Source organism: Croceibacter sp., from assembly GCF_002716225.1.
Lineage (GTDB): Bacteria > Bacteroidota > Bacteroidia > Flavobacteriales > Flavobacteriaceae > Croceibacter > Croceibacter atlanticus.
Window position 1 is genome coordinate 115,344 of sequence record NZ_PAZX01000007.1, and the last position, 115,343, is coordinate 230,686.

Genomic DNA, 115,343 nt, shown 5'->3' on the forward strand with positions numbered 1-115,343 from the left:
CTAACAACTCTTCGTTCTTTTTAAGTTGCTCTTCATTACGCTGAAAGCGTTCTTCTAATTTTTGTTTAACAGGATCGTTTTCAGGATTATCTTGTTGAAACTGCTGAAGGTTTTCTTTCATCTTCTTACTAAACTGCTGCATAATTTGTTCTTGCTGCTTTTGGCGTTTCAGAAATTCTTCTAACTTTTTCTTATCATTAAAATTAAGTGCTTCCTTCTCTTTTTGTAGTTGATTTAATTCTTCCAACTCCTTCTCTCTATCTTTCATCTTTTCAAGAGATTTATTCATTCCAGAAATTGTTTCTTTTTGCTCTTCAAACTGTTGCTCTTCTACTTCATTATCTGTTAATTTTCTAAAACTAAACACTTCAGATTTTACACGCTTAGAACCGTTAACCCTATCATTATCAAATACTTGAAAATAAAAGTTATAAGGTACACCCTTAGGCAAACTTAAGGTGTCTGGGAAAGCGTAGACAAAATCGTCATATATTGTAGAGTTAATTGCAATTGGCAACTTTTTAGAAGAAGCTTCATCATCTGAGGGATAATACACTAACTCTAATTTAGATAATCCGTAATCATCTGAAGCACTTCCGAAGAAATACAATGCTTGCTTATTTAAAGAATCTGTTTCACTTTTTAATACTAATTCTGGATATTGATCCTTAATTATACGTAAACCATAAGCGAGATTTTCATAATTTTTTAGTTGCTCGTTACTTGTAGAAATCTCATAATTAAAGTTATTAAAGATTCTTTTTTGTAAACTAAACGTTTTGTCATTTACGGTAAACTCTTGCGTAGTATCACGCAATATCATAGATACTTGGCTTGTACTCTGTGTTGCAAGATCCCAAGTAATTGTTGTGCCTTCCGGAATTGTGGCACTGCCGGTTCCTTGTAAAACCTCATCTCTCCTACCGGTATATGCTGGATAATTTAAGGCCATATTAAAACTTAAAAGTGTAGGAACTTTGGTTAATGAAATAGTATAAGGTATACTTTTAACTTCATTTGCAGATAAGTAAAAGCTTAATGGTTCTTTAAGTTGATTAAATGTGTATTGAAAAANACCAGNAGAAACNGATTTCATAAAATAAGTTTCGCCATTGTAATTTATGGTAGCTTCTTGNGGNATAATGTTTCCTGTNGTTCTTACTTCAATAGTAAAATCTTGATTTTCCTTNGCGTCTAAATTATCATTTACTACAAAAAATTGAAAAGGTGCTGGTGGCTCATAAGCTTGTTGGTAATTAACAACACGATCGTAACTTTCTGTAAATAAATTACTCTTTCCAGAAATCCAAATTGTCAATAAGATTAAAACTGGGATAGCTAGGTATTTTAAATACTTAGTGTTGTCTTTAAAATTTACTGCAAAATTAAATTGTATAGGTTGCAGTTCTTCNGCTTTTTGNTCTATACTCGCTAATAATAATTCTGAGCTCTCTGTATTTTGTTTTAACTGGAGAACGTTTAATAACTTATCATTTACCTCTGTAAAATGTTGTCCTATTATTGCAGATGCTTGCTCATAGCTTATGCCTTTAGANAGCTTAAATAGTTTAGATAACGGGTAAATAATAAATCGTCCAAAAAGTGCAATTTCTACGGCTATAAATGTCCAAAATAAAATAGTCCTAGATAAAGGACTTAACCAAAGCGCCCATTCTAAAAATACGGTAAGGAGAAAGTACAGCAATCCTATTGCAAAAAATAATATAATACCCTTTAGCAGTTCATTGGTGTAATATTTTCTGATAAACCGCTCTAGCTTATCTATAATTTGATTATAATGATTCATTAATTGTAGCTGTCTTACTGTAACTGTTAAACTTACAATTTATTCTGTTGATTGCCATATCTCAAAATAATCAAAAATCCTGCCGATAAAGTTGAGGCTAATTGGGTTATGTAATCGTTTCTCAAACTCTTACCTTTGNAACACTAAAAATAAATCTTTTATGTCTCAAAAAGTAAGAGTACGTTTTGCTCCAAGTCCTACAGGACCATTACATATTGGTGGTGTACGCACTGCCCTATTTAATTATTTATTTGCTAAAAAACACGGTGGAAATTTTATNCTAAGAATTGAGGATACAGACCANAATCGTTATGTNNAAGGTGCAGAAGACTATATAAAAGAAAGTTTGGAATGGTGTAACATACCTTATGACGAAGGTCCAGGAAAAGATAAAGGCTATGGTCCTTATCGCCAAAGTGAACGTAAACACCTGTACAAAGAATATGCAGACCAACTTATTAGTAGCGGTCATGCGTATTATGCTTTTGATAGTGCTGAAAGCCTAGATGCGCACCGTAAGAGTCATGAAGAAAACGGTAAAACTTTTATNTATAACTGGCACAANCGTGAGAAATTAGACAACTCTTTAACAATGCCTAAAGAAGAGGTTGAAAAGAGAATTGCTGCAGAAGATTATGTAATAAGATTTAAGTCTCCTCAAGATGAAACACTATATCTAGATGATGAGATTAGAGGTGAAATNACTATTGACACCAATGTATTAGATGATAAGGTATTGTTTAAAAGTGATGGAATGCCAACCTATCATTTAGCCAATATAGTAGATGATCATTTAATGAAAATTACACATGTAATTCGTGGTGAAGAATGGTTGCCTAGTTTAGCACTTCACGTGTTATTGTATAGATCTTTTGGTTGGGATGCTCCTAAATTTGCACACCTACCTTTAATTATGAAACCACAAGGAAAAGGTAAATTAAGTAANCGTGATGGAGATAAAATGGGCTTTCCTGTATTTCCACTACAATGGAAAGACAAAGATAATAACATATCTGCTGGATATCGTGAAGATGGATATTTGCCAGAAGCTGTTATTAATATGTTAGCCTTTTTAGGATGGAATGAAGGTGAAGGTTCTGAGAAGCAATTTTATACGCTTGAGGAACTTGTAGAAGCTTTTAGCTTAGAGCACGTGTCTAAAAGTGGTGCTAAATTTGATCCAGAAAAAACTAAATGGTTTCAACACCATTACCTACAACAAGTTGGTAATGAAGATATAGCATTACAGTTTATCAATTATGTAAATAATAGTGATAAAGGTNTCTCTTTATCAAAAGACAAAGATTTAGCATATATCACCAANATAGTTTCTATCTTAAAAGAACGTTGCACGTTTGTTTCNGATTTATGGGAAGAAGGTAGTTTCTTGTTTAAAACACCTAATTCTTACGACGAAAAGGCTGTNAAAAAAGCNTGGAAAGATCAAACTGGCGATATAATGACAGAATTAGCAGGTGTGGTTTCAACTATTGAAGATTTTACTGCAGAAAATGTTCAACAAGAAGTAAAATCTTGGATTAACTCAACAGATTATGGTTTTGGAAAAGTCATGCAGCCTTTTAGGTTAAGTCTTGTTGGNGAAATGTCNGGACCAGATGTTTTTGTAATNGCATCTTTACTTGGCCAAGATAAAACATTAGAGCGTTTAAGAAATGCAATAAGTACGTTAGGCTAGTATATTATAACTCATTAAAAGGGGAACGTAATTATACGTTCCCNTTTTTTAGTTTTATAAATAAAATACTANGCCAACGGCTATTAAACTTAAGTTACCCTTAAAATCTTCTGTAGNTTCAGTGAGGTTTTCATCATTTAACCCATTTAAAATATTAGTGAAACCATATTGGTATTGAGCCCAAAGCCTCACATTTTCAAAACCACCTGTAAGACCCACTATTGCTACGCCATTAATTTTAGTAATGTCTTCAATTTCTTTTGCGGTTAGTGTTGTGTAACCATCTATTATATAGTTTTCATATTGCTNATTAGTAGTTAGCTTACTATTTATTAAAAGTGCTGGTCCAGCTTCAATACTAAGATGTTGCCCTATAATATTATAACTAGCTAATAGGTTTAACTGTACTCCAAAAATACCAAACTCAACATCGCGTTCTTGAGAAGCAACCGTTTCTCTAGCCTTGATATTTACATTTAAGTCGTAAAANTTTAGGCCATAAATTAAATCAAAATTGTTGTAAAAAGCACCACGAGTGGTAAATCCTGCTTTAAAACCTTCAGCAGAATTAGTATTAAAATTATCTGTCTTAATATCAAAAATTGTAAGACCACCTTGTAANCCAATACGGTTATAACTGTCATTATAATTGCGCTGGGCAGATGTTGTTGTAACAAATAGTAGGCATGTTACTACTAATAAGTATAGAGATTTCATTAGAGAGCTTTTTAAGTATAGTTTTCTGCAAATGTAATCCTATTAAATTATGTAACTTTCTATCAACTAAAAATCTATATCTATGATCTTATTTCTCATTCCCATTTTAATCTTCGGGATTATNATCTTATTCTCCGGAATTTTCACTGTAAAACAACAAACAGCTGCAATTGTAGAGCGTTTTGGAAAATTTCANANTATTAGAAACTCTGGACTTCATTTTAAAATTCCAATATTTGACCGTATTGCTGGCCGTATAAACTTAAAAATACAGCAACTAGATGTTTTGGTAGAAACTAAAACTAAGGATGATGTNTTTGTTAAATTGAAAATCTCTGTACAATTTCAGGTAATAAAATCTCGTGTGTATGATGCGTTTTATAAGCTTGAAAACCCACAAGACCAAATTACATCTTATGTTTTTGATGTTGTAAGAGCAGAAGTTCCTAAGATGAAATTAGATGATGTTTTTGAACGTAAGGATGATATTGCTATTGCTGTAAAGTCTGAGCTTAATGAAGCAATGTCTGATTATGGTTATGACATCATTAAAACGCTTGTAACAGATATAGATCCAGATGTGCAGGTAAAGGCTGCTATGAACCGTATTAATGCCTCAGAACGCGAGAAAGTGGCTGCAGAATATGAAGCAGAGGCAGAACGTATTAAAATTGTAGCAAAAGCTCGTGCAGAAGCAGAAAGNAAGCGTTTACAAGGNCAAGGTATTGCAGACCAACGTCGTGAAATTGCACGTGGTTTAGAGGAAAGTGTAGANGTNCTAAATAATGTTGGGATNAATTCTCAAGAGGCCTCTGCATTAATTGTAGTAACGCAACATTATGACACATTACAATCTATAGGAGAAGAAACCAACTCAAACTTAATCTTACTTCCTAATTCTCCTCAAGCAGGAAGTGATATGTTAAATAATATGATTGCTTCATTTACAGCTTCTAACCAAATTGGTGAGCAAATGAAATTAGCAAATGCTAAAAAAGGAATTGTAAACAAGAGTAAGAGTGGCGACAGAGATTCTGAAAATGACAAATAATGAATATTAGGGCTCATTGGCAGTTTTATAAAGATTGCTTTCCATTTATATACAGCTTTGCATTAGTATGCTTAGCATTTGTAGATGCCCTAACAGGATTATTTATCTTATTTACAGTAGCAAATGGTATAGGATTCCTGGCCTTTTCNTCATTGAAAAGCCAGGANTTTTATTTTTATTATAATTTAGGAATCAGCAAGCTNAAGCTATTGCTTAGCTTAGTTATTATAAACGCTATTGTTGGTTTACCNTTTGCCGTTATATTTATAATTTTTAAACAGCTCTTTTTTGCAAACGCTTAGTATTAAGAATGTCCATAAATCTTTTGGAAAGAAAACTGTTTTAAATAATGTTACTCTTTCTGTTTCAAAGGGTGAAATTTTAGCGTTATATGGAAGAAATGGCTGTGGAAAATCTACACTATTAAAAATTCTATTTGGTACTCTTAAAGCTAACAACATAGAATTATTAGTGAATGGTACCTCAACAACTCCAAAAGCTTCGAGATTAAATAAGAGTATAGCTTATATACCACAACATCCGTTCTTACCGTCTTCTCAAAAAGTTAGGGATATTATACCAATGTATCACCAGGATCAAGAACTACAAGATGCGGTGTTTTATGACCCTTACATTGCAAGTTTTACAGCTAGAAAGGTATCTGAACTTTCTTTGGGGCAAAGTCGCTATTTTGAAGTTGTATTACTTGCCAATAGCTCACATCCTTTTTTATTAATAGATGAGCCGTTTTCTATGATAGAACCTTTACATAAAGAGCGCTTAAAAGGCTTTATGAATTCTATAAAAAGAACAAAAGGAATTATTATAACAGACCATTATTACAATGATGTCTTAGAGGTATCTACCCAAAATATTATTCTTAAGGATGGCTTAATAAATACTATTACTACTAAAGAAGATTTATTAAAATACGACTATTTAAAATCTGTATAAACATAAAAACCCCGAAGCTAAACTTCAGGGTTTTTACATTTGGGTATTCTCTTTTTCTAAATCTTTGCGTCGTCTACTTTTTTTACTCTCTTTATTCCCAATAGTTTATTTACTGCTTTTAATACAAATGCTTTTTGTGCAATTGCACCAGCAACATTGCTTATTAAGCCTATTGGAGATAAGCTATTTTTTACTTCGTGGTAACTAATTTTTACTTCTTCAAGATCTATATCTTTCTGAAGCTTTAAAATCTTCAGATCCTTATCAATCTCATCAAAAGAACTATAAATCTTTTTCATCTTCAAAAAATATGTCTGAGAATTTTTTAAGTAATAATTTTTCTAATGGCCTTTTAAAGAAGACGTATACTAGTACCATTAATAATACATATATGCCTCCCATTATATAGAAACCAGTAATGATATCACCTACAGCCTGTCCTATATTTCTTGCAATTGCAATAGAAAATATTAGAATTGCCATGAAAGCAATTGCGCCTAATAGCAAAGACATGCTAAGAATTACGGTAGCTTTCATAAACTTCTTAAAGAAGCTAAGCTTGTAAAACTCTATGCTACTGTCTATATACTTTTTAGCATTATCATTAACGTCTCTTACGTTTTCTGTAACGTTTCCTAATCCCATAAATGGTTTTTAGCTTACTGCTTTCTTAGCGTTTGCTTTCGTTTTTTCAACAACATTTTCTTGCTGTAATTTTGCATTTTGTTTGCGTAAAGCTTCTAGCTTTTCTTCCATTGCAACAATAATATCGTCTGCTTTATGGCTAGCTGAGTTAAGAGTATCATTAAGACGTTCTTCAAAAGTAGCTTTTGCTTTCTTAGCTTGTACACTAAGATCATCTGTAGTTTCTTTTACTTTTTTGCTAAACTCTTTTTTAGCTTTATCTGCGTTCTTTTTTAACTTCTTTCTAGTCTTTTCTCCTTTGTCTGGAGCGTAAAGTAATCCTACTCCTGCACCAATTGCAGCACCTGTTAATAATGCTAACAATGTATTTCCTGTATTTGCCATTTTAATGTGTTTTGTGTTAATTAATCTGTTTTAGCAATTTACGTGAAAGTTAAACAACACTGTGTTAATTGCTGGTTAACTATTTGAACGTTAGTACTAAAGTTTTCTTAATTATGATTAGACTCATATATTACTTAAATGAGCTTCAAAATAGGTTCCAAAAGTACATATATGCCAAAATGGCTCTCAAATACCAATTTGAGAGCCATTTTAAAGGGAATATATTATATTTAAGTATTATTTACCTTTCCAAGAGTCTCTAAGCGTTACAGTTCTATTAAATACTAAATTGGTATCTGTCGTATCTTTATCTACACAGAAGTATCCTATACGTTGAAATTGTACTGTATCTAATGGTTTAAGTGTTTTTAAATGAGGCTCAACATAACCAGTAATGGTCTTTAACGAATCTGGATTTAAAAATTCCATAAAATCTTTGTCCTTATGTCCATCTGGAGATTCATCATTAAACAACCTGTCGTATAACCTAACTTCTGCTTTAACAGCATGCTTAATTGAAACCCAATGTAGGGTACCTTTTACTTTTCTTAAAGATTCTTCTGTACCGCTACCGCTTTTACTTTTAGGATCATAAGTACAATGAACTTCAGTAATATTACCATCGGCATCTTTAATAGCTTCTTCTGCTTTAATAATGTAACCGTTCTTTAATCTAACTTCTCCACCTAATTTTAATCTAAAGAATTTACGGTTTGCTTCTTCTTTAAAGTCATCTTTTTCAATATATAACTCTCTTGAAAATGGAACTTCGTGCTCACCTGCAGAAACGTCTTCTGGATTATTTTCTGCCATTAACCATTCTTCTTCTCCTTCTGGATAATTTGTAATTACTAGTTTTAAGGGGTCTAAAACACCCATTACACGATCTGCTTTCTTGTTAAGATCTTCTCTAATCTTAAATTCTAATAAAGAAACATCAATCACATTTTCGCGTTTAGCTACTCCAACAGTGTCTATAAAATTCTTAATAGATTCTGGTGTATAACCACGTCTTCTATATCCTGATATTGTTGGCATTCTTGGATCATCCCAACCAGAGACAACGTTATCTTCAACTAATGTGAGTAATTTACGCTTACTCATTATGGTATAACTTAAATTAAGACGCGCAAACTCTCTTTGTTTAGGTTTTGTATTACTAGTATAAATATTATCTACAAACCATTCATAAAGCGGTCTGTGTGGTTTAAACTCTAATGAACAAAGACTATGGGAAACACTTTCTATATAATCACTTTCGCCATGAGCCCAATCGTACATTGGGTATATGTGCCAATCATTTCCTGTCCTATGGTGTGCTCTATTTAAAACACGATACATTATAGGATCACGCAGAAGCATGTTAGGGCTTTCCATATCTATTTTTGCTCGTAAGACGTGTTGGCCGTTTTCAAACTCACCATTTTTCATCTTTTCAAATAGATCTAAGTTTTCTTCAACAGATCTGTCTCTATAAGGTCCAGGTTTTCCCACTTGCGTAGGAGTTCCTTTTTGTTCTGCCATTGCTTCACTAGATTGAGAATCTACGTAAGCTTTTCCTTCCTTAATAAGTTGTACAGCCCAATCATATAGTTGTTGAAAGTAATCTGAAGAATAACATTCTTTATCCCAAGTAAACCCAAGCCACTCTATGTCTTGCTTGATAGCATCTACATATTCTTGTTCTTCTTTCATTGGGTTAGTATCATCAAACCTTAAATTTACTGGAGCATTGTAACGCTCACCTAAACCAAAGTTTAAGCATATAGCCTTACAGTGGCCAATGTGTAAATAGCCGTTTGGTTCTGGTGGAAATCTAAATCTTAGATCTTCCTTAGAATATCCATTTTGTAAATCTTCCTCTATGATATGCTCTATGAAATTGAGCGATTTTTCTTCAGACATAATGTTATGAAATTACCTAGTATTATTAAGGTGATTTTAAGTTTATAATGCATCTGTTTATTTATAAACAGAACTGCAAAGTTATGAAAGTAAAACGCTTCAACTCTTATAATACTTAGGAAAACTCATGTATTGAATTACCTTTGTAAAAACTTAACCCATGGGAAAAATACATTTAACCAATATAAAGGTCTTTGCCTATCACGGCTGTCTTGTTGAAGAGAGTAAAATTGGTAGCGACTATCTTGTAAATTTAACTGTAGAAGGTGATTTATCTTTGTCTGCAAAAACAGATAATCTTAATGATACTATTGATTATGTACATTTAAACAGAGTTGTAAAAGAAGAAATGAAAGAACCATCTCATCTTTTAGAGACTGTTGCAGAACGTATTTTAACTAGAATTTTTGAAGAATTAATTATTGTACAAAGCGCTACTGTTTCTGTAAGTAAAGTAAATCCTCCTATTGGTGGAGACGTTGCTATGGTTACTGTAGAGCGTACAAAGCGAAGATCATAAAAAAAGATTGTAGCTTTGCAATATAGGAACGGTTAAACTAACATTTTTTGTTATATTTGCCGTCCAATATTGGTATCGTGGCCGAGTGGCTAGGCAGAGCTCTGCAAAAGCTCGTACAGCGGTTCGAATCCGCTCGATACCTCTAAAAACCCTTAACTAACGTTAGGGGTTTTTTATTTTTTAATGGTTTTAAGATATAAACGTTCTACCTTTTCTCTAGCCCAAGGCGTTCGCCTTAAGAATTTTAAACTGGATTTTATTGTAGGATTGCTATTAAAGCAATTAATCTTAATAAGATCTCCTAACTCATCCCAACCGTAATGATTTACAAGAGTATCTAAGATATCGGCTAATTTTACACCGTGTAAAGGATTATTAGGTTGTTCTTGCATTATTTTAATGGTGTTTCTGGAATACGTTCTTCTAACTCGTGTTTTAATGCATCTAATTCTGAAGGAAATAAACCTTGACTTATAAGTATTACTCCAAATATGATAATGATAATACTTATAATACGTTTAAAATTGAATATTCTTACTGGTGTTAGTTTGTGATTTAACTTTTTAGCGAGCAACATCTTAAAGACATCTACAACTAAATAAGTGGCTAATACAGAGCCAAAGAATACGAGAAGTCTGTTAGGTTGCATATCCATCTTAGGGCCAAATACTATGATTAAACCTAGCCAAAATCCTAAAACACCAATATTTATAAAGTTTAAAAGAAAGCCTTTTACTGCAAGACCTATATAATCACTCTTACTTAGTTTTCGTATTTCAGGTTGTTCTTCTTGAGGTAATGCTTTTTTAAGTTTCATGAAAGCCATGACACCATAGGTTGTCATGATAACACCACCAAAAATAAACAATGCAGGATCATCTTTTATACGTTCTAAAAGCTTGCTTGTAGAAAAATAGGCAATTAATAAAAAAATAGCATCTGCTAGGATAACACCAATATCAAAAGACAAAGCAGCTCTAAAACCTTTTATTGCAGCAGTTTCTAGTAATACAAAGAATACTGGACCTAAAAGGAAGGCCAGAAAAAATCCTAGAGGTATTGCTGTAAAAATGTCCTGAAACATTGTTAGTTTTTTACAAAGATATGCATACTTACTATCCTTGTGTTTCTACTTCGGCTTTACTTCCTATTAGTGTAAAATCTAAATGACGTTTTACAAGATCTGCATCTTTTACTTTTACATAAACTTCATCTCCTAATTGATACACTTTTTTAGTTTTTCGACCTACAATAGCATAGTTTTCTTCATCAAAATCATAGTGATCATCTGAGATGTCTCTTAACCTTACCATACCTTCACATTTGTTATCTATAATTTCTACATAGATTCCCCATTCTGTAACTCCAGATATTACACCTAAGAATTTTTCATCTTTATGATCCTGCATGAATTTAATCTGCATGAATTTAATAGAATCACGTTCTGCTTTGGTAGCTAGATACTCCATCTCACTACTATGGTTACATTGATCTTCATAAGTTTCTGCGTCTGCAGATTTACCTTTATCTAGATAATGCTGTAATAAACGATGTGCCATGACATCTGGATAACGACGTATTGGCGATGTGAAATGTGAATAATAATCGAATGCTAAACCGTAATGCCCTATATTTTCTGTAGAATAATAGGCTTTACTCATAGTACGAATGGTAAGCGTATCTATTAAATTTTGTTCTTTAGTACCATTTACATCTTGTAAAAGTTTATTTAAAGATTGTGTAGTAGTCTTTCTTGATTTAAAATTAAGAGTATACCCAAAACGCCCCACAAGGTTTTGTAAGGCACTTAATTTATCTGAATTTGGCTCGTCATGACAACGGTATACAAATGTTTTTTTAGGGTCTTGTTTACCAATAAATTCTGCTACTTTCTTATTGGCAAGTAACATGTATTCTTCAATAAGTTTATTAGCATCTTTAGATGTCTTAAAGAAAACTCCAACTGGTTCATTAGCTTCGTTAAGCTCAAATTTAACTTCAACTTTATCAAAAGAAATAGCACCTTGACCCATACGTTTTCTACGCATGATTTTAGCTACTTTGTCCATTTTTAAAATAGCATCTGCAATAGCATCGTCTGTTTTATAGGCTTTTCCTGTTAAAGAAACATCTGCAGGAATGCTTGTTGATTTACTTTCAATAATTGCCTGAGCTTCTTCGTATGCAAATCTGGCATCACTATAGGTTACAGTTCTACCAAACCATTGGTTGTGTATTTTTGAGTTTTCATCTATCTCGAAAACAGCTGAAAAGGTATATTTTTCTTCATTAGGACGTAATGAACAAGCATTGTTAGATAATACTTCTGGAAGCATTGGCACTACTCTATCTACTAAATAAACAGATGTTGCACGTTCATAAGCTTCATCATCTAAAATTGTACCTGGTTTAAGATAGTGAGATACATCTGCAATATGAATTCCTACTTCATAATGCCCATTTTCTAAAATCTTAAAACTTAAGGCATCATCAAAATCTTTTGCATCTTTAGGATCTATTGTAAAGGTTAGCGTATCACGCATATCTCTACGTTTCTTAATTTCAGATTCTTGTATAGATGTATCTATCTTGTTAGCAAACTCTTCTACTTCTTTTGGAAATTCATGTGGTAATCCATATTGTGCAAGAATTGCATGTATTTCTGTTTCATGTTCTCCTGGAACACCGAGAACTTCTATAACGCGACCAAAAGGAGAATCGGCTTTTTCTGGCCAATCTTCTAACTCTACAACGACCATCATATTATTTTCTGCGCCGTTTATCTTACTTTTTGGAATAAAGAAATCTGTATACATTTTAGTATCCTGAATGTTTACAAATGCAAACTTTTCTGAGATAGTAATAACGCCTACAAATTCTTTTTTCTTTCGTTCAATTATTTTGGTAATTTCACCTTCATTCTTGCTTTTTCTTCTGGTATTATAAATATATACCTCTACCTGATCACCGTGAAATGCTTTGTTAATATGCTTACTAGGAATGAAAATATCGTCTTCTAAATCTTCAACGACCACATAACCATCACCTTTACTAGTCATATCTAAGGTACCAGTAACATAGTCTTGAGGGCCATTAAATTGAAATTTACCACGATCTACCTCAACAATTTGTTGTTTAGCAGCTAATTGGGAAAGTTTTTTTATGATTTGATTTCTTCCGCTAGCATCTGTAATGTTAAGTTGGGAAGCAATTTGTTTGTAATTGAAGTTTTGATTTGGACGCTTACGAATAATGTCCAATATAGTTTTAGTAAGGTTTGGAATCTGTGTAGATTTTTTCTTACCGAATTTTTTCTTGCTCATTTATTTAAATTAGGCTTAAAATTACGGCTTATAAATTAAACAATATGAATTCTATGATAGGAATAACACATACAAACATATGGTTGAACCATAATTTTATATTTAATAATAATATTTTAACGATATTTTAATAAATAATTTTCACAACTCTTAAAATTATCATAAATTTGTTTAAGACAAGGATTTAACTTGTGTTGCACATATGAAAAAAATAAGAATCATATTCGTTTTATTCATTCTAATTTTTCTCTTAGGAATATTTGGTTTTGCTAGATATATATCTAATTCTTTAGCAGATGATCATAAAGAATCCTTCGATGAAAATTCAGAACAAACTTCAATATACAACGGCTTTTAATTAGCCGTTTTTTTTTGCTCTATACTATTCTACATTAAACTTAGTAATATTTTTTTAGCTTCTGTTTTCTCTAAAATTAAAATCTCATTTTTAATAGTTGTTATTAACAGTATATATAACTATCATTTTTTTTCTTTTAAATTTTAAATAAAACTGTTGGGTATTATAGTGTGTTAATAGCGGTAAAGAATTTTAAATTTTTCTTTTGATTTTAGGTTATTAATATTCTATCAATACTTATTCACAATGTTAAAATTATCTAAACATTTATAAATCAACCTGTATTGAAAATTAATAACAAAAGTTGTGTTTTAAAAATTACAATTGTTGACAACCTGTGGCTAAAATCTATTTCTAATTCTGGTTGTTAATAACTGTTTTTTTAGTGCTGAAAACTTTTAATTAAGATCTAACAACTTTACTTGTTTCTTATATAAATCTGGTTATAATGAATTTTTAATCGAGATTTCAAAATTTTGTTTTGCATTATTAATCACGAGTTATAAACAACAACTAGTTAATTGTTAATATATTGATTGTTAGATAGTAAGGTGTTAATTTTAGTTTTGTAATTAACAATGTAAATCTTCTACTTTAACTACCTTTGTATCATAAAATTAGACTTATTATGAAAATTGCTATTGGTAATGACCACGCTGGTACATTTTACAAAAATACAATTGTAGAGTACCTTAAATCTGAAAATATTGAAGTTATTAATTACGGGACAAACTCTGAGGATAGTGTAGATTATCCAGACTTTGTACATCCTGTTGCAGCAGATGTAGAGTCTAATAGTGTAAATCTTGGTATTATAATTTGTGGTAGTGGTAATGGTGCATCTATGACAGCTAATAAACACCAAGGCGTACGTTCTGCTTTATGCTGGACAAAAGAGATTACAAAACTTGCCAGAGAGCATAATGATGCTAATATTTTAAGCATTCCTGCACGATTTACATCTGTACAACAAGCTTTAGAGATGGTTAAAGTGTTTTTAAATACTGAGTTTGAAGGTGGTCGTCACCAAACACGTGTAGATAAAATAGCGTGTTCTTAATATGATTACAATTGCTATTAAAACATTTAAAGAACTTAGTACAGAAGAGTTATATAGTATTCTTCAACTAAGATCGGAAGTATTTGTGGTAGAACAAAACTGTGTATATCAAGATATAGACTTTAAAGATCAAAATGCTTTACATGTAATTGGTGTGAAAGATGATGCTATAGTTGCTTATACAAGATGTTTTAAGCCTGGTTTTTATTTTGAGGAAGCAAGTATTGGTCGTGTTGTTGTAAAAGATAAAGAACGAAAATATGGTTATGGTTATGATATAATGAATGCATCTATTAAAGCTATTAAAGATGTATACGATACAGACACTATAAAAATTTCTGCTCAAACCTATTTAAATACTTTTTATACAAACCTTGGTTTTTCTAATATAGGAGAAGGCTACCTAGAAGATGGTATACCACATATTGAAATGATTAAATCATAAAAAAAACCTCTTTTTAAGAGGTTTTTTTATTTGGTAGTTAGCGTTTTACAGATTAATTAATCTTAATAAGGTTTTTCTGCATATCTAAATCACTCAACATAGTGTTTGTAAATTTATAATGACCACGAGTTGTAATGATTTTAAATTTTTTATTCTTCATATTACTAAGCAACTGAAGAAATTTCCATTTACTTTTAAGTAATCTTGGTTTTTCGGACTTTAAGCTTACCTCGTAAATGTATTCTTCACCATTACGTTCTGCTACTATATCCGGTGTGATAGTAGTTTCTTGTCCACGACCTTTGCGTATGTACGATTTTGGGGATTCGTAACCCTCAACGTCTGCCTTAATATTCTCAAAGCCTCTTTCTTCTAAGTACTCTACAGATTCCTTTAAGAACACTGTACTTTCATTTTTATCTATCGGTATCATAACTCAGAATATAATAAAAATATTGCGAACTCACAACTATTGAGGCTATTAGCCTTTGTTCTTGTACTTTATATGCTTATTAAATGGTGCATAAAGTTGGTAAGAAATAGTATTTGAGGTCGTATGATCTAGTATATCTAAGCCATATTTTATTTTAGAAGGATCTGCATATACAAAGGTTCCAAATAACCGATCCCAAATAGAAAACATATTACCAAAATTACTATCTGTCCAAGGTAATTCCCAGTGATGGTGAAATTTGTGAACCGTTGGTGTTATAAAAACATAACTTAATGCCTTATCAAATTTAGAGGGTAGCTTTATATTGGCGTGTGTAAAGTATGTAAAGAATACACTTAAAATTCTATAAAATAGGTAGTAAGAAATTGGCATTCCCATAATGATAACCGCAACTAAAGCAAACGTTTCTCGCAATAAAAAATCTAATGGATGATGTCTTGTACCTGTAGTGGCATCTACATTTAAATCACTATGATGCACAATATGTAGCCTAAAGAATAATGGTACTTTATGTAATAGATAATGTACTAAATACTGTGCTATAAAATCTAACACTAATATGGCTAGAAAAAGCTCAACAACAGTAGGTAATTCAATAAGATGTAAAATACCGAAATTATTAGTATCTAACCATTTAAATATTCCTAGCGTAAATAAACCGAATAAGAAATTAATTAAAAAAACAAAGCCTAAAAGTACAAAGTTGGTCTTTGCATGTTGCCATTTCTTGTACTTAAACTTTACAAAGGAATAATAACCTTCAGCAATCCAAAATACACTTAATATAAGCACAACCCAACCAACTTTTAAGGCAGTTGGTAATGTCTCAAAAAAGTGCAGAAAAGCGTTCATTGTTTAAAAGTCTAATTCTTCTGGAACATCTTCATCACCGTTGTTAGTGTTGTTTTCTTCAAATTCTTCACAATCTAAAATGGTCGAAATATTTTCAGGTTTAGGGAAGTTTCCATCAGAAACCTCAATATTTTCATCTGCATAAAGGTCTTTCATATAAATACCCCAAATAGGAAGTGCCATAGTAGCACCTTGACCATATCTTGTAGATGAAAAGTGTGTGGCACGATCTTCACCACCAACCCATACGCCAGTTACTAAGTCTGGTACCATACCCATAAACCAACCATCACTATTATTTTGTGTTGTTCCTGTCTTACCTGCTATAGGGTTTTTAAAATCATAAGGATAGCCTGTAACAGCGTTCTTATAGTCTTGCCTAGATGTTGCCCAAGTACCTCTTAAACGGCGTCCTGAACCAGCTTGTGTAACACCTTCCATAAGGTTTACTGTTACATAAGCAGCTTCTTTACTTAACACATCTTTTGTTTCTGGAATATGTTGATAAAGCACTGTGCCATTCTTATCTTCAATACGAGTAACAATAACTGGCTTAACATACACGCCTTCATTTACAAAAGCACTATAAGCTGAAACCATTTCGAAAATACTTAAATCTGGTGTTCCTAAAGCAATAGAAGGTACTTCAGGTATTTTGCGGGTATCTACACCTAATTTATCTATTAAATCTATAACAGGTTTAGGCCCAACTCTATCTAAAAGCCTAGCGGTAACAGTATTTATAGATCCTGCTAGAGCATCTTTTAAAGTAACTAAACCACCATAACTACCGTCACTATTTTTAGGAGTCCAATCTTTTGTGTTGCCGTGTTTTCCTGCTTCAATTGTATATTGTGTATTAGGAACTTTATCACAAGGAGAAAGGTGTAATTGATCAATTGCAGTTGCATAAACAAAAGGCTTAAATGTAGAACCTATTTGTCGCTTTTGTTTTTTAACGGCATCATACTTAAAGTGTTTATAGTTAATACCACCAACCCAAGCTTTTACTTCACCTGTTTGTGGTTTCATACTCATCATACCACTTCTAAGAAACGATTTGTAATAAATGATAGAGTCTCTAGGCGTCATTGTTGTATCTATATCACCATCCCAACCAAAGACACGCATATCAGTTTTCTTTTTAAAGGATGCTCTAATGTCTTTTTCAGATTTTCCTTCGGCAGTCAACTTTTTCCAACGATCACTAACCTTCATAGCGCGTTGAATAATGTCTTCTGTTTCGTCTTCGTCTATATCTCTAAAAGGCGCTGTTTTATTCTTCTTATTTTGTCTTGTAAATTCTTTTTGAATGTGAGACATGTGTTCTTTTACAGCATCTTCTGCATGTCTTTGCATATCTGAATCTATGCTGGTATAAATTTTTAGACCATCTCTGTAAATATTATATGTTGAACCGTCTGTCTTTTTATTTTCCTTAATCCATTCTTTTAAAAACTCTTGAAGATAGGCTCTAAAATATGTTGCAACACCTTCGTCATGACCTTCTGGAGAATATTCAATATTTAGATCTTCGGCTTGTAATTCATTTTTAACCTCTTCTGTAATAAATCCATTTTTAGCCATTTGAGCTAATACAACATTACGACGTTGTTTTACAAGTTCTGGACGCTTTAAGGGATTATATAAGGAAGAGTTTTTAAACATACCAGCTAGCATTGCAGACTCTACAGTATTAAGTTCCATTGGCTCTTTACTAAAGTATATACGGCTTGCAGAGCGTATACCTATTGCTTGATTTAAGAAATCATACTTGTTAAAATACATAGTAATAATTTCTTCTTTAGTATATTGGCGTTCCAACCTAACAGCAATTACCCATTCTTTTACTTTTTGTAGCGCACGCTGAAATTTACTTGAGCTTACCTGATCTGTAAAAAATTGCTTAGCCAATTGTTGTGTTATAGTACTAGCTCCACCTTTTGTTCCTAAATAAGTAATAGCTCTTGCAGTACCTCTACCATCTATACCAGAATGGTCATAATAACGCTCATCTTCAACAGCTATTAGAGCATTTACTAAGTGGTCTGGTAAAGAGTCATACTTAACTGGAGTTCTATTTTCCTTATAAAACTTTCCAAGGGTTTCTCCTTTAGAGTCTATAATCTCTGTAGCAAGATTAGTCTCAGGATTTTCCATTTGGGTTTCATCTGGTAAGTCACTAAACCAAGCAGTAAATAGGAAAAGAAGTGCTACAGATAAGATACCTCCAAAAAAAAGTATCCAAAACCACTTTATATATTTACTAAAACCTTCCTTACTTTCTTTTTTCTTTGAAGAAGATTTAGGTGCTGTCTTTGCCATATTCTTATGTTATTTTGAAGTTGGTTTTTCTATTCTTACACCTACTTCTGTAATACCTTTTAATGTTTCTAAACCTGCAACAGAGCCGTTTTGTCTCATGGCATGTTTAATACTAATGCTATACTCTCCAGCTTCATTAAAAACTAGATGTTCTTTATACCAAAGTTTATTTTCTTTTATATCTCCAAAACCATCTCCCATATAAGTACCATCTGGATATGCCATAGGATACTCTAAAGTATCTGTAACTTTTTTACCGTTAGGATATTGTAACTCTGTAATTAAAAATAAGTTACTAAAATTATAGTCGCTTGTGTTTCTTAAGTTTATAAACGCATTATAGGGTTGTATCGTATCTAATCCAGAAATCTTAAAGGTTAATGGCTCTTTAGAAGACCATTGTCCAGAAACTGTCTTATAATTATCATATACGCTATTATCTGAACAAGAGCAACATAATAGGCTAAGACATAAAACGATTAAAAAACGCATGAATTATTTCTTTTGAGAATTGTTTTTAGGTCGCTTACTTTTTTGTCGTTTATTACGACGACGCTTGTTATTGTTACGCTTATTCTTAGGTTTATCAAAACGTGTGAGACTGTCTTCTCCTACAGAATCTTTAAACGTATTTATTTCTGAAGCTGTTTCAACAACGTAATCTTCTAAACTTGCCACAGGTTCTCTTTTCTTATTGGCTTCAATAATTTGATGAACTCTATCTGTACTTAATTCAAACCAGTTCATCCATTCACCTTCATAAGCAAACCACATAGACCCTTTAAAAATGTCTATTTTTTGACAAACAGCCTTTCCTTTTTCTGTAAAAAGCTTGGTATCTTGTTTAGGGAAGTTGTTTAAAGCGTCTAAATATGAATCTAACTCATAGTTTAAACAACATTTAAGCTTACCACATTGTCCTGCAAGCTTTAATGGGTTTAATGATAGCTGTTGGTATCTTGCTGCAGATGTGGTTACACTCCTAAAATCTGTTAACCAAGTAGAGCAACATAATTCTCTACCACAAGACCCAATACCTCCTAACCTACTAGCTTCTTGTCTAAAACCAATTTGTCGCATTTCTATACGAGTTCTAAATTCTTGAGCAAACTCTTTAATAAGTTGTCTAAAATCTACACGTTCTTCTGCGGTATAATAAAAGGTAGCTTTAGAGCCATCTCCTTGAAACTCTATATCACTAATTTTCATTTTAAGCTTAAGCCTTATAGCAATTTGCCTAGCTTTTACTTTAAAAGGATCTTCTTTGGCTCGATAATCTTGCCAAATATCAATATCTTTTTGTGAAGCCTTTCTATATATTTTTTTAACCTCATCGCTATTGGTTCTAACTTTTTTCTTACGCATTTGCACTTTAACAAGCTCGCCTGTAAGTGTTACAATACCAATATCGTGTCCAGAATCGGCTTCTGTAGCTACAACATCACCAATAGAAAGTGTAAGGTGTTCTGAGTTTTCAAAGAATAGTTTTCTGCCGTTCTTAAACCTAACCTCTACATAGTTAAAAGGAGCTACTCCTTGTGGGAGCTCCATATTTGAAAGCCAATCAAATACCGTAAGTTTATTACATCCATCTGATCCGCAAGTTCCGTTATTTTTACAACCTTTAGGTTGGCCGTCTTTACCTGTCGAACAACTTCCACACGCCATATATCATATATATTGAAACAAGTACTATTACTATAGTCTTGTTGTATTAATTATCTACTAGCGTAAAGATACCAAAATATAGTGCATTGATATTTTTAAGCTTTATATTTTAATTTTTCTGAACGTCCCTTCTTAAAAATCTTATTACTGTTATGAGATCCTTTTCGCAATTCACGTTGTGTCTCAATAGGTAAGGCATTAATGTCTTGACATTCTGTCGAGCAACACGTATCCATAGCTTTTGAACACTCTTCACATTGTATAAATAACAAATGGCAAGCCTCATTAGCACAATTTACGTGAGTATCACAAGCTTTTCCACATTGGTGACAGTTTGAGATGACATCATCTGAGATACGCTCACTTCGCCTATGGTCAAACACAAAATTCTTACCAAGAAACTTATTTTCTAATGCTTTTTCATTTACCTGTCGGGTATACTCTATAATACCACCTTCTAGCTGAAATACGTTTTTAAATCCTTTATGCTTATAGTAAGCACTAGCTTTTTCACAACGTATGCCACCAGTGCAATACATAACGAGTTTCTTGTCTTCTTTATGATCTTTAAGATCTTCTTCAATAATATCTAAAGAGTCTCTAAAAGTATCTACATCTGGTGTGATAGCATTTTTAAAATGACCAATTTCACTCTCATAGTGGTTACGCATATCTACCAACACCGTATTAGGGTCTTCAATAAGTTGGTTAAATGTTTCAGCATCTACGTGAACACCTTTGTTAGTTACATCAAAAGAGGTGTCATTTAAACCATCTGCAACAATTTTAGGACGCACCTTAACTTTAAGTTTTAAAAATGATTTAGCATCTTGCTCTACAGCAATGTTAAGCCTCACATTTTCAAGAAAATTTATATCATCTATAAAAGCTTTAAATTCATTGAATTTTTTTGCTGGTACAGATAATTGCGCATTTATACCTTCATGAGCAACATAAATTCTTCCTAGAACCTCAAGTTGATCCCAAGCAAGAAACAGGTGATTTCTAAAAATTTCTGGATTGCCAATTTTGGCGTATTTGTAAAAAGAGAGCGTAAGGCGGTCTTCTCCAGCCTTGTCTATAAGTTCTGCTCTTTCTTTTGCGCTTAATTTGTTGTACAGTTGCATGCTATACGTGATTTAAGGTTAAGAAAATTTAAGCTACAAAGGTAGTTAAAGTATATTTTATTGCTACAATTAAAAATGCCCGATAAGTTGAGATTACCTTATCGGGCATTTTTCGAATGGCTAATTCGTTACTAAAATTTTTTGTGTTCTAAAAAAATCGTTGTAACGCATTAGCCTCCATCAGCTTTAAAGCTACAACCTAAAAGGATTGCAGCTTTGCAGCTTCCTGAAGAGTTCAAAATAATTGTTTTTTGAAAAAACTTCATAGCACTTTGTTCATTTGCTTTTATAAAAGATGCTTTATTTTTAAAAAGGTTGCGTGTGTTGATATGTTAATTTTAAAAACATTGTCCTTAGCCAAAAGAGTTACTACCTTAGCGACATAAGACAGAATTTAATAAAAGATTGAAAATGAGCGATAAAAAAGAAAAAGAAGCAAAACTAAAAGCACTAAAGCTTACTTTAGATAAGATGGACAAGACTTATGGTAAAGGTACAGTCATGAAAATGAGTGATCAATCTGTGAGTGATGTTGAAGCAATTTCTACAGGTTCTTTAGGTTTAGATTTAGCTTTGGGAGTAGGTGGTTACCCTAGAGGACGTATAGTTGAAATTTACGGTCCAGAATCTTCAGGTAAGACAACCTTAACCTTGCACGCCATAGCAGAAGCTCAAAAAGCGGGTGGCATAGCTGCTTTTATAGATGCAGAACACGCTTTTGACCGTTTTTATGCTGAAAAATTAGGAGTAGACTTAGAGAACTTAATTATATCTCAACCAGATAATGGTGAGCAGGCTCTAGAAATTACAGACAACTTAATTAGATCTGGCGCTATAGATATTATTGTAATTGACTCGGTTGCGGCACTTACACCTAAAAGTGAGATTGAAGGTGAAATGGGAGATTCTAAAATGGGTCTTCACGCAAGATTAATGTCTCAAGCATTAAGAAAGCTAACAGGATCTATAAGTAAAACCAAGTGTACTGTTATCTTCATTAACCAATTGCGTGAAAAAATTGGAGTTATGTTTGGTAACCCAGAAACTACAACAGGTGGTAATGCACTTAAATTTTACTGTTCAGTTAGATTAGACATTCGTCGATCTACACAAATAAAAGACAGCAATAGCGAGGTGCAAGGTAATAAGACACGTGTAAAAGTTGTTAAAAACAAAGTAGCACCACCATTTAGAACTGCAGAGTTCGATATTATGTACGGTCAAGGAATTTCTAAGGTTGGTGAAATTATTGATATTGGTGTAGACTATGAAATTGTTAAAAAAGCAGGTTCCTGGTTTAGCTATGAAGATACAAAGCTAGGACAAGGTAGAGATGCTGTAAAAGCATTATTACTAGATAATCCAGAGTTAATGGAAGAGTTAGAAACCAAAATTAAAGCCGCCATAAAAGTGGCAAAAGAATAAAACAAAAAAAATCTCAAATTAATTTTTGAGATTTTTTTTGCCTCAAACGCAACCATTTATAAAAAATTGCATCTTAATAAAAAACCCCATTTTAATAAGATGAAAAAATTAATGCTTTTGCTACTTTTAGGTGTATGTATTACCGCTTGTAGCATTGATGATGAAGAAGACTTTGAGTTTGAGTTTGTAAACGTAGAGAGTGTAAACCTTCCAGATACACTTGTGTTTGGTAACACGTATCAATTTGAAGTTGTTTACAATCGCCCTACAGAATGCCATTTCTTTGCAGGATTTGACTATGCTAAAAATCAAAACACCAGAGAAGTTGCGGTGATTAATGCTTTTGAGCAAAACCAATCTTGTCCAGAGATGGAAAACTTGACTGGAACAACCGATTTAAATTTTATTGTAGAGCGAGACGATTTTTATATTTTCAAGTTCTATCAAGGAGAAGACAGTAATGGTGACGCACAGTTTTTAACCGTTGAAGTTCCTGTTGCAGAAAATTAATTAACAACAGAAAATTTGAGTTTAGATCAACTCATTCTTAAATGCAAAAAGCAAGACATAAAGGCACAAGGACAGCTGTATCAATTATTTGCAGATAAGCTGTTTAGTGTAAGCCTAAAGTATTCTCGTAATTATAGCGAAGCAGAAGACAATTTGCAAGATGCTTTTTTACAGATATTTAAGAAAATAGATCAATATAAAAATAAAGGTTCTTTTGAAGGTTGGTTAAAACGTATTGTAATAAACATAGCACTTCAAAAATATAGGAAGCAAACCTATTTTGAAATTGTAGACGAACAACAGCTAGAAGAACCTAGTGTAGAAGTAGAAGAAAATGATATTAAGTTAGACTTTCTTTTAAAGTGCATACAACAATTACCAGACAGGTACAGGTTAGTATTTAACCTATATGTTTTAGATGGTTATGCACATAAAGATATTGCGGATTTGTTAAGCATCTCTGTAGGAACATCTAAATCTAACCTTGCAAGAGCAAGACATATATTAAAGGCAACTATAGAAGACGCCCAACCAAAAGGACAACAGTCTCTTTAAAAAGACTAATGAAAGAGGAAAAAAACATAGATAGATTATTTCAAGAAAAGTTTAAAGACTTTAACGCAAAACCTAGCGCTAAAGTTTGGGCTAATATTGAAAAGGAACTCAAAGAAGATAAGGAAAGAACGCCATTTATTATCCCATTATGGTATAAGATTGGAGGAATTGCAGCCGCATTAGTTTTGGTATTTTGGTTTTCCCAATCATTATTAACTACAGGTACTACTAATACTATAGTTGATCAAGATGGTTTAGAAAACACTAAAGTTAAAACCCAAGTAGAAGATAAAGATACAGTTAACAACAATTCTAAATTAGACGTTGTTGAAAATATTAACAAGACACCTGAGCCTGAAACATCTTCAACCAATGAAATTGTTTCTTCAACTGAGCAAAAAGCATCTAAAGAAATTAAATCAAATAAGAACACTTATAAATCTTCAGTTACTTTAAAAGAATCTATTTCTAATGTTAAAGGTGATATTAGAGTAGCTAACAAGAGTAACGTAAATCAAAAACAGAATAATAATTTAGAGCCTTTAGACAAGCGTTTAAATTCTAATGAAAACAATAAGTTTCAGCAACCTAACTCTACTCAGAATACTACTGCAGTAACTTCTGAAGACAGTAGCACTAACTCCAACATTTCAAGTGAAAAAGAAAATAATGAGACTACTGAGGTTGCTGAAACTAACTTACCATCGCTTTTAGAAGAAGCTGAAAAACAAAAGCAAGCAGAGACAGAAGATGAAGATGTAGTGGAAGCTACTACTTTTAAAAAATGGAATGCAAGCCCTTATGTTGCTCCTATTTATGCTAGTGGTTTTGGAAACGGCAGCACTATAGATCCTCAATTTTCAGATAATGAAACTAGTAGTGACGTTACTTTGGCATATGGTGTAAATGTATCTTATGCAGTTAACGAACGCTTAAAGATTCGTTCTGGTGTAACTAGAATGACACACAGTACCAACACAAATAATATTGCATTTAGTCCTTCGGGAAGAGAAACATCTCTACAAAACTTAAAACCAAACACTAATAGCGGTGTGTATGTGCAAGTAGGAGACAGCGAAACCCTTACACCAACCGCTACATCTACCTTTACAGAAGACCAACTTGTAGCAGATAGGACATCAGTATTTTTAGGAGACTTAAATCAACAATTAGGATTTATTGAAGTTCCTGTTGAGCTTGAATATGCTTTAATAAATAAGAGATTTGGTGTTAATCTTATTGGTGGTGCAAGCACATTGTTTTTAGAAGATAATAGTATTGCCGTTGTAAATAATGGTAATAGAAATGAGATTGGTGAAGCTACAAATGTAAACAACGTGAGTTTTTCAACAAATCTTGGATTAGGAGTAAATTATAAAATTACAAGTAGCCTACAGTTTAATGTAGAGCCTACATTTAAATATCAAATAAATACGTTTAGCAACTCTAGTAATTTTAACCCTTATTATTTGGGTGTATATTCTGGATTTAGCTTTAAGTTTTAAAGCATAATGTTAGCGAGGTGGTTCTCCTAACATTTGTTTTAGGTTAATTTTTAGTTGGTTAGGTAGTTATTGCAAAACTCTATCTGATGAGATAGCTTACAGCAATGATGACGAAAATCCGTTCTTTTAAGAGCGGATTTTTTGTGCTTTTAATTCATTTAATATTTTAGTTCTGCACGCAGATTTTAAATCTGCTCTATTAACTTGAGATTTCCCTTTTGTATTAACAAACTTTAAAACTTTAGCTCTTGTTTTGCCTAAACTACCGCTAAAGAATGTATAAGAAAACCGAGCTTTATTATCATAAAATACAATAGGCACAATAGGTATTTGATGCTCTATTGCCAGCCTAAATGCACCATCTTTAAATACATCTAATACAACAGACTCATCATCTGGAACTCCACCTTCAGGAAAAATACAAATACTTATTCCTGTATCTAAGCGTTTTTTAGCACTTTCAAATACAGCTTTTCTGCTTGATGCATTATTGCGATCTACCAAAATACAAGTACGTTTATAAAAGAAACCGAAAATTGGAATTTTAGCCAACTCTGCTTTACCTACAAAAACAAATGGATTTTTTATGGTGTGTAGCATTAGCATAATATCTATCATACTAGTGTGGTTTGCTATAAACATATAAGAATGTCCTGGTTTAGGTTTTTGCTCATACGTTCTTGAAGGAATAAAACCCATACCATATAAAATAAGTTTAGCCCAAAAACGCGCTAACTTAAAGAAGAAAGGATACCAGGATTTTTTTGAAATGCTTATTAATAAAATAGGGAACATAATGACCAATGGTAAACCCATTAATAGGTAAAACCAAATGCGCCACAGAAGGATAAAAAAATTACGCACTAAAGACATCTTTCAAAAGTAGGGATTTGTATGTCATATTTCTTAAAAAAAGTACCTTTGCTGTCAAATTTAAAGATAACAGAATGTCTAGGATATTAACAGGCGTACAAAGTACTGGAACGCCACATTTGGGTAATTTATTAGGAGCTATTATACCGGCAATAGAAATGTCGAACGATCCTAAAAACGAATCATATCTATTTATAGCAGATTTACATTCGCTTACTCAAATTAAAGATGCAGAAACATTACGCCAGAATACCTATGCCACCGCAGCTACTTGGTTAGCTTTTGGTCTTGATGTAAACAAGACTGTTTTTTATCGCCAAAGTGATATACCTCAAGTTACAGAGTTATCTTGGTATTTAAGCTGCTTTTATCCCTACCAACGCTTAACATTAGCACATTCATTTAAAGACAAAGCAGACCGTTTAGAAGATGTAAATGCAGGCTTGTTTACATATCCAATGTTAATGGCGGCAGATATATTAATTTATGATGCTGAAATTATTCCAGTAGGAAAAGACCAACTGCAACATATAGAAATGACAAGAGATGTAGCTTCCAGATTTCACGCTAAATTAGGAGATACTTTTGTGATGCCAGATGGCAAGATACAAGAGGAAACTATGTATATTCCTGGTACAGATGGAGCTAAGATGAGTAAATCTAAAGGAAACATCATTAACTTATTTTTACCAGACAAGAAATTGCGTAAGCAAATAATGACAATTGAAACAGATAGCACACCGCTTGAAGAACCTAAGGATACAGATACTTGTAATGTTTTTGCACTGTATAAATTATTAGGTACTAAAGAACAAGTAGAGCAGATGATGCAAAACTATGCAGGCGGAAACTATGGCTACGGTCATGCCAAACAAGCATTGTACGAACTTATTATTGAAAAATTTGCTGCCGAACGTGAGCGTTTTAATCATTATATGAATAATACAGATGAAATAGATGCTGCTTTAAAAATTGGACAAGAAAAGGCAACCAAAACCGCTAACGAGGTGTTGAAAAGAGTAAGAGAAAAATTGGGATATTAATTTATCTTAAATACTAGAAGGTATAGCCAAGTCTTAAATGCAGATCTACTGCCACATCAGAATCATCTCCGATAAATATTCTGTTGCGGTCATTTGGATAAAATAGTTTTCGATAACCAATANCTATACCTGTTTCATAGGTAAAGTGTTTACCTACTGTACGCTTAATTGCCCATTTAGGTATTATTTGAAGATCTGGAATAACTTCAATATTTTCAACATTACTNATGACAAATAAATTGGGNTGATAACTAATTTTAAGTGNTAGAAAGTTNGCTGTATTATTGNCTATNTTTTTTCCTTTTNTAAAACGTCTATTAAGGCTGTAATACCATCTTGGTTCTAAGGTTATAACAGGTGTTAAAAGGAATTTATCATTAGAGCCAATAAACTCTGCATTAAAAATATCTGCATCAAGACCAATTTCTGNACGTAAGGCAATGGTGTTTGTGAGTCTTGCTTCATTATGACCCCAAATACCAAGAAAGCCAGTTTGTATCCCGTATAAAGATTTTTCAACACTTGCCTTTTGAGTNGACGTTTGTGCGTTTATATTATTAGNTATCGCTAAAAATATAAATNCGTATAANGCCTTTTTAATAGGTGATTGATGCATAGAAATAGTTATTAATTCTNTAAATCTAAACAATAAAAGTTTAAAACACTTCGAACAACTTACCAGGTANCGGTCTTATAACACCTTTCATTTCCATAGTAAGCAATACAGAAGCAATTTTGTAACTAGGCATATTACAGCCNAAAGCAATAAGGTCTATGTGCTCTTTACCTTGTTCTTGTAAATACTTATAAATAGTTTTTTCTGTATCATCTAATTCTACAAACAAGCTTTTTTGAACTGTTTTTGGTTTTTCGTTTATGTCCCAATTTAGCATATAAATTAAATCTGCTGCACTTGTTAGTACGTGTGCCTGCTGTTTTTTAATTAAGGTGTTACACCCAACACTTTGTGTGTCTTTAGGTCTTCCAGGAACTGCAAAAACCTCTCTGTCATAAGAGTTGGCAATATCTGCAGTAACTAAGGAACCACCTTTCTCGGCACTTTCTATAACAATTGTGGCTTCACTTAAGCCAGCAATAATACGGTTACGCTTTAAAAAATTATTCCTATCAAAAGTATCACTACTCCAAAAGTCTGTAATAAAACCACCATTATCTTCTATCTGTGACACATACTTAGAATGTACTTTAGGNTAAATTTGGTTTAAACCATGAGCTAAACAACCTATGGTTTGCAATTGGTGTTTAACAGCAGNCTTTTGCGCAGTTATATCTACACCATAAGCAAANCCAGAAACTATTATTGGGTTTAATGGAGACAATGCTTCAATAAACTCGTTACAAAAAGAGATGCCTTGTGTGGTAACTTTTCTAGTGCCAACAATACTTATAATATGCCTGTTATTTAAATTAATAGCGCCACGTTGAAATAGTAAAATAGGGCCATCTGCACATTGCTTTAAGCGCTCAGGATATTCAGAATCCATATAGCTCTGTGTANTGATATTGTTAGCTTTTANAAATTCGAGTTCAGTTTCTGCAGCGTCAAATAAACTTACATCAAACAATCCTTTTATNCGATGCTCTCCAATACCATCTATTTTTAATAAATTTTGACGTTTCTCCTTAAAAACACCTTCAACAGATCCNACAACAGCAATTAATTTTTTTGCTGTGGTATCTCCAAGATTTGGCGCTTTCTGTAAGGCAAGAAGATGTAAAAGGCTATTGGTATTCATGACAGTTGACTAAGTTACTGTATTTTATCAATTTTTAAGCTGTTGATAAATTTTAAGATTTGTCTTTTACCACGCTATTTTTTCTGTTACTTTTGAAACAATGACTATTTCTCAACACATATCAGATTTACTATACCGATACGAGTGCGTAATTGTTCCAAACTTTGGAGCCTTTATTACTCAAACAGAATCGGCACGCGTTCACGAAACTACNAATGNATTTTATCCGCCAAGAAAGGTAGTATCGTTTAATGAACAACTTCNAAAATCTGATGGGTTGTTAGTTAACCATATTGCAACTACAGAGCATTCTAACTATTATGCGGCATCTTCAAAAGTTGAANCTTTTGTTAGAGAATCAAAATTGGCATTAGATACNGAGAATACCTTTTCATTAGAAAATATAGGTACTTTTTCTAGAACCGAAGAAGGAAAGTTATTATTTGANCCTTCTTACCATATAAACTACCTAGCATCATCTTTTGGTTTATCTTCTTTTACATCTTCTTCTGTAGTAAGGGAAACTGTACAAGAGCATTTAGAGCAAGACNAAATAGAGGTTGAGGAACAANCTCCTGTAGTANTTTTAGAAAACACAAGAGAAANCAAACGTCCATACNTAAAGTATGCTGCCGTTGGCTTGTTGGCANTAGGTCTTTCTGGGTTTTTAGGTTTAAACTATTATAGCTCTCAAGTAAAAGCACATAANATTGCAGAACAACAAAAAGCAGATGCTCAACTAGAACAACACATACAACAAGCAACGTTTGTTATAGATAACCCTTTACAGCCTGTTACTTTTAAGGTAGAAAAACCAAAAGGTANTTACCATATTATTGCNGGAGCNTTTAGAGTTGAAGAAAATGCAGATAAAAAGGTAAGCCANTTNGAAGCTAAAGGCTTTAAAGCTAGACGTATTGGTAAAAACAAATATGGTTTACANCAAGTTGTATATAGTAGTCATTCAGATAGGCTAGAGGCTTTGCAGGCATTACGCAATGTAAAGCGTGACGAAAATGCAAGCGCTTGGTTGCTTGTACAAGACAAAGATTAAATAAGCGTTAATTACTTTTATACTCCTCATTTCCATAGTACCTTTGCAAAAAAGAAAATGCTATGGAGGCAAAGACCCCAAAAGAATCTAAAACTACGTATACAGACTTGGTATTACCAAGCGAAACCAATCCTTTAAACAATCTTTTTGGAGGTGAGCTNTTAGCAAGAATGGATCGTGCAGCAAGTATATCTGCAAGGCGCCACAGCCGTCGTATAGTAGTAACTGCATCTGTAAATCACGTTGCATTTAATAGAAGCATTCCCGTAGGAAGTGTTGTTACCGTAGAGGCTATTGTTTCTCGTGCATTTAGAACTTCTATGGAAGTTTTTATTGAAGTGTATGTAGAAGATAGAGAAAGCGGTCTTAGAAGCCTTTCTAACGAAGCGATTTATACATTTGTAGCTGTAGATGATTTAGGTAGTCCAGTTGCNATACCACCATTAAAACCAGAAACAGACCTTGAAATTTCTCGTTATGACGCTGCATTAAGACGTAAGCAATTAAGTTTAGTGTTAGCAGGTAAAATGAAAGCTAATGATGCTACAGAACTAAAGGCACTGTTTGAAGATTAACTAAACAGTAATCACATTACATTTTAAACACCCAACTTGCTGGATTCAGTTTTTGGGTGTTTTTATATATAAGGAAGTAAAGCGTTGTTTTTCCTGTGGCGGTACTTTTTCCTATTTCACCAAGATCTTGATTAATATCTACATCNTCTCCTTTTCTTACAGATACGCTAGATAGGTTAGAGTAAATTGTAATATAGTCACCATGTCTTACCATNACTACTTTATTAGCACCCTTTACAGCTTGTATCTCACTTACCTTTCCTCCAAATACTGCACGAGCACGACCCTTATCTTCAGTATCTATCCTAACACCATTACTTGAAATTGTGGTAGANTTTACAATAGGATGTGGTTGTGTACCAAAACGCATAGAAACCACACCATTTTTAACTGGCCATGGTAACTTACCCTTATTTTGTTCAAATTTAGATGCTAAGGCTTTAGATTCTGGTGTAGCTTTAAAACGACCACGATCCACATCTTCTTTAGCAGCGCCTTTATTACTTTTTGCAATGGCTTCCCTAATAATGCGGTCTATCTCATTATCTATACGGTTAATTTCTTGCTGTTTCTTACGAATCTCTGCAGTAAATTGACCTTCTTTCTTTCGTATTTGTGCAACTAATACTTCTTGCGCCTCTTTATCTTTTCTTAATTGCGCTTGTACAACTTTATTTTCTTTAATGAGNTTGTCTTTATCCTTACGCTGCTCAATTAAATCTGCATTTAAGGTTTGCAGCATTTTTGTTCGTTCTTGTATTTGCTCACCTTGCTCTTTACGGTACTCTGTATATTGNTTCATATACTGTACACGTTTATAAGCTTGCAAAAAGTTTTTAGAAGATAACAAGAACATAATTCTGTTTTGGTTACTTCGGCTTTTATATGATTTGACAATCATCTTGTCATAATCTTCTTTTAAGCTCACTAACTCATCTCTAAATTTTTCAATTTTCTTTAAGTTATTGTTTATGTTTCGAGTAAGCAGATTAGCTTGTTGGTTAGTAACCTTAATTAGCCGTTCTGTTGTAGAAATTTGAGTATCTAAATCTTCAACCTGAGTTAATACAGATTTTTGCTTTTTCAAGTTACTTGTACGTAAGGCATTAATACGCTTAATTTCCTGTTGTAACTCAAAACGCCTGTTTTCTAACTCTTTACGTTTGNTGTCTTGTGCATGAGACAAAAATCCTCCTAAAAGAAGGCTTACTATTACTAGGGTTTTTAGTACTCTACTCATTTAAGTTCAATTTCATCATAACCACTTGGGATACTAAAAGGAAAGCTTACATCTACATTAAACTCTACAGACCTGTATTCTATATCTATTAATGTGTTTTTATTGTTTTGNTTTGCAACAATATTAATTTCATTTGGAAACACTTGACCAGAAATAGTTTGATAAGTGGGATAGGTCACAATTGCACTTTGGTTTTCATTGTTATTNACCAANTGCTGNGCTTCTGTTTTATATGTTGNTGCGTTTAGCAAAAATAACCTCGTAAATAAATCAAATTGTNTTTTTGGTTGAAGAACATAACCACGATCTGAAGTTTCTAATATGTAAGGTTCTTGTCTTAGGTCATAAATTGTTTGGCCTAATAAGATGTTTTGAACTTTATTAAAATCTAATTNAGTTCCTAGTACATCAGATAATAANCTAAAATCACCATCAAAATAACTTCCTGAAATTTTCTCNTAATATTTAACGCTATTAGGTGTAATTAAAACTTTAGCAAGTGGTATACCTAATATATTAGCACTCATCCATATGGCTTTATCTTTTTCCATACGTATGCTTACAGAAACGTTTTGAGTTTGCTTCTCATCTTGGTACCGCACTTTTAAACGACCTGCTAGCGTTTCAAAACTAACTGCANTTTCATAATGTTTTTTAATAACATTTGCTGTTGCTAAATCTGTAGTGCCACTGGTTTCTGACACCAATTTTTTGCTTCCGCAAGACATTAGTATCAANACGATGCAAAGTGATAATAGTGGTTTGTAGGTCATTAATTGGCTTGTTTTTTAGCTTGGGTAGCTCTATTTAAAAACTCTGTAGCTTTTGCATTATTGCCCATACCTTTATATGCCTCGCTCATTTGGGTGAACATATCTGCTTGCATTTGAGCATCTTCAATAATATAATCTATGCCAAATTCTAAACTTTCTAAGGCTTTNTTAAAATTGGATGTGTTNTTATAGGCCACACCTTGTAACAAATAGAGTAGTGGTTGTGAAGGGTATACCTCTAATGCTTTTGATGTGGTANNAATAGCTTCTTTAAATTGAAGNGCATCAATTTGTAATAAAGCTAGGTTTTTTAATACTACANAGTCTGTAGGATAGTCGTTNAGCGCCTCANAAAAATATGCTAACGCTTTAGGCTTATCTTTCTGCTCTAAATAAAACAAACCTAATTCTTTAGGGTCTTTATCATTGTCTTCATCACTTAATACAGATTCTAATTCATTTGAAACCTCAGGGTTTTCAGTAGAATAGCGCATAAAGTCTTTAAGAACCTTTCCTTTTGTTTCCTTATCTACTTGATTGCTTTTTAAGACTATTTTCATAGANGCAATTGCATTTTCAACTTGGCCTTTTTCTAGATAACCTTTGTAAAGTGCTAAATGTGCAGGTTCTGCATCTGGNTGCGCTTTNAAAAGGCGCTGTGCAGTTGAAAAGGCTTTATCATTAGCTGNCATCTCACTATAAACATATATAAGGTTGAGGTAATTTTGAATATTGCCTGGAGCTGCCTTTATCTGTTGCTCTAATCTGTTAGCTTGTGCTTCTTTATTATTTGTTTGGTTGTAAATAACACGGCGTAAATTATCTCTGTAAATACTGGAACCTTGAGCATTGTCTATCTCATCTAACTGCTCTATAGCCTTATCAAATTCTTTAGTACGTTGGTAAAGCTTAGCCAAGTCTTCCTTATAAATAATGTTATAAGAAATAAGTTGTTTTACTGTTGTTACTGCAGCCTGGAAATCCTGTTTACTAAATTGTACATCATACAATTCTTTTAAGATGTCTTCATCATCTTTTCGATAAACCAACGCTTCTTTTAGGCTTTCTTCTGCAGCGTCATATTGTTTTAAGGCGTTGTAGTTTTTCCCTAATTCAAAATGAATGACTGCATTTTTAGGCTCTTGTGCTAAACAACGCTGTAATGCTTGAATGGCACGATCATAATTTTCNATACCCTTTTGTTTTAAAGCTTCAAAAAACTGCTCTTTAAATGTATTAGATACATTACCTAAATCATCTACATTTATATCTTGTTGGGCATCATCTTCCTGTGCCATCAACAGTGTTGAAGACAAAAAGAAAGTTAAAAAGATACAAATGAGTTTCAAGCGTATAAAATTTATAATTTTTAAATCAACTTTTATTCCAACTTAGAGTAATCTCCAATACTAATTTCGGTAAAATCGCCATTATATACAGCGTGACTACCAATCATAGCATTGTTAAGTTTTGCGTTCTTTATTACAGTATTGTGCTGTACTAAACTGTTTTTTATGGTAACATCTGTAAGTTTACAGTTATCTCCCAAAGAAACATTAGGACCAACGGTAGTGTTTTCTAACACAACATTTTCACCTATATAGCAAGGCTCGATAATTTCAGAATTTGTTAATGTAACAGTATCGCTAACTAAAGAATTACCATCTTCTTTTAGGAACTGTAGCATTCTAGAATTAGTATCGACAGTAACAGTTTTGTTACCACAATCCATCCATTCATCTATTTGACCGGTTTTAAATACATTTCCGCTAGTCATCATTCCTAAAATACCGTCATTTATTTGATACTCGCCACCACGAAGAATGTTGTTTTCGAGCACACTTTGTAAGTGTTCTTTTAAAACTTCAACCTTTTTNAAATAGTAAATACCTATTACAGCAAGATCTGAAACTTCTTCTTCTGGCTTTTCTACCAAGGCTGTAATTTCATTATTATCATTAAGCTGTACAACACCATATTGTGAAGGGTCTTCGACCTGCTTTACCCATATTACAGCATCTGCGCTAGGATCTAGTTTAAAGTCTGCTCTAAATAACGTATCTGCATATGCTACTACTGCAGGACCATTTAAAGAATCTGCAGCACACATAATAGCNTGACCAGTTCCCATAGGTTTATCTTGATAATAAATAGTGCCTTTAGCACCTAATTGTCCGGCAATCTCACGTAAATCTACTTCTACCTTTTCACCAAAATCTTCTCCAATAATAAATGCAATTTCATCAATTGGTTCATTTAAAACTTTTGCAATATCTTCTACCANTCTGTGTACAATTGGTTTACCTGCAATAGGAATTAATGGTTTAGGTACTGTAAGTGTATGTGGGCGTAGTCTAGAACCTCGACCTGCCATTGGAACAATAATTTTCATATCTCTTGTCCTGTTTAGGACTAATTTTAGTTAGTTAATTTTTAAAATGNANGTGTTATTTTGTACCAGTACTACCAAAGCCACCTTCACCTCTAGAGGTTTCAGATAGTGTAGTTACTTCCTGCCAATCAGCTCTTTCATGCTTGGCTATAACCAGTTGAGCTATGCGCTCACCATCTTCTATTTTAAAGTTTTCGTTGCNCAAATTTACAAGAATCACTCCAATTTCACCTCTATAATCTGCATCTATTGTACCAGGCGCATTTAATACNGTNATTCCTTTTTTAGCNGCCAAGCCGCTACGNGGTCTAACCTGAGCTTCTATACCAATAGGAAGTTCAATAAACAATCCTGTTTTTATAATAGCACGCTCTAATGGTTTTAAGATTACCGATTCACTTAGGTGTGCTCTTAGGTCCATTCCTGCAGAAGCGATGGTTTCGTAATGAGGTAGTTTATGAGATGATTTATTAATAATATTAATGGTCATATACTAGTTTGTTTGTTAGTCTTAATTGTAACTCAAAATATTGTCTTTTATTGAAAGAGATTCTGTATCTATTTTAAAAATTGTTTAAGTTCCTTGCGNTCTGAAACATATAAAGCCCCNAAAAACACAGCTATTAATAACACTCCTATAATAAGGTTGCCTCTAAACAACAAGAACGAAAGTGCAGAAAACCCAAGAGCCAAAACAGTAAAAATCCCCAGTTTTTTTAAATTATAAGGTATAGGGTAGTGTTTTTTGCCAAAATACCAGGATAAAATCATCATTGTGCCATANGCAGANANTGTNGCNATNGCNGANCCNTTATANCCNATANTNGGNATNAGCCANAANTTTAANGCNAATGTNACNAANGCTCCAACNANNGANAAGTANGCACCAAATTTAGTGCGGTCTGTAATCTTNTACCAAACAGAAAGATTAAAGTAAATACCCAANCATAANTTTGCTAATAANATATANGGNACNACNGNCATNGCTTCCCAATAAGATTCNTCNCTTATNAAAAGNTCTTTNANNACATCAANAAANACNATAACAGANAGTAAAATNCCTAANCCNATTAACACAAAGTATTTAGTNATTANAGCATANGTTTCTTNTGAGTTTTTTTCTTTNGANTGNCTNAAGAAAAANGGNTCNATNCCTAATCTAAATGCAGTNGCAAAAAGNGTNATAAACAANGCNAANTTATAACANGCTGNATANNCNCCAATTTGAGACTCTGCAGTTTCTGNTGGTAATAAGTAATCTAATAAAATTCTATCAAAAGTTTCATTAACTGCGTACGCNAAGCCTGCTANCATAACTGGAAACCCAAATCGAAGCATTTTCTTTAATAGTGAAAAGTTTATTCTAAGTTTAATTTTAAAGTAAAGAGGAACCAACATTAAAAGTGTTAGTAAGCTGGCAATTAGATTAGAAATAAAGATATATGAAACCTCTGCACCAGAAAACCAAATACTATTCCAAAACACTTCTTTAGAAGGGTTTATAAGATCTTTTAAAATAACTAGGAAAAAAACATTTAACCCCAAGTTTATAGCAACATTAACTATCTTTAATATGCTATAAAGCATAGATTTTCCTTTCGCTCTTAATATTGAGAAAGGGATGATTACCAAGGCGTCTAAAACTAAAATCCAGATCACGAAAGTGATATACTTAACATCAATATTTATTAAAGATGCTAAGTGAGATTTTAGGTACAGTGCTAAGCCTAAAAAAATTATGGAGCTAATTGCAATAGAGAGTGCAGATGTGCCTTTTACACTGCTTTTAGTCTTATCATCGTGATAAAACCTAAAGAAAGCAGTTTCCATACCGTAGGCTAGGATAACATTAAAAACAACTATCCAAGCAAATATTATTGAAACTTTACCGTATTCCTGAGTAGGCAGCAAGTCTGTATAAAGTGGCAATAAAACAAAACTCATCATTCTAGGTATGACCGTAGCTAGGCCATAAATAACGGTTTGCTTAAATAAGTTTTTTAGAACACTCAATCGTATTGATTTAAAGTGTAAAAGTAGGAAACTTTATAGGATTAGATGCCTTTAGGAATAGCTGCTATTAAACGTTTGGTGTAATGCGTTTTTGGGTTTTCATAAATATGGTCTGGATCACCTTGCTCTTCAATCTGTCCTTTATTCATGACAATAAGCTCATCTGCCATATACTTAACAACAGACAAATCATGAGAAATAAAGATATAGGTAAATCCAAAATCTTCTTTTAACTCATTTAACAAATTAAGCACTTGCGCTTGCACAGAGATGTCTAGGGCAGAAACAGATTCATCACACACAATTAGTTTTGGTTGCAATGCTATAGTTCTAGCTATACCAATACGTTGGCGTTGGCCGCCACTAAACTCGTGAGGATACCTATAATAGTGTGAAGCGTCTAAGCCTACGCGTTTTAAAATTGAAATTACTTTTTCTTTACGCTCGTCATCGTTTTTGTATAATTTATGAACTTTCATAGGCTCTTCAATTGCTTTACCAACAGTAATCCTTGGGTTTAATGAAGAAAATGGGTCCTGAAAAATTAACTGAATATCTTTACGTAAAACCCTTAAAGCTTTGCCCTTTAATTTAGTAATATCTTCTCCCTTATAAAATACTTTACCCTTTGTAGCCTTGTGAAGTTGTAGAATAACATTTCCAAGTGTAGATTTTCCGCATCCACTTTCACCAACCAATCCTAAGGTCTCACCTTCATAAACTTTAAAGCTTACATTATTAACTGCCTTTACAATGGTTGTTTTATTAAATAATCCGGCATTGCTGTAAAACTCTTTATCTACATTAACTACTTCCAATAATGGTTTTTGCTCAAAGAGTTGTTTCCTAAATAAACGTCTTTCATTGTCACTTATCGTTTCTGTTGGTACAGTATTGTTCACAAAGTCACTAACAGTAGGTAATCTTTTTAAATGAATTTTAGTATTAGGTTTAGATGCAATTAATGCTTTGGTATAAAGTTGCTTAGGTTGCAGAAATATATCTTCTGTTTTGCCTTCTTCAACAATATTACCTTTGTGCATAACAATAACACGTTGAGCAATTTCTGAAACCAAAGCCAAGTCATGAGATATAAATATAATACTCATTTTAGTTTCTTTCTGAAGCGTCTTTAAAAGCTGAATTATTTCTTTCTGTACAGTTACATCTAATGCTGTTGTTGGTTCGTCTGCAATAAGAATCTTGGGTTTACAGGCAATAGCCATGGCAATCATTACACGTTGCATTTGGCCTCCACTTATTTGATGAGGATAGCTTTTAAAAATATCTTTTGGCCTAGGTAATTTAACCTTTTCAAATAACTGAAGCGTTTCAACCTTAGCTTTAGCAGGTGTTATGTCTTTATGTTGCAATATAATTTCAAGTACCTGTGCTCCGCAAGTCATAGAAGGGTTTAAAGCACTCATAGGTTCTTGAAAAATCATAGCAATCTCTTTGCCTCTTAACATTGTCATTAGGGCGTTAGAATATTCGAGCAGAGAAGTTCCTTCAAATGTGATATTGCCAGAAGTTATTTTAGAGATTTTCTTAGGCAAAAGACCAGATATAGCGAGAGTAGACACAGATTTCCCAGAACCAGATTCACCAACAACGCCAAGTATTTCGTTAGGTTTAAGATTAAATGAAATATTGTTAACAACCGGAATAAAGTCGTCTTGCGATTTAAAAGCAATGGTTAGGTTCTGTACAGTTAACATATCTTCAAAAGTAATCATCTTTTAACAATTAATAGAGGTAAAGTCGTGGCTTTCAAACTATGGTTAAACCATAATTTTAACAAAAAGAACACTATGATTGTTAACTAAAAGTTAATTTATTGTGCGCTTCATCGATTATAACATAGTGTTTAAATAAAATTCATTTACTTCGGTTACTTTTTGTGAATTCAGGAAGTATTTACACAATTCATTAACTAAACCCTTTATTTTATGAGAAATTTTTATGGAAGTGTATTTTTCGCTCTTTTATTCTGTGCTCCAATGCTACAAGCACAAACAGACCGAAGAGACGAAAAACGCAATGTAAAGCAACCGCCTAAACTAATTGTTTTAGACGATACTCAAAGAAAATCATCTAGCCCTCAAGATGTACTAGGACAAGTTTATAACCTAGGCCAAAACAATCAACTTACTCCTCGAAAGCAATCTACAGACAATCTCGGATTTTCACAGCAAGAATTTCAACAACGCCATCAAGGCATTCCTGTTGAGTTTGCAATTTCAAAACTACATTCTAAACAAGGTATCCCACAAGCAGTAAGTGGTGAGTATTATCCTATAAAAGATTTAGATGTTACAACAACATTAACTAACCAACAAGCATTAATGCGCGCTGTTAACCACATAGGTGCGCAACATTATTTATGGGAATATCCAGATGCAGCTGCAGAAATGGATGGTTACCAAAAACCTACAGGAGACCTTGTAATTTTACCAATGTATAATGGTGATGAAATTTCTACTTACAAGTTAGCCTACAAATTTGATATTTATGCAACGTATCCAATTAGTCGTGGAGATCTTTATATAGATGCTAAAAATGGAGATGCATTATTTTACAATGCAACTATTAAACACGCAAACTCTTTTGGTCACGTAGGTGAGCCAATGGTAACTGTATCTCAATTTGAAGACGATACAACGTATGATAATTATACAAGCATAGCTATGATGGCTAGTGGTACTGCTGCTACACGTTATAGTGGTTCTCGTACTATTGAAACTCAACTTACTGGTGGTAGCTATAGGTTAGCAGATACTGGTAGAGATGTTTATACTCGTGATGCTAAAAATCAGGCGCCAGGAGGCACGTATCCTTACATTAATAATTATGATGAGTTTACAGACAATGATAATAATTGGACAACTGCAGAGCATAGCGCAAATAAAGATAATGCGGCTTTAGATGCTCATTGGGGTGCAATGGAAACGTATGATTACTGGCAACAAGTTCACGGTCGTGATAGTTACAACGGTAGTGGTGCACAAATTAGAAGTTACGTTCACGTAGATAACAATTATGATAACGCATTCTGGAATGGTTCTGTAATGTCTTACGGTGATGGTTCTTCGAATGGTAATGAAGGAAATGGATTTTTTGATGCATTAACAAGTATAGATGTTGCATCTCATGAAATAGGACATGCTGTAACAACGTTTACTGCAAATCTTGCATATCAAAGAGAATCTGGTGGTCTTAATGAAGGCTTCTCAGATATTTGGGGTGCAGCAGTAGAGCATTTTGCAAAAGGAAATGGAAGTGATACTAACCCAACTGATGAAGTTTGGTTAATTGGAGATGAAATTGATAGACGAAGCGGCTCAGCGGCTCTACGCTCTATGAGTAATCCAACATCATTAGGACAACCAGATACTTATGGAGGTCAATTCTGGCAAAACCCTAATTGTGGAACACCAACGCAATCTAATGACTATTGTGGAGTACATACAAACTCTGGTGTATTAAACTACTGGTTTTACTTATTAGTTGAAGGTGGCAATGGTACAAATGACGTTGGCGATGTGTTTTCAGTAAGTGGAATTGGTATGGATAAATCTGCTAAAATTGCTTACAGAACATTAAATAACTATTTATCTGCAAACTCTACGTTTGCAAATGCAAGAGCTGGCGCAATACAAGCGGCTAAAGATCTTTATGGAGCTGGTGGCGTAGAAGAACAGGCAGTAACAAATGCTTGGCATGCCGTTAATGTAGGAGATGCTTTTGGTGGAGGAAATGGTGGCTCTAACTATTGTGCCTCTAATGGTAACAGTGTTGCAGATGAGTATATCTCTAGAGTACAATTGGCAGATATTAATAATACTTCTGGTGCCGGAAGCGGTGGATACCAAAATCATACAGCTGTGGAAACAGACTTGGCAAAAGGTGATGCATATACAATTACAATTACACCTACCTGGACAGGAACTGTATATTCTGAGGGCTATGCCGTTTGGATAGATTATAACCAAGATGGTGATTTTTCTGATTCTGGAGAATTAGTTACAAGTGTTGCAGCTACACAAAATACACCTGTAAGTGGTAGCTTTACAGTGCCAACCAATGCTTCAGATGGAGCTACTCGTATGAGAGTTTCTATGAAATATAACGGTGTGCCTAGCGCTTGTGAATCATTTAGCTATGGTGAAGTAGAAGATTATACAGTTAATATTGGAAGCTCTGCTGCAGATACTCAAGCACCAAGTGTACCAACAAATTTATCTGCTTCTAACATCACAGAAACTACAGTAGATTTATCTTGGAATGCTTCAAACGATAATGTTGGAGTAACAGGATATGATGTTTATCAAGGAACTGCTTTATTAGGAACTACAGCTAATACATCTGCTCAAATTACAGGATTATCATCTGGAACTAATTATACATTTAACGTTCGCGCAAAAGACGACGCAGGAAATGTATCTGGAGCTAGTAATACAGTATCTGTAACTACAGACTCACCAGCATCTGGTGGTGGTTGTGTAAATGGTATCTCTTCATTCCCTTATTCAGAAGGTTATGAAAGTAATTTAGGAGCTTGGACGCAATCTACTTCAGACGATATAAACTGGACTAGAGACGCTAGTGGTACACCATCTAGCAATACAGGACCATCAAGTGCGGTTGAAGGTAGTTTCTACGTTTTTGTTGAAGCTTCTGGAAACGGTACAGGCTACCCTAACAAACAAGCAATTTTAAATTCACCTTGTATAGATTTATCTGCTACAGCACAACCAAACTTTACATTTAAGTATCATATGTATGGTGCATCAGATATGGGAAGTTTAAAAGTAGATGTTAGTGATAATGATGGAGCAACTTGGACAACGTTATTCTCCGAAACAGGAAATAAAGGAAATGCTTGGCAATCTGCAACTGTAGATCTTTCAGCTTATAATGGATCATCTATTAGACTAAGGTTTAATAGAACTACAGGCTCTACGTGGCAAGCAGATATCGCTATTGATGATGTGAGAGTTATAGATGGTACAGCAGACATTTGCGCAGGTGTTGCACCTTATAGCAGTTCTCAATCTTATAGTACTGGAGATCGTGTTACGTATCAAGGTAATTTATTTGAAAGAACAGCTAGTGGTTGGACAAACTTGGGAGCTTGTGGATCTTCTTTTGGAATCACAAACTTAGTGCCTCAGGCGCCACCAGTTAACTCAACATTTAATATTTACCCTAACCCTGTAAAAGGAGCATCTTTACAAGTAGACTTTGTGTCTCAAAAAGAAGCAACATTTACAATAGTTAATATGTTAGGACAGCAAGTTGCAAAAGGAAACTTGAGCAACACGTTAGAAGTAGGAAATCTAGAAAGTGGTATCTATTTACTAAATGCTACTATAGATGGACAAACTATGACAAAACGCTTTATTAAAGAGTAAATTAACCAACACTTAAATGAAAAGGTCGCTTTAGAAATAGAGCGGCCTTTTTTGTTTTATGTTAAACGTACACTTAAACTATGTTAATAAGACTTTTCATACATTGATTAACCTCTATATTTGATAAAACAAAAAATTAAAGATAGTTATGAAATATGTAATTAAAATAAGCTTGATAATGTTAGCTGTTATCTTTTTAGCTTGTAATGAAGATGACTCTTCAAGTGAAGAACCAGCTAGATTAAGTGTTAAATTAGTTGATGCTCCTGGTGATTATGATGCTGTGTTTGTAGATGTACAAGACGTTGTTGTAAAATATAACGGTAATTTAGATGATGAAGACGATGTTGTAATAGGTGACGTAAATTCTGGTATTTACAACTTATTAGAACTAACTGGTGGAGCTAGCGTATTATTAGTTGATGATAATATACCTGCAGGTAACATAAGTCAGATACGATTAATTTTGGGCACAAACAACTCTGTTGTTGTAGATGGAGAAACATTTCCTTTGAGTACACCAAGTGCACAACAATCTGGATTAAAAATACAGGTAAATGAAACTTTAGAAGGTGGTATTTTTTATGAGTTTATTTTAGATTTTGATGCAGATAAGTCTATCGTAAATCAAGGTAATGGAGGCTATAGTTTAAAGCCAGTCATAAGAGCATCTACAGTAGCGGAAAGTGGTGCAATTTCAGGAACAGTAAACCCAAGTGACTTTCAAACAGAAGTTATAGCGATTTCAGGCGAATTAGAGATTACTACATATACAGATGCTACAGGTAATTTTGTTTTAAGCGGCGTTCCAAATGGTGTTTATATAGTATCGATAAACCCAGATCCAGAATCAGGATTTGAATCACAAACTTTTGTTGATGTTGAGGTGGTTAATGGTGAGGTTACATCTATAGGTAATGTAGAGCTTTAAAATTAATTTTATAAATACACTAAGCCGCTTTAGAAATAGAGCGGCTTTTTTATTATGTATTAACTGAAAAGTTATCAATAAACTCTTTATAAAAGAGGAGTAATGGGTCTAATGCTTGCTCCCAATTTTTAAATTGAAGATGATAAGTGGTTTTTAAATGATAACGACCATTGTTATAACTTCCTATAATTTGGGGTTCAAATTTAGTAGTCTTTGCAATAGTCTCTAAAGACTTTAAGTCACTGGAGTTTTTTAAAAAAGTTTCCAAGCTATAATTATTAACATCTATTTTAAATGGATTTTTGGCTCTAGAAAAGATTCTATTAAAATGAGTTTTAGTACTTAAGTTTAAACTTAAAGAATTATGAGTTGGTTTAAACCAACAAGAAACATTTCCTACAAACTCAAAACCTGTTTTGTTATCTATAATTATTTCTGAAGATTTATAATCACAAATTAATCTATATATTACCCTTGGACTTCTTACACCCATACCAATAGCAATATCGTTATCACTAACTTGAAGTTTACAATTATGTTTTTCTGCTACTCGTCTAAATTCTGATTTTACCATATATAGGTTCTTTAAACTGAAAGTACCTCTGAGTCATGCAAAAGCTCTTCATTTCTTAATCTTAAGAATATTTGGGCTACAGAAACGGTGTCTTTTTCACAGTATATAATAATACGATCAACATCTTTTTCATTATAGAAAACATCACGAACCTGGCTACCATCAATATCATCTTTAGGTGAAGGAATCCCTAATATTTTGGTAAGTAATTTGAGAGACGTATAATGTTTGTAATCCCCAAATTTCCAAAGTTCCAATGTATCTAGATGTGGTATTTCCCAAGGTTTTTTTCCAAATAAATTAAGTTTAAATGGCAGCTCGATATGATGTATTATCATACGGCGAGCAATAAAGGGAAAGTCAAATTCTTTACCGTTATGAGCACAAAGCAAATGATGAGGTCTATTAAAATGAGATTCTAAAAGCCCCTTAAAATCTCTTAATATTTTTGGTTCATCTCCGTGAAAAGAGGTTGTTCTAAACTGCCTGCTGTCACCTTGAATTTTAAAATATCCTACAGATATGCAAACTATCTTACCAAACTCTGCCCAAATACCTGCACGATCATAAAAGTCTTCTGGTGTAAACTCGTCTTTACGTTGGTATTGAGTTTTAGTTTCCCAAAGTAATTTTGTATCATCATCTAACTCACTCCACTGTTCATACTCTGGTACAGTTTCAATATCTAAAAATAAAATGTGCTCAAGATTAAGCTTAGAAATCATAGTTTATCTATTTAAATGAAAAGATAACTAAAAAAATAACGCCTTTTAATGTTCGGCCATCATGCTGTAGGCTTCTTCTATGTAAGTATAAAAGTCTTGGGTGAATGGTTTATCTACAAACTGCCCACGTTTATGGCCTAAGCGAACAATGATGACATTATCTTCTGGTATAGTTATTACATACTGCCCTAAAATACCGCGCATTGCAAAAATATCTTTTCCCAAATGGTTACTTAACCAAAATCCATAACCGTATTCAGGACTGTCTTTAAACCTTGGCTCGATTGCAGTGCTAACAAAAGATGAATCTAACAGCTGTTCTTCGTTCCAGGCACCTTTGTCTTTATAAAGTTTACCAAAGCGGGCAAAATCTTTGGCGTTGCTTGCAATGCAACAATATGATTTTTCCATTCCAGAGTCTTCACTATCTAATTGCCAGGTTGCATCTTCAAAGCTTTCCATTGGTGTCCAAAAACTTTCTTGCAAATAGTCTGTAAGTGTTTGGTTGGTCGCTTTTTCTATTACCATTCCTAAAAGCTGTGTGTTACCACTTAGGTATTTATAGGATTCACCTGGGTTTTCAACAACATTTAACCCTAAAATTACATCTCTTATATTAGTGTCATAATACGATCTTGCAGTTAAGGAAAATGGACTTGAGTAACTCTCGTCCCAATTTAGTCCAGAAGACATAGACGCCAAATCTCCTACGGTCATTTCTTTACCTAGGTCTGTATTAAACTTTGGGAAGAAATCTGCTACAGGTTGGTCTAAACCAGTAATAAAACCATCTCGAATGGCTTTGCCTAAAAGTGTTACGGTAATACTTTTAGCCATTGAAAAGCTATTAGTTTTAGAAGTGTCTGAATAGCTTTCAGCATAGTCCTCATACCAAATACTATCATTTTTTATAATGACATACGCTATGGTTCCTAATCTATCGTTTATTTCATTTAAGGTTGTTGTTGGTGTTGCTTGATTGTATAGCTTGTGTTTAGGCCAATCTTGAGGGTTTTCTGCCTCAATTAACCTATTGTCAAAATACTTAGCGTCATCTATAAAAGCAGTTGTATGGCCAGTTAGGTAAACAACGCGAACACCTTTAAGGATATAATCATAATCAAAGATATAGAGTAGTACTATGGCCAAACCAATAATTAGCAGTATCCCTTTAAAAACAGATTTTAAAAATTTCATGAATATATCTAATGTTTAAAACAATGTACCTTGTGTAACAGCACTTTCGTGATTTAGTAACCATTCTTTACGCCAAATGCCACCAGCATAACCAGTCATACTACCATCACTACCTATAACCCGATGACACGGAATTACTATAGATATAGGATTCTTACCATTGGCACTAGCTGCGGCACGAATTACTTTTGGGTCACCCAAAGCTTTCGCCATATCTAAATAAGATGATGTTTTAGAAAACGGAATTGTACACAGTTGTTGCCACACCTTCTGTTGAAACTCTGTGCCTTGAGGGTTCAATTTAAAAGTAAAATCCTTAGTTTTCTTGGTAAAGTAATTTGTAAGCTCTTGTACGGCTATGGATAAGCTTTTGGGAATATCTTCGGTAAAGGGTTTGGCATCTTCTAAAAATAAAATAGACTGTACGCCATTTTCATCTCCTAAAACTTGAATAGCACCTAGAGGAGAACTAATAATAGCTTCATCTAATTTATTAAGCTTTAGAGGATCCATCTTCATTAGCTTTTTTAGACTCTAATAATCCCATACGTTTAGCGCGGTTTTCCCAGTTTTTTCTAGCTAGCTCCTGCATATCTTCCACACGGTCACTCTCATCCATAATTTCTAGACCTAAAAGCGTTTCAATAATATCTTCCATAGTTACAATACCTACAGAATTACCATATTCATCTGATACCATGGCAATATGTGCGCGTTTCTCAACAAAAAATTCAAAAAGTTCTGGTATCGGTGTGTTGTTAGAAGTCATTAAGATATCACGCCTTAATGTAGATAAAGCGTCTGGTCCTTTGTTGTCTAACATTTCCTCTAGCACATCATCTTTAAGAATAAAACCAGTAATGTTATTAGTTTTCTCTTTATAAACAGGAATTCTAGAAAATTTTAAGTGCTTATGTTCTTGGTAAAACTCTTCAATAGTTTTTGTTTCATCTTCAATAATAGCTACAGAAAATGGTGTCATTACATCTTTAGCTTCAACAGACTTAAAGACCAATAAATTTTTAATTACAGTGGTTTCATTTTCCTCAAAAACGCCTTCTTCTTCAGCGGCGTCTGTAATAGCCATAAACTCTTCTCTGGACATTGTACTTACGTGCGCAGATTTTCCAATAAGTTTTGTGGTAAGTGTAAGAATCCAAAGTATACCCGTATATTTTAACGGAAACATAATAAGCTTTAAGAACTTTGCTGTAAAGTTTCCTAAGCTTTTCCAATAGGTAGCACCAATGGTTTTAGGAATTATTTCTGAAACAACAAGAATTAATACCGTCATAATTGCAGACACAATACCTACAGAATTATTTCCACTTCCAAAAGCCTTTTCTGCTTGCACTCCTACCAATATGGCACCAACCGTATGCGCTACGGTATTTAATGTTAAGATGGCTATTAATGGCTTGTCTATATCTTTTTTAAACTCTGCCAGAGTTTGTGCGTAGCCTTTCCCTTCTTTAGTTTTAATTTTAATAAATGTTGGTGTAACACTTAAAAGAGCTGCTTCTAAAATCGAGCATAAAAACGAAAAAAAGATAGAAACTACCGCGTAAATTATGAGTAATGTCATTAGATGATAAATTTTTGTGACAAGTTAAGGAAATAGACAATGTCTTTGTATTAATCCTTTCTGAAAAATAATGATTAACGCTAAACCTTTCTTACTTTTAATATAGAATTGAATTATACCACTTAAAAAATTTAGAAAAGATGCCAAAACAAGAGATTAGCATTACTACAGATGCTGTAATTTTTTCTACATTATCCAATACAGATTATGTATTACTCATACAGCGTAAAAACGATCCGTTTAAAGATGAGTGGGCGCTTCCTGGAGGTTTTTTAGAAACAGATGAAACCTTTGAAACAGGAGCTAAACGAGAATTAAAAGAAGAAACAGGATTGGATGTAAAGGCTCTTAAACAAATAGGAGTTTTTGGAGCTATTGGCAGAGACCCAAGAGGACGAACTATTAGTATTGCTTTTGTAGGAACAATATCTAGCACTCCTAAAGTTGAAGCTGCAGACGATGCAAAAAATGCCAAATGGTGGCCTTTAAATAACCTTCCTAATTTGGCATTTGATCATTCTGAAATTATAGCAAAGGCTTTAAAAGCGCTATAAAAGTTTTACTGCATCTTTGGCAAAATAGCTAGCAATCATATTTGCGCCAGCTCGTTTAATTGATACAAACTGCTCTAACATTACAGCATCATGATCCAGCCATCCTTTTTCTGCGGCAGCCTTAAGCATAGCGTATTCTCCACTTACTTGGTATACTGCTACAGGTACATCAACCGCTTCTTTTACATCTCTTACAATATCTAAGTAACAAAGTCCTGGTTTTACCATAACGATATCTGCACCTTCTTGTACGTCCATAATAGTTTCCTTAATGGCTTCGTCTCTATTCGCTGGATCCATTTGGTAACTTTGTTTATCCTTAGGAACATCTTTTACATCTACAGGAGCAGATGCCAAAGCATCTCTAAATGGCCCATAAAATGCAGAGGCATATTTAGCCGAATAACTCATAATACCGGTATTATGAAAACCTTCATCTTCTAACAAGCTACGAATCTCGAAAATACGTCCATCCATCATATCACTTGGTGCAACTATATCTGCACCTGCTTTAGCATGAGATAAAGACATTTCTGCCAAGATTGCATTAGTGTCGTCGTTAATTATTTGGCCATCACCCACAACACCATCATGACCAAAAATTGAATATGGGTCTAACGCCACATCTGTCATAACAACCATATCTGGACATGTATCTTTTACGGTCTTTATGGCGCGTTGCATTAGTCCATCTGGATTTAATGCTTCTGTTCCTGCGTTGTCTTTTAAGTTATTGGGAACTTTAACAAATAAAAGCACAGAACGCAACCCTAAATCCCAAAGCGACTTTACTTCTGCCTTTAAAAGATCTAAGCTATATCTGTAATAATTTGGCATAGATGCTATTTCATCTTTTACGCCAGAGCCTTCAGTAATAAAAAGTGGTACAATAAAATCATTAGGTGAAAGCATGGTTTCTCTAACTAATCCTCTAATAGATGCGTTAGTTCTTAATCTTCGGTTACGTCTTAATGGATACATTATTCTGTAGGATTTTTTTCAATTTCAAAATAAAAATAACTCATTCCTGTACCGTCATAGGTTTCTAGCAATGGTCTAAATTGTTCTCTTATTATAGTATCTTGGCGGGTTTTACCAAAATCTGAAAAGATTTTATCAAAGTCTTTTAAGGCTACGTCTTTACCAAACACCACTGCTGTTAAAAATGGTTTTTGTGTTAGCACTTGTCTATAGTTTTCTTGAGTTGTACCGTTTAGCGTCCACCTTAACAATGCTTTCTCATAAAAGGGTTTTGCTTTATCTTCTTCGCCAGTAAGTTCATAACCTAAACCATTATGCATAAAAAGAGTAGGTGATTGAAATTCTTCGAAGCGCCTGGCGTCTTCTGTATTTTCTAAATACTCTTGGTATCTCTTCTCTCTTAGAAGAATGTCGCTTTTCATAATGTAAGCGCGCTCGTTATGGTAAGTTCTAATACATTGTGTTAGTTCCTTTAAAGCATCATCTATTCTGCTAGCTGTTAAATAGGTTACTGCAGCTCTCATGTGCTCTTCTTGAGATTTAAGTTCTGTTAAAGGCTCAGGATCTGATAAGATGTCCAATTCTTTATTATTCTTACAAGAACTAAGTGTAATTAGTAAGATTAGTATTGTGAAAATATGCTTCATTTTAATTGTGTTTAAACCCAATCTTTAGGGTGTTTTAATACGTGTAATAATTTGTCTTCTTTGGTACCTTTTTCTGGTTCGTAATTATAGCGCCATTGTACGTGAGGCGGAAAGCTCATAAAAATACTTTCTATACGGCCGTTTGTTTTTAAGCCAAACAACGTGCCTTTATCATGTATTAAATTAAACTCTATATAACGACCGCGTCTTATTTCTTGCCAATCGCGTTGTTCTGGTGTAAATGGTATATCTTTTCTTTTCTCTACAATAGGCACATAAGCATCTAAAAAACTATCACCCACTTGTGTAACAAAGTTATACCAATCTGTCATACTTCGTTCTGGTGTGGCTTTACAATGATCAAAAAACAAACCACCTAAACCTCTAGCTTCATCGCGATGAGCATTATAAAAATAGTCGTCACATTGTTTTTTGTATAGCGCATAAAATGAAGGGTCGTGAGCATCACAAACAGATTTGCAAATGCTATGAAAATGAACAGCGTCTTCCTTAAACAAATAATACGGTGTTAAATCTTGACCGCCACCAAACCAACTATCTACCAATGTGCCGTTTTTCTCATACATTTCGAAATAACGCCAGTTTGCATGTACAGTAGGCGCAAAAGGATTTTTAGGATGTAATACTAAACTTAAGCCACACGCAAAAAAATTAACATCGCCAACGTTAAAGTATTTTTGCATTGCTGGGTTTAACGGTCCGTGAACTTTAGAAATATTCACACCGCCTTTTTCAAATACATCTCCATTTTCTATAACTCGGCTTCTGCCACCGCCACCTTCTTCGCGCTCCCAAAGGTCTTCTTTAAACTTGGCCTTGCCATCAACCGCTTCTATCTTTGCAGTAATGGTATCTTGTAATGTTTGTATGTAGTTAAAAAACTGTTCTTTCATAGTACTCTTAAACTATAAGGTTTTATGTTGCTGAAGCTTTTCTAGCGTCACCTTACTTGCTGCAGTTACAGATAATGGTAGTACCAGAATAATACCTATGATTGGTATAAAAAGAAATAGTATAAACACCAGACCATTGCCTATGGCTAAGCCTCTATTTTGTTTTACAAATGAAATACTTTCTGAATAATTATAATGACGCTCCAATGTGTAGTCCATATTTCCAAACCCTGCATAATAAGCTTGAACAGCATACAATAATACTGTAGAGAAAATACCTACAACCGGTATAAACCCTATAAGTAGGATAGGTACTGTTAACAATAACTCCATAGTAAGATTGCGCACGTTAATTTTTATACCTCGCCATAATTGTTGTGCATTGTTTGTATCTCTGTGTGAATGAACTGCTTGAGGGTTAAAATGTTGCTCAATCTTTTCTGAAACAGGACTCATAAATGGCGCACTTAATGCCATAACAATGTGTTTGTAAAGTATAAGGCCAATTGCAATAATTATAAGACCACCTAATACAGTGCTAATTGTAATAAATGTTGCCTTGCCCCAATCCCAAATCCAAGCTTTAGAAATAAGTGAACCGATATTGTCTGACAATCCCCAAGCAGATATACCTATTAGCATAGCTGTAACAAAACTAATAACCATTGGGATGGCAAAGTATTTCCAAAGTTTTAATTTAGAAATTAAACTGAAACTACTTCTGTAGGCTGATATGGCTTTGAATATGTTTTTAATCATAACATTTTAACTGGTGAGCAAGAAGCTTAATTTTTTTCAATATTATTTAAATCAGATGGGAATATAGAAATTAGCTTTAAATTAAGCCTATTAGCTAGTAATATCTTTTCTTTAGTTTTCTTGTCATAATTTTCCTCTCCTTTTAGACCAAAATACTCAATAAAATATTCATTTACTTTCCAGTCCGCTCTTCGTCTTCCTGATTTATTATATTGTTTGTGATAAGGATATAAAGGCTCTTTGATTGTCTTGATATTGTTTTTATAAAACCAGTTATCTACATACATCTCATCTAAAGAATTGCATTCGTTGCCACTCATAGCTATACATCGGACACCTCTGCTTGATTTTAAAATGTTATTTGGTAAAACATTAGAATCAACTAATGCTTTGAACCAACTACCATAGTGTTTTTTAAAAATAGAATTTGAAGTCAAGGTGTCATTTCCAGAAACACCCATTTTGAAAATGATAGTGCACACTTTGGACCAGCTGTCCCTGTTTATTCGAGAGCTAAAATTATAGTTAATTGGATTAAAATTTGCGTTAGGAATAAAGCTAATAGTATGAATTAATTTGGAAATGAGATTGGGTAACTCATCTCTATCATTATTTGAGTTTATAGGACATTGATAACATATCGAGTCATTACCATTCGAACCGTAATAAACCCAGTCAGGTAAGCAAATTGGCTGAAAATTACTACCACAAACTCTACAACTCTTGATTTGCGACTTAGCTTTTACACTTTCTAATAACTTATTATAGAAGCTGATGTTATTTCTTTTAATAACTAAAATTTTTAAAAAATCAGTTTTAATTCTATCAATAAGACGATTTCGACTTTCAATTACATTGAAGTTTTGTGAACATAAATTAAGTAAATGAGTAGATTCTTTTTCGCTGCTGAAGTATAAATTGAATCTGTGTCTAAGGGCTAAAGCAAGGAATTTTTCAAAAAACACACCGTGTTCATTGATTAAACTTTCAATTAATATGTCATCATTATTATCATAAAAAGCCTCAAATAAAATTTTGCCATAATCTCCTTCCACTAGGTCATAATAAAACTTTGGTAAGTTTCTTAACCCATCATCATCTAGCTTTAGATACATTGGAAATACAAAGCTTCTATTGTGATAATATGTAAGGTCTAGGAATTTGGCCATAAACTATTTAAATATAAACCAATTCATTAGGATAACGCTCTACGTCTTCTACCTTGGTAATTTGTTTTGCATTACTAGACTTCTCTTTTAAAAACTGAATTAATTCTTTTTCAGATAGATCTAAAGTTTCAGAAAAAAACTGACGTCCTACCATATTATTATGTAAATCCATAACAGTTTCTAATGGTGCATTAGGTGCTAGTTTTTCGTGAAGTGTAGTTACTTGTTCTGCCCAATCTGTTGCTGCTGTCTCATTTTTTGTGTAAGCTACTTTTGCCAAAAGAATGTTCCATAACGCATGTCTAAATGCATTTGGTTTTCCATTTTTATGTTGTGCACTACCAAACTCCTTTTGAGAGATAGACATAGTCTTAGAGGTGGCTTTAAGCGTTGGGCGAATTAACAAGGGACGTTGTATAAAAACAACTCCTAAATTTAGTAATTGCTTTATACTTAGTTTTTTAAGTCTGGACCAGATTTTCATAGTCTTAATCGTTTAGAACCTCTTTATTTCTATAAAAATCGGTGTCTTTATTTTAATACACTTAAATGAGACAAGATTAAATCACTATTTACTTTTATATTCCTTAACAGCTTCAATAAATGCACCTGCATTTTCAATAGGGATATTAGGTAAAATACCATGTCCTAAATTAACTATGTAATTGTCTTTACCAAAGGCATCAATCATTTCAGTAACCATACGCTTAATTTCTTTTGGTGGTGAGAACAAACGCGTAGGGTCAAAATTACCTTGAAGTGTTATACTGTTGTTAGTAAATTTCCTGGCATTTTCTGCAGTTATTGTCCAATCTACACCTAATGCAGATGCGCCACTTTTGCTCATCTCGTCTAAAGCAAACCAACAGCCTTTTCCAAATGCAATTACTGGTGCCATATCCTTTAAGGCATCAATAATTTGTTGAATGTATTGCCAGCTAAATTCCTGATAATCTACTGGAGATAACATGCCGCCCCAAGAATCAAAAACTTGTACTGCATTTACACCAGTTTCAACTTTACGCTTTAAATACGCTATAGTAGTATCTGTTATTTTTTGAAGCAATAAGTGAGCAGCAACGGGTTGAGTAAAACAAAACTCTTTAGCTTTATCAAAGTTTTTAGAGCCTTGCCCTTGCACACAATAACATAAAATGGTCCAAGGTGACCCTGCAAAACCAATTAATGGTACTTCATTGTTAAGTTTTTCCTTAGTCATAGTTATAGCATCCATTACATAACCTAAGGTTTCATCTATATTAGGGACAATAACATCTTGCTCTACTTGTTTTGCTGTGTGTATAGGTGTAGGTAACCAAGGACCAACGCCTGGCTTCATCTCTACATCTATATTCATAGCTTGAGGGATAACTAATATATCTGAAAACAAAATAGCAGCATCCATACCATATCGGCGTATAGGTTGCACGGTAATTTCACTTGCTAATTCTGGAGTTTGGCAACGCGTAAAGAAATCATACTTGTGCTTAAGCTCCATAAATTCTGGCAGATAACGACCTGCTTGTCTCATCATCCAAACTGGAGGACGCTCAACAGACTCGCCTCTTAGTGCTTTTAAAAATAAATCGTTTTTTATCATAACTATATCAAAATGTCTTATTTAAAACCTTTACTGTCTTTGCTATAACACTTTCAATCGAGGTTGTGTTAGCAATTGCAATTTGATCTGTATAGAGCTTTGCTGCCGTAGCTGTAGTATTACCAATACAGACAATAGTTTCTTTTTGTGGCTTATTTGCTCCAAAATAACTTTGTACACCACTAGGACTAAAACACATAATGGCATTAAATGTTCTTTGGAATTCTTTTTTGTTTAAACTTGTTTTGTAAACTTCTATCTCCGTAAGGTTTATATTATGTTTGTGTAAGAGCTCTGGTAATGCATCTCTTCTTTTATTTCCACAGAAAAAAGTAAANGTTGCTTCAGNATATTGTNTTGTAATTTTTTGTCCCAACGCTCTAGCATGTTCTGCNTGTAACATGACGTTATANCCTAGATTTTCTAAAGCTTNNCTAGTGTTTTGCCCTACACAAAACACGNGTTCAATCTCAATATTTTTGTCTTTTATAGCAGCAACAGCATTTTGACTNGTAAAAATACCGTTCTCTATCCTTTTTGGTAAACTAACCTTTGTAAATGAAATGTTTATGGCATTATATTCTACCAGACCAAATCCTGNATTTAAAACCAACTCTNGTTGTGAGCGCGTAAGAATTTTGGTAGATAATATACTAGCCATTTTATGATTTGTCTAGNNNAGCTTTAATATCTGCCATAAGATCTTTNCCNCCTTGATCTAAAATCTNGATAGCACAATTTCTACCCAGATTACGATTTTCTTTAAGAGATACTCGCTTCTCAATTTCTANTTTTTGCTTGCCATCTAAACTAAATAAACAACCTCTAAACCAAATGTCCTTATCCTCAATAACTGCTAAAGCACCAATTGGAGCAGTACAGCCACCTTCTAAAGTTTTTAAGAATTCTCGTTCTATTGTNGTACAAATTTCTGAAGAGTGATCATTAAGTTTGGAAACAGCTTCTTTACAAAATACATCCTGCTCCATAACTGCAATAACCATAGCNCCTTGTGCTGGTGCAGGNAGCATCCAATCTAACTCAATAAAATGCTCAGGCAATACATTTATACGTGTTAANCCTGCTTTGGCAAAAATAGCTCCGTTCCAAGAATTGTCTTCTAATTTTTGAAGTCTTGTATTCACATTACCTCTTAAATCTACAACCTTGTGATTTGGATATTTATTTAACCATTGTGCTTTTCTGCGTAAACTTCCTGTAGCAATAGTTCCTTCTGCTTCTAAAAAATCTAACCCTTTATGTACTAGTATGTCTTTAGTGGTAGCACGTTTTAAAACAGCACCTTGCATGATACCTTTTGGTAATGCTGTAGGGACATCTTTCATGCTGTGTACAGCAATATCAACATCNCCNTTAACCATAGCCACATCTAATGTCTTTGTGAAAATACCGGTAATACCCAATTCATAAAGGGGCTGATCTAAAATTAAATCTCCAGTCGACTTAACTGGTACNAGTACAGTTTTGTAGCCTAAGTTTTCTAGTTGTGCTTTTACAGTATTAGCTTGCCATAATGCCAACTCACTATCTCTAGTACCTATGCGTATTACTTTACTCATTATACGTTATCTTCTAAGTGAAACACACGTTGAATCATCTCTAAACTTTCATCAATAGTTTTACCTTCACTTTTAAGATGGTTGGCAAACTGTGTGGTAATTTTTTGAATAAGACGGTTGCTAATAATTTCTGCTTGTTGTTGATTAAAGTCTTTAATCTTCTTGCTCTGAAAATCTATTTCAGCATCTTTTAAATCATTAAGCTTCCCTTTTAGTGCTTTTATAGTAGGTGCAAACTTTCTTGTTTTTAGCCAAGCATCAAANTCTTCTTTAATCTCAGCAATTATTTGCTCTGCCTGCGGAATTTGTTTAGAACGCTTTTCTAAAGTTTTGTCTGTAATGGCAGATAAATCATCTAAATGAACTAACGTAACATTATCTAAATCCTTAACGTCTTCTGAAACATTTTTAGGAATAGATAAATCTAAAATTAATAAAGGCTTTTTAAGAAATAATAAATCTTTATTAATGGTAGGTTGTTGTGCACCAGTTGCAACTATTAGNATGTCTGAAGAAGAAATCTCAGACTGTATATCTGCATAATCTTTTACAACTAAGTTAAACTTTCCGGCAATTTTTTCAGCTTTGCCTTTAGTTCTGTTTATAAGTGTAATATGTTCGTTATTGGTATGTTTTATAAGGTTTTCACACGTATTTCTACCTATTTTACCTGTACCGAATAGNAATATGTTTTTTTCTGATACATAAGGAACTCTAGCCAATATATATTGTACAGAAGCAAAGCTTACAGATGTTGCACCGCTAGAAATCTCTGTTTCATTTTTTATGCGCTTGCTTGCTTGTATAACGGCATTAATTAATCGCTCCATAAACGGATTAATCATNCCAATCTTTTTAGATTGTTTAAAACCGTGTCGTAGTTGTGAGATAATTTCGAAATCACCGAGAATTTGGCTGTCTAAACCAGTACCTACTTTAAAAAGATGATCTATAGCNATTGTATTCTTGTAAATGTAAGAGACATTCTTAAACTCATCTACAGTACCATGAGTGTGCTCACAAAGTAACTTAATGAGTTGAATCTCGTCTTTTGCAAAACCATAAATCTCTGTTCTGTTACACGTAGAGATTACAACAATGGCAGGAATGCCATCATCTTTAGCTTGCTGTAAAATTGCAGATTGTGCTTGCTCAGAAATACTAAAATGACCACGTATTTCGGCATCGGCTTTTTTGTAATTAAGACCGATGGCAAAAAAATTGGCGTTAGCCGCTTGGGGAAAATGTCGCTTCAAGTTTTGTATCATAAAGACGGATGCAAATGTAGAGTGAAGAGTTTTTAAAAAATAACGCTAGAAGTACGATTTGTAACGATAGGCGCAGAAAATTATCTAAAAATGGTAAAATTTGAAGCAATTCAGCTAATTTAGTGGTGGGAAACAAGGTATATATTAAAATTATTTAGAACTATTCTAAATAAATAGCTTTTAAAACGATGGATCATTCAATAAAAAATAACGCTGAAAGTTTGGTTAAAGAAACACATATAGAAGATGGTTTTTATGTNCTGAGGTTACAAAATGAAACGACTGATAGCAAGCAGTTTATACGTGAAGTAAGTNGAGATTTTATACAATTTCATTTTTGCGTGAAAGGTGCTGCTCAATTAGCATTTAANGATGGTGGTTACCAACTGCCATTACATGAAGAGCACTCCATATTACTTTACAATCCTCAGCGAGATTTGCCTATGGATCTTACTATTGAAAAAGATTCTTGGGTGGTTTCGGTACTTATTCCTATCAAAAAATTTCACTCATTATTTTCTACAGAGGCCAACTATATTACATTCTTAACNGCAGAGAATAAGGATAGAAAGTACTATAAAGACGAGATTATTTCACCATCTATGGCNGTTGNGCTTAACCAACTTATGAACTATAATTTGCATCCATCTATACAAGCGCTATACTTTAAAGGAAAAGCTTATGAACTGTTAAGCCTNTATTTTAATAGGCCAGCTAATGCAGATATTGAACAATGCCCATTTCTGGTAGACGAAGATAATGTTGCGAAAATTAAAAAAGCCAAGCAAATTATTATTGCTCGCATGGCAGAACCACCAACTTTACAAGAGTTAGCAGATGAAATACAATTAAGCTTAAATAAATTAAAAGAAGGCTTTAAGCAAATTTATGGAGACTCAGTTTTTAGTTTCTTGTTTGATTATAAGATGGAAGTAGCACGACAACTTTTAGAAAGTGGCTCACACAATGTAAATGAAGTGGGCTTAAAAGTGGGTTACAGTACTGCAAGTCACTTTATTTCTGCATTTAAAAAGAAATATGGAACTACTCCCAAGAAATATGTGATGGCACTTAGTTAATTTTCAATTAACTGTAACAATTTAAAATTTGATGCATCTTTAAAGCATAACCAAACAAAACATATCATGAGAATTACTATTAAACACATTATAGCTTTTTCAACTTTAATTTTAGCATCTGTATTTTCTGTAAGCGCACAGACAAANACTTATGACGTATCAAATTTTAATAAGATTACTATAAATCCACACATACAAGTTACATTTATAAAGGGTGACAAAGCTTCTGTAGTNATCGAGAGCAGNACAGAATCNTTAGACAAGCTGAATGTTGAGGTAGACGATGAGACTTTAGAGCTATATTTAGATGATGCAAGAGTTTACACTAAATCTGAGAAAAATAATAATAATAGAAAAGATGTATATAATGGTACAGTAGTAAAAGCTACNATAACATATACTNCTATAAGTGCATTATCATTAAGAGGCGAAGAGCGTTTTGATTTTGTAGATAATATANAAGCAAAAGANTTAAAATTAAGTGTTTATGGAGACTCTCAGGTATACNTGAAAGAAATTGAAGTTGAGAATNTTAAAATTNCAACCTATGGTGAAAGCTACCTTATGATTGAAAGTGGGACTACAAACTATCAACAAATTAGAGCATATGGTGAATCTAAGTTAAATGCNATTAATGTAGATAATAAGGAAACCAAATTAACAGCTTATGGCGAAGGCACTTTCCAACTTAACGTTTCAGATAAATTAAAAGTTACGTCTTATGGAGAAGCTGTTGTAACCTATAAAGGAAATGCTAAATTAAGCAGAGGTTTAAGTTTTGGAGACGCTACTGTAAGAAAATTATAAATACACTTTTTAATAATTTATCAAAAAAAACCTGAAGTCACTCGCTTCAGGTTTTTTGTATTTAAGAANCTTCAGCTTTAAAGTATATACTAATTGCAATAGTATTATCACAAACTCTTATCATTTGTTCAAGTTTATAAATGATAAGAAATCGTAATTTTACACTCGCTAAACTAAAGCTATGAGCAAAGGTGTTTTATTGGTTAATCTGGGCTCACCAGAAAGTACCGACCCGAAAGATGTAAAAAAATACTTAGACGAATTTTTAATGGATCCTCGAGTTATCGATGTTCCATATTGGTTTCGAGCATTCCTTGTAAAAGGTATTGTATTAAATACAAGACCTAAGAAATCTGCAGAAGCTTACTCAAAAATTTGGTGGGAAGAAGGTTCTCCACTAATTGTATTATCTGAAAGACTTCAAGATAAAATTCAAAAGCAAACAGAAATACCTGTAGATTTAGCTATGCGCTATGGGTCTATGACTATTGAAAAAGCANTAAAGCGTCTTACAGATAAAGGAGTTAATGATATTCTTTTAGTGCCTTTGTATCCTCAGTTTGCTATGGCTACAACAGAAACTATAGAGGTATTGGCAGAGAAGCTTCGCAAAGAAAAGTTTCCACAGNTTAAACTAACAAGCCTAGCGCCATTTTATAACAAACCCGATTATATTGAGGTGTTGTCTAGAAGCATTAAAGAGAAGCTAGACACAACAAATTATGACCATTTGTTATTTAGTTATCATGGTGTTCCAGAGCGTCATATTCGCAAAAGTGACATTACAAATTCTCATTGCCAAATAGACGGCAGTTGCTGCAAAGCTCAAAGTGATGCACATCGTTTTTGCTACCGTCACCAATGTTNTGAAACGACACGATTAGTNGGAGAAGAATTAGGGTTAAAGCCTGGCACATTNTCTACATCATTTCAATCTCGTTTAGGTTTTGATCCTTGGTTACAACCTTATACAGACAGAACTATNGAGCGTATGGGTAAAGAAGGNATTAAAAATATGGCTATAGTAACACCAGCNTTTGTAAGTGATTGTCTAGAAACTTTAGAAGAAATTGCTATGGAAGGTGAAGANATTTTCCACGAAGTAGGCGGAAAAGAATTCACTACCATTCCTTGCCTTAATGATAGAGATGATTGGGCAAAAGTAATGTCTAACTGGATTGGTAATTGGATTGAGAATCCATCTGCAATTAATACAGTAAATTTGGCTGAAACGCAAATTGCATAATGGCCAAGTTTAGTTCAGAAGATTTAGGAACAAAGTCTATTAGCAAACTACTTATAAGACAGTCCTTACCAGCGTCTATAGGTATTTTGGTCATGTCTCTAAACATTCTGGTCGATACTATTTTTGTAGGAAACTGGATAGGTTCAATAGCTATTGCAGCAATAAATGTNGTACTTCCTGTATCTTTTTTCATCGCAGCATTAGGAATGGCAATAGGTATTGGTGGCTCATCTATTATATCTAGAGCATTAGGAGCAAACAATAAAAAAAGAGCCCTCAAGACATTTGGAAATCAGATTACGGTTACACTTTTACTAACCGTTTCCATGGTGATTTTAGGCTTAGTCTTTATAAATGATCTTATTCCTGCATTTGGTGGTAAGGGCGATATTTTTGAACCTGCAAAAATTTACTATAAAATTGTATTATATGGTGTGCCCATACTTGCGTTAAGTATGATGGGAAACAACGTCATACGCGCAGAAGGCAAGCCAAAGTTTGCAATGATTGCAATGATTATACCATCAGTTGGAAACTTGGTTTTAGACTACGTATTTATTAACCTGCTAGATATGGGTATGTATGGAGCAGGATTGGCAACTACGGTATCTTACGTGCTTTGTTTTGCCTATATATTGTATTTCTTTTTATCTAAACATTCTGAGTTACGTATAAGCCTTTCAGATTTTGGCTTAAATATGCCAATTNTTAAAGAAATGTCTGCTTTAGGTTTTGTAACATTAGCTAGACAGGCTGTAGTGAGTATCACCTATCTTTTAATGAATAATATTTTATTCGATTTGGGAGGAGAGTCTTCAGTGGCTGTGTATGCAATTATTGGAAGAATGTTAATGTTTGCCTTATTNCCTGTACTTGGTGTTACGCAAGGTTTCCTGCCTATAGCTGGTTATAATTATGGAGCATATAAGTTTCCTAGAGTACGAGAAAGTATAAACAAAGCNATATTATACGCCGGTGTTTTAGGATTATTTGTATTTGCATTTATAATGATTTTCCCTACAGANATAGTATCCGTATTTACAGATGATGAACGTGTGCTAACAGATACACCAACAGCAATGNGCATTGTATTTATGGCTGTGCCTATAATAGGANTCCAATTAATTGGCTCTGCTTATTTTCAAGCTATAGGAAAAGCTATTCCAGCACTTTTATTAACCCTAACACGCCAAGGCTTCTTTTTTATACCGTTAGTTTTAATACTTCCTAACTATTTTGGAGAAATTGGTGTCTGGATAAGCTTTCCAATTGCAGATGTGTTGTCTACAATTGTTACTGGTATATTTTTAAACANAGAGATCAGAACTAAGTTGATTCCTAAGTCNTCTAACTTAAAGATAGACTAACGTATTTTCTGTATATTTAGACTTTAATCTTCTAAGTATTACCAATGAATTATTCAACCAAAATTCTATTTCTCCTAACCACTTTATTTTGTTCATTTTTTTCTGAAGCTCAAACAGTCAACGAAGACCTATATGACGCATTAGAGTATCGCTTAATTGGCCCTTTTCGNGGTGGTCGTAGTGCCGCAGTAACTGGCGTGCCAGACCAACCTAATCTGTTCTACTTTGGAGCAACTGGTGGTGGCGTTTGGAAAACCTTAAATGGAGGTCGCACTTGGGNAAANATTTCTGATGGCTANTTTGGTGGNTCTGTNGGTTCNATTTCTGTNGCTGAAAGNGANAAGAATGTCATCTACGTTGGTGGTGGNGAGAAGACCGTTCGTGGTAATGTTTCCTCAGGTTATGGTGTGTGGAANAGTGTNGATGCTGGTAAAACTTGGAAAGCATCAGGATTAGAAAAAAGCCGACNCATATCTAGAATAAGAATTCATCCTAAAAANCCAGACATTGTTTACGCNGCTGTAATGGGNAANCTTTACAAAGGCACACANGAACGTGGCGTTTATAAAAGTACAGATGGTGGAAAAACNTGGACTAAAAAACTNTTCGCCAATGAAGATGCAGGTGCAGTCGATTTAACCTTTGANCCAAACAATCCACGAATTTTATACGCATCAACTTGGAATATCCGNAGAACACCTTACAGTTTAAGTTCTGGTGGNNATGGTTCTGCACTTTGGAAAAGNACNGATGANGGTGAANCGTGGACAGANATTTCAACANATGAAAGGTTTTCCTGAAGGCACTTTNGGNATNATTGGCGTNACNGTTTCTCCAGTAAATTCNGAGCGTGTTTGGGCNATTGTTGAGCATAAAGACAAAGGNGGCTTATACCGAAGTGAAGATGGTGGCGAATCGTGGAGCCAAGTGAATGACGAGNGAAAAATTCGTCAACGTGCTTGGTATTACACAAGAGTCTATGCCGANACACAAGATGAAGATGTGGTGTATGTNTTAAATGTGCGNTACCANAAATCNGAAAACGGNGGAAAATCTTTTGAAACTTACAACGCGCCACACGGCGACCATCACGATTTATGGATTGCGCCAAATGACCCAACTCGAATGATTATTGGTGATGATGGTGGCGCACAAGTGACTTATGATGGTGGCGAAACTTGGAGCACCTATCACAATCAACCAACNTCNCAGTTTTATCGTGTGACGACAGACAATTCATTTCCATATNGNATTTACGCNGCACAACAAGATAANAGCACAGTAAGAATTCCTCACAGNACTGAAGGCCGCTCGATTTCNGANGACGANTGGGAGTCTACTGCTGGTGGCGAAAGTGCTCATATTGCAGTTGANCCAGAAAACAATGACATTGTTTACGGNGGNAGTTATGACGGTTTCCTCACACGTGTCAATCACGANAANAACACNGTNNGAAGCATTAGTGTNTGGCCAGACAANCCTATGGGACACGGCGCTGAGGATATGAAATATCGCTTTCAATGGAATTTCCCTATTGAATTCAGTAAGCATAATCCAGATAGATTATACACCTTTTCAAACCGCGTACATGTAACCGAAGATGAAGGGCAAAGCTGGAAAGTGATTTCTCCAGATTTAACTAGAAACGACCCAGAAAAGTTGAAATCTTCTGGAGGACCAATTACGCAAGACAACACATCTGTAGAATATTACTGTACGATTTTCGCCGCTCAGGAAAGTCCGTTAAAAGAAGGTTTGCTTTGGGTTGGTAGTGATGATGGTTTGGTGCACGTGACCAGAAATGGAGGAGAGACTTGGGATAACGTTACACCGAAGAATATGCCGGAATGGACAATGATTAACAGTATTGAGCCAAGTGCGTTTGATGAAGGTACGTGCTATGTTGCAGGAACGCGATACAAATGGGGAGATTTTCAGCCTTACTTATATAAGACTACAGATTACGGGAAGTCTTGGACGAAGATAACGAACGGTATCAACGAAGAGCATTTTACAAGAGTACTTCGTGAAGACCCGAAACAAAAGGGCTTATTATATGCAGGAACTGAAACCGGAATGTATATTTCGTTTAACGATGGTAAAAACTGGAACCCATTTCAGTTGAATTTACCAATAGTTCCTATTACAGATTTAACCATAAAAGACAACAATCTAATTGTCGCGACACAAGGAAGAAGCCTTTGGATTATTGACGATTTGAGTGTTATTCATCAAGCAATGAATGTGAGCAACAAAGACGTTGCTTTAATGAAGCCGAAACCAACCTACAGAATGCAAGGTGGAAGTCGTGAAGGCTCATTGACTTCAGGTACTAATCATCCAAGTGGTGTGATGACGTATTTCTATCTGAAGAATTATGATGAGAAAAAGGATACGATTTCAGTAACTTATTTGAATAAGCAGAATGACACGTTGAAGAGCTTCAGCAACCATTCAAAGAAAGATAAACTAGATGTAGAACAAGGTGCTAATTTGACCACTTGGGATACACGTAGCAAAGGTGCTGAGGTTTTAGACGGAATGATTTTGTGGTGGGCAAATCTAGATGCGCCAAGAGCCTATCCAGATACTTACAAAGTAAGACTGAATGTGAATGGAAAAGATGAAGAACAATCATTTGAAATCATTCCGAATCCAAACAGTGAGTCTACTGCTGCAGATATGAAAGCGCAATATGAGTTTATTAGTGACGTGAATGAAACGGTCGATAAAGCGCACAAATCCATCAAAAACATAAGAGCGATTAATAAGCAATTGAAAGATTTTCAAGAACAGTATAAGGATGATGAACGCACTAAAGATTTGAGAGAAAAAGCCAAAAAACTTCAAGACGATTTTACAGCGATTGAAGAAGCTTTATACCAAACCAAAAACCGAAGCGGACAAGACCCTTTAAATTTTCCAATCAAGTTGACTAACAAATTAGGACACTTGAACAGCTTAGTAGGAATGGGCGATTTTGCACCAACAGAGCAAGACAAAGCAGTTAAACGTGAGCTAGAACAGCAGATAAATGCAGAGTTGGTGAAGTTTGACAACCTGGTATCGCAAGAGATTTCAGAATTCAATACACAGTTTAATAATTTGAAGTTGAATTATTTATTTGTTGAGGATAAGGAGTAAAAGCAAAATACTAATTCGAGCAATAACCTAAAAAGCACTAAAGGCAGATCTTCTATCAAAAAGAGTCTTGCCTATATAAATACATATGGAATATTACCTTTATATAAAAAGTCTGCATCTTATATTCGTTATCACGTGGTTTGCAGGACTGTTCTACATTCCGAGATTGTTTGTGTATCAAATAGAAGCCTTCAGTAAAGATGAGCCAGAAAAATCTATTTTGGGCAAGCAACTTAAGCTTATGGCAAAACGATTATGGTTTATAATCACGTGGCCATCTGCGGTACTAGCTGTGCTATTTGCGTTGGTCTTACTTCATCTTCAACCAGGACTGCTTTCTTTACCTTGGATGCAGGTTAAGCTTGGCTTTGTTGTTTTACTTATTGCTTATCATGTAAAATGTCATTTAATATTTAAGGAGTTACAAATCGATGTGGTAAAATGGACAAGTAATCACATGAGATTATGGAATGAAGGATCCACAATCATTCTGTTTTCAGTAATATTCTTAGTTATTGTAAGAGATGCTGTAAACTGGGTTTATGGCGTAATAGGCATCATTTTATTTTCTGTAATCTTAATGCTTGGTTTTAAAATGTACAAACGCATAAGAGAAAAAAATCCAGAGGCGTAATTGGCGTTATAATTGATATAAAGTTTCCCTATGAAGCATTTTAAATTGTCTTTAAGACGTCGCATTTTCATCTTTATGATCCTATTGGTATTGGGAGCATCTATACTAATTGCAGGTGTTACAATTTACCAATATAAAGAAGAAAGTGAAGACTATCACAGAGACCGTTTAGAGCGAAAAGAAGAAGCCATAAGAGAGAATATTAATTTTGTACTAAGGAGTACAACCTATGAGATAACACCAGAAAATATTGCGTTAATCTTTAAAGAGCGTAATAAGATTTATGAGATGTCTCAGGTACATAACTTACCATTAAATATATATTCTTTAGAAGGCAACTTGCTTTTAAAATCGAAGGAGAGCTTCTTTAAAGACTCAACAGATATACAGATTAAAGCAGAAATACTAGAAGATCTTTCAACATCTGTAGATAAACGGTTTATATTAAAGAGTGAGCGTAATGGCGAAAAGTTTCAATCTTCCTTCACCTATATAACAGACAATAAATTTAGGCCACTAGCCATTTTAAATTTACCCTACTTAGAGGAAGACGACTTTTTAAATAAAGAGCTGGCAGAGTTTTTATTACGCTTAGGAGAAGTATACTTGCTTATGTTGGTTGTAGCCATAGCACTTTCCTATTTTTTATCCAGATATATAACCCGTTCGCTTAAAACAATTTCAGATAAAATAACAGAGACACGACTTAATAAGCGAAATGCTAAAATTGAGATAAATGATGCTAGCGAGGAAATTTACACTTTAGTAAATGCCTATAACAGTATGATTGATGAGCTGGAAGGAAGTGCCGCAAAACTAGCCACTAGCGAGCGCGAAGCAGCTTGGAGAGAAATGGCAAAACAGGTAGCTCACGAGATTAAAAATCCGTTAACACCAATGCGTCTTAGTGTACAGAGTTTTCAAAGAAAATTTGATCCTCAAGATCCAGAAATTAACCATAAAGTAGAAGAGTACTCTAATACACTTATTCAACAAATTGATACAATGAGTAGTATTGCCTCTGCATTTTCCAATTTTGCGAAAATGCCAGCGCAACAATCTGAAACATTAAACGTCTCAAAGATTGTAAAATTAGCGCTAGATATTTTTAACGAAGATTATATCGAGTTTCAAACAGAAGATGAAGAAATCTTAGCAAAATTTGATCGTACTCAACTTATACGCGTAGTTACCAACTTAGTTAAAAATGCTATTCAAGCTACAGAAGAGCAAGAAAACCCTATGATAAAAGTAGATGTCTCTCAGGATAATTATCACGTTTGTATTGCGGTACAAGATAATGGTGTAGGAATTCCAGAAGACAACAAGCCTAAAGTTTTTGAACCTAAGTTTACCACCAAGAATAGCGGTATGGGCTTAGGATTAGCAATGGTCAAGAATATTGTGGAAACCTTTAAAGGAACCATTACCTTTGAGTCTCAAGAACACATAGGAACAACATTTAGAATTAAATTTCCAAAACATTAAAACTATGAATTACGAAAATATTACAGTAGAGTTTGAAAATAACATTACCTACATTACTATAAACAGACCTAAAAAGCTTAACGCACTTAATAGAGATACTATACAAGAACTTCACGAAGCATTTACTGAAGCAGATGAAGACAAAGACACTAAAGTTGTTATTATTACAGGATCTGGTGATAAAGCTTTTGTTGCTGGAGCGGATATTAGTGAGTTTGCAGATTTTTCTATTGAAAAAGGAAAAGAGTTGGCTGCAAAAGGACAAGAACTTCTTTTTAATGTAGTCGCTAACTTAGGAACACCAGTTATTGCAGCCGTAAATGGATTTGCACTTGGTGGCGGTTTAGAGCTAGCTATGGCAGCACACTTTAGAATAGCAAGTGACAATGCTAAAATGGGATTGCCAGAAGTAAGTTTAGGTGTTATACCTGGTTATGGTGGCACACAACGCTTACCACAATTGGTAGGAAAAGGGCGCGCCATGGAAATGATTATGACAGCTGGCATGGTAGATGCTAACCAAGCATTACAGTACGGTCTTGTAAATCATGTAACAACAGCAGAAGAGTTAATGCCACTTGCAGAAAAGCTTGCTGGCAAAATCATGAAAAACTCAACCGTAGCCATTAAAGCAGCAATTGCAGCTGTTAATGCCAATTACGAAGATGGTGTAAATGGCTTTAATGTAGAAGTAGAGCAATTTGGAAAAAGCTTTGGAACAGAAGATTTTACTGAAGGAACTACTGCATTCTTAAACAAAAGAAAACCTGAGTTTCCAGGTAAATAAGCTCATCAATATTTCAATTTGTAGGTAAGCTTCAAAATGCTAATTTTGAAGCTTACTCCTAAAACCTTCATTTTGAAAAAATTATTACTAGTAACCGTGTTTCTTTTAGGATACACGCAGGCCTTTCTTGCTCAAGACTTAAATGTTGATATTAAAACCAGCGAGGTTTATAAAGACAAAAAGAAAAACACCACATTAAGCTTTACAGCATCAGACGGTAAAGGTGGTCTCTTTGTGGGTAGAAGCTACTATGGTGGCCTACTTAAAACCTTAAAAGGATATTATATTGAGCATTACGACAGTAACTTAAACTTAGTTAAGGAGTTTGATTATGAAATAGATAGAGAAACAGTACAGCAAGCCTTTGTAAACAATGGAGAGCTTCATTTGTTAACCACGCAATATGATAGAGATTCAAGAGAAATAAAATGCCTTGTACAGAGTACCTCTGTAAATAACTTCAAGTTTTCTTCAAAAGAGCTTATGTCATTAAACATTAAGGAATCCTCAGGTCGATTTGTTGGGTTTTATGGTATTGGTTTACAGCAGGTAGATGGTGATAGCTTCGGAAGCATATCGCTTTCTAAAAACAATAATTACATTGTTGTAAACTTTGATATTAAAAACAAAGATGAGGAAACACATAAAATTCATGTGTTTAATAAAAATTTTGAAGAAGTTTTTACTAATACGTTTAAGAGGGACATTAAAGACAGAAAGTTTGCATTAAAAGATATAAGTGTAGATGATAATAATGGTACTGTTTATCTCTTAGGGAAAGCCTATACAGATCAAAAGAGAAAAAAGAAGGAAGGCGGCAAATATCAATATGAGCTATACCGTATAAATGCAAAAAGCAGCAAATCTTTAAGTTTTGATACAGACGATAAATTTGTAAGATCACTTACTCCAGTTTTTGATAACGACCGAGTATTTTGTGTAGGGTTTTATTCAGAAAAAAACGACAATAGGTTTAAAGGTGTTGGGTACTTCAACATAGATCCAGAAACTCTTACCATAACCAGTAAAAAATTCTCTCCTTTTACAGACCAGTTTATTATGGATAAATATGGAAAAAGTAAAGACAAAGAATTAAGAAACATTTCTTACAGAGATATACTAATTACAAGCGAAGGTGAATGCCTTATTAATGGTGAAGAGTTTTACGTAACCTCACATTATGTATCCAACCAATATGGAGGTACTTGGAGATACACCTATCACTATAGAGACATTGTAAGCTTGAAACTAGGTAAGGAAGGCAATTTAATTTGGGCTAGAAACATAAACAAAAAACAGGCATCTAGTGCACCAAGTGATTATTTATCTTTCACTTCTACCTATCATAATGACAAGGCTTACATTTTTATAAATTGCTCAGATAAAGTTAGAAAGTTACGTAATGATCGTTTAGAGTTTAAAGGAATTAAAGCGAAGAAAAGCAACCTTTATGTGATTACAATTGATAGTGAAGGCACTTATGATTATAAAAGTTTAATAGATGATAAAGACGCCGAGGTTCCTTTTAGAGTTGGAAATGGTATTTATGACTTCTCTAACGAAATTATATTTTTAGGACAGCGCGGAAAAAAGAAACAACTACTTAAACTAACTCTATAATATCATAAAACCGAAGTTTAACTTCGGTTTTATTTCCCCTCTAATATTGGATATATTCCATATATTTGTTTAAAATCCAATAATTGAAAACTCCAAATTTTATAAAAGGTCGAGGTGCACAATCTCAAGTACACAATAAATTTTTTGAGCTTTCCCATGAAGAGCGAGATGATTTCCTTAATTATTGTGCTGTTGAAGATGAAGATAGAACTGAAAAAACCACATTTATTGAAACCTTTCCTAAAAGTATTATTAACAAGGTAACAAGCCCAGATGTTGGGATGTCCTATTCATTAAATCCGTATCAAGGTTGTGAACATGGTTGCGTGTATTGTTATGCTAGAAATTCACACGAATATTGGGGATATGGCGCAGGAATAGATTTTGAAAGTAAAATTTTAATAAAAAAGACAGCGCCTCAACTTTTAGAAAAGAAACTACAAAGCAAGTCATGGCAGGCTGCGACAATTGCCTTATCGGGAAATACAGACTGTTATCAACCTATAGAAAAATCGCTTAAGATTACAAGACAATTGCTTAAGGTATTTTTAAAATATAAACATCCTGTTGGGATAATAACTAAAAATGCTTTAATACAACGTGACTTAGATATATTAACTGAGCTGGCAAAAGACAATTTGGTATCTGTATATCTATCTATCACAAGTTTAAATGAACAAACTCGACGCCTATTAGAACCAAGAACAGCAAGTATAAAAAAACGACTAGAAACATTAAGTAAACTTACTGAAGCTGGCATACCAACAGGTGTTATGATGGCGCCTATAATACCCAGTATTAATAGTCATGAAATCTTACCATTGGTAAAAGAAGTATCTCAACGAGGAGCCCATCGCGTAGGGTTTACCATTGTAAGATTAAATGGAGCTATAAGCCATATATTTAGCGAATGGATTAGAGCTACTATGCCAGATAGGGCAGAAAAAGTATTACACCAAATAGAACAATGTCACGGAGGTACTTTAAACGACTCTCGATTTGGAAAACGTATGACAGGTGATGGTGAAATGGCACATTATATACATCAACAATTTGCAATTGCGAAGGCAAAGTACTTAAGAGATTCTGCTAAAATCTCTCTAAACTGTAATTTACACCAACACTATAAAACAGGGCAATTATCTTTATTTTAAAGTTGGCCTTCCCATTCATTTAAAAATTGATCTAAGTAAAGCTTCATAAATTCGTGTCGTTTCTTGGCTAAAGATGTTCCTGTTTCAGTATTCATTAAATCTTTCAGCAGCAATAACTTTTCGTAGAAATGATTAAGAGTAGGAGCATTAGAGGCTTTATACTCTTCCTTAGTCATATTAAGATTAGGCTTAACATAAGGATCATATAAGGTTCTGTTTTTATAACCGCCGTAATTAAATGTACGAGCAATACCTATAGCTCCTAAAGCATCTAGTCTGTCTGCATCTTGAACTATCTGTAACTCTAAAGAATTAAAAGTACTAGAGTTGTGGCCACCTTTGTAGGATACAGCATTTATAATATTAACGACATGCTCAATAACAGAAGAGTCTACATTTTGAGAAAAAAGAAACTCACGTGCAATTTTAGGACCTATGGTTTCATCGCCATTGTGAAATTTAGAGTCGGCAATATCGTGTAATAATGCGCCAAGCTGTACTACAAACTCATTTGCATTTTCGCGCTTAACAATAGTAATGGCTGTATTTAGGACACGTTGTATATGAAACCAATCATGACCACCTTCAGCATTTCTCAAGGTTGTTTTTACGAAGGTAATAGTGTTGTTTATTACCTTTAATTCTTCAGAAGAAACCATATGCAATTACTTCACCATAGCAGGATTAACCCATTTAAAATGAGTTACTTCTTGTGGTATCTTAATGCGTTGGCTAATGCGTTCCATACGGTTAGGTAATGCCATTACAAAATCTCTAGCTTTTTGAGCTTCATCTGTTAATTCATTTAAATTGGCAATGTCCCATTTTACGATAAGCTTACGCATAATGTCTACATAATCTTGAGCAGTATAAACACCAATACGTTGGGCAGCATTACTAAATTCTTCGAACGCAGCACCAAGAGAGTCTCCAGATTCTCGTAAAAATTGAGCAGGCATGACAATTTTATTAACCATCATATCTTTAAATGCAATCATCATATTACTAGGATCCACCTTAAAGATTTCTTGAACAAAACGACTATAAGCGTTGTAGTGTCTCATTTCATCTCCAGAGATGATAGTACACATTTTAGACAAGGATTTGTTTTTGTATTTACGAGCCAACTTAGCAACTCTATTGTGAGAAATGTACGTTGCTAGTTCTTGAAAGCTAGTGTACACAAAGTTCTTATATGGATCTTGTCCAGTACCAATATCAAAACCATCCATAATAAGGTGTTGTGTAGTACGCTCAATTTCTTTCATGTCTACTCGTCCAGAAAGATATAAGTATTTGTTTAACGTATCACCGTGACGGTTTTCTTCGGCTGTCCAGTGGCGTACCCATTTACTCCAACCGTTACCTTGTACACCATCATGTTGGTTAATACCTTCTACATCCATAAGCCAAGACTCATAGGTAGGCAACGCTTCTTCTGTAATTGTATCTCCTACTAAGGTTACCCAAAAATCATAGGGTAGTTCTTTAGCAAGCTCTCTTATTTCTCTTACCTCGTCAAAAAATGTATCTTCATTTTGTGAGTTAGGAAGAAAATCTGTTGGCTGCCAAATGGTGTCAACAGGAATAAGAAACTCTTCTAAAAAGCCATCAACTTTCTTTTCTAAAAGCTGCATTACTTCTAATCTTACATTCGTTAAGGCCATTATGTTTGTTTTGTAATTAGTATGTCTTTAGTAATCGTACGTTCAATATGTGCTAATAGTTCCTCTACATCATCAAATTCTGAAATAGGAAATGGTTTGTGCACGTTGTGTTTTAAATGTACGCCAATATTCATAGGAAAAGCACCATGTTCTACAAGTTTCCAAGAGTTGTTTATAGTAACGGGAACAATCCACGCATTAGGCATATACTTAAATAATGTTTTTAATCCGTTTGGAGCAAATCGTTTTGGCATCCCTTTTTTACCACGAGTTCCTTCTGGAAAAATAACTGTACTTCTGTTATTTTCTTGTAGGTAAGTTGCAAAGTTTTTTAGAGCTGGTAACGATTGTCTAGGATTCTTTCTATCTATTAAAACGGAACCACCATGGCGTAAATTGTATGAAATGCTAGGAATCCCTTTACCTAACTCTATCTTACTTACAAATTTTGGATGTAGCTTTCTTAAATGCCAGATTAATGGCGATATATCATACTGGCTTTGGTGATTGCTTACAATAATACAAGGAGCGCCTTTTGGTAGCTTATGAGGGTTGCTAAATGTATTACGTGTTCCCAATATATACGTTGTCGCAATAAGGAAAAAGTTAAGAATATCTACACTCTTTTTATGTGCTTGGTAACCAAACACGTTAAAACAAACCCATTGTATGGGATGAAATATTAATAGTGCAAGTCCGTAAAACAGATAAAATAGCACTGTTAAAGGATATGATAGAAGCTTCTTCATAAGTAATTATAAAGCACAAAAATAAGGTATAACACCAAGTGAAATACCTTATTTTTTTAAATAAAGTATGCGTGCATAAAATTTAATGCACGATTAAACTAACAGTACTCGTTATAAGCGTCTTTTAAGTTGTCTGCAATCATATCTGCTGGACGACCTTCAATATGATGACGCTCAAGCATATGAACTAACTCACCATCTTTAAATAGTGCAATTGACGGTGAAGAAGGAGGAAACGGAATCATTTTCGCTCTAGCCGAATCTACAGCTTCTTTATCTACACCTGCAAATACAGTTACTAATTGATCTGGTTTTTTAGCATTTTGAATAGATGCTTTTGCGCCTGGTCTTGCATTTGCAGCAGCACAACCACAAACTGAATTTACCATCACTAATGTTGTTCCAGGTTTACTTAATGCGTCGTCTACTTGAGATGCAGTTGTAAGCTCATTAAACCCTACGTTTGTAAGGTCTTCCTTCATTGGTTTTACTAATTCTGGTGGATACATATATTTTGAATTTTTTTGTTATTCTTTAAGTCGCAAAGATACTTATTTTATTACGTCTTAATAACAACATAGGTTAATGACGCCTATAGAGGTATTGAAACTTCTTATGGCTAAAAAACTGAAACATATTCGTATTTTTGCCAACCAATTATAAAACATAAACATGGTTAAGTGGGTGTTGGCCTTGGTAGGTTATTTTATATATAGGTTTCCAGGTGCTATTGCAGGATATCTTATAGGCACATTAATAGACAGTACTTTTGAAAGTAATAAGAAATCTGGCCGTAAAGGTTTTGATACAGTGTTTACTACCAGCAGAAGCCAAAACGTTTCTCCAAGTGATTTTGAGCTTAACTTGTTATCTCTAGCATCTATAGTTATTAAAGCAGATGGTAGTGTAAGCCAAACAGAATTAGATTATGTACGCGCTTACTTTGTACAAGCTTATGGAAAAGAACGTGCTAACGCTACATTTAAGACATTTAATGATGTTATAAAAAACAGAGAAGTTTCTGCACAGCGTATTTGTACATACCTAAATTCAAGAACACGTTATGAGGTGAGATTACAAATACTTCACTTCTTATTTGGAATAGCTCAGGCAGATGGTAGAGTGTCCTCTCCAGAGGTTTCACAACTTAGCTCTATTGCAGGTTTTATGAGAATTAACCAAAATGACTTTAAAAGTATTAAAGCCATGTTTGTTAAGGATGCTAATAATGCCTACAAAATACTTGAGATAGATAAGACAGCCACAGATGCCGAAGTTAAGAAGGCATTTAGAACTATGGCTAAAAAATACCATCCAGATAAATTACAACATATGGATGAAGCTTACCAAAAAGGAGCTCGTGATAAGTTTCAAAAAGTTCAAGAGGCTTATGAGACTATTCAAAAAGAACGAGGCTTTTAAGCTAGCGTAATCTAGTACCCGTTACTCCTTGTAAATTCCAATATTCAATTCGCCATTTGCATTCATATGTGCGCGATACATACCTGCAGTATTAAACTCCATAGCAATATTCCCTTTATTGTCTATGGCTACAATACCACCATCACCTCCTAAATCTGGTACTTTTTTCTGTATCACAAGCTCTGCAGCGTCTTGTAAAGACAAGCCTTTATATTCCATTAAAGCTGAAATATCATGAGCAACCATAGCTCTTATAAAATATTCTCCCCAACCTGTGCTAGATACTGCACAAGTTGCATTATTGGCATATGTGCCAGCACCAATTATTGGAGCATCTCCTATGCGGTTCCAACGCTTATCTGTCATTCCACCTGTTGAGGTTCCTGCGGCCAAATTTCCATCTTTATCTAGAGCAACACATCCAACAGTACCAAATTTGGAATCTTTTATAAAAGGGTCTTCTGCTAAAAGTGCAGTTTTCGTATTAGTATCTAATTCTGCTTGTTTGCGCTTTTTTAATCTCTGTAAGGAGTTGAATCGCTTTTCAGTATAAAAATATTGTGGGTCCACAAGCTTTACACCTTGATCTTCTGCAAATACTTCTGCTCCTTTGCCTGCTAGCATGACATGATTAGAGTTTGTCATTACTAATTTTGCTAAATTAATAGGGTTTTTTACTCGTGTAACACCAGCAACAGCGCCAGCGTTTAACGTTTTGCCATCCATTATTGAGGCATCTAATTCATTAGTTTCATCATGCGTAAACACAGCACCTTTACCAGCATTAAACAGCGGTGAATCTTCTAAAATATTAATAGTTGCGGTAACAGCCTCTAAACTTGTACCACCTTTTTCTAAAATTGCATGACCTGTTTTTATAGCTTCAGTAAGTTTTTCTTCATATGCAGTTTCTAAAGAGTCTGACATGTTTTTTTTGAGAATGGTTCCGGCACCACCATGAATAACAATTCCAAAATGATCTTTAGGGTTGTTCGTTTCATTTGTACTAGCAGTTTTGTCTTCTTTTTTTACTGTATTTGTACAGCTTAACAATAGTAAAGCGAAAACAGTAGTAATGATAAATTGTTTCATGGTCAAAATTTTAATCTAAAGATATAAAATTCAGCAGTCATTAATCAGAAATCGTATTTTTGATATATATACACGACTATGAAAAGAGTACTTGCAATTGGAGATATACATGGTGGTTTAAAGGCGCTGCAACAAGTTATGAAGCGTGCTGAGGTAACTCCAGAAGATAAACTAATATTTTTAGGAGATTATGTAGATGGTTGGAGTGATAGTGCCAAAGTAGTGTCTTATTTAATAAACTTAGCAAAACAGAACAGTTGTGTGTTTATAAGGGGCAATCATGATGATTTGGTTCATAACTGGTTAAAAACAGAAGAAACTAATGAGACGTGGCTTGCACATGGTGGTCAAGTTACTTTAGATGCTTACCGTAAGTTAACAGATGAAGAAACTAAGAAGCACAATACCTTTTATTCTCAAATGGTAGATTATGTGGTAGATAATGATAACAGGCTTTTTCTTCATGCAGGATTTACTAATCCTAACGGGCCACAACATGAGTATTTTAAGCCTATGTGTTATTGGGATCGCACTTTATGGGAAATGGTCTCTGCAATGGCTAATAAACCAAAAGACGCTTTTAAGCATTATCCTAAGCGGTTAGATCTTTATAACGAAATATTTATTGGGCACACACCAACCCAACGTGTAGGGTCTAATGTACCTGTAAACTATCAAAATGTTTGGAATGTAGATACTGGAGCAGCCTTTAAAGGTGCTGTCTCTATAATAGATGTTAACACTAAAGATGTATGGCAAAGTGACCCAGTTATGTCACTTTATCCAGATGAGCCTGGTAGAAACTAATGCCTATAAAAAAGCAGCATCAATAGGTTCCCAAAGCTCAATTTTGTTACCTTCAGGATCTAAAATCCAACCAAATTTTCCGTATTCGTATTCTTCAATTTCTCCTACAACTGTAACACCTTCGTCTTTTAAGACTTTAAGAAGCTCAACTAAATTCTCTACGCGAAAATTCATCATGAATTGTTTTTCAGAAGGCTCAAAATATTTTGTGTCTTCTTTAAATGGGCTCCATTGTGTAGAGCATTTGTTTCCATTTTCATCCTTCCACCAAAACGTACAGCCGTAATCGTCTGTATTTAATCCTAAGTGCGTGTTATACCAATCTTTTATCTGACCTGGATTTTGAGTTTTAAAGAAGAAACCACCTAATCCTGTTACTCGTTTTTTCATAATATAGCTTTTGGTTAGTTGAAGTGTTTTATAATTTTATCGACAATGGTTTGGGCTAATTTTTCTTTACTTTCAATAGTCCAACCAGCAACGTGTGGCGATAAAATTACATTTTCAAACTTAAGAAGTTTAGAAAGATCTTCTGGCATTTCTGAAGAGAATAAGCTTTCAAAAGACAGTTTTTCATATTCTAAAACATCTAAACCAGCACCTAATATTTTTCCATTTTCTAGAGCTGAAACTAAATCTGCCGTTACAACACTCTTTCCTCTAGCGGTATTAATAAGCCAAAAAGGCTTGCTAAACGCATTAATAAATTCAGCATTCACCATTTTGTCTGTAAGTGGTGTCCAAGGTGTATGAAGGCTTAATACGTCTGCTTTTTCTTGAAGCGTTTTTAGAGAGACTTGTTTTGCATGCTCATTTCCTAAGTTATCTTTAATGTCGTAGCACAACACATTACAATTAAACCCTTTTAGTTTTTTTGCAAAAGCGTTTCCCATATTACCATACCCAATAAGCCCGACAGTTTTGCCTTCTAGCTCTACACCGCGATGTTGTTCTCGTAACCATTGGCCAGACTTAACTGTAGCATCTGCTAAATTAATTTTATTAAAAAGGTTGAGTAGTAATGCTAAACTATGCTCTCCAACAGCATTTCTGTTTCCTTCTGGCGCGGAGAAGAGTGATATGTTTTTAGAGTTTGCATACGGAATATCTATACTTTCTAAACCAGCACCAACACGAGCTATAAATTTTAAATTTGTAGCAGCATCTAAAAATTGCTTATCTATATTAAACCTGCTCCTAATTACGATGCCTTGATAGTTTTTAATCTTTTGCTCAACATCTTCTTTAGATGATGTGTAATCTTCCTCATTAATATAACCAGCATCAGATAACTGCTTAAGAAGAAGTGGGTGATTATTATCTAGATGTAAAATTTTCAAAACTTAAATTTTAGGGTAGTGGGTTTTCGTTTTTTTATCTATAACGTTGCCTGTATGCTTGGTGTCCAGCTTTTCAAATAATAAGACGTGAACCTCTTCACCGTTTTGCGTTTTAGGACAATGCTCTACACCTTTAGGAACAACAATAATTTCGCCTTGGTTTACAATTTCTATAGAATCTCGAAAGTGCATTTCTAGAGTTCCTTTTTGTACAAAAAACAACTCATCTTCTTTCTCGTGTTTATGCCAGACAAACTCATCCTTAAGTTTAGCCAGTAACACCTGCATATTGTCTACAACTGCTATTTGATGAGGTGACCACTGTGCTTTGAAACTCTTAAACTTCTCTTTTACATTTATAGGTTTCATAGGCTTTTATTAAGATTAAAACATATCCTGAATCTCCTTTGGTACTCTTGAAGGTCTTTTGGTTTCAGATTTAAGAAGACACCATTCTGTTTTAGCTTCAACTATGGTTTTGTTGTCTTTAGGTCTGTAAATTTTATACTTACGTTCACTTTTTACGCCTTCTAGAGAAACTATCCAAGTTTCAATTACAAGCTCATCTCCTTCAAAAGATGCTGCTTTGTAACTTATGTAGTGGTTAAGTGCCACCCAAACATATTCATCTTTTACAGATTGTGCTGCTCTTTCTTCCCAATGCTGTTCTGCAATATCCATACACCACTGTAGGTAAACCACATTATTTACATGGTTAAGATCATCTATAGCAGCTTTTGTAACCACAAAAGTTTTGGAGAATTTACGTTTCAAAACCCTAATATTAGTTTAGCGAGATAGAAAAATAAGAAGATACCGAAGATGTCATTACTTGTGGTAATAAAAGGTCCTGTTGCAATGGCTGGATCTATGCCTTGTTTATCTAAAATTATTGGTACAAATGTTCCTATTAGGGCTGCTACTATTATTACAGAAAGCATAGAGACGGCAACCGTTATGCTTACCATTTGTTCTTGCCCTACCACAAAGCCAAAAAGCATTACTAAAAGCCCTAGAGCAGTACCATTTATAAGACTTAAACCAACTTCTTTAAATAACCTGTTTAATAGGCTTCCTTTAATATTATCATTGGCTAAACCTTGTACTATAATTGCACTGGATTGTACACCTACATTTCCAGCCATAGCGGCAATTAAAGGCGTGAAGAAAAACAGAATCGGAAAATTTGCAAGTGCTTCATCAAAACCTTTCATGATATAAACACTGCCTAAACCTCCAAATAAACCCAAGACTAACCAAGGTAATCGTGCTCTAGTGAGTTGCCAAACATTATCATCTGCTTCTACATCTTGAGATATACCTGCAGCCATTTGGTAATCTTTCTCTGCCTCTTCCTTTATAAAGTCTACAATATCATCTATGGTAACTCTTCCTACAAGTCTGTTCATTTCATCTACAACAGGAATGGCTTCTAGGTCATACTTTTGCATAACTCTTGCCACTTCTTCACCTTTTGTGTGCACGGTAACAAAGTCTACCTGAGGAATAAAAATATCGCTTATATGTGCATTTCGTTTTGCAGTTAACAAGTCTTTTAGAGACAAACGACCTTTAAGTTTCTCTTTAGCATCTACCACATAAATAGAATGTACACGAGTTACATTTTCGGCTTGTTTTCTCATTTCTGCAACACAGCCTGTAACAGTCCAATCTTCATAAACCCTTACAAGTTCTTTTGCCATAAGACCACCTGCAGAATCTTCATCATAGCGTAATAACTCGACAATGTTTTCTGCGTGCTCTTCATCTTCCATTTCGGAGATGACCTGTTGGGCGCGTTCTTCAGAAAGCTCAGAAATTATATCTGCAGCATCATCGGTATCCATTTCTTCAAGCTCTTCTGCAATTTCTTTAGCAGATAACTTGTTTAAAATGCGCTCTCTAACATCTTCCTCTAGCTCCATAAGAGCTTCAGAAGTTTTTTCACTGTCCAGAAGCTTTACAATATAGGTTGCTTCTTCTAATGAAATTTCATCTAAAATCTCTGCAATATCGGCAAAGTGAAGGTCTTCAAAATGAAGCAAGAGCTCTGCGTTGTTCTGTTCTTGAACAAGCAGCTTAATTTTTTCTATAAGTTCTGTGCTAATTTCGAAAGTCATCTTTAAGATGGTTTTGTGCGATTACAAATATAGTGAATAGGAGTTAGTGACTATCTCTTTTTAATTACACCGTTAAATCTTTTTGAATAAGTGCAGTTAACTCTAAAAAGGCTGCTACAGATAACTGTTCTGGGCGTTTGTTAAAAATATCATTAACGCGTAACTCATCTGAAAGTTGAAAGGTCTTTAAACTATTTCTAAGTGTTTTTCTTCGTTGCTGAAATGCTTGCTTTACTACTCTAAAAAATAACTTTTCATCTACATTTAAACTGTAGTCTTCTTTTCTTGTGAGTCTTAACACACCACTTTCAACTTTTGGCGGCGGATTAAATACTGTAGGTGGTACAGTGAACAAATACTCGGCATTATAAAATGCTTGTGCCAAAACAGAAAGAATACCATATGCTTTGGATCCTTCTTTCTCACAGATACGTTTTGCAACTTCTTTTTGAAACATTCCTGTAAACTCTGGAATTTGATCTCTAAGCTCTAATGTTTTAAAAACTATTTGAGTAGAAATATTATAAGGGAAGTTTCCTGTTATGGCAAATTGTTCATCACCAAACAATTGAGACAAATCATACTTTAAAAAATCTGCATATAATACACGAAATGATTTGCTTGAAATCTTACTAGCATGCTCTATGCTAAAATGATCTTTTAAATAATCGACAGATTCCTGATCAAGATCCATAGCGGTTAATGCTAAATCTTTTTCTAAAAGGTACTTTGTAAGCACACCTGTTCCAGGTCCTATTTCTAATACGTGATCATAACCTTTAAATGATAAAGTATTACCAATCTTCTCGGCTGTTTCTTCATCGTTTAAAAAATGCTGACCTAAATGTTTTTTTGCTCTTACCGGATCGCTCACATTGTAGTTTTAAGATGTTGCTTATTTTGCTTGAGCCATAGCTTCTCCTACAACTTCCATTTCTGTCCTAAAGGATACAAATTTACCTGCAAAGCGTTTGCTTTCATTCCTTAATCTATCTGCATCTTCACTATAATATCGATCTAACATAGCTTTATCTTCTGTAAAATACTGTACAGAGTATGTAAAACCTCCCATTTCTTCTTCAACAAGAACACGAGACATAATGGCTCTTGAAAACTTTTTAGTGTCTAACATCATAGGGATGTGTTCTTTCTGCATCCATTGTATCCACTCGTTGTGAGCGCTTTCTTCTACGTTTGTGGTAACGTTGTAAATAATCATAAGGTTGTTTAGTTTATAGCGTCACCACGCAAAGTGCGGTAACGTTTTCTTGCATCTACATAAAAGATACTATCCGCATAGTCAAAAATTACTTTTTCATAATTTGCTTTTGCATCTTCTGGTCTTGCAAGGTGTTCATCATATAATTTTGCTAAGCCATAATAGGCATCATCGCCTAATATATCTGTGGGATAAAAGGTTATAATTTTTTTATAATTGGCTTCTGCTTTTTCAAATTCTTTAGCTTCAATAAAAAGGTTTGCTTGTCTTAGCAGCGCTTCGTCCTCAATTTTTTCACCTTTATGCTGTATTAAAATCTCCTCAAGCACCGCAATGGCAGCTTCATTTTTCCCTTTAAAAGTTAATAGGTCTGCTTTTGCAAACTTTTTTAACGCAGTTTGGGTGCTGTCTTCTAGAGAGTTGTCTTTTATAAGTAAACTTAACTCCATAGCATCGTTTGCTATAAGTTGTGATGCCGAGGCTTTTAAAACATCTAGTTGAGTTTCACTCCAAGAAAAATCGCCTTTATAGTAACTTGTTTTAGCAACCTTAAAGCGTGCTTCTTGAGATAAGGTGTTATTTTTTACAATGTTCTGAATTTGAGAATAGTAAATTAATGCTTGGTTAAATTTTTCATCTAGAACAAGAATATCTGCCAAGGCCATTTTAATTGTCGCTTCCTGAAATCTATTTTTATCTTGGTCTAGTAAGTTTTTTAAAGTTGAGATAGCACTTGCAGTTTGCTCCTTTTTAAAGGCTAAAAAATTAGCATAAGCAATTTGTAGCGACATGGTTTCAATGCTTTTACCGTAAGCTTGAAACAAAGAAGAAAACTCATCTTCTATATCATCCCAATGTTTAGGTGTTGCATTTTTAATATCTAATCCTAATTTTAACTCGTGTGCTCTTAGTTTGGTTTCTGGTAATCTTGCTTCTTCAACTATATAGCTTAAAATATCTCTTGCGGCATCATTATCGTTATCTTCAATAGCTATTAGGGCAACATCAATTATGCCTTCCAAAGTTTCTTGAGTTCTTAAATACACCGCTTTTTCTTGAAGAAATGCTTTTTTATATTCTTTTTGTTGAATAAATAACCAACTAAGCATTTCATTATACAAAACTTTGGGATCTTGCTGAAGCCTTTTTAGTAATAAGGTCTTTAAAATAACATTGCCGTCATTATATGGATCTTCACTTATAAACTGCTCTATATTTCTATTAGCAGTTATCATGTATTGAGGGTTTTTATTAACTAAATCTAGGTAACTATTAAACATCTTCTCGATATTACCTTGTTCGCCATAAAGTCTTGCTAATTGTATGTCGAAATTAGACTTAGGGTTTAAAGTCATCCCTTTTTCGTAAGCTGTAATAGCCTCATCTAACTTATTGTACTTTTGAAAGGTAGACCCAATAATATAAGCGCTATTAGGATTTTGGTCTATTAGCGCCAAAGCTTCTTGATAATAAGTATTAGCTTCTGTAATTTTATCTTGAAGCTCATAATTATGCCCTAACTCTATATAAGTGTTTGGAAATTGAGGCGATTGCTTAATCTTTTCTAAAAGTAAGCTTTCTACTTCCTTATATTCTTCTAATTGCTGATGCGCATTGACCAACCCCATAAAATAGGTTGTATTAAACTTTTGTTTTTTATACAACTTTTCATAGATGGCTTTTGCCTTTGCATATTCACCTTGCTCTACATAGTTTCTTGCCAACTGTTCATTTTGTGCGAGAACAGCTAGATTTATAAATAGCAGAACAAAGAATATAAGGTAACGCATAGGCTAAAGATACACATTTGAAAAAGGAAATAAATCAAAAACTAAGCCGAAGCAATTACGGTATTAGTTTATAACGTCAAATCCGCAATAAGGCACTAGTACTTCTGGAATTTTTATACCATCTGGTGTTTGATAATTTTCTAAGATACCTGCAAGTACTCTTGGTAATGCTAAAGCACTACCGTTTAAGGTGTGTGCTAATTGCTTACTGCCATCTGCAGATTTATACCTAAGCTTTAATCTGTTAGCTTGAAAGGTTTCAAAGTTTGAGACAGAAGAAATTTCTAACCAACGGTCTTGTGCTGTAGAAAACACTTCGAAATCATAGGTTAAAGCACTTGTAAAGCCAAGATCACCACCACAAAGTCTTAAAATTCTAAATGGTAATTTAAGCTCTCTAAGTATGTCTTTTACATGTTCTACCATTTGGTCTAAAACTGCATAAGAGTCTTCTGCTTTTTCAATACGTACAATCTCTACCTTGTCAAATTGATGTAACCTGTTTAAGCCTCTAACGTGTGCCCCATAACTTCCAGCTTCACGACGAAAACAAGGTGTGTAACCTGTGTGAGTTATAGGTAAATCTTTTTCATCTAATAAATCGCCACGGTATAAGTTAGTTATAGGTACTTCTGCAGTTGGTATAAGAAATAACTTATCTACAGTAGCCTCATACATTTGTCCTTCTTTATCTGGTAACTGCCCAGTACCAAATCCAGATGCTTCATTTACCAAATGTGGTACTTGTACTTCATTATATCCGGCAGCAGTATTCTTATCTAAAAAATAACTTATTAAAGCACGTTGTAAACGAGCTCCTTTACCTTTATAAACAGGAAAACCTGCACCTGTAATTTTATTACCAAGCTCAAAATCTATAATGTCATATTTTTTTGCAAGTTCCCAGTGTGGTTGAGAGCCTTCTGCCAATACAGGAACAGCACCTTCATTAAAGACCTCTTCATTATCTGCTTCATCTACACCTGCAGGAACAAGATCATTAGGAATATTAGGAATCTCAAATAAGATATTTTGCAACTTTTCTTCAGCGTCACGAAGTTCATCTTGTAGTCGCTTAGAGTTTTCTTTTAAGTTTGCAGTTTGCGCCTTTACAGCATTTGCTTTTTGGTGCTCACCACTTTTAAACAACATACCAATTTCTTTAGAAAGGCGATTGCTTTCTGCCAAAACAGCATCTAAATCTGTTTGAGAAGCCTTGCGCATATCATCATATTTTAAAGCATCTTCAAATAATGAAGTGGCATCAAAATTTCTCTTTTTTAAAGCTGTGATATAAGCGTCTTTGTGCGCTCTAATGTTGTTGACTTGTAACATAATGGTCTTTACTAAATTGAAGCTTCAAAGGTACGTTGTTGTTTAGGCTTATCAAAGTTTGAAGATTATTAAAACTTAAAAAGCTTCTACCATAAAGATGATAGAAGCTTTTTTAATACGTTTTATAAAGAGAAACTATCTGGTAAATGTAGTTTCAAAAGAAATAAGTTCTCCAGAAGATGTGTAACCTTCTTCTATAAGGCTTAAAATACTATCGTTTATAATACCTATCTCAATTTGAGATTGATTTTGGTTTTCAATAAATAATAAAGCATCATCTGCTTCAAACTCATACAGTAAAGACTTTGTACTGTTTAAATTACAGTCTTCTGTGTCTGAGTTTATTCTATATGTTGTGGTTGTTACTTGCTCACCATCAAAAGTAATTGTGCCGCTTTTGTTACATTCATTAAGCGTGACTGTTTCTCCGTTTTGTGTTTGATTAGATAATTGCCAAGTTCCAATAATTAAAGCTGCTCTATTTATGGCACTATCTTCATAATCTACGTCTAAATCTTCTGTAGAATCTGAGCAAGAAATTAAGCTTGCAACAAAAACACATAACAGAAAAAAGGAGTTTGTCCTTATAATTGGGGTTTTTGTGGCAAAAATATGCTTTTTATAGATATCTAACCACCTAACCTAAAATAAGTTAACACTTTTTAATTATTTATAATGGACAGTAATATTTGTTGAATAAAAAATCCTCGTTTAGTTAAAAACGAGGATTAATAATCATAAAAATGATAGTTTTAGTATCTGTAATACTCTGGTTTAAAAGGTCCTTCAACCTCAACACCAATATAATCTGCTTGATCTTTGCTTAATTCTGTAAGCTCAACACCAATTCTTTCTAGGTGAAGTTTAGCAACTTTCTCATCTAAATGCTTTGGTAACATATATACTTTGTTTTCATAAGCATCTTTGTTATTCCAAAGTTCAATTTGTGCTAATGTTTGGTTTGTAAATGAATTACTCATTACAAAACTTGGGTGTCCTGTTGCACAACCTAAGTTTACCAAACGACCTTCTGCTAAAAGAATAATATCTTTTCCGTTAACGGTATACTTATCTACTTGAGGTTTAATCTCAACTTTAGTATCACCGTGATTATCGTTTAACCAAGCTACAGCTATTTCGTTATCAAAGTGACCAATGTTACAAACAATTGCCTTGTCTTTCATTGCCTCAAAGTGCTCACCTCTAACAATGTCTTTATTTCCTGTTGTTGTAATAACGATATCTGCATTACCAACTACAGTTTCAAGTTTTTTAACTTCAAAACCGTCCATTGCAGCTTGTAGCGCACAAATAGGGTCAATTTCTGTAACAGTAACGATAGATCCTGCACCTTTAAAAGACTGCGCGGTACCTTTACCAACATCACCATAACCACAAACAACAACACGCTTCCCAGCAAGCATAGTATCTGTTGCACGACGAACAGCATCAACAGCACTTTCACGACAACCGTACTTGTTATCAAACTTAGATTTAGTTACACTATCATTAACATTAATAGCTGGCATAACTAAAGTACCATTCTTCATACGCTCATAAAGCCTATGCACACCTGTAGTAGTTTCTTCAGAAAGACCATTAATTCCTTCGGCAAGTTCTGGATATTGGTCAAAAACCATATTGGTTAAATCTCCACCATCATCAAGAATCATGTTTAATGGCTTGCGCTCTTCACCAAAAAATAAAGTCTGCTCAATACACCAGTTAAACTCTTCTTCTGTTAAACCTTTCCAAGCATAAACAGGAATACCAGCAGCAGCAATTGCAGCGGCAGCGTGATCTTGAGTAGAAAAAATATTACAAGAACTCCATGTTACTTCTGCTCCTAATGCTACTAAAGTTTCAATTAGTACAGCAGTTTGAATTGTCATGTGAAGACATCCTGCAATACGAGCTCCTTTTAATGGTTGCTCATTTTTATACTCTTCACGAAGAGACATTAAACCAGGCATCTCTGCTTCGGCCAATTCAATTTCTAGACGACCATAAGCCGCTAGAGACATATCTTTTACTTTATAAGGCTCGTAAGCCACAGATTTAGTAGACATATTGTTATATTTGATATATCCTGAAACGTTTCAGGAGTTATTAATTATTGATTTTTAAATCGGTCGCAAAATTACAAAATACCTATCATAATATATGCCTCTTTATAAAACTATAACACTTGATGAAGTTACTAAAGTCCTCATTTGGAAGATTGAAGAGGATTTTGAGTGGCTATCTAAAGATGTAAAGTTAACAACACATTGCCAAAATAGAGTAGATGGCATGAAATCTGTATTGCACAAGCGTGGTTTTATGAGTGTTAGGCATTTACTTTTAGAAGCTGGTTATACAGATTTTGATTTGTTTTATGATGAGTTTGGAAAACCACATCTAAAAGATGGAAAAGAAATCTCCATCACACACAGTTACAATTTTAGCGGGATTATAGTTGGTAACTCTCCAGTAGGAATAGATATTGAAAAACAGCGCGAGAAAATTCTTCGTATAGCTAGAAAATTTACACCTATTGAAGAGTACAGAACTCTGGCAAATGATGAAGCAGTCATGCGAAAGCTAACAATAGTTTGGTGTGCCAAAGAAGCTATTTATAAACTTTACAATAAGCAAGGTCTTGGCTTTTTAGAACATATAAATGTAAGAGACTTTGATTTTGAGATCCTGAAAACAACTGCTGAAGTTAATTTTGAAGATGCCCACTCAGAATACACAATAGATTTTTTAGAGTTTGAAGGATTTACTTGTGGATATGCATTACCTAAAGCTTAGCCTAAATTGAAACCTCAGAGAAGTAACACTTTATATAACGCTTTTTTAGAAGGACAAGAGTTATTTGCAATTCTTATAGACCCAGACAAAACCCAACCAAAGCAAATACCGCAACATCTTAAAAAACTACCCAACCAAACTACGCACATATTTGTTGGAGGCAGCACTGTACAGAAAGACCAAACAGAACCATTAGTAAAAGCACTAAAACAACATACAACGTTACCAGTGTTTTTATTTCCTGGTGATGCATCTCAAATTACCAATACAGCAGATGCTTTATTGTTTCTTTCTTTGTTATCTGGTAGAAATCCAGAGTTTTTAATTGAACAACACGTTAAGGCTATACCAAAATTAATTTCGACTAACCTAGAGATTATACCTACAGCATATTTATTAATAGATGGCGGCATAAAAACAGCTGTACAGCGTGTAAGCAACACAAAACCAATGGCTCAAAATAATATTGATGCTATTGTAAATACAGCTTTAGCAGCAGAGTTTTCTGGAAAAAAACTTATTTACCTTGAAGCTGGTAGTGGCGCTAAGCAATTTGTAAACCCTGAGATAGTTAGAGCAGTATCACGCGTAGTTTCTATTCCTATTATTGTTGGTGGTGGTTTAAGAGATAACAATACTATAGGAGAAATTTATAAGGCAGGAGCAACCATGGTTGTTGTTGGTACTGCTTTCGAAAACAATTCATTTAAAAGTTAAGGCTTTTAAAACTACCGTTTCTGTTAAAAAATAATTATAAATTATAACAACTTGTAAACAGTTTAATAGCCTATTGTTTAAGACATTTGCTTGCTTGTAAATCAGCTTAAAAATTTGACTAAAGAAAAAGAGCATAACGCACCAAAACAAAAGCGACCACTTTGGAACCGCATATTGAGAATTTTTTTAAAATTCTTAGCTGTGCTCATTTTACTATTTATTATTCTCGTTTTAGTAGTGAGAAGTGAATGGGGACAAAACCTAATTGTAAGCAAGGCTGTAAATTATGTATCTAATAAAACAAATACTAAAGTAGATATAGAAAAACTCTTTATCACTTTTGATGGCGACATACAGTTAGATGGTTTGTACTTAGAAGATAAAAAAGGAGACACACTTGTATACTCTAAATCTTTAGAAGCCGGCATACCACTTTGGGAAGCTATTAATGGAAATATTGGGATAGATAATGTAGACTGGAAAGGCCTACGTGCCAACATTATTAGACAAGACTCCATAAATGGATTTAATTATGAGTTTCTAGTTAATGCCTTTACTCCAACAGATACCACAACAACTGCAACAGATAAAGACGCTCAGTTTCCAGAAATTAGTATTGGGACCATTAATTTTAAGGATTTTAGAGTAAAATTTTTTGATGAAGTAAGTGGAATAGACAGCAAGCTTAACTTAGGCGAATTTAATCTAGATATGGATGAATTTGATCTAAATCAAATGCGTTTTGAGATAGATAATGTTTCACTAAAAAACACGGCAGCTTCATTTACACAAACTAAAAGTGTTCCAGAAACAGAAGATTTAAATGAGTCTCCTAAACCCTACATATCTATAGGAAAGTTATCCTTAGAAAAAGTTAAGGGAACTTTTGAATCTGTTCCTAACAAACTATTTGCAGATGCTAATATTGGTGAATTAATTTTAAAATTAGAAGAGGCAGACTTACTCAAAAACACTGTCGATGTATCTCAGCTTTCATTAAACTCTACTTCACTTTTGTTTAAAATAGAGGATACTCAAGAAGATGCAGATGAGGTTTCTAACCCTACAGTATCACAACCTTTTGAGTGGCCAATCTGGACTGTAAATGTAGACGGTATTAAAATGAGTGATAATAACATATCCTATTTTAAGAATAATGCAGTGTCTAAACGTGGTGTATTTAATCCTGATGCCATTATTATTAATGACTTTAATTTTGAAGCAGAAGACCTTCAACTAAAAGAAAAATCTGCATTAGCAAGTATTAATAAGCTTCAATTTACAGAAGCATCTGGCATACAGTTAAAAGAAACTAATTTAAGTTTAACGGTTACAGATACAGAAGCTACTGTTTCAGATTTAAACCTTGAGGTAAATAATAACTTCTTAAGAGGTCGCTTAAAGTTAGACTACAACAACTTAGCTTCAGCAATAGAAACTCCTGAAAATGCAACTATAAATTTAGATATACCAAACCTTATAGTTAATGTAAATGATGCTTTTCTGTTTCAACCAGAATTAAAACAAAACGAATACTTGCGTGCTTTAAGTAAAAAAAATATTTCTGGATCTCTAAGGATGTATGGGTTATTGAGTGATGTAAACATTCCTAATGCACGCATAAATTGGGGGAATTCAACATCTATTTCAGTTAAGGGACGCATTCAAAATGCTACAGATGTAGAAAACCTTCAGCTTAATATCCCGACGTATATAGTAAACTCAACCAAAACAGATTTAAACCAATTTGTAGTTGAAGATTCTTTGGGTGTAAGTATTCCTAAGGACATTCAGATTAAAGGAAGTTTGCGCGGTATGTTGAATGATATCACAACAGATTCTCGAATTGTAACAACTGACGGAAATGTTACTATTAATGGAAACTTTAAGAATTCAAACGCTATTGCATTTAATGCTTTTGTTGAAACAGATAGTCTTAAGCTTGGTAAGATTTTAAAGAATGACCAACTAAACACACTTAACTTAACCCTAAACGCAAATGGAAGCGGTAGTACTGTTAATACGTTAAATGCTAATGTTAGCGCAAATATTAGAGACTTTAAATACGCCAATTACACCTATGATACAATTGCTTTGCAAGGCGAATTAAAAGATGGGCAAGGTCCTATTAACCTAGACTACAAGGATGAGAATTTAAACTTGAAGTTAAAATCGATAGTGACTTTAGATTCTGTTTCACCACAAATAGATGCAACTTTAGACCTTGTTGGAGCAGATTTGCAGGCACTCGGTCTAACTAAACGCAATATTAAAACGGCGTTTCAATTTAATGTTAACTTTGAAGGAAGTGCAGATACGTTTGATGCTCGAGCAACAATTCACGATGCTGTAAGTGTATACGACAACCAAACCTATCTCATAGGTGAGCTAACAGCAAATACATTTGTAAGACCAGATACAACCTATCTTAAGGTAGATAACAGGATGTTGAATTTAGAATTAGAATCTAATGCAAACCCAACACAAACAACTACTGCAATTACAGAACATATAAACACCTATCTATCTAAACAAGAACTACCAGACAGCTTAAAGTTTGTAAAGCTTAAGCTGAAAAGTAAATTAACCGATGCACCTGTATTAAAAGATGTGTTTTTAGCAGATTTACGACAACTAGATACTGTTAATATAGATGTAAACTTTAGTGCAGAAAAACGAAACCTTGTCGCAAAAGTTGAAGCTCCATTTATAAATTATGCAGACAATGAACTAGATAGTCTGGCATTTAACCTAAACTCTTCGAGAGACAGCTTAACCTTCAATTTCGGATTAAAATCTTTAAAAGCTGGACCTATTGCTATAAAACGCACTGAGATTTTAGGTGAGGTTTCTAACGATTCCTTAAAGCTAGATTTCTTAGCCTATAATGATACAGAAAAGCTCATTCACTTAAAACCAGAATTTTTTAGACAAGGTGATAGTTTAAGTGTACATATAAACCCTTCAGACCTAACATTAAATGCCAAACCTTGGAGTATTCCTGCTAATAATAGACTTAGGTATATAGATAATGTATTAGATATTGATGATTTTATACTTAGTAATGAAGGGCAATCTGTTACAATAAGCAACAAGAAACCTAACGTAACCAAAGACCATTTAGGCATAGATTTTAAGGGCTTTAAACTTTCCAGCATTTTAAGTTACTTAAACCCAGATGAGGTATTGGCAAAAGGAGAACTTAATGGAGAGGTTGTTTTAGAAGAACCCTTTGGGCAATCTGGTCTCCTTGCAGATTTATCTATACAGCGATTTCGTGTTATGGATGTAGATTTAAATACGTTAACCTTAAAAGCTAACTCTTCTGGTGGTGATAAGTACAATCTAGACATGCTTGTAAACGGTGGCGCTGTAAACTTGCAGTTAAAAGGAGATTATCTAGCAAAAACCACAGGAGCAGAACTAGATTTAAACTTAGATATTAAAGAGTTTAAAATGGAGGCTTTAGAAGGTTTTAGTCAAGAGCAAATTAAAAATGCCAGCGGTAGTTTTAAAGGTAATATAGCCGTTTCAGGAACAACGACAGATCCTCAATATGAAGGAGACCTTAATTTTAATGGTGCTAAATTTAACGTCGCTCAACTTAATGCAGGCTTTCAATTAGGTAATGAAACACTGCGCTTAGATAATGCGGGTCTGTATTTTGATAATTTCAATATTGCAGATGAAAATAACAATACTTTTACTGTAGATGGCGATGTATTTACAGAGTCGTTAATAAACCCTGCGTTCAACCTGAGTTTTAAGGCAAAAGATTTTAAAGTACTCAATTCAACAAAAGAAGATAATGATCTTTATTATGGTACTGCAATATTCGATTTAGATGCTACCTTAAATGGTGATTTAGAGCTACCAAAACTAAATGCTACGCTAAATGTAGGATCAGAAACCAATGTAACATATGTATTGCCACCAAGTCAAGTTGCGGTGGAGAGTCGAGATGGCGTAGTTATTTTTGTAAACAAAGACAATCCAGACTCAATTCTTACACAAACCCAAGAAGAAGAATCTGCCATAATATCTGGTTTCGATATAAAGACCAACATAAAAGTTGGAAAAGAAGCTGTGGTAAATGTAATTATAGATGAGCAAACAGGAGACAACTTGCGTATACAAGGTGATGCCGATTTAAAATTCAATATTTATCCAAATGGTCGTACTACTCTAACAGGTCGCTATACAGTTAATGATGGGCACTATGAACTAAGTTTATATAACTTAGTAAAACGCCGTTTTGAACTGAGAAAAGGTAGTACTATAACTTGGGCAGGAGATCCTTTAGATGCAACTCTAGATGCAAGTGCAATATATAGAGTTAAAACATCTGCTTCTGCATTAATGGCAAGCACAACATCTGGAGCAGACATTTCTACAAAACAACGTTTCCGTCAAGAATTGCCCTTTTTAGTGTATTTAAATGTTGATGGCCAGTTAGATGAACCAAAGTTAACTTTCGATATTAATTTACCGGAAGATGAGCAAGGTGCTATAGGAGGTCAAGTATATGGACGTTTGCAACAATTAAATCAGCAAGAAAATGAGTTAAATAAGCAAGTGTTTTCACTGCTAGTTCTTAACCGTTTTTTCCCAGATACAGGCAGTGATGGTAGTGGTGGTGGTACAGCAAGTATTGCGAGAGATAACATAAATCAAGCTTTAAGTGACCAGTTAAACGTTTATGCCGATAAGCTTTTAGGAAATACAGGTGTAGAGCTGGACTTTGGATTAGACAGTTATACAGATTATCAAGGAAACAGTCCAACAGAACGCACCACGCTTGACGTGGCTGCACAAAAGAAATTTTTAGACGACCGCTTAGTAGTTCGCGTAGGTAGTGAATTAGATGTACAAGGAAGCAGTAATACACAAGGTGACGGCAGCACAACACCATTAGTTGGTAATGTAAGTATAGAGTATTTAATAACCGAAAATGGTAAATATAGACTTAAAGGATTTCGAAGAAATCAGTTTGAGAATGTTATAGACGGCCAACTCATTGTTAGCGGTCTTGCCATTATTTTCACTCAAGAGTTTAATAAGTTCGATGAGTTATTTAAAAACTTTTTGAGTAGTAGAACAGGTGCTGAAGCAAAAAAAGAAGAAGAAACCAAAGTTGAAGAAGAGAAAGAAAAAGTGAATAAAGACAATGAATAATCACTATAGGCTAGAAGAATTATAGCAAATATTATAGTGTTTTTAAAACCCTATATAAGTGGGATACAGCCTATAACTTGTCAATTAATTAGCTCATTAAATTTATTCGGCTATCATATTTAAATAAGAAACAAAGACTTGAAATTACACATACATACATACAAGCTTCTTACACTATTAATTGCTATTGGACTTCTTACTAGCTGTAGTGCAGAACGTTTCGTGCCTGAAGGAAAATTTCTTTATGACGGTGCAGAAGTTGTTATTGTAAATGATACAATTGTACAAGATGATGCAACAGTACAAACTCAATTAGAAGCAATTTTAAGACCAGAACCTAACAACAAATTTTTAGGTAACAGGCCTGGTTTAACTTACTATTATAAAGCGCAGCGTGAAAAACCAGGTTTTTTAAATAAATGGTTAAATAAAAAATTTGGAGAAGAACCAGTATACTTAGATAATGTACAACCATTGGAGGTTGAAGATATTATTAAAAACAGATTAGAGAATATGGGTTTCTTTTATACAGAGGCCAACTATGAGACCTATAGAGATTCAGCAAATAAAAGCGCAACGCTTAGCTATTCTGTAAAGCTGAAACAACCCTACAAGCTACAAAGCTATCAACTAGATTCAGACTCATTATTAATATACCAACCTATAAAATCTACATTAGGAGATTCGCCACTTAAAAAAGGGAATCGGTTTGATCTAGGATTAATGAAGTTGGAGCGAGAACGCATAGATAGAGAACTAAAACAACGAGGATATTATAATTTCAATTCTGGATTCTTAATTTTTGAAGCAGATACAAATAGATATGATGCTAAAAAATTCGACCTGTTTGTTAGGCTTAAAAAAGACGTGCCTAAAAAATCTATAATTCCATATAAAATTAGAAATGTAAACATATATCCTAACTATGTACAAGGCAATGATACCACTTCTCAAGACTCCGTAAGATATGCCGATAAAAACTTTATACAGTCTGAAAATTTCTTTAAACCTAAACGCTTAGACCCATATATACTTTTAGAAGAAGGTGATTTGTATGATCCCGTAGCATCTAGAAATACAAGTAGACGGCTGGCTGGTATTGGTGCCTATAAATTTGTGAATATAGATTATAAGGAGATAGACACATTAGCAACAGATAGTTTGGGCATTTTAGATGCCAATATTTATCTATCTCCATTAAATAAACGTGCTTTAAGAGCCGAATTACAAGCGGTAACTAAGTCTAACAACTTTGCTGGTCCTAACCTAGCATTAACCTTTACCAACCGTAATCTTTTTCAAGGAGGTGAAACCTTAAATATTACGGGAAAAGTAGGATATGAAACACAATTTGCAAGTGGAGAAAATGCTGGTTTAAGTAGCATAACTTTAGGTTTGGGAGCCGACTTAATTTTTCCTCGACTATTGTTTCCTGTAACAATTAGTAAGAATTACTTTAAATACGATATTCCTAAAACCAAGATTAGTTTAGAAGGAGATTATCTAAATAGAAGTCAGTTATACAGTATAACATCTGGTTCTGCAACTTTTGGATATTTATGGAATGCTAACAAGTATGTAACACATGAGCTTAACCCCATATCTATACAATACACTAAGCTTGGAAGCACTACAGATGAATTTAACCAGATTTTAGAAGACAACCCATTTTTACAAAACAGTTTTGAGCAACAGTTTATAGCTGGTTTAACCTACTCTTTTTATTATAGCGAAATGGCCTCTCGTAGGACGCATCAATTTTATTTAAATACAAATTTAGATGTTGCAGGAAATACCGTTAGTCTGTTTGGCCAAGAAGGTGACAATGGTAAAGACGAATTTTTAGGATTGGAGTATGCCCAATATGCAAAGCTAGATATAGATGTGCGTTACCATTTTAACTTTGGAAAAGAACAGAAAATAGCAACTCGCTTTTTTGCTGGTTATGGCTTGCCTTATGGAAATAGTGAGGTGCTACCTTTTACAAAACAATATTTTTCTGGAGGTCCTTACAGTGTTCGTGCTTTTAGAACACGTAGTTTAGGTCCGGGAACTTTTCCCTTAAATAGCGAAGACAATAGAGAAGACACATTTTTTGATCAAAGTGGTAATGTAAGATTAGAAGCAAATATAGAATACCGCTATCCTATATTTGGTGTAGTTAAAGGAGCTGTCTTTGCAGATGCTGGAAATGTTTGGAATACAGATAATGATGAAACATCATTGCCTGGCGGCGAGTTTTCTTCAAGCTTTATTAATGAGTTAGGAATTGGAGTAGGCACAGGCGTTCGCGTTGATATACAAGGCTTTGTAATTCGCTTAGATTATGCAGTGCCAATACATACACCTTTTAAACCTGAAGGTGAACGTTATGGATTTGAAATTGATAACTCTGTACTAAACTTTGCTATTGGATACCCTTTCTAAAACCAGAGCTGTAAGCGTTAAATTTGTTGAAAAATATTACTAAGGCCTTAAATCAATTAAATCAATTGGTTTTCTGCTCATTTTAGGAAACCGAATAGCGTTTAAAGATGCTTTATCATGAAACTCAACGCGTGGCAACACACGAAGTTTTGCTCTAAAATGATCTTTAATCTCTTGCAGAAATGCTTCAGAAGGATGTTCTGTAGCTATTTTAATTAATATTTCATCTGTTCCTAAATCATTGTGAGAAATTTCAATCACAAAACAAGATATTTCATTAAAGTGATTAAGTACATTATACATTGCTGGCGGATACAATGTGGTGCCTTTATATTTAATCATTTGTTTTTTTCTTCCTACAACTGGTCCTAAACGCATAGTGTTTCTTCCACAAGAACAAGGTTCTGTATGTGATTTAACCATATCTCCGGTTTTAAAACGTAATAATGGCATTGCCTCTACACCTAAAGTAGTTATAGTAAGTTCTCCAACCTCACCATTCTTAACGGGATTATTCTTTGCGTCTAATATTTCTGCAATAATAAGTTCAGGATGATGATGTCCTCCTTGGTGTTCTGAGCACTCATTAAAGGCAGTACTCATTTCTGTGGAGGCATATGTAGAGTATAGCTCTATATCCCAAGCAGACGTTATCTTTTCAGACAATACATTTAAGGAAAAATCATCATTTCTTATAGGTTCACCAATACAAATAGCGCCTTTTACTCCAGTATCTTTTAAACTAATATCATGTTGATTTGCAAACTCAATAAGCTTTAATAAAAAAGAAGGTACACAGATGAGGTAAGTAGGCTTAAACTTTTTAATGGTATCCCATTGTAATTCTGGAATACCAGAGCCTACTCGTATGATTCCAGAACCAAGCTTGCGGCTCCCTAAAAAATAGGCCAAGCCTGCCATAAATCTTCGATCTATAGTGGTCATTAATTGTAAGATATCATCTTTTTGCACACCGCTACATGCAAAAGAAATAGCCTCGTTATATGCTAATCTATCTAAATCTTTATCTGTTAATGCAAATATTACGGGCTCGCCTAATGTGCCAGAAGTTGTTACATAATCTACAATCTTGTGATTTGGGACACAGATAAATTGGGTGTTGTGTTGTTGTAGGTCTTCTTTAGTTGTTACTGGTAAATGTGCTAAATCTTCAAGTGTTTGTATTAACGATGGCTTAATGTTTTCACTTTTAAAAAGGTTCTTATAATATGTAGAATGCTCAGAAATGTAGGACAACATTTCTTTAAGTTTCAATTCCTGAAACATTTTTATTTTAGCCGCAGATTGCGTTTCAATTTCTGGAATCATATTAATTTACCTTCAATTTTTTAATGTACAAATTTATACGCTCTTCATCTGGAAGTGTTGTAATAACTTTTGTCTTGGCATCTTGAAATGCTATTAAAGCTGCAGCCTTATAGCCTTTGTTTAAGTAGTACAATCCTTGTAGATAATACGGTTTCCAATAGTCAGGATTTAATGAGATAAGTGTATTAAATTTTACTCTAGGAATGTCATCTTCTTGCTTTAGGAGCATTTCAACTTCACGCTCTAAAACTCTGTAAGCCTCATAGTTTTTATAAGCTTCTGTAGTTAAAAACTTATCTTTTGAAATATTTAATGTTGACGTAGATAAACTTGTATTGTTCAATTTCGAATTGTCTTTTGAAAAAACCTCATTTAAATCATAAGCTACAAATTCGCCTAATTGATAAGGGTTAGAAGACACCCAAACCTTTAATTGCTCTGGTTGAAACACAATGCCATGATGTGCTAAGAGCTGATTTAATGCTTTTTCATTACCATAACCTAACGGCTGGTTATTCAAGCCATTTTTATTTCTTAAGATAGAGACAGCTTCAGTAACACTCAATTTATGTTCTTGAGATAAGAGTTCTTGCATACGGTCATATCTATATTGAGAATGACTGTTTTTAATCCAATCTAAATTTCGTTGGTCTTGTTGGTAAGCTTCACTTTGAAAGTGGTTAGAACAAATTAGCTGTTGTGCACTATTTGGCACCTCATACACTCCAAAGTTTGAAGGAGAAACTTCAATTAAAGCCGCTTTCCCATCTTTTGCGCTTCCTATAAAAATTGCTTCAGATACAAACACCTCTCTTTTTTTTGCAATAGCTACAGCTTCATCTATAGTAGCTGCATATTGTAGTATTTCTCTAGCTACAATTGATATTGGAGTCTTTGCAATTAATGGAATTTTAGATTTTCCTGCATTTATTGTTACCGTTAATCCTTGATTGTTCATGCCAGAAACAACACCCATCATGCCGCCCCAAGTATAAGACATATACTTATAGCCATTATCTGGATTTACAAATGCTATTATCTTTTCTTCAGCAAACTCATCTCCTTCATAAAAGTCGAAATTTCTTCCAATTAGTAAGTCACCATCTTCAGACTTCTCATCCCAAACAGCAAATGAAGAACAGCCTACTAAAGCTAAGTCTTGTAAAGCATGACCTATGTCATGCGCACCGTGAAGATATAATGATCTTAAATACGGTGATGCTATATAATCATACTCGTGTCCAGAGTATCTTGAAACACCATAAATTTCTGTCTTAAACTCTTCGGGAATATAGGTGTACATTTTACGATTATACCACGCTAAGAATTTTCGTAAAACGCCTTGCCAAGTTTTATTAGGTACAAGAGCATTTACTTTAGTAAAGAAAACAGACTCTTGCTTAATAATAAGCTCTTTTGTGAGGCTGCCAGTAATTAGTCCAAGTTCTAAAGGATCTCCTTCTACATAAAGTTCCCAAAGACCTTGCTTATTTTTTGTCAAGAAATTTTGTTCAATTCTAAATGTGGAGTCATTTACCGTTTCTCGCTCTACAATAGTTGAATTGTATGGAGCTGTTATTGGCTTATGGTTAATAGATTTATTAACACCACAAGACCACATTAGTCCTAGGAAAAGTATGTATATAGGTTTATATGTAAATTTTTTGTTGAACATTTAAAGCGTTCCGTTGTCTAATTTCTCTTGAGTCTTTTTCTTAACTAGGTTCTCTTTGTAGTCTAGCCATTTTTGTCCTCTAATCTTACGCATAGCATTTTCAAAATGACGCATTATAAACACATTATAAAGTAATGTGCCCAGTTTTTTTGGAGATCTAGGAAACGCTCGTAAAGACATAGAAAAGCCTGCTGTGTCATAACTTACATAATGCCAATAACCACTAGGAATAAAAAGAGCATCGCCATGGTGTAACACTGCTTTTATACCTTGTGCTTTTTTTAAGGCAGGATAGCTTTTAAAGTCTGGTTGTTCTATATTAATTTTTTCTATGTTATGAATGGTGTAGGGCACTCGGTAAAGATATTTTGTTTGTTCTGGCGGAAACAACCACACTGTTTTTTTACCATGAAAATGAAACAGCATGTTATTAGCCAAATCTATATCGTAATGCATAAGGACTTTAGAGCCTTCTCCTCCAAAAAATAACACAGGTAACTTTTTAAAAAACTTGAGTCCGATGTCGGGATATTTAAAATCTTTAGTTAATTCTGGAATGTGGTTAAGGATGTTAAAAAAGAACATTCTAAGATCTGTGGGCTCTTTTTTAAGAAGCTCTATATAATCTTTAAGTTTCATTTTTTTTACTGGTTCTGCAGAGCTTTGCCTTCCTTTAGTAGGAACACTATCATAAAGAGGCACTGTTAAATTACCAGCTAAAGATTTTATATAATCTAAACTCCACGTTTTATAAGCAGGCCAATTTTTTGTTAGGTTACCTATAACAACAGGTTTTTGAGTTTTGAAATAGTTGTTTATAAATTGGTCTTTAGATATAGTCTCAACACGATCTGCAGCAGTTGTTTTAATACTATCCATAACGTATTAATAGTTTAAAATGAGAATGTAAATGCTTAATTGCTTTCCCATACTTTTTTCATTAAATACTCTGTTCCTAAAATTTCTCCACAAGTTAATACACCGCTTATTGTAACGCCTAGAATACCGTGCATATTTGTACTCTGCCCTGTAAAGAATAGATTTTCTATCTTGGTTCTTGCAGAAACATTAGAGTGTAATGGAAAATTCACATCTTTTTCGTACCCATACATTGAGCCTCTATTACTACCAATATAATCTCTGTATGAAAGTGGTGTTGAGGTGTACACAGTTTCAATACAAGCTCTAATATCTGGAAATTTTTTCTCTAATTCTTTTATAAATTGTTCTGTTTTTTCTTCCTTAAACTCTTTATAGGTTTGGCCTCTGTTGTTCTTGTGAGACACAGTATTAAAGGTGTCTTCCCAAGGTTTTACTTCGTCATAATTCATATAGGCTAAGGCTGTAAAATTGTCTGCCCAAATGTCATTATTAGTTTTTGGACCCATAGAAATCATATAAGATTCTGGCCAAGATTCTTTTGTGTAGTTTTGGGAAGACCAAACAGAATCTTCTGATTTGTAGTGGTATACATTGTAATTCTTGTAGCGAAAGGTATTTGGCTTTAAAACTACGTGAAGGCTAAATGCAGCTATTGTACTTTTTATATTTTTTATTCGTTTAATATAGGATTTTCGTAAAGCATCTGTCTTCAGAATATCTAAGGTTAACTTTGGTTCTATATTCGAAATAAATGTTTTTCCTTTTATTATGTGACCTTGGTTTGTTTTAACAGATACAGCAGTTTTGCCCTCACAAGTAATTTCTGTAACTTCTTGATGTTTAAATGCATGACCGCCATTTTCAAACAACCGTTTTATTAAAAATTTAGATATTTGGCTTCCTCCGTTTAAGCACCTATAGGCACTTTTAATATAAGAGTCAACAGATAAGGCGTGTACATAAAATGGCGTTTTATCTCCTTGACCAGCATAAAGCAAATTTGTTCCTGCCAATACGGCTTTTAATGTGTTGTTGTCTGTTATAGAATCTATATAAGATTTTGCACTTTCTTCAAACAAGTTAAAATCATCATATTCTGGTTTCCCAACTTTCATACAGTATAAGGGAAACTTAGATGTAGTGTCTTGAAGCTTTTTGCAATATGCAGAAATTGCTGTCTCTTCTTGAGGAAATTCTTCTAGTAATGTGGCTTTAAAGTTATCTAAACCTTGTGCGTGGCGGTATTCTTTATCATTTTCTCCAAATGTTATAACATCAAAACCATCTTTATCTAACTTTTTTAGTTTTAGGTCGTCTATAATATCTAAATATTTAAAATATTGATACATATTTTGACCTTCTTCTAGTCCGCCTATATAATGCACACCTGTATCAAAAATTGTTTTTTCTCTTACAAAGGTTTGTAGGTTTCCGCCATATTGGTTGTTTTTTTCCAAAATGCAGACACTATATCCTTCTTTTGCAAAGATATTTCCAGCTACAAGACCACCTAAGCCACTTCCTATAATTACAATATCGTATTCTTGCTTTAACTTCAATCTTCAATTTTTTTAAAGATACTAAGATTGTCTTCTTTAGTTATTAATTTAAATGCGGTTGTATTACCAACTCTGTTTAATATACCATTTGAATTTATAATGATGATACTCTTATAGTTGCTGAAATTAATTGTTAATCCATCTTCAGAGAAGTTATCTAAAATTAAAACAGATGCAGGCGTACTCAAAACGTCTTCTATTCTGTTGTAAAAGTTTAATTTATAATCTGAATGAGAAGTGTAGCTATTGTTAAGTCTATCCAAATCTTCTGTATTCTTAATAGCACTATAAATTTTACGATTTGGTGCGTGTAACGCCATTAAGATATCTAACTGTCCTTTATGGTTGCCAAGGTGTGCAATAGTTTCCTTTTTGTCTAGAAAATTAATAATATGGAAATAGATTGTCTTATTTTTTTCTAGATCTAATTTTACGTTTTCAAACAGTTTGTGTCCTTTGTATTTGTACTCGTTTAAAATTCTATCTTTAAAATAGGTTTCTGTTTCAATCCTGTTTCTTAGGTTATTAAATTCAGATTTAAAGTATTGGCTTATAAGTTTAGATTTTTCTTTGTATGAAGTGCCGTAAGCTTCACTGTTGTAGTGAATACGCTTTAAAACTTCAACAGTAATTTTACCATCTTTAATAGCAAAACTACCTTTAGGAAGAACTTCACTATTACCGTGAATAAGAATAGGAATTATGTCTAATTTTAATTCTTCAGCTAAATAAAATGCACCTTTATGAAAACGCCTTATGTAGTTAGTTTTAGATCTTGTGCCTTCTGGAAATGCCATTAAACTATAACCTTCATCTACTTTTTTCTTTAAATGCGAGACGCCTTTCTCAATACCTCCAGAAACTGGATAAAATCCTGCTAATTGAACAGCCTTACCAAATATTGGGGAATTATAAACCCAGTCGTTAACCAAAAAAATAAGTTTTGGATGCATCATTCCTATTACGAGGATATCTAAAAAAGAGGTATGATTGGCTATAAGTATTGCAGGTTTATCAAACGTTTCTTTTGTTGTATTAATAACTTCTTTTTTTACAAACGGATTGGTGTTTAACACAGATTTCATAAAACCAGATATTGTTTTATGAAGAACAATCATTTTACTGCTCTTTTTAATTGGCAAAACCCTCATTACCGTAACACTTAATAGAGATAGAAATAATCCTCCTAAGCCATAATATAAAAATGAGAAACCAGAATGTATTAGTTGTCTTAGTGTGGCTGGCAATTGGTGCTTAGAGCCAACCAATACTCGAAATAATAAAGGTTGTATTGTAAAAGCACAAAACATTGCAGAGAATATCCCAATTATGCAAACCAAAGCTATACTGTATAATGCAGGATGCTTGGCAAAGATTAATACACCAATGCCCAATATGGTTGTTATTACAGAAAGTGTGATTGAGGTTTTGTGAGTATATAGAGTTGGTGTCCCAAAACGGTACTCTTTTAACAAGCCGTTGGTCATAAAAATGCAATAATCTACACCTAGGCCAAAAATAAATGTAGAGATTATGATGTTAAAAATATTAAACTCTAAGCCTATTAACCCCATAAGACCAATAGTTAATAGCCAACTTAATAGTATAGGTATACTGGTAATTAGTGTAAGAGTTATGCTTTTATAAAAAAGCAGTAAAAGAACAACCACTACAATTAATGAATATCCAATAAGCTTATTAAAATCTGTTTTAAGGTTACCAAGTAGTGTTTCATTTATTTGCTGCCTATCTATAACAATCGTATTTTCTAAAGTTTTAAATGCATCTTTTACTTCTGTAACCTTTGCCTCTTTAACCTTGACTAAAGAAGTTACTGTAGTAAAGCCATTTTTAGTAGAAATATAGTCTGCAAGATTTATAGACGCCAAAGAATTATAGTCTGCAACATTAATAGGAGAAAAGGGTTTTTCTAAGGCTTCATAAAAGGTGTTGAATGTAGTAGGTTTAAACCCAAACTTTGAACCTTCTGTCACCATCTCTTGTTGTAGCCGAGCTGTTTTTGTAGAATCCCAAAAGGTGTTCCAAGCTGAGATTTTTTCTTGTTGTAACGCTTTAGATTGTACAAGTGCACCAACATTGCTAAAGTTTAAAACTGTCTTATTTTCCTCAAGCGCGTTTAGTGTTTTATATATGTTGTCATTTTGCTGAAGAGCAGTTTGTAGAGTGTCACTATAACCAGTAATGTAAATAGATTTAGCTGAAAAATTTGTGAGCCTGTCTAAGCGTTGTTTAGCTTCAATTAAAGACTTTGGCTCATAATTAAGTTTAGAGATGTCATTATTAAATGAAACGCTTTGATAAGTAAAGGCACTAACTATAAATAAAACTATTAAAGTGCCAATTATCCATTTGTTTCTGTGAAATGAAAATTTAGAAAAGGAATCTATTATGTTAGATTTTTCTTGAATCTTTGAGTTTACACGATACACTTGTGGTATAAAAATTAAGGCAAAAACTGAAGCGCCAAGAACACTTATTGCAGCAAAAATCCCTAAATCTTGTAGAGCTTGTGACTTAATGAAAATTAAACATAAAAAAGCCATTGCAGTGGTTAAACTGCTCATTAAAATCGGTTTGGTCACATCTTTGTATAACGCTTTTACATCTGCGTTGTTTCTTAAATGTGTAAGAATATGTAGAGAATAGTCTAAAGTTACACCTAATAATACTGAGCCAATACCTAAGGATATTGCAGAAATTTGAGTTCTTATTAGAAAAAGAGAAGCAATTGAAAGTAATCCTCCAAAAAGGGTTGGAACAAACAGCACTAAAGGTATTTGCACCTTTCTGTAAAAGAAAGCAAAAATAAGTAGCAAGATTGCCATTGCTATACCAACAGTATACTGTACATCTAATTTTATTTGCTTTGCATTTGCTACTGCAACAAGAACACCACCATAAACTTCTATTGAAGCCTTATTTTTAAACGTTGTATTTAGTGAGTCTTTAATTAAATTTAAAGTTTCTACAAACACAGCATTCTCGTCTGTTTTTCCGGTGCCATAAGTTGGGGTGAGAAAAAGCAATACATTTTGCTCATCCTTACTTAGCAAAAATCCATTCTTAATTTTAAATTGATCACCAATACCTAGTGTTTCAAGTTTTTTTAATCCAATAAAGGATAACCCTAAAGGATCTTTTAAAATTGTTTCTTTCGCAATTAAGCCACTAGGAGAAATTAATGTTCTATAATTAGATGCTAGAGTAGCACTAATACTGTCTGCTTTAATCTTATGCGCCAGTAGTTTGTAATCTGTACTATCTAAAAATAAAGGCAGGTTGTTGTAAACAAAATCGAAGGTATGTAAAACATCGGCGTCTTTTATTTGGCCTTGAACATCTTTGATATAATTAGGCCTAAGACTAGAGATGCTGTCTACAAAAGCTGAAGCCATGTTTGTTAGATCTTCTGCACTTCCGTTATCAGATTGCCTAATGTTTACAATTATCTTATCAGTAAAATTAACGGTGTTTAATACCTTTTGAAGCTCTTTACTTTCTTCATCTGCAGGAATTAGTTTGGTTATATCTTCTTCAAACTTAAGTTGCAGTGCCGTATAGGCTAGCGCAGAAAATAAAGCAAGAAATAAGAAAAGGCTTAATAGCTTTCTTGTTGCAATTAAATTATATGTCTTTAAAAAGAAGTTATTCATTTTTAAGACTATTTTTTTTAGGCTGTAGCATATACAAAATAAAATATCCTAAACCACCAAGTGCAACTGCGCTTACAGTTGCTAAAATTAAACTACCAATAACATAGGTTTGTAAATGGTTGAGTACGCCGTACCCTTTTGTGATATGCTCTAATTGGTAGGTGTCTTCTTGTCCTAAAACAAAACTACCAATGTTCATACTAGCTAAAAATACAAAGGGAATAAATGGCGGCAAACTAATATTAGAGCAGGCAAATGAAATGGCTTTGTTTAGCTTGAAGAATATAGATAAGAATATAACCCCAATTGTGTGAAACCCCCAAAATGGAGATAAGCCAATGAACACTCCTAAAGCTATTGATAGCGCTTTCTTTTTAGGCGAGTCTTGATGCCCCAAAATATCTTCATATATAAATTCCTTGAAGCGCTTTGACTTAAATTTCCTGTAAAAATCTCTAGGCTTTATATAAAAAAATGCGACGAGTAGTAGCCAAGTGTTCAAGATGCTTATGCGTGTAAAATCTTGAAAAGGTCTAAAATGGGATACGCGCTCATTCTCATCATACAAAACATTTATAGGTATATTTTTAACTGTAGCACCACGCCAAGCAGACTTTACGATAACTTCTATTTCTAGCTCAAATTTATCTGTATATAACTTTGTCTGTTTTATGATATTTAAAGGATATAGTCTAAACCCAGATTGGGTATCCTCTAGCCAGATGCCTGTTTCAACACCATACCAAAAGTTAGAAAACTTATTGCCAAAACTACTCTTCTTTGGGACACCAACTTGCGTCATGTTTCTTGCGCCAATTAATAACAAAGAGTCGTCTTGTGCTATTTTAAGCTCTTTGATAAATACTGGGATATCTATTGGAAAATGTTGACCATCAGAATCTATTGTAACTGCATAGGTAAACCCTAATGCAATTGCAGTTTTAAAACCTTGTTTTAACGCGTGCCCTTTACCAATATTTTTAGTGGAATGTAATATGGTAAGATTTGGGTAACCTTCTAAAATATTGGTGGTATGATCTGTAGATCCGTCATTTATGATTATAAGATCTTGGGTGTGCTTTAAAACGCCATCAATAACGCGCTTTAAGGTATTTGCATTATTATACGTAGGCATAATAACACAACATTTAGAGGGAAAGGTATGGTCTGTTAAAGATATTGCCATTAACGAATCTAGATTTCTTGCAACTACAAGATTACAAAACTAAGGCGCCAAGCTAAAGTGTTAACGTTACTGTATTGCTATTACCGCACTGCTTTTGCCACCTATGTATTGGCGACGAAATTACTCTTTTTAATTGTAACGTAAAATGACCTAAACAGAAGGCGGCTTTTAATTACCTATTTAGATAATGTGTCTTCTAAGTTTTTAAACTGAGCTCTTAAATTTAAAGCAATGGTATCATTATAGGAGATAATGGCTTTTACCTTAATAACCTCTTCAACTTCAGAAATAGCAATGCTTAAAACTAATTTAGGATTAACATCTGGATTAACTGTTTCTAAAAACTTTACGTTAGATGAAACAGAAAGAAATAACGATCTGTCTAGAGCTTTTTCTGTCAACTCTTTTATAATCTGAATAGAACAAACACCAGGTAAAATTGGATTTCCGGGAAAATGACCTTTAAATATGTCGTGATCACTATTTAGGGTTATAGAGGCGTTTACTGTATTGTCTTCAAAAGAAAAATGATCTGTAGTATATAGTCCTTCAATAAGCATAGAAATTCTGTTTTTAAAGCTTTTGTAATGCTAAACTTAGCTTTATAGTATGGTGTTTAATTGTAATATAGTGTGCGCTTGCATTCTTAATATCTTCAAAAATAAATGTAATTTTCTCTTTAGTTGATGAGGTGTTCACAATTTTTTTGAGAGACTTATTCTCTTTAGAAAACGCATAAAAGTTAAACCTTTTTCCATCTCTAGTTTTATATACAGTCTCTGTATTAGAAGAATATTCCTGTTGTACCACAAGAGTTTCTTTCAACAAGATTTTAAAATCCCTTTTTAAGGTATTTATTAGTATCGGTTTGTTTAGAGCATCAACTATAAAGTGGCTTTTAAAAGCATCCTTTTGAAATTCAAAATCAAATAGTGTGCTTCCAAATTCTGTAGTAAAAACCACACGATGTGTGTCTTCACTTAGTTTTTTTATTATTAGTATACCACCAAAATGGTTGCCGTAAACATCTATTTTAGACTTGTATACATAATCTTTATTAGGATTAGAAAAATAAGGGTTGGTTATAATATTCGTTGAACTAGTGCTGGCTTCAACTAAATTACGAGTTGTTTTTAGGGAACAGCTGCACAGTAAACATAAAATTAGGCTAGTGAGTAAAAACCGCATTGCTTATAGGTGTGTTTAAAACTCTATTCTTAAATACAATACGAGTGTAATCTTGAGAAGGTTCAATCATCTTTACTTCAAATACTTGAGCATTGGTTTTATCAAATAATAATTCAAACTGCACAATGTAATTTGATATCGCTTTCTCTTTTGGGATAAAGGTAGCTTTGTAGTAAGTGTTGCTTTTAAGGTAAGAGATATTAAAATCATTTTCAATAAACATATCTCCTTTAATGCTGCTAATTATTAACTCATTTAGATTTTTAAACAGCTTACTGCTACCAATATCTACATTACTTTTGGTGCCATCATCATTAATTAAAAGTTGGTCTTCTTTAAAAATTACACTGTAGGAAAATGGTTTGGTATACTGCCACTTTACCAAGTTTGGGGATTTAAAAACCATATGACCATTTGTCTCAATATCATTGGATAGTATGTCCAAATGTTTGTACTGCGTAAAATCACTTTTAATTGTGGTAATAGATTTAGCTGAAGCTTTTACATTTTCCTTAAAGGTTTGTATTTCAGATTTACTCATAGACTTTTCTTGAGCAACACTGCTTAATAATAGTCCAAATATAAAAATGAGTGTAATTAACTTACGCATAGGCTTTAATCTGAAAAAGCTGGTTAACAGTAACCGACTTAAGGTCTTTAGTTTTTAAAAATAACAATAACCGTTCCAACACAGCTACACTTTTTTCACTTGTATCGTGAAGCAAAATAACATCTCCAGGTTTAAGATTTTTTGTAATTCTTTTAAAGATAGCATCTTCCGAGAGACTTGTGGTATCTAAGCTTCTTTGGTTCCAACCAATTGCGGTTAAATTTAAGGCTTTAACTGCGTGTGCAATATTAGGATTAGTAACGCCAAAAGCTGGTCTAAATAATTTTATGTTTTTACCTGTTTGTTCTCTTAATAGAGCATTTGTTTTTTCCAGCTCTTTTCTAACTCTTGTTTTTGAAAAAAAACCAAAAGTTGTACTGTGAGAATACGTATGATTTCCAATGGTGTGGCCTTCTTTTATTATAGAGGCTACAACGTTTGGATTTTCTTCAATGTGTTTGCCTATTAAAAAAAATGTGGCTTTTGCACTGTGTGTCTTTAAAAGTTTAAGGACATCTTGTGTAAATTTTGAATGAGGACCATCATCAAAAGTAATAGCTACTTGTTGTTCTGTATGATTAGGTTTAGAGTGTAGCGATTTAAAAAAATAATTTAATCTAATAAACCAGGATCCCAATAAAACACACACTAACCAAATAGAAAAAAGGACTACATATACCCACCAATTTATTTGGTTAAATATGTGAATTATAGCTGTTGTAATAACAATACAGCCAAAACCAATATTTAACAATTGTCCTATTCGCATGACTTTAATAGTGTAAAGCTGTGGTGTTCTCCACGATACTGGTTGTATAGTAAAATTATAGATTGCTTTGTCTTTAAAGACTTACGCTTAATAATATCTTCTGGGATTTGTTGATGCCTTATTATTTGGCTTGCTGTATATAATGCAAATGCCGATGCGGTATGATACTCGCCAATTAAATGTTTGTAATAAAGTATGCCCGTATGAGCTTTGAGCAATGATGTGAAGGTGTTGTAATAAGAGTCAAATTCAACATCACCGTTATAGCCTAAAACCACACTGTCTAAATTTTCTAAGGTTAAGTTGTGTGCAGATAAAAAAGCAAATAAAACTTCATTTAGATTCTCCTTTTTTAAGGTATTATGCATTGAGGTATCTAAGAGTTTAGCATAAGTAGAATCTTGGCGCTTGTTAGAAAGCACAAAGAAGTTTGCGCCTTCACCAAATATTGCACCCTTTGTAGTACTATTTAACAATTGGTTAGAAGCAGTAGCGGCATTTTTAATGTGATTAATTTTTTTGTGAATTTTTATAGAATGGTCAGAAAGCTCATCAATACCACCAACTAAAATGGTTTCCGCTTCATTAAGCTCGAGTTGTAAAGAGGCATCTAATAAAGCAGACTCAAAAGAATTACTTGCTTGAACATAGGTGAAATTATATCCTTTACAATTTATGTCTATTGCAATTTGACCTCCAACCGTATTGTGGGTAGACTGTATAAAAGGTGTTGGTGTAAGATATTGCTCATCATTATCTATAATGCTACCTACAAATTTTTCTGTATCTATAATACAACCCATTCCTGTTCCTGTTATTATTGCATTTGTTGTAGGATGGTTGGCGTTTTTTAAAGCAATTTTAGCAGCGGTAATACCCATTTTAACACCGTTGGCCATACGTCTAGCTTTAGAAGGCACTATGTAATCTTTGTAATTTGGAGAAACTGCTGGAAGTACCGTGTTGTTGTAATGTATAACCTCGTTTAAAAAATGAGTGTTGTCATAGGTTTTCTGAGACGAAATTGATCCTAGTCCATTTATGTAAATAGATTTTTTCACGCGTCTTTAGAAAATATTAATGTAGAGCAATTGCCACCAAACCCTAAGGAATTTGACATTACGGTTTGTAGTTGCTTATATTTTAAATTAAGTTGAGGTGTTAGTGTTGAATCCTTCATCTGTGTCTTAAAATTTAGATTTGGAAAGACAACCTGATGCTGTAATGCTAAAATTGAAAAAACAGCTTCTACAGCACCAGCTGCAGCCAGCGTGTGTCCTGTAAACTGTTTTGTAGAACTAAAATCGGGAACAACGTCTTTAAAGACACGTGTAATTGCACGACTTTCAGATAAATCATTATTTACTGTTGCAGTACCATGTGCGTTTATGTATGATATTTCTTCAGGAGATAAGCTGGCTACATTTAACGCCTTTAGCATAGCTAAGGTTGCACCTTCACCATCTTCAGAAGATGCTGTTTGATGAAATGCATCATTGGCATTGCCGTAGCCTTTCACATAACCTAAAACAGGTTTGCTTTCAGTAGTTATAACAGTGTCAGACTCTAGCACTAAATATGCTGCAGCTTCGCCAAGATTCAAGCCTTTTCTATCATTGTCAAATGGTGTGCAAAACGTATCAGATAATATCATTAAAGAATTAAATCCGTTAATGGTAAATTTAGAAAGGCTGTCTGTTCCTCCAACTATTACACGATCTAACTTTCCTGCTTTTATAAGTCTTGCACCTAACATAATAGCATTTGCAGCAGATGAGCAAGCAGTGCTAATTGTTGTTACAAAAGCATTTGTAATGTTAAGCTGTTCTGCTATTTTCTTTGTGGTGTCTGCTGCATGGTATCCATCTATATACTTCTCACTTTCTTTAGTGTCTAAAAACTTGTAAAAGTGTTGCTCCGTTTTATCCATACCACCAACAGTTGTGGCAGAGATTAAACCTGTTTTATATCTTGAGGTGTTAGTAATACCTGCATTAGTTACAGCTTGCTTTGCTGCATAAGCACCTAGCATTGCTGTTCTGGAGTAGTTATGGTTGTTAGGTAATCTTAAAGTTGCTGTTAATTGCGCGTTGGAGAATGAAGCTTCTCCAACTAGTATTTTGTTTTGGTGGTGTGTCTCTAAATGTTTAACTCTGCCTAAACCCGAAGTTGAAGATAGTAAGGCTTCGTAATTCTCAGCCACATTGTTACCAATAGCTGAAATTATTCCCATTCCTGTAATAGCAACACCTTTATTCAATACAGTTTATTTAGTGCGGTGTTCTTTAATATAGGTTGCCATAACCTCAACAGACTCAAATATTCTTTTACCATCTTGAGGATCGGTTAATTTTATACCATAGTCCTTATCTAGCATAACAATTAGCTCTAACGCATCAATAGAGTCTAGACCTAAGCCATCTCCAAAAAGAGCATCATTATCTTCAATATCCTCAACTGCTACATCTTCTAAATTTAGCTGCTCTATAATTTTCTCTTTCAATTCTTGTTTCAATGCTTCCATTAGGAATTATATAAATGGTTTAATTGGTCTGTAGTAAATGGGATGTTACCGTTTTTGCCTACTAAAAAGAGAATGGCTTCATTATTAGTGTCATCAACATTAACCCAACCACATAATACTTTTTCTGCTTTATTTGTGTGTAGCAATGCAGTAGTATAAGCTAATAAATGATCTGCATTGAACGCGTCAAAGATAAAAAAACTATTCTCAGAGTATAGTTGGTGCTTAATACTAATCTCACCCAAACAAATGTTGGGCAATGTATATACAAATGTTGAGGGACTTGGATAAAAACTATCTTCATCTGAAATTGATTTCTGATGTTTTCTATCTGTATCTAAACTTGATGCATTGTTAGAAAATACTAAGGCAATATCTGTTTCTGAATTGATTTGAGAGTTTAAAATAACATCTGCAGTAAGAAACGCCAACTTACTTAACGTATCCATTTTAAAAAACTTAGGATAGTTAATATTGAGTGTTTTATAGGCACTTTTAAGAAACTCCTGAAGCGTTTTGGCAAGGTTATCTTTATAGATAGTTTCTCCATTAATCGAAATGCTATGCTCGTTAATACTGCAAAATTGCTCTATGGTGTAATTATCGTTCAATACTTTTAATTTACTTTTTTAAACACAGCAGCAGTATTACAACCGCCAAAACCAGAAGCCGTTTTTAAAAATATACGTAAGTTTTTTTCTTTGGTTTTGGTAATAATATTAAGTGGTTTAGAAGTGCCCTGAACGTTAAACCCTAAAGACGTAAATAATGTATTTTGATGTAATGAATGCATACCTACAATAGTTTCTACTAATGCAGAAGCTCCTAAACTGTGTCCAAAATACCCTTTTAAACTATGTAAAGGTGTTTGTTGAAGCTCTAGCCTATTAAAAGCAATAGCTTCCATTTCATCATTAAATGGTGTGGCAGTACCGTGTGCAGAAATATAATCGATATCAGTTTTAGAAATTTCAGCATCATTTAAAGCTGCTTGTACACTTCTAAATAAGCCTTCGCCAGTTCGCGATGGTCCAGAAATATGATTGGCATCATTTTTCGTGCTATCTCCCAAAATTTCAACAGCTTCCTTACACAAATGATTTTTACTTTTTGTAACAAGTGCACTTGCAACAACCTCTCCTAAATTAATTCCATTTCGATTAGTATCATATGGCCTGCAAGGTGATAAGCTCATTGCTTGAAAACTATTAAACCCTGAAAGAACAAACTTTGAAACCAGATCTCCACCAATAACAAAGACATGATCATAAAGTCCTAAAGTGATGTATTTTTTTGCAGCTGTAATAGCCAGAACGCCAGAAACACAAGCATTAGATAATACAACAGCATCATTCTTAAAGTTAAAATGAGAGGTTATAGCCTTACCTAAACTGCTTAAGTATGCTCTTTCTTCTGGGAATGGATTGGCATTATCTAAAACATCGATATTCCCTTTTGTGGTAGAAATTATGATACCAACTTTTTCATCTAAATTTAAATTGGCTGCATTTATGGTGTCCTGTAACGAGACAATCATCATCTTTTCTAAAATGGTGTAATCATGTTTAGCATTTAGTTTAGAGAAAGAGGTTTCTAAAATCTCCTTATTTATAACCGAAGTGTAAAATGGTTCCTGAAACAGCTCCTTGTCGTGCAGTTTCTTTAGCCCAGAAACTTCATTTTTAATATTTGAGACCACAGCCTTGCTTGAAAAACCAAGTGATGATATAATAGTATTATGAGATACATAGACGTTACTCATCTAACAATCCTACTTTTTGTTTCCAAGCTTTAAAAAATGGTGGAATGGTTAAGGATAAGTCTCCGTCTAACTCTACAAAAACCTGTATGGTTTCTCCTGTACAAACTATTTGTCCTTGCGGATTATATATTTCGTAATTAAAAATCATTTTTGCTGCAGGAGAATCCTTGTATATTGTTTTAATAGTAGCAACATCTCCGTAGCGAAGCGGTAATTTATGCTCTGAAGTAGATTTAACTATCGGTGTGCTAAAGTTATGTTTTTTTTGGTCTAAGTATGAAATGCCATGATGTCTTCCAAAAGCTTCTCTGCCGTCTTCAAAATACTGTATGTAGTTACCATGCCATACTATTCCCAAAGGATCTGTTTCAACAAACCGAACTCTAATTTCACTTGTAAATGAAAGCTCTTTTGCTTGTGACTCATCTTTTTTTGGCATTTTAGATAGTGTTTTAAGCGTTAGCAATAGCTGTTTTCATTTCACACTCAGCTATTAATGTATCATCTTTCATACAACGTAATTTCACCAATGTAATACCCATAAATTCGGTTACAATAGTTGCGGTTGTTGTTAGTACATCTGTCACCTTTGGCAATGTAAAAACCTCTACCTTTTTTATGGCGCCAATAAACCCAATTGGCACATCTCCTTGTTCATCTTTATTTTTATAACCGCTATGTAATGCAATGGTTTGTGCCATATGCTCAATTATACCAGCTTCTGTAAATGTGTTGTGGGCTGTAAAGATATTTTCTTCTGTTATTGTTAGTGAAGCTTTAACTTCTGTATCAGAATACGCTAAAAGTTTATCTACCATGATAATAGGCTCTCGTTGAGGTATTAGTGCCTTAATCTGTTCTTTGTCTGAAACTGGAAGTGTATTAATAGCCATAGTAGTCTTTTTAAAACGGTTCAAAAATACAATAAATGGTACTTGTGTAGTGAGATATTAACGGGACTTGTACACAGACTACTCTTAAGTTTATATTTATTTTAGTTCCAAAACTTAAAATAATTAAACCACTGTAAAGGATATTGTTGAAGTACAAGTTCTAAATCTTGTATGTATATTTTTAAAATTTCTTTTGCCGATTTTTGTCCGGTTTGTGTGGTACGCGTGTATAAATGGTAATGTGTTTTAGACGCTTTCATAACATATACAAAAGCAACAGGTGTTTTTAGTTTAGATGCTATTTGAAATGGTCCTGAAGGAAACTCTGCTTCTGCACCTAAAAAAGTATCTGTAAATGTTTTGGTATTATCTATATAGCGATCTCCTGTTATGCACACCAATTCTCCATTATTTAATGCTGCACTAATCTTATAGATATGAGAAAAGTCATTTTGAATAACTATTATCTTAAGGTTTGATTTGTGTGTTACCTTATTTAGGTAGGCTTTAATGTGTTGGTGTTCTGCATTTGTAATAACTAGGTTAATTTGAGACTGTAAATCGATATCATCAAAAAAGAATTCTCCAATTTCAAAATTACCTATGTGGGCACTTATTAAAATACCGCCTTTTCCTTGTTTTAATAGTGCGTTTAGCTTCTCTATACCATTAAACTCATAAGTGAATTTATGTTTTAAACCACTACCAATAGCTGTTTTGTCTATAATAGTCTGTCCAAAAACTATATAGTTCTTATAAACAGACCAAAGGCTTTTAATGTTAGAGTATCCTAGCCTTTTATTAAAATAATAAAATAAAGCTTTGGTGCTTTTAACGCTAAATAAGAGGTAATACAATGCTACAGGTACGAGGAGAATATAAGCTGCAGTAAGACCAAGATTCTTAATAAAGAATACAAAGATTTTATAGCCTAAAACTGTGCCTTTAGATTTTCCTTCCCATTTGGTAGCCATTAAAATGTAGGGGTTTACTTAGTTTACCTTACGCTCAATAAGATCGTAAAAATCTTGAAGGACAACCACGTTGGTAAAATCATCTCCTACAAGCTTCACTCCAAAGTTAGACTCAACCGCTACAACTAGGTCTACAAAGTCTAAGCTGTCTAACTCCAAGGTAGTTTTTAAATTTGCTTGAGGCGTAATATCATCTTCATCCGCCTCAAATTCATCTATGAGAAAATAATTTACCTTCTCAATGATTTGATCTTTAGTCATCTTCCGTTACAATTTTTTTGATAATTAATGCTGAATTGGTCCCGCCAAATCCAAAAGAATTGGACAAAAATACATCAAAATTTTTATCCATAGTTTTAGATACCAAGTTTAAATTTTGGGCAGCTTCATCAGGATGTTCCAAGTTAATATTAGGAGCAATAAACGAGTGTTGCATCATTAGCATAGAGTAAACAATTTCACTAGCTCCTGCCATCCAGCATTCGTGTCCGGTCATAGATTTTGTACTGCTAACATAAGGTTTGTAATCTCCAAATACTTTTGCAATAGCTAACGCTTCATTAGCATCTCCTACTGGTGTCGAAGTGGCGTGTGCGTTAACATAGGTAATTGTCTTAGGGTCTATGTTTGCCATCTGTATAGCTTTGTTCATTGCTATAGATGGCCCTTCGACATTTGGTGTGGAAATGTGCTCTCCATTAGATGAAAAGCCATAACCTATAATTTCTCCAAGAATTGGCGCACCTCTTTTAATTGCAGATTCATAACTTTCTATGACCACAGTAGCCGCGCCACCACTTGGTATTAAACCGTCTCTGTCTTTATCGAAAGGGCGTGAAGCTTTCTCCGGATTTTCATTGGTAGAAAAAACGCCTAGACCATCAAAACTACCAAAGGCTTCCTTATTAATTTCTTGAGCACCACCGCAAATTATAATATCCTGAAGGCCGCTTTTAATTAGGTGGTAGCCTAAACCAATGGCGTGAGAACCACTTGCGCAGGCAGCACTAATAGTCATGTTTACACCTCTTAATTTAAAGATGGTAGAAAGATTCATGGTAACTGTGGAGTTCATAGCTTGAAAAATAGCTCCAGACCCAACTAATGTGGTGTCTTTCTTATCTCTAACTTTGTCTATTGAATCTATCACAGATTTTGCAGTGCTATCATTACCAAATAAGATGCCTACTTCATTTTCATTTAAATAGTCTTGAGATATTTTAGCATTTTCTAAAGCTTCAATTGTTGAAGCATAAGCGTAAAAACCTTCTTGGCCCATACTTATACGCTCTCTTCTTGACAGTTGTTTTTTAAGGTCTGGAAGCTCGACCATGCCAGAAAGACAAGACCTATACCCAAACTCCTTTCTATCTGGGTCATATTTAATACCAGACACACCATTATAAAGAGATTCTTTTACTTCAGAAAGATT

Annotated in this window: 103 protein-coding genes, 1 tRNA gene and 2 pseudogenes (1 of these 106 only partly in view); 33 read left to right on the plus strand and 73 right to left on the minus strand. The window is 33.8% G+C overall.

Features of this window, described 5'->3' with window-relative positions:
- Positions 1-1,967 precede the first annotated feature (1,967 nt).
- The 3 genes from gltX to CL818_RS04310 all read left to right on the plus strand — a co-directional run bounded on the left by gltX (position 1,968) and on the right by CL818_RS04310 (position 6,225).
- Complete coding sequence (gene gltX / locus CL818_RS04300; protein WP_286971810.1) at positions 1,968-3,503, plus strand: glutamate--tRNA ligase; 1,536 nt, start codon at positions 1,968-1,970, stop codon at positions 3,501-3,503.
- Between the two features lie 799 nt (positions 3,504-4,302).
- Positions 4,303-5,271, plus strand: coding sequence for an SPFH domain-containing protein (locus CL818_RS04305; protein ID WP_286971811.1), 969 nt, complete (start codon positions 4,303-4,305; stop codon positions 5,269-5,271).
- Between the two features lie 288 nt (positions 5,272-5,559).
- Positions 5,560-6,225 carry an ATP-binding cassette domain-containing protein gene (locus CL818_RS04310; RefSeq protein ID WP_272972846.1) on the plus strand — a complete coding sequence of 222 codons (666 nt, stop codon included), beginning with the start codon at positions 5,560-5,562 and terminating at the stop codon, positions 6,223-6,225.
- A gap of 56 nt (positions 6,226-6,281) precedes the next feature.
- Here CL818_RS04310 and CL818_RS04315 read toward each other — a convergent pair whose 3' ends face one another.
- The 4 genes from CL818_RS04315 to CL818_RS04330 form a co-directional block, all read right to left on the minus strand.
- The gene (locus tag CL818_RS04315; RefSeq protein WP_013186444.1) at positions 6,282-6,524 is read right to left on the minus strand and encodes a DUF6327 family protein; all 243 of its coding nucleotides are present in this window, start codon (positions 6,522-6,524) and stop codon (positions 6,282-6,284) included.
- Positions 6,508-6,870, minus strand: coding sequence for a hypothetical protein (locus CL818_RS04320; protein WP_013186445.1), 363 nt, complete (start codon positions 6,868-6,870; stop codon positions 6,508-6,510). The genes CL818_RS04315 and CL818_RS04320 overlap by 17 nt, the downstream gene beginning before the upstream one ends.
- Before the next feature lie 9 nt (positions 6,871-6,879).
- Positions 6,880-7,254 (minus strand): YtxH domain-containing protein, encoded by a 375-nt coding sequence (locus tag CL818_RS04325; RefSeq protein WP_013186446.1) that lies wholly within the window; start codon positions 7,252-7,254, stop codon positions 6,880-6,882.
- Between the two features lie 237 nt (positions 7,255-7,491).
- On the minus strand, positions 7,492-9,159 hold the full coding sequence (locus CL818_RS04330) for a glutamine--tRNA ligase/YqeY domain fusion protein (protein WP_013186447.1): 1,668 nt from the start codon (positions 9,157-9,159) through the stop codon (positions 7,492-7,494).
- Positions 9,160-9,319: 160 nt separating this feature from the next.
- Between CL818_RS04330 and folB the strand changes: the two genes are divergently transcribed.
- Together folB and CL818_RS04340 are read left to right on the plus strand one after the other, a co-directional pair.
- The gene (folB, locus tag CL818_RS04335) at positions 9,320-9,679 is read left to right on the plus strand and encodes a dihydroneopterin aldolase (RefSeq protein ID WP_013186448.1); all 360 of its coding nucleotides are present in this window, start codon (positions 9,320-9,322) and stop codon (positions 9,677-9,679) included.
- Between the two features lie 71 nt (positions 9,680-9,750).
- Positions 9,751-9,821 (plus strand) — tRNA-Cys (locus CL818_RS04340).
- A 31-nt stretch (positions 9,822-9,852) separates the two neighbouring features.
- Here CL818_RS04340 and CL818_RS04345 read toward each other — a convergent pair.
- The 3 genes from CL818_RS04345 to rnr are packed head-to-tail and all read right to left on the minus strand — an operon-like array spanning position 9,853 to position 13,002.
- A complete protein-coding gene (locus tag CL818_RS04345; RefSeq protein WP_272972845.1) occupies positions 9,853-10,071 on the minus strand; it encodes a VF530 family protein in 219 nt (72 codons plus the stop codon).
- Complete coding sequence (locus tag CL818_RS04350) at positions 10,071-10,763, minus strand: LysE family translocator (RefSeq protein ID WP_272972844.1); 693 nt, start codon at positions 10,761-10,763, stop codon at positions 10,071-10,073. Before CL818_RS04350 ends, CL818_RS04345 begins: the two co-directional genes overlap by 1 nt.
- A gap of 31 nt (positions 10,764-10,794) precedes the next feature.
- Positions 10,795-13,002, minus strand: coding sequence for a ribonuclease R (gene rnr, locus CL818_RS04355; RefSeq protein ID WP_272972843.1), 2,208 nt, complete (start codon positions 13,000-13,002; stop codon positions 10,795-10,797).
- A gap of 986 nt (positions 13,003-13,988) precedes the next feature.
- Here rnr and rpiB point away from each other — a divergent pair.
- Together rpiB and CL818_RS04365 are read left to right on the plus strand one after the other, a co-directional pair.
- Entirely contained in the window at positions 13,989-14,420 is a 432-nt protein-coding gene (gene rpiB, locus CL818_RS04360) for a ribose 5-phosphate isomerase B (protein WP_013186452.1), read from the plus strand.
- 1 nt (position 14,421) lies between these two features.
- Positions 14,422-14,865: a GNAT family N-acetyltransferase gene (locus CL818_RS04365; protein ID WP_272972842.1), complete on the plus strand. Its 444-nt coding sequence runs from the start codon at positions 14,422-14,424 to the stop codon at positions 14,863-14,865.
- Positions 14,866-14,917: 52 nt separating this feature from the next.
- On the opposite strand, the gene CL818_RS04370 is transcribed toward CL818_RS04365, so the two are convergent.
- The 6 genes from CL818_RS04370 to trhO form a co-directional block, all read right to left on the minus strand.
- Positions 14,918-15,298, minus strand: coding sequence for a hypothetical protein (locus tag CL818_RS04370; RefSeq protein ID WP_013186454.1), 381 nt, complete (start codon positions 15,296-15,298; stop codon positions 14,918-14,920).
- Between the two features lie 48 nt (positions 15,299-15,346).
- Positions 15,347-16,171, minus strand: coding sequence for a sterol desaturase family protein (locus CL818_RS04375; RefSeq protein WP_286971824.1), 825 nt, complete (start codon positions 16,169-16,171; stop codon positions 15,347-15,349).
- Positions 16,172-16,174: 3 nt separating this feature from the next.
- Entirely contained in the window at positions 16,175-18,496 is a 2,322-nt protein-coding gene (locus CL818_RS04380; RefSeq protein ID WP_272972840.1) for a penicillin-binding protein 1A, read from the minus strand.
- A 9-nt stretch (positions 18,497-18,505) separates the two neighbouring features.
- Positions 18,506-18,988: a gliding motility lipoprotein GldH gene (locus tag CL818_RS04385; protein WP_013186457.1), complete on the minus strand. Its 483-nt coding sequence runs from the start codon at positions 18,986-18,988 to the stop codon at positions 18,506-18,508.
- Between the two features lie 3 nt (positions 18,989-18,991).
- On the minus strand, positions 18,992-20,164 hold the full coding sequence (locus CL818_RS04390) for a PSP1 domain-containing protein (RefSeq protein WP_013186458.1): 1,173 nt from the start codon (positions 20,162-20,164) through the stop codon (positions 18,992-18,994).
- Positions 20,165-20,259: 95 nt separating this feature from the next.
- Complete coding sequence (gene trhO / locus CL818_RS04395; protein ID WP_013186459.1) at positions 20,260-21,291, minus strand: oxygen-dependent tRNA uridine(34) hydroxylase TrhO; 1,032 nt, start codon at positions 21,289-21,291, stop codon at positions 20,260-20,262.
- A gap of 411 nt (positions 21,292-21,702) precedes the next feature.
- Here trhO and recA point away from each other — a divergent pair, with 411 nt between their 5' ends.
- The 4 genes from recA to CL818_RS04415 all read left to right on the plus strand — a co-directional run bounded on the left by recA (position 21,703) and on the right by CL818_RS04415 (position 25,286).
- Positions 21,703-22,716 (plus strand): recombinase RecA, encoded by a 1,014-nt coding sequence (gene recA, locus CL818_RS04400; protein WP_013186461.1) that lies wholly within the window; start codon positions 21,703-21,705, stop codon positions 22,714-22,716.
- Between the two features lie 99 nt (positions 22,717-22,815).
- Positions 22,816-23,226, plus strand: coding sequence for a hypothetical protein (locus tag CL818_RS04405; RefSeq protein ID WP_013186462.1), 411 nt, complete (start codon positions 22,816-22,818; stop codon positions 23,224-23,226).
- 15 nt (positions 23,227-23,241) lie between these two features.
- A complete protein-coding gene (locus CL818_RS04410; RefSeq protein WP_013186463.1) occupies positions 23,242-23,781 on the plus strand; it encodes an RNA polymerase sigma factor in 540 nt (179 codons plus the stop codon).
- An 8-nt stretch (positions 23,782-23,789) separates the two neighbouring features.
- Positions 23,790-25,286 carry a hypothetical protein gene (locus CL818_RS04415; RefSeq protein WP_272972838.1) on the plus strand — a complete coding sequence of 499 codons (1,497 nt, stop codon included), beginning with the start codon at positions 23,790-23,792 and terminating at the stop codon, positions 25,284-25,286.
- A gap of 126 nt (positions 25,287-25,412) precedes the next feature.
- On the opposite strand, the gene CL818_RS04420 is transcribed toward CL818_RS04415, so the two are convergent.
- Complete coding sequence (locus CL818_RS04420) at positions 25,413-26,159, minus strand: lysophospholipid acyltransferase family protein (protein ID WP_272972837.1); 747 nt, start codon at positions 26,157-26,159, stop codon at positions 25,413-25,415.
- Positions 26,160-26,233: 74 nt separating this feature from the next.
- Here CL818_RS04420 and trpS point away from each other — a divergent pair, with 74 nt between their 5' ends.
- Complete coding sequence (gene trpS, locus CL818_RS04425; RefSeq protein ID WP_272972836.1) at positions 26,234-27,202, plus strand: tryptophan--tRNA ligase; 969 nt, start codon at positions 26,234-26,236, stop codon at positions 27,200-27,202.
- 656 nt (positions 27,203-27,858) lie between these two features.
- Here the strand turns inward: trpS and dprA are convergent.
- Positions 27,859-28,959 (minus strand): DNA-processing protein DprA, encoded by a 1,101-nt coding sequence (gene dprA / locus CL818_RS04435; RefSeq protein ID WP_286971842.1) that lies wholly within the window; start codon positions 28,957-28,959, stop codon positions 27,859-27,861.
- Between the two features lie 100 nt (positions 28,960-29,059).
- Here dprA and CL818_RS04440 point away from each other — a divergent pair, with 100 nt between their 5' ends.
- A complete protein-coding gene (locus CL818_RS04440) occupies positions 29,060-30,013 on the plus strand; it encodes an HU domain-containing protein (RefSeq protein ID WP_286971845.1) in 954 nt (317 codons plus the stop codon).
- A gap of 62 nt (positions 30,014-30,075) precedes the next feature.
- Positions 30,076-30,588 (plus strand): acyl-CoA thioesterase, encoded by a 513-nt coding sequence (locus CL818_RS04445; RefSeq protein ID WP_013186470.1) that lies wholly within the window; start codon positions 30,076-30,078, stop codon positions 30,586-30,588.
- Between the two features lie 16 nt (positions 30,589-30,604).
- On the opposite strand, the gene CL818_RS04450 is transcribed toward CL818_RS04445, so the two are convergent.
- The 7 genes from CL818_RS04450 to CL818_RS04480 form a co-directional block, all read right to left on the minus strand.
- Positions 30,605-31,828 carry a murein hydrolase activator EnvC family protein gene (locus CL818_RS04450; protein ID WP_286971850.1) on the minus strand — a complete coding sequence of 408 codons (1,224 nt, stop codon included), beginning with the start codon at positions 31,826-31,828 and terminating at the stop codon, positions 30,605-30,607.
- Entirely contained in the window at positions 31,825-32,601 is a 777-nt protein-coding gene (gene lolB1, locus CL818_RS04455; protein WP_286971853.1) for a lipoprotein insertase outer membrane protein LolB1, read from the minus strand. The genes CL818_RS04450 and lolB1 overlap by 4 nt, the downstream gene beginning before the upstream one ends.
- Positions 32,601-33,899 (minus strand): tetratricopeptide repeat protein, encoded by a 1,299-nt coding sequence (locus CL818_RS04460; protein WP_286971856.1) that lies wholly within the window; start codon positions 33,897-33,899, stop codon positions 32,601-32,603. Before CL818_RS04460 ends, lolB1 begins: the two co-directional genes overlap by 1 nt.
- Before the next feature lie 83 nt (positions 33,900-33,982).
- Positions 33,983-34,993, minus strand: coding sequence for a sugar phosphate nucleotidyltransferase (locus tag CL818_RS04465; RefSeq protein WP_286971860.1), 1,011 nt, complete (start codon positions 34,991-34,993; stop codon positions 33,983-33,985).
- Positions 34,994-35,048: 55 nt separating this feature from the next.
- Positions 35,049-35,483 (minus strand): dUTP diphosphatase, encoded by a 435-nt coding sequence (gene dut, locus CL818_RS04470; protein ID WP_286971863.1) that lies wholly within the window; start codon positions 35,481-35,483, stop codon positions 35,049-35,051.
- Positions 35,484-35,551: 68 nt separating this feature from the next.
- Complete coding sequence (locus CL818_RS04475; protein ID WP_286971867.1) at positions 35,552-37,006, minus strand: oligosaccharide flippase family protein; 1,455 nt, start codon at positions 37,004-37,006, stop codon at positions 35,552-35,554.
- A gap of 41 nt (positions 37,007-37,047) precedes the next feature.
- A complete protein-coding gene (locus CL818_RS04480) occupies positions 37,048-38,742 on the minus strand; it encodes an ABC transporter ATP-binding protein (RefSeq protein WP_272972828.1) in 1,695 nt (564 codons plus the stop codon).
- A gap of 213 nt (positions 38,743-38,955) precedes the next feature.
- On the opposite strand from CL818_RS04480, the gene CL818_RS04485 reads away from it, so the two are divergent.
- Together CL818_RS04485 and CL818_RS04490 are read left to right on the plus strand one after the other, a co-directional pair.
- On the plus strand, positions 38,956-42,420 hold the full coding sequence (locus CL818_RS04485; RefSeq protein WP_272972827.1) for a M4 family metallopeptidase: 3,465 nt from the start codon (positions 38,956-38,958) through the stop codon (positions 42,418-42,420).
- Positions 42,421-42,568: 148 nt separating this feature from the next.
- The gene (locus CL818_RS04490; RefSeq protein WP_272972826.1) at positions 42,569-43,351 is read left to right on the plus strand and encodes a DUF4382 domain-containing protein; all 783 of its coding nucleotides are present in this window, start codon (positions 42,569-42,571) and stop codon (positions 43,349-43,351) included.
- A 52-nt stretch (positions 43,352-43,403) separates the two neighbouring features.
- On the opposite strand, the gene CL818_RS04495 is transcribed toward CL818_RS04490, so the two are convergent.
- From CL818_RS04495 to CL818_RS04515, 5 genes are read right to left on the minus strand one after another with little or no spacing between them, the layout of a single operon-like run.
- Positions 43,404-43,925, minus strand: a complete 522-nt coding sequence (locus CL818_RS04495; RefSeq protein WP_272972825.1) for a hypothetical protein — start codon at positions 43,923-43,925, stop codon at positions 43,404-43,406.
- 11 nt (positions 43,926-43,936) lie between these two features.
- A complete protein-coding gene (locus CL818_RS04500) occupies positions 43,937-44,650 on the minus strand; it encodes a 3'-5' exonuclease (RefSeq protein WP_272972824.1) in 714 nt (237 codons plus the stop codon).
- A 45-nt stretch (positions 44,651-44,695) separates the two neighbouring features.
- A complete protein-coding gene (locus tag CL818_RS04505; protein ID WP_272972823.1) occupies positions 44,696-45,847 on the minus strand; it encodes a serine hydrolase domain-containing protein in 1,152 nt (383 codons plus the stop codon).
- A 15-nt stretch (positions 45,848-45,862) separates the two neighbouring features.
- Entirely contained in the window at positions 45,863-46,360 is a 498-nt protein-coding gene (locus tag CL818_RS04510) for a methylated-DNA--[protein]-cysteine S-methyltransferase (RefSeq protein WP_272972822.1), read from the minus strand.
- Complete coding sequence (locus CL818_RS04515; RefSeq protein ID WP_013186484.1) at positions 46,341-47,432, minus strand: CNNM domain-containing protein; 1,092 nt, start codon at positions 47,430-47,432, stop codon at positions 46,341-46,343. Before CL818_RS04515 ends, CL818_RS04510 begins: the two co-directional genes overlap by 20 nt.
- Before the next feature lie 140 nt (positions 47,433-47,572).
- Between CL818_RS04515 and CL818_RS04520 the strand changes: the two genes are divergently transcribed.
- Positions 47,573-47,986, plus strand: coding sequence for an NUDIX domain-containing protein (locus CL818_RS04520; protein ID WP_013186485.1), 414 nt, complete (start codon positions 47,573-47,575; stop codon positions 47,984-47,986).
- Here CL818_RS04520 and hemB read toward each other — a convergent pair.
- From hemB to hemA, 10 genes are all read right to left on the minus strand, one after another.
- Entirely contained in the window at positions 47,981-48,967 is a 987-nt protein-coding gene (hemB, locus tag CL818_RS04525; RefSeq protein ID WP_272972821.1) for a porphobilinogen synthase, read from the minus strand. The genes CL818_RS04520 and hemB overlap by 6 nt on opposite strands.
- The gene (locus CL818_RS04530; protein ID WP_272972820.1) at positions 48,967-49,614 is read right to left on the minus strand and encodes a tetratricopeptide repeat protein; all 648 of its coding nucleotides are present in this window, start codon (positions 49,612-49,614) and stop codon (positions 48,967-48,969) included. Before CL818_RS04530 ends, hemB begins: the two co-directional genes overlap by 1 nt.
- 11 nt (positions 49,615-49,625) lie before the next feature.
- On the minus strand, positions 49,626-50,528 hold the full coding sequence (gene hemF, locus CL818_RS04535; RefSeq protein WP_272972819.1) for an oxygen-dependent coproporphyrinogen oxidase: 903 nt from the start codon (positions 50,526-50,528) through the stop codon (positions 49,626-49,628).
- Between the two features lie 12 nt (positions 50,529-50,540).
- Positions 50,541-51,287, minus strand: coding sequence for an EI24 domain-containing protein (locus CL818_RS04540; RefSeq protein ID WP_286971883.1), 747 nt, complete (start codon positions 51,285-51,287; stop codon positions 50,541-50,543).
- Positions 51,288-51,313: 26 nt separating this feature from the next.
- Complete coding sequence (locus CL818_RS04545) at positions 51,314-52,456, minus strand: hypothetical protein (RefSeq protein WP_272972817.1); 1,143 nt, start codon at positions 52,454-52,456, stop codon at positions 51,314-51,316.
- 7 nt (positions 52,457-52,463) lie between these two features.
- Positions 52,464-52,940, minus strand: coding sequence for a DUF6973 domain-containing protein (locus CL818_RS04550; protein WP_272972816.1), 477 nt, complete (start codon positions 52,938-52,940; stop codon positions 52,464-52,466).
- Positions 52,941-53,024: 84 nt separating this feature from the next.
- Complete coding sequence (gene hemE / locus CL818_RS04555; protein ID WP_272972815.1) at positions 53,025-54,056, minus strand: uroporphyrinogen decarboxylase; 1,032 nt, start codon at positions 54,054-54,056, stop codon at positions 53,025-53,027.
- 7 nt (positions 54,057-54,063) lie between these two features.
- Positions 54,064-54,717 (minus strand): uroporphyrinogen-III synthase, encoded by a 654-nt coding sequence (locus CL818_RS04560; protein WP_286971888.1) that lies wholly within the window; start codon positions 54,715-54,717, stop codon positions 54,064-54,066.
- Between the two features lies 1 nt (position 54,718).
- Complete coding sequence (gene hemC / locus CL818_RS04565; RefSeq protein WP_286971891.1) at positions 54,719-55,636, minus strand: hydroxymethylbilane synthase; 918 nt, start codon at positions 55,634-55,636, stop codon at positions 54,719-54,721.
- Positions 55,636-56,904: a glutamyl-tRNA reductase gene (gene hemA, locus CL818_RS04570; protein ID WP_286971894.1), complete on the minus strand. Its 1,269-nt coding sequence runs from the start codon at positions 56,902-56,904 to the stop codon at positions 55,636-55,638. The genes hemC and hemA overlap by 1 nt, the downstream gene beginning before the upstream one ends.
- A gap of 188 nt (positions 56,905-57,092) precedes the next feature.
- Here hemA and CL818_RS04575 point away from each other — a divergent pair, with 188 nt between their 5' ends.
- The 10 genes and pseudogenes from CL818_RS04575 (at position 57,093) to CL818_RS04620 (ending at position 70,230) form a co-directional block, all read left to right on the plus strand.
- A complete protein-coding gene (locus CL818_RS04575; RefSeq protein WP_286971897.1) occupies positions 57,093-57,983 on the plus strand; it encodes a helix-turn-helix transcriptional regulator in 891 nt (296 codons plus the stop codon).
- Positions 57,984-58,049: 66 nt separating this feature from the next.
- Positions 58,050-58,790 carry a head GIN domain-containing protein gene (locus CL818_RS04580; RefSeq protein ID WP_286971900.1) on the plus strand — a complete coding sequence of 247 codons (741 nt, stop codon included), beginning with the start codon at positions 58,050-58,052 and terminating at the stop codon, positions 58,788-58,790.
- Between the two features lie 181 nt (positions 58,791-58,971).
- Entirely contained in the window at positions 58,972-60,036 is a 1,065-nt protein-coding gene (hemH, locus tag CL818_RS04585) for a ferrochelatase (protein ID WP_286971903.1), read from the plus strand.
- The gene (locus CL818_RS04590; RefSeq protein WP_286971906.1) at positions 60,036-61,403 is read left to right on the plus strand and encodes an MATE family efflux transporter; all 1,368 of its coding nucleotides are present in this window, start codon (positions 60,036-60,038) and stop codon (positions 61,401-61,403) included. Before hemH ends, CL818_RS04590 begins: the two co-directional genes overlap by 1 nt.
- A gap of 44 nt (positions 61,404-61,447) precedes the next feature.
- Positions 61,448-64,547 (plus strand): annotated as a pseudogene (locus tag CL818_RS04595) (WD40/YVTN/BNR-like repeat-containing protein).
- An 85-nt stretch (positions 64,548-64,632) separates the two neighbouring features.
- Positions 64,633-65,181, plus strand: a complete 549-nt coding sequence (locus CL818_RS04600; protein WP_013186500.1) for a CopD family protein — start codon at positions 64,633-64,635, stop codon at positions 65,179-65,181.
- A 30-nt stretch (positions 65,182-65,211) separates the two neighbouring features.
- Positions 65,212-66,669, plus strand: coding sequence for a sensor histidine kinase (locus CL818_RS04605; RefSeq protein ID WP_219359796.1), 1,458 nt, complete (start codon positions 65,212-65,214; stop codon positions 66,667-66,669).
- A 4-nt stretch (positions 66,670-66,673) separates the two neighbouring features.
- Positions 66,674-67,456 (plus strand): enoyl-CoA hydratase/isomerase family protein, encoded by a 783-nt coding sequence (locus CL818_RS04610; protein ID WP_272972807.1) that lies wholly within the window; start codon positions 66,674-66,676, stop codon positions 67,454-67,456.
- A 72-nt stretch (positions 67,457-67,528) separates the two neighbouring features.
- Complete coding sequence (locus CL818_RS04615; RefSeq protein ID WP_272972806.1) at positions 67,529-69,076, plus strand: hypothetical protein; 1,548 nt, start codon at positions 67,529-67,531, stop codon at positions 69,074-69,076.
- An 83-nt stretch (positions 69,077-69,159) separates the two neighbouring features.
- Positions 69,160-70,230 carry a PA0069 family radical SAM protein gene (locus CL818_RS04620; RefSeq protein WP_272972805.1) on the plus strand — a complete coding sequence of 357 codons (1,071 nt, stop codon included), beginning with the start codon at positions 69,160-69,162 and terminating at the stop codon, positions 70,228-70,230.
- On the opposite strand, the gene CL818_RS04625 is transcribed toward CL818_RS04620, so the two are convergent.
- The 4 genes from CL818_RS04625 to CL818_RS04640 form a co-directional block, all read right to left on the minus strand.
- Positions 70,227-70,889 carry an HD domain-containing protein gene (locus tag CL818_RS04625; protein ID WP_272972804.1) on the minus strand — a complete coding sequence of 221 codons (663 nt, stop codon included), beginning with the start codon at positions 70,887-70,889 and terminating at the stop codon, positions 70,227-70,229. The genes CL818_RS04620 and CL818_RS04625 overlap by 4 nt on opposite strands.
- A gap of 6 nt (positions 70,890-70,895) precedes the next feature.
- Positions 70,896-71,897: an acyl-ACP desaturase gene (locus CL818_RS04630; RefSeq protein ID WP_272972803.1), complete on the minus strand. Its 1,002-nt coding sequence runs from the start codon at positions 71,895-71,897 to the stop codon at positions 70,896-70,898.
- Complete coding sequence (locus CL818_RS04635; RefSeq protein ID WP_272972802.1) at positions 71,897-72,646, minus strand: lysophospholipid acyltransferase family protein; 750 nt, start codon at positions 72,644-72,646, stop codon at positions 71,897-71,899. Before CL818_RS04635 ends, CL818_RS04630 begins: the two co-directional genes overlap by 1 nt.
- Before the next feature lie 98 nt (positions 72,647-72,744).
- Positions 72,745-73,155 carry a BrxA/BrxB family bacilliredoxin gene (locus tag CL818_RS04640; protein ID WP_013186508.1) on the minus strand — a complete coding sequence of 137 codons (411 nt, stop codon included), beginning with the start codon at positions 73,153-73,155 and terminating at the stop codon, positions 72,745-72,747.
- A 163-nt stretch (positions 73,156-73,318) separates the two neighbouring features.
- On the opposite strand from CL818_RS04640, the gene CL818_RS04645 reads away from it, so the two are divergent.
- On the plus strand, positions 73,319-74,068 hold the full coding sequence (locus CL818_RS04645; RefSeq protein WP_272972801.1) for a TerB family tellurite resistance protein: 750 nt from the start codon (positions 73,319-73,321) through the stop codon (positions 74,066-74,068).
- 21 nt (positions 74,069-74,089) lie between these two features.
- Here CL818_RS04645 and CL818_RS04650 read toward each other — a convergent pair whose 3' ends face one another.
- Positions 74,090-75,160 carry an isoaspartyl peptidase/L-asparaginase family protein gene (locus tag CL818_RS04650; RefSeq protein ID WP_286971918.1) on the minus strand — a complete coding sequence of 357 codons (1,071 nt, stop codon included), beginning with the start codon at positions 75,158-75,160 and terminating at the stop codon, positions 74,090-74,092.
- A 78-nt stretch (positions 75,161-75,238) separates the two neighbouring features.
- On the opposite strand from CL818_RS04650, the gene CL818_RS04655 reads away from it, so the two are divergent.
- Positions 75,239-75,967 carry a metallophosphoesterase family protein gene (locus tag CL818_RS04655; RefSeq protein WP_272972799.1) on the plus strand — a complete coding sequence of 243 codons (729 nt, stop codon included), beginning with the start codon at positions 75,239-75,241 and terminating at the stop codon, positions 75,965-75,967.
- A 3-nt stretch (positions 75,968-75,970) separates the two neighbouring features.
- Here CL818_RS04655 and CL818_RS04660 read toward each other — a convergent pair whose 3' ends face one another.
- The 11 genes and pseudogenes from CL818_RS04660 to ahcY all read right to left on the minus strand — a co-directional run bounded on the left by CL818_RS04660 (position 75,971) and on the right by ahcY (position 85,840).
- Complete coding sequence (locus tag CL818_RS04660; protein ID WP_013186512.1) at positions 75,971-76,357, minus strand: VOC family protein; 387 nt, start codon at positions 76,355-76,357, stop codon at positions 75,971-75,973.
- A 14-nt stretch (positions 76,358-76,371) separates the two neighbouring features.
- The gene (locus tag CL818_RS04665; RefSeq protein ID WP_272972798.1) at positions 76,372-77,307 is read right to left on the minus strand and encodes a 2-hydroxyacid dehydrogenase; all 936 of its coding nucleotides are present in this window, start codon (positions 77,305-77,307) and stop codon (positions 76,372-76,374) included.
- A gap of 3 nt (positions 77,308-77,310) precedes the next feature.
- On the minus strand, positions 77,311-77,676 hold the full coding sequence (locus tag CL818_RS04670; RefSeq protein ID WP_272972797.1) for a cupin domain-containing protein: 366 nt from the start codon (positions 77,674-77,676) through the stop codon (positions 77,311-77,313).
- Positions 77,677-77,691: 15 nt separating this feature from the next.
- Positions 77,692-78,081: an acyl-CoA thioesterase gene (locus CL818_RS04675; RefSeq protein ID WP_272972796.1), complete on the minus strand. Its 390-nt coding sequence runs from the start codon at positions 78,079-78,081 to the stop codon at positions 77,692-77,694.
- Positions 78,078-79,427, minus strand: coding sequence for a magnesium transporter (mgtE, locus tag CL818_RS04680; RefSeq protein ID WP_272972795.1), 1,350 nt, complete (start codon positions 79,425-79,427; stop codon positions 78,078-78,080). The genes CL818_RS04675 and mgtE overlap by 4 nt, the downstream gene beginning before the upstream one ends.
- A 64-nt stretch (positions 79,428-79,491) precedes the next feature.
- Positions 79,492-80,301 (minus strand): 16S rRNA (adenine(1518)-N(6)/adenine(1519)-N(6))-dimethyltransferase RsmA, encoded by an 810-nt coding sequence (gene rsmA / locus CL818_RS04685; RefSeq protein WP_272972794.1) that lies wholly within the window; start codon positions 80,299-80,301, stop codon positions 79,492-79,494.
- A gap of 21 nt (positions 80,302-80,322) precedes the next feature.
- Positions 80,323-80,646, minus strand: a complete 324-nt coding sequence (locus CL818_RS04690; RefSeq protein WP_013186518.1) for a DUF4286 family protein — start codon at positions 80,644-80,646, stop codon at positions 80,323-80,325.
- Positions 80,647-80,654: 8 nt separating this feature from the next.
- The gene (locus CL818_RS04695; protein WP_272972793.1) at positions 80,655-82,436 is read right to left on the minus strand and encodes a tetratricopeptide repeat protein; all 1,782 of its coding nucleotides are present in this window, start codon (positions 82,434-82,436) and stop codon (positions 80,655-80,657) included.
- Positions 82,437-82,499: 63 nt separating this feature from the next.
- Entirely contained in the window at positions 82,500-83,771 is a 1,272-nt protein-coding gene (gene serS / locus CL818_RS04700; protein ID WP_272972792.1) for a serine--tRNA ligase, read from the minus strand.
- A 210-nt stretch (positions 83,772-83,981) separates the two neighbouring features.
- Positions 83,982-84,398 (minus strand): annotated as a pseudogene (locus tag CL818_RS13530) (lipocalin-like domain-containing protein); the annotation flags it as partial.
- Between the two features lie 125 nt (positions 84,399-84,523).
- Positions 84,524-85,840 (minus strand): adenosylhomocysteinase, encoded by a 1,317-nt coding sequence (ahcY, locus tag CL818_RS04705; RefSeq protein ID WP_013186522.1) that lies wholly within the window; start codon positions 85,838-85,840, stop codon positions 84,524-84,526.
- A gap of 94 nt (positions 85,841-85,934) precedes the next feature.
- On the opposite strand from ahcY, the gene CL818_RS04710 reads away from it, so the two are divergent.
- The 4 genes from CL818_RS04710 (at position 85,935) to tamL (ending at position 94,886) form a co-directional block, all read left to right on the plus strand.
- The gene (locus tag CL818_RS04710) at positions 85,935-86,567 is read left to right on the plus strand and encodes a 4'-phosphopantetheinyl transferase family protein (RefSeq protein WP_013186523.1); all 633 of its coding nucleotides are present in this window, start codon (positions 85,935-85,937) and stop codon (positions 86,565-86,567) included.
- Positions 86,568-86,573: 6 nt separating this feature from the next.
- Entirely contained in the window at positions 86,574-87,284 is a 711-nt protein-coding gene (locus tag CL818_RS04715) for a phosphoglycerol geranylgeranyltransferase (protein ID WP_272972791.1), read from the plus strand.
- 114 nt (positions 87,285-87,398) lie between these two features.
- Positions 87,399-92,459: a translocation/assembly module TamB domain-containing protein gene (locus CL818_RS04720; protein WP_286971935.1), complete on the plus strand. Its 5,061-nt coding sequence runs from the start codon at positions 87,399-87,401 to the stop codon at positions 92,457-92,459.
- A gap of 138 nt (positions 92,460-92,597) precedes the next feature.
- Positions 92,598-94,886, plus strand: a complete 2,289-nt coding sequence (gene tamL, locus CL818_RS04725) for a translocation and assembly module lipoprotein TamL (RefSeq protein WP_272972788.1) — start codon at positions 92,598-92,600, stop codon at positions 94,884-94,886.
- Positions 94,887-94,925: 39 nt separating this feature from the next.
- Here tamL and flxY read toward each other — a convergent pair whose 3' ends face one another.
- From flxY to CL818_RS04825, 20 genes are all read right to left on the minus strand, one after another.
- Positions 94,926-96,215, minus strand: coding sequence for a flexirubin biosynthesis putative acyl-CoA ligase FlxY (gene flxY / locus CL818_RS04730; protein WP_272972787.1), 1,290 nt, complete (start codon positions 96,213-96,215; stop codon positions 94,926-94,928).
- Between the two features lies 1 nt (position 96,216).
- Entirely contained in the window at positions 96,217-97,890 is a 1,674-nt protein-coding gene (locus tag CL818_RS04735) for a C45 family autoproteolytic acyltransferase/hydrolase (protein ID WP_286971940.1), read from the minus strand.
- Positions 97,891-98,769 carry a cupin-like domain-containing protein gene (locus CL818_RS04740; RefSeq protein WP_272972785.1) on the minus strand — a complete coding sequence of 293 codons (879 nt, stop codon included), beginning with the start codon at positions 98,767-98,769 and terminating at the stop codon, positions 97,891-97,893.
- Between the two features lie 35 nt (positions 98,770-98,804).
- Positions 98,805-100,331, minus strand: coding sequence for a phytoene desaturase family protein (locus CL818_RS04745; protein WP_272972784.1), 1,527 nt, complete (start codon positions 100,329-100,331; stop codon positions 98,805-98,807).
- Entirely contained in the window at positions 100,328-104,005 is a 3,678-nt protein-coding gene (locus tag CL818_RS04750) for an MMPL family transporter (protein WP_272972783.1), read from the minus strand. The genes CL818_RS04745 and CL818_RS04750 overlap by 4 nt, the downstream gene beginning before the upstream one ends.
- Entirely contained in the window at positions 103,998-105,191 is a 1,194-nt protein-coding gene (locus tag CL818_RS04755; protein ID WP_272972782.1) for a DUF2062 domain-containing protein, read from the minus strand. Before CL818_RS04755 ends, CL818_RS04750 begins: the two co-directional genes overlap by 8 nt.
- Before the next feature lie 176 nt (positions 105,192-105,367).
- Positions 105,368-105,751: an ApeI family dehydratase gene (locus tag CL818_RS04760; protein WP_272972781.1), complete on the minus strand. Its 384-nt coding sequence runs from the start codon at positions 105,749-105,751 to the stop codon at positions 105,368-105,370.
- 13 nt (positions 105,752-105,764) lie between these two features.
- The gene (lolB2, locus tag CL818_RS04765; protein WP_272972780.1) at positions 105,765-106,379 is read right to left on the minus strand and encodes a flexirubin biosynthesis protein LolB2; all 615 of its coding nucleotides are present in this window, start codon (positions 106,377-106,379) and stop codon (positions 105,765-105,767) included.
- Positions 106,360-106,989, minus strand: a complete 630-nt coding sequence (gene lolA2, locus CL818_RS04770; RefSeq protein WP_272972779.1) for a flexirubin biosynthesis/transport protein LolA2 — start codon at positions 106,987-106,989, stop codon at positions 106,360-106,362. Before lolA2 ends, lolB2 begins: the two co-directional genes overlap by 20 nt.
- On the minus strand, positions 106,982-107,758 hold the full coding sequence (locus CL818_RS04775; RefSeq protein ID WP_272972778.1) for a polysaccharide deacetylase family protein: 777 nt from the start codon (positions 107,756-107,758) through the stop codon (positions 106,982-106,984). Before CL818_RS04775 ends, lolA2 begins: the two co-directional genes overlap by 8 nt.
- Positions 107,749-108,819 carry a beta-ketoacyl synthase N-terminal-like domain-containing protein gene (locus CL818_RS04780; protein WP_272972777.1) on the minus strand — a complete coding sequence of 357 codons (1,071 nt, stop codon included), beginning with the start codon at positions 108,817-108,819 and terminating at the stop codon, positions 107,749-107,751. Before CL818_RS04780 ends, CL818_RS04775 begins: the two co-directional genes overlap by 10 nt.
- On the minus strand, positions 108,816-110,018 hold the full coding sequence (locus CL818_RS04785; RefSeq protein ID WP_272972776.1) for a beta-ketoacyl-[acyl-carrier-protein] synthase family protein: 1,203 nt from the start codon (positions 110,016-110,018) through the stop codon (positions 108,816-108,818). The genes CL818_RS04780 and CL818_RS04785 overlap by 4 nt, the downstream gene beginning before the upstream one ends.
- 6 nt (positions 110,019-110,024) lie before the next feature.
- Positions 110,025-110,282, minus strand: coding sequence for a phosphopantetheine-binding protein (locus CL818_RS04790; protein WP_013186539.1), 258 nt, complete (start codon positions 110,280-110,282; stop codon positions 110,025-110,027).
- Positions 110,282-110,893 (minus strand): 3-oxoacyl-ACP synthase, encoded by a 612-nt coding sequence (locus tag CL818_RS04795; RefSeq protein WP_272972775.1) that lies wholly within the window; start codon positions 110,891-110,893, stop codon positions 110,282-110,284. The genes CL818_RS04790 and CL818_RS04795 overlap by 1 nt, the downstream gene beginning before the upstream one ends.
- Positions 110,894-110,898: 5 nt before the next feature.
- Positions 110,899-112,044, minus strand: coding sequence for a beta-ketoacyl-[acyl-carrier-protein] synthase family protein (locus CL818_RS04800; RefSeq protein WP_272972774.1), 1,146 nt, complete (start codon positions 112,042-112,044; stop codon positions 110,899-110,901).
- Positions 112,037-112,483, minus strand: coding sequence for an acyl-CoA thioesterase (locus CL818_RS04805; protein WP_272972773.1), 447 nt, complete (start codon positions 112,481-112,483; stop codon positions 112,037-112,039). The genes CL818_RS04800 and CL818_RS04805 overlap by 8 nt, the downstream gene beginning before the upstream one ends.
- Before the next feature lie 13 nt (positions 112,484-112,496).
- Entirely contained in the window at positions 112,497-112,937 is a 441-nt protein-coding gene (locus CL818_RS04810; RefSeq protein ID WP_272972772.1) for a hotdog family protein, read from the minus strand.
- A gap of 101 nt (positions 112,938-113,038) precedes the next feature.
- A complete protein-coding gene (locus CL818_RS04815; RefSeq protein ID WP_272972771.1) occupies positions 113,039-113,911 on the minus strand; it encodes a lysophospholipid acyltransferase family protein in 873 nt (290 codons plus the stop codon).
- A gap of 18 nt (positions 113,912-113,929) precedes the next feature.
- Positions 113,930-114,172: a phosphopantetheine-binding protein gene (locus tag CL818_RS04820; protein ID WP_013186545.1), complete on the minus strand. Its 243-nt coding sequence runs from the start codon at positions 114,170-114,172 to the stop codon at positions 113,930-113,932.
- Positions 114,165-115,343 carry the 3' portion of a beta-ketoacyl-[acyl-carrier-protein] synthase family protein gene (locus tag CL818_RS04825; RefSeq protein WP_286971958.1) on the minus strand. The gene runs 51 nt beyond the window's last position, so 1,179 of the gene's 1,230 nt are visible here — the last part of the coding sequence; the start codon falls outside the window, past its right edge — the gene reads right to left on this strand; its stop codon occupies positions 114,165-114,167. The genes CL818_RS04820 and CL818_RS04825 overlap by 8 nt, the downstream gene beginning before the upstream one ends.

Excerpts from the sequence above, each read along its gene's own strand:
- ahcY (WP_013186522.1), bottom strand. The coding sequence starts at position 85,840 with ATGTCTACTAAATCTGTGGCTTACGAGCCTTATAAAGTAAAAGATATG.
- trhO (WP_013186459.1), bottom strand. The coding sequence starts at position 21,291 with ATGCAACTGTACAACAAATTAAGCGCAAAAGAAAGAGCAGAACTTATA.
- CL818_RS04380 (WP_272972840.1), bottom strand. The coding sequence starts at position 18,496 with ATGGCAAAGACAGCACCTAAATCTTCTTCAAAGAAAAAAGAAAGTAAG.
- CL818_RS04520 (WP_013186485.1), top strand. The coding sequence starts at position 47,573 with ATGCCAAAACAAGAGATTAGCATTACTACAGATGCTGTAATTTTTTCT.
- CL818_RS04345 (WP_272972845.1), bottom strand. The coding sequence starts at position 10,071 with ATGCAAGAACAACCTAATAATCCTTTACACGGTGTAAAATTAGCCGAT.
- CL818_RS04420 (WP_272972837.1), bottom strand. The coding sequence starts at position 26,159 with ATGTCTTTAGTGCGTAATTTTTTTATCCTTCTGTGGCGCATTTGGTTT.
- recA (WP_013186461.1), top strand. The coding sequence starts at position 21,703 with ATGAGCGATAAAAAAGAAAAAGAAGCAAAACTAAAAGCACTAAAGCTT.
- CL818_RS04600 (WP_013186500.1), top strand. The coding sequence starts at position 64,633 with ATGGAATATTACCTTTATATAAAAAGTCTGCATCTTATATTCGTTATC.
- lolB2 (WP_272972780.1), bottom strand. The coding sequence starts at position 106,379 with ATGCGGTTTTTACTCACTAGCCTAATTTTATGTTTACTGTGCAGCTGT.
- CL818_RS04500 (WP_272972824.1), bottom strand. The coding sequence starts at position 44,650 with ATGATTTCTAAGCTTAATCTTGAGCACATTTTATTTTTAGATATTGAA.
- CL818_RS04800 (WP_272972774.1), bottom strand. The coding sequence starts at position 112,044 with ATGAGTAACGTCTATGTATCTCATAATACTATTATATCATCACTTGGT.
- CL818_RS04810 (WP_272972772.1), bottom strand. The coding sequence starts at position 112,937 with ATGGCTATTAATACACTTCCAGTTTCAGACAAAGAACAGATTAAGGCA.
- lolA2 (WP_272972779.1), bottom strand. The coding sequence starts at position 106,989 with ATGCGTAAGTTAATTACACTCATTTTTATATTTGGACTATTATTAAGC.
- CL818_RS04695 (WP_272972793.1), bottom strand. The coding sequence starts at position 82,436 with ATGCGTTACCTTATATTCTTTGTTCTGCTATTTATAAATCTAGCTGTT.
- rpiB (WP_013186452.1), top strand. The coding sequence starts at position 13,989 with ATGAAAATTGCTATTGGTAATGACCACGCTGGTACATTTTACAAAAAT.
- CL818_RS04610 (WP_272972807.1), top strand. The coding sequence starts at position 66,674 with ATGAATTACGAAAATATTACAGTAGAGTTTGAAAATAACATTACCTAC.
- CL818_RS04670 (WP_272972797.1), bottom strand. The coding sequence starts at position 77,676 with ATGAAACCTATAAATGTAAAAGAGAAGTTTAAGAGTTTCAAAGCACAG.
- CL818_RS04820 (WP_013186545.1), bottom strand. The coding sequence starts at position 114,172 with ATGACTAAAGATCAAATCATTGAGAAGGTAAATTATTTTCTCATAGAT.
- CL818_RS04760 (WP_272972781.1), bottom strand. The coding sequence starts at position 105,751 with ATGCTTATTGAAGGACTATATACTACAGATCATTTTTCTTTTGAAGAC.
- CL818_RS04540 (WP_286971883.1), bottom strand. The coding sequence starts at position 51,287 with ATGATTAAAAACATATTCAAAGCCATATCAGCCTACAGAAGTAGTTTC.
- CL818_RS04690 (WP_013186518.1), bottom strand. The coding sequence starts at position 80,646 with ATGATTATTTACAACGTTACCACAAACGTAGAAGAAAGCGCTCACAAC.
- CL818_RS04755 (WP_272972782.1), bottom strand. The coding sequence starts at position 105,191 with ATGGCAATATCTTTAACAGACCATACCTTTCCCTCTAAATGTTGTGTT.
- CL818_RS04320 (WP_013186445.1), bottom strand. The coding sequence starts at position 6,870 with ATGGGATTAGGAAACGTTACAGAAAACGTAAGAGACGTTAATGATAAT.
- CL818_RS04370 (WP_013186454.1), bottom strand. The coding sequence starts at position 15,298 with ATGATACCGATAGATAAAAATGAAAGTACAGTGTTCTTAAAGGAATCT.
- CL818_RS04350 (WP_272972844.1), bottom strand. The coding sequence starts at position 10,763 with ATGTTTCAGGACATTTTTACAGCAATACCTCTAGGATTTTTTCTGGCC.
- CL818_RS04640 (WP_013186508.1), bottom strand. The coding sequence starts at position 73,155 with ATGTATCCACCAGAATTAGTAAAACCAATGAAGGAAGACCTTACAAAC.
- trpS (WP_272972836.1), top strand. The coding sequence starts at position 26,234 with ATGTCTAGGATATTAACAGGCGTACAAAGTACTGGAACGCCACATTTG.
- CL818_RS04660 (WP_013186512.1), bottom strand. The coding sequence starts at position 76,357 with ATGAAAAAACGAGTAACAGGATTAGGTGGTTTCTTCTTTAAAACTCAA.
- serS (WP_272972792.1), bottom strand. The coding sequence starts at position 83,771 with ATGTTACAAGTCAACAACATTAGAGCGCACAAAGACGCTTATATCACA.
- CL818_RS04330 (WP_013186447.1), bottom strand. The coding sequence starts at position 9,159 with ATGTCTGAAGAAAAATCGCTCAATTTCATAGAGCATATCATAGAGGAA.
- flxY (WP_272972787.1), bottom strand. The coding sequence starts at position 96,215 with ATGATTCCAGAAATTGAAACGCAATCTGCGGCTAAAATAAAAATGTTT.
- CL818_RS04635 (WP_272972802.1), bottom strand. The coding sequence starts at position 72,646 with ATGAAGAAGCTTCTATCATATCCTTTAACAGTGCTATTTTATCTGTTT.
- CL818_RS04630 (WP_272972803.1), bottom strand. The coding sequence starts at position 71,897 with ATGGCCTTAACGAATGTAAGATTAGAAGTAATGCAGCTTTTAGAAAAG.
- CL818_RS04515 (WP_013186484.1), bottom strand. The coding sequence starts at position 47,432 with ATGACATTACTCATAATTTACGCGGTAGTTTCTATCTTTTTTTCGTTT.
- CL818_RS04485 (WP_272972827.1), top strand. The coding sequence starts at position 38,956 with ATGAGAAATTTTTATGGAAGTGTATTTTTCGCTCTTTTATTCTGTGCT.
- rnr (WP_272972843.1), bottom strand. The coding sequence starts at position 13,002 with ATGAGCAAGAAAAAATTCGGTAAGAAAAAATCTACACAGATTCCAAAC.
- CL818_RS04775 (WP_272972778.1), bottom strand. The coding sequence starts at position 107,758 with ATGCGAATAGGACAATTGTTAAATATTGGTTTTGGCTGTATTGTTATT.
- CL818_RS04505 (WP_272972823.1), bottom strand. The coding sequence starts at position 45,847 with ATGAAATTTTTAAAATCTGTTTTTAAAGGGATACTGCTAATTATTGGT.
- CL818_RS04480 (WP_272972828.1), bottom strand. The coding sequence starts at position 38,742 with ATGATTACTTTTGAAGATATGTTAACTGTACAGAACCTAACCATTGCT.
- CL818_RS04550 (WP_272972816.1), bottom strand. The coding sequence starts at position 52,940 with ATGAAAATCTGGTCCAGACTTAAAAAACTAAGTATAAAGCAATTACTA.
- CL818_RS04750 (WP_272972783.1), bottom strand. The coding sequence starts at position 104,005 with ATGAATAACTTCTTTTTAAAGACATATAATTTAATTGCAACAAGAAAG.
- CL818_RS04545 (WP_272972817.1), bottom strand. The coding sequence starts at position 52,456 with ATGGCCAAATTCCTAGACCTTACATATTATCACAATAGAAGCTTTGTA.
- CL818_RS04495 (WP_272972825.1), bottom strand. The coding sequence starts at position 43,925 with ATGGTAAAATCAGAATTTAGACGAGTAGCAGAAAAACATAATTGTAAA.
- CL818_RS04645 (WP_272972801.1), top strand. The coding sequence starts at position 73,319 with ATGGTTAAGTGGGTGTTGGCCTTGGTAGGTTATTTTATATATAGGTTT.
- CL818_RS04530 (WP_272972820.1), bottom strand. The coding sequence starts at position 49,614 with ATGAAGCATATTTTCACAATACTAATCTTACTAATTACACTTAGTTCT.
- hemF (WP_272972819.1), bottom strand. The coding sequence starts at position 50,528 with ATGAAAGAACAGTTTTTTAACTACATACAAACATTACAAGATACCATT.
- CL818_RS04740 (WP_272972785.1), bottom strand. The coding sequence starts at position 98,769 with ATGGATAGTATTAAAACAACTGCTGCAGATCGTGTTGAGACTATATCT.
- CL818_RS04510 (WP_272972822.1), bottom strand. The coding sequence starts at position 46,360 with ATGGATCCTCTAAAGCTTAATAAATTAGATGAAGCTATTATTAGTTCT.
- hemB (WP_272972821.1), bottom strand. The coding sequence starts at position 48,967 with ATGTATCCATTAAGACGTAACCGAAGATTAAGAACTAACGCATCTATT.
- CL818_RS04790 (WP_013186539.1), bottom strand. The coding sequence starts at position 110,282 with ATGGAAGCATTGAAACAAGAATTGAAAGAGAAAATTATAGAGCAGCTA.
- CL818_RS04385 (WP_013186457.1), bottom strand. The coding sequence starts at position 18,988 with ATGCGTTTTTTAATCGTTTTATGTCTTAGCCTATTATGTTGCTCTTGT.
- CL818_RS04315 (WP_013186444.1), bottom strand. The coding sequence starts at position 6,524 with ATGAAAAAGATTTATAGTTCTTTTGATGAGATTGATAAGGATCTGAAG.
- CL818_RS04405 (WP_013186462.1), top strand. The coding sequence starts at position 22,816 with ATGAAAAAATTAATGCTTTTGCTACTTTTAGGTGTATGTATTACCGCT.
- CL818_RS04710 (WP_013186523.1), top strand. The coding sequence starts at position 85,935 with ATGCCTCTTTATAAAACTATAACACTTGATGAAGTTACTAAAGTCCTC.
- CL818_RS04655 (WP_272972799.1), top strand. The coding sequence starts at position 75,239 with ATGAAAAGAGTACTTGCAATTGGAGATATACATGGTGGTTTAAAGGCG.
- CL818_RS04325 (WP_013186446.1), bottom strand. The coding sequence starts at position 7,254 with ATGGCAAATACAGGAAATACATTGTTAGCATTATTAACAGGTGCTGCA.
- CL818_RS04805 (WP_272972773.1), bottom strand. The coding sequence starts at position 112,483 with ATGCCAAAAAAAGATGAGTCACAAGCAAAAGAGCTTTCATTTACAAGT.
- CL818_RS04625 (WP_272972804.1), bottom strand. The coding sequence starts at position 70,889 with ATGGTTTCTTCTGAAGAATTAAAGGTAATAAACAACACTATTACCTTC.
- mgtE (WP_272972795.1), bottom strand. The coding sequence starts at position 79,427 with ATGACTTTCGAAATTAGCACAGAACTTATAGAAAAAATTAAGCTGCTT.
- CL818_RS04390 (WP_013186458.1), bottom strand. The coding sequence starts at position 20,164 with ATGGCGTGTGGAAGTTGTTCGACAGGTAAAGACGGCCAACCTAAAGGT.
- CL818_RS04735 (WP_286971940.1), bottom strand. The coding sequence starts at position 97,890 with ATGTTCAACAAAAAATTTACATATAAACCTATATACATACTTTTCCTA.
- CL818_RS04415 (WP_272972838.1), top strand. The coding sequence starts at position 23,790 with ATGAAAGAGGAAAAAAACATAGATAGATTATTTCAAGAAAAGTTTAAA.
- CL818_RS04815 (WP_272972771.1), bottom strand. The coding sequence starts at position 113,911 with ATGGCTACCAAATGGGAAGGAAAATCTAAAGGCACAGTTTTAGGCTAT.
- CL818_RS04375 (WP_286971824.1), bottom strand. The coding sequence starts at position 16,171 with ATGAACGCTTTTCTGCACTTTTTTGAGACATTACCAACTGCCTTAAAA.
- CL818_RS04490 (WP_272972826.1), top strand. The coding sequence starts at position 42,569 with ATGAAATATGTAATTAAAATAAGCTTGATAATGTTAGCTGTTATCTTT.
- folB (WP_013186448.1), top strand. The coding sequence starts at position 9,320 with ATGGGAAAAATACATTTAACCAATATAAAGGTCTTTGCCTATCACGGC.
- hemE (WP_272972815.1), bottom strand. The coding sequence starts at position 54,056 with ATGATAAAAAACGATTTATTTTTAAAAGCACTAAGAGGCGAGTCTGTT.
- CL818_RS04605 (WP_219359796.1), top strand. The coding sequence starts at position 65,212 with ATGAAGCATTTTAAATTGTCTTTAAGACGTCGCATTTTCATCTTTATG.
- CL818_RS04365 (WP_272972842.1), top strand. The coding sequence starts at position 14,422 with ATGATTACAATTGCTATTAAAACATTTAAAGAACTTAGTACAGAAGAG.
- CL818_RS04650 (WP_286971918.1), bottom strand. The coding sequence starts at position 75,160 with ATGAAACAATTTATCATTACTACTGTTTTCGCTTTACTATTGTTAAGC.